At 41.2% G+C, this 91,696-nt stretch carries 78 protein-coding genes, 9 tRNA genes and 2 pseudogenes; 27 read left to right on the top strand and 62 right to left on the bottom strand.

The annotated features are described in order from the left end of the window. The 5 genes from NT141_03615 to NT141_03595 all read left to right on the top strand — a co-directional run. A partial coding sequence (locus NT141_03615; protein ID MCX6784123.1) for a hypothetical protein occupies window positions 1–197 on the top strand: 197 nt, incomplete at its 5' end. After that, window positions 176–251 (top strand) — tRNA-Arg (locus tag NT141_03610). The genes NT141_03615 and NT141_03610, both read left to right, overlap by 22 nt. Window positions 252–435: 184 nt before the next feature. Beyond that, window positions 436–521 (top strand) — tRNA-Leu (locus NT141_03605). Between the two features lie 29 nt (window positions 522–550). Then, window positions 551–626: transfer RNA gene (locus NT141_03600), tRNA-Phe, on the top strand. 5 nt (window positions 627–631) lie between these two features. Then, entirely contained in the window at window positions 632–3,010 is a 2,379-nt protein-coding gene (locus tag NT141_03595) for a cation-translocating P-type ATPase (protein ID MCX6784122.1), read from the top strand. Window positions 3,011–3,035: 25 nt separating this feature from the next. On the opposite strand, the gene NT141_03590 is transcribed toward NT141_03595, so the two are convergent. Beyond that, complete coding sequence (locus NT141_03590; GenBank protein MCX6784121.1) at window positions 3,036–3,626, bottom strand: metal-dependent hydrolase; 591 nt, start codon at window positions 3,624–3,626, stop codon at window positions 3,036–3,038. A gap of 99 nt (window positions 3,627–3,725) precedes the next feature. Between NT141_03590 and NT141_03585 the strand changes: the two genes are divergently transcribed. After that, window positions 3,726–3,800, top strand: a tRNA-Lys gene (locus NT141_03585). Here the strand turns inward: NT141_03585 and NT141_03580 are convergent. After that, on the bottom strand, window positions 3,795–4,580 hold the full coding sequence (locus tag NT141_03580) for a hypothetical protein (GenBank protein ID MCX6784120.1): 786 nt from the start codon (window positions 4,578–4,580) through the stop codon (window positions 3,795–3,797). The two genes, NT141_03585 and NT141_03580, sit on opposite strands and share 6 nt — an antisense overlap. Window positions 4,581–4,600: 20 nt before the next feature. On the opposite strand from NT141_03580, the gene NT141_03575 reads away from it, so the two are divergent. Next, window positions 4,601–5,479 (top strand): peptidoglycan bridge formation glycyltransferase FemA/FemB family protein, encoded by an 879-nt coding sequence (locus NT141_03575; protein MCX6784119.1) that lies wholly within the window; start codon window positions 4,601–4,603, stop codon window positions 5,477–5,479. On the opposite strand, the gene NT141_03570 is transcribed toward NT141_03575, so the two are convergent. Beyond that, a complete protein-coding gene (locus NT141_03570; protein MCX6784118.1) occupies window positions 5,448–6,095 on the bottom strand; it encodes a hypothetical protein in 648 nt (215 codons plus the stop codon). The two genes, NT141_03575 and NT141_03570, sit on opposite strands and share 32 nt — an antisense overlap. 43 nt (window positions 6,096–6,138) lie before the next feature. Between NT141_03570 and NT141_03565 the strand changes: the two genes are divergently transcribed. Then, window positions 6,139–7,398 carry an Nramp family divalent metal transporter gene (locus NT141_03565; protein MCX6784117.1) on the top strand — a complete coding sequence of 420 codons (1,260 nt, stop codon included), beginning with the start codon at window positions 6,139–6,141 and terminating at the stop codon, window positions 7,396–7,398. A gap of 51 nt (window positions 7,399–7,449) precedes the next feature. Further along, window positions 7,450–7,998: an inorganic diphosphatase gene (locus NT141_03560; GenBank protein ID MCX6784116.1), complete on the top strand. Its 549-nt coding sequence runs from the start codon at window positions 7,450–7,452 to the stop codon at window positions 7,996–7,998. A gap of 35 nt (window positions 7,999–8,033) precedes the next feature. Here the strand turns inward: NT141_03560 and NT141_03555 are convergent. Beyond that, window positions 8,034–8,120: transfer RNA gene (locus tag NT141_03555), tRNA-Leu, on the bottom strand. 87 nt (window positions 8,121–8,207) lie between these two features. On the opposite strand from NT141_03555, the gene NT141_03550 reads away from it, so the two are divergent. Next, window positions 8,208–8,283: transfer RNA gene (locus NT141_03550), tRNA-Arg, on the top strand. Window positions 8,284–8,287: 4 nt separating this feature from the next. Here NT141_03550 and dinD read toward each other — a convergent pair. The 11 genes from dinD to polX form a co-directional block, all read right to left on the bottom strand. Then, a complete protein-coding gene (dinD, locus tag NT141_03545) occupies window positions 8,288–9,106 on the bottom strand; it encodes a DNA damage-inducible protein D (protein ID MCX6784115.1) in 819 nt (272 codons plus the stop codon). 18 nt (window positions 9,107–9,124) lie between these two features. Continuing rightward, window positions 9,125–9,499, bottom strand: coding sequence for a YraN family protein (locus NT141_03540; GenBank protein ID MCX6784114.1), 375 nt, complete (start codon window positions 9,497–9,499; stop codon window positions 9,125–9,127). Between the two features lie 9 nt (window positions 9,500–9,508). Then, window positions 9,509–9,868: a 50S ribosomal protein L19 gene (rplS, locus tag NT141_03535; GenBank protein ID MCX6784113.1), complete on the bottom strand. Its 360-nt coding sequence runs from the start codon at window positions 9,866–9,868 to the stop codon at window positions 9,509–9,511. A gap of 43 nt (window positions 9,869–9,911) precedes the next feature. Beyond that, window positions 9,912–12,005, bottom strand: a complete 2,094-nt coding sequence (locus NT141_03530) for an AAA family ATPase (protein MCX6784112.1) — start codon at window positions 12,003–12,005, stop codon at window positions 9,912–9,914. 39 nt (window positions 12,006–12,044) lie between these two features. After that, a complete protein-coding gene (locus NT141_03525) occupies window positions 12,045–13,844 on the bottom strand; it encodes a DNA polymerase (GenBank protein ID MCX6784111.1) in 1,800 nt (599 codons plus the stop codon). A 43-nt stretch (window positions 13,845–13,887) separates the two neighbouring features. Further along, complete coding sequence (gatB, locus tag NT141_03520) at window positions 13,888–15,258, bottom strand: Asp-tRNA(Asn)/Glu-tRNA(Gln) amidotransferase subunit GatB (GenBank protein ID MCX6784110.1); 1,371 nt, start codon at window positions 15,256–15,258, stop codon at window positions 13,888–13,890. A 182-nt stretch (window positions 15,259–15,440) separates the two neighbouring features. Further along, entirely contained in the window at window positions 15,441–15,830 is a 390-nt protein-coding gene (locus NT141_03515; protein MCX6784109.1) for a hypothetical protein, read from the bottom strand. A gap of 3 nt (window positions 15,831–15,833) precedes the next feature. Beyond that, window positions 15,834–17,138 (bottom strand): Asp-tRNA(Asn)/Glu-tRNA(Gln) amidotransferase subunit GatA, encoded by a 1,305-nt coding sequence (gene gatA / locus NT141_03510; GenBank protein MCX6784108.1) that lies wholly within the window; start codon window positions 17,136–17,138, stop codon window positions 15,834–15,836. A gap of 1 nt (window position 17,139) precedes the next feature. Further along, window positions 17,140–17,433, bottom strand: coding sequence for an Asp-tRNA(Asn)/Glu-tRNA(Gln) amidotransferase subunit GatC (gene gatC / locus NT141_03505; protein ID MCX6784107.1), 294 nt, complete (start codon window positions 17,431–17,433; stop codon window positions 17,140–17,142). A gap of 130 nt (window positions 17,434–17,563) precedes the next feature. Continuing rightward, a complete protein-coding gene (locus tag NT141_03500; protein ID MCX6784106.1) occupies window positions 17,564–18,115 on the bottom strand; it encodes a LemA family protein in 552 nt (183 codons plus the stop codon). A 4-nt stretch (window positions 18,116–18,119) separates the two neighbouring features. Further along, window positions 18,120–19,961, bottom strand: coding sequence for a DNA polymerase/3'-5' exonuclease PolX (polX, locus tag NT141_03495; GenBank protein MCX6784105.1), 1,842 nt, complete (start codon window positions 19,959–19,961; stop codon window positions 18,120–18,122). Between the two features lie 165 nt (window positions 19,962–20,126). Between polX and NT141_03490 the strand changes: the two genes are divergently transcribed. From NT141_03490 to NT141_03475, 4 genes are all read left to right on the top strand, one after another. Then, a tRNA-Asp gene (locus tag NT141_03490) sits at window positions 20,127–20,203 on the top strand. Between the two features lie 10 nt (window positions 20,204–20,213). Then, window positions 20,214–20,726 (top strand): LysM peptidoglycan-binding domain-containing protein, encoded by a 513-nt coding sequence (locus tag NT141_03485; protein MCX6784104.1) that lies wholly within the window; start codon window positions 20,214–20,216, stop codon window positions 20,724–20,726. Between the two features lie 68 nt (window positions 20,727–20,794). Then, window positions 20,795–20,868: transfer RNA gene (locus NT141_03480), tRNA-Gly, on the top strand. A gap of 45 nt (window positions 20,869–20,913) precedes the next feature. Next, entirely contained in the window at window positions 20,914–21,663 is a 750-nt protein-coding gene (locus NT141_03475; GenBank protein ID MCX6784103.1) for a hypothetical protein, read from the top strand. Here the strand turns inward: NT141_03475 and NT141_03470 are convergent. From NT141_03470 to NT141_03455, 4 genes are read right to left on the bottom strand one after another with little or no spacing between them, the layout of a single operon-like run. After that, entirely contained in the window at window positions 21,643–22,953 is a 1,311-nt protein-coding gene (locus NT141_03470; protein MCX6784102.1) for an O-antigen ligase family protein, read from the bottom strand. The two genes, NT141_03475 and NT141_03470, sit on opposite strands and share 21 nt — an antisense overlap. Next, entirely contained in the window at window positions 22,928–23,875 is a 948-nt protein-coding gene (locus tag NT141_03465) for a glycosyltransferase family 2 protein (GenBank protein MCX6784101.1), read from the bottom strand. Before NT141_03465 ends, NT141_03470 begins: the two co-directional genes overlap by 26 nt. A gap of 3 nt (window positions 23,876–23,878) precedes the next feature. Next, a complete protein-coding gene (locus NT141_03460; GenBank protein ID MCX6784100.1) occupies window positions 23,879–24,997 on the bottom strand; it encodes a glycosyltransferase family 4 protein in 1,119 nt (372 codons plus the stop codon). Then, window positions 24,994–26,430 carry a flippase gene (locus NT141_03455; protein ID MCX6784099.1) on the bottom strand — a complete coding sequence of 479 codons (1,437 nt, stop codon included), beginning with the start codon at window positions 26,428–26,430 and terminating at the stop codon, window positions 24,994–24,996. The genes NT141_03460 and NT141_03455 overlap by 4 nt, the downstream gene beginning before the upstream one ends. A gap of 21 nt (window positions 26,431–26,451) precedes the next feature. On the opposite strand from NT141_03455, the gene NT141_03450 reads away from it, so the two are divergent. Then, window positions 26,452–27,687: a hypothetical protein gene (locus tag NT141_03450; protein MCX6784098.1), complete on the top strand. Its 1,236-nt coding sequence runs from the start codon at window positions 26,452–26,454 to the stop codon at window positions 27,685–27,687. A gap of 11 nt (window positions 27,688–27,698) precedes the next feature. Next, window positions 27,699–28,325, top strand: a complete 627-nt coding sequence (rsmG, locus tag NT141_03445; protein ID MCX6784097.1) for a 16S rRNA (guanine(527)-N(7))-methyltransferase RsmG — start codon at window positions 27,699–27,701, stop codon at window positions 28,323–28,325. Here rsmG and tgt read toward each other — a convergent pair. Both tgt and NT141_03435 read right to left on the bottom strand, forming a co-directional pair. Further along, on the bottom strand, window positions 28,297–29,403 hold the full coding sequence (gene tgt, locus NT141_03440) for a tRNA guanosine(34) transglycosylase Tgt (GenBank protein ID MCX6784096.1): 1,107 nt from the start codon (window positions 29,401–29,403) through the stop codon (window positions 28,297–28,299). The two genes, rsmG and tgt, sit on opposite strands and share 29 nt — an antisense overlap. A 244-nt stretch (window positions 29,404–29,647) precedes the next feature. After that, the gene (locus tag NT141_03435) at window positions 29,648–30,286 is read right to left on the bottom strand and encodes an NYN domain-containing protein (protein ID MCX6784095.1); all 639 of its coding nucleotides are present in this window, start codon (window positions 30,284–30,286) and stop codon (window positions 29,648–29,650) included. Between the two features lie 61 nt (window positions 30,287–30,347). Here NT141_03435 and NT141_03430 point away from each other — a divergent pair. From NT141_03430 to NT141_03415, 4 genes are all read left to right on the top strand, one after another. Then, window positions 30,348–30,424: transfer RNA gene (locus tag NT141_03430), tRNA-Val, on the top strand. A 9-nt stretch (window positions 30,425–30,433) separates the two neighbouring features. Beyond that, the gene (locus NT141_03425; protein ID MCX6784094.1) at window positions 30,434–30,775 is read left to right on the top strand and encodes an ASCH domain-containing protein; all 342 of its coding nucleotides are present in this window, start codon (window positions 30,434–30,436) and stop codon (window positions 30,773–30,775) included. Window positions 30,776–30,849: 74 nt separating this feature from the next. Continuing rightward, window positions 30,850–31,437 (top strand): signal peptidase I, encoded by a 588-nt coding sequence (gene lepB, locus NT141_03420; protein MCX6784093.1) that lies wholly within the window; start codon window positions 30,850–30,852, stop codon window positions 31,435–31,437. Between the two features lie 55 nt (window positions 31,438–31,492). Continuing rightward, window positions 31,493–32,674, top strand: a complete 1,182-nt coding sequence (locus tag NT141_03415) for an ATP-binding protein (protein MCX6784092.1) — start codon at window positions 31,493–31,495, stop codon at window positions 32,672–32,674. Here NT141_03415 and NT141_03410 read toward each other — a convergent pair. The 11 genes and pseudogenes from NT141_03410 to NT141_03360 form a co-directional block, all read right to left on the bottom strand. Further along, the gene (locus tag NT141_03410; protein ID MCX6784091.1) at window positions 32,637–33,005 is read right to left on the bottom strand and encodes a hypothetical protein; all 369 of its coding nucleotides are present in this window, start codon (window positions 33,003–33,005) and stop codon (window positions 32,637–32,639) included. The genes NT141_03415 and NT141_03410 overlap by 38 nt on opposite strands. 253 nt (window positions 33,006–33,258) lie before the next feature. Then, window positions 33,259–33,510: a 50S ribosomal protein L27 gene (locus tag NT141_03405; protein MCX6784090.1), complete on the bottom strand. Its 252-nt coding sequence runs from the start codon at window positions 33,508–33,510 to the stop codon at window positions 33,259–33,261. Between the two features lie 3 nt (window positions 33,511–33,513). Continuing rightward, window positions 33,514–33,804, bottom strand: a complete 291-nt coding sequence (gene rplU / locus NT141_03400; GenBank protein MCX6784089.1) for a 50S ribosomal protein L21 — start codon at window positions 33,802–33,804, stop codon at window positions 33,514–33,516. 13 nt (window positions 33,805–33,817) lie between these two features. Continuing rightward, window positions 33,818–36,640 carry an isoleucine--tRNA ligase gene (gene ileS, locus NT141_03395; GenBank protein MCX6784088.1) on the bottom strand — a complete coding sequence of 941 codons (2,823 nt, stop codon included), beginning with the start codon at window positions 36,638–36,640 and terminating at the stop codon, window positions 33,818–33,820. Between the two features lie 4 nt (window positions 36,641–36,644). Then, window positions 36,645–37,082, bottom strand: a complete 438-nt coding sequence (locus NT141_03390; GenBank protein ID MCX6784087.1) for a DUF4430 domain-containing protein — start codon at window positions 37,080–37,082, stop codon at window positions 36,645–36,647. 27 nt (window positions 37,083–37,109) lie between these two features. Next, window positions 37,110–37,826, bottom strand: a complete 717-nt coding sequence (locus NT141_03385; protein MCX6784086.1) for an anaerobic ribonucleoside-triphosphate reductase activating protein — start codon at window positions 37,824–37,826, stop codon at window positions 37,110–37,112. Next, a pseudogene (locus NT141_03380) lies at window positions 37,823–40,064 on the bottom strand (ribonucleoside triphosphate reductase). The gene NT141_03385 and the pseudogene NT141_03380 overlap by 4 nt, the downstream one beginning before the upstream one ends. A gap of 135 nt (window positions 40,065–40,199) precedes the next feature. Then, window positions 40,200–40,931: a glycosyltransferase gene (locus NT141_03375; protein MCX6784085.1), complete on the bottom strand. Its 732-nt coding sequence runs from the start codon at window positions 40,929–40,931 to the stop codon at window positions 40,200–40,202. Further along, entirely contained in the window at window positions 40,928–42,133 is a 1,206-nt protein-coding gene (locus NT141_03370) for a glycosyltransferase (protein ID MCX6784084.1), read from the bottom strand. Before NT141_03370 ends, NT141_03375 begins: the two co-directional genes overlap by 4 nt. 3 nt (window positions 42,134–42,136) lie before the next feature. Next, window positions 42,137–43,636 (bottom strand): glycosyltransferase family 39 protein, encoded by a 1,500-nt coding sequence (locus NT141_03365; GenBank protein ID MCX6784083.1) that lies wholly within the window; start codon window positions 43,634–43,636, stop codon window positions 42,137–42,139. Window positions 43,637–43,704: 68 nt separating this feature from the next. Further along, window positions 43,705–45,909 (bottom strand): DUF2079 domain-containing protein, encoded by a 2,205-nt coding sequence (locus NT141_03360; GenBank protein ID MCX6784082.1) that lies wholly within the window; start codon window positions 45,907–45,909, stop codon window positions 43,705–43,707. 95 nt (window positions 45,910–46,004) lie between these two features. Here NT141_03360 and NT141_03355 point away from each other — a divergent pair, with 95 nt between their 5' ends. After that, window positions 46,005–48,038: a hypothetical protein gene (locus tag NT141_03355; protein MCX6784081.1), complete on the top strand. Its 2,034-nt coding sequence runs from the start codon at window positions 46,005–46,007 to the stop codon at window positions 48,036–48,038. On the opposite strand, the gene NT141_03350 is transcribed toward NT141_03355, so the two are convergent. The 10 genes and pseudogenes from NT141_03350 to NT141_03305 form a co-directional block, all read right to left on the bottom strand. Then, window positions 47,995–49,677, bottom strand: a complete 1,683-nt coding sequence (locus NT141_03350) for a glycosyltransferase family 39 protein (protein ID MCX6784080.1) — start codon at window positions 49,675–49,677, stop codon at window positions 47,995–47,997. The genes NT141_03355 and NT141_03350 overlap by 44 nt on opposite strands. Then, window positions 49,674–52,244, bottom strand: coding sequence for a phospholipid carrier-dependent glycosyltransferase (locus tag NT141_03345; protein MCX6784079.1), 2,571 nt, complete (start codon window positions 52,242–52,244; stop codon window positions 49,674–49,676). Before NT141_03345 ends, NT141_03350 begins: the two co-directional genes overlap by 4 nt. Beyond that, complete coding sequence (locus NT141_03340) at window positions 52,207–53,811, bottom strand: phospholipid carrier-dependent glycosyltransferase (GenBank protein ID MCX6784078.1); 1,605 nt, start codon at window positions 53,809–53,811, stop codon at window positions 52,207–52,209. Before NT141_03340 ends, NT141_03345 begins: the two co-directional genes overlap by 38 nt. Beyond that, entirely contained in the window at window positions 53,808–55,496 is a 1,689-nt protein-coding gene (locus NT141_03335) for a glycosyltransferase family 87 protein (protein ID MCX6784077.1), read from the bottom strand. The genes NT141_03340 and NT141_03335 overlap by 4 nt, the downstream gene beginning before the upstream one ends. After that, entirely contained in the window at window positions 55,480–57,501 is a 2,022-nt protein-coding gene (locus NT141_03330; GenBank protein MCX6784076.1) for a flippase-like domain-containing protein, read from the bottom strand. The genes NT141_03335 and NT141_03330 overlap by 17 nt, the downstream gene beginning before the upstream one ends. Further along, a complete protein-coding gene (locus NT141_03325) occupies window positions 57,498–58,949 on the bottom strand; it encodes an oligosaccharide flippase family protein (GenBank protein MCX6784075.1) in 1,452 nt (483 codons plus the stop codon). The genes NT141_03330 and NT141_03325 overlap by 4 nt, the downstream gene beginning before the upstream one ends. After that, entirely contained in the window at window positions 58,946–60,427 is a 1,482-nt protein-coding gene (locus NT141_03320; GenBank protein MCX6784074.1) for a hypothetical protein, read from the bottom strand. Before NT141_03320 ends, NT141_03325 begins: the two co-directional genes overlap by 4 nt. Continuing rightward, complete coding sequence (locus tag NT141_03315) at window positions 60,417–61,862, bottom strand: glycosyltransferase family 39 protein (protein ID MCX6784073.1); 1,446 nt, start codon at window positions 61,860–61,862, stop codon at window positions 60,417–60,419. Before NT141_03315 ends, NT141_03320 begins: the two co-directional genes overlap by 11 nt. Continuing rightward, window positions 61,859–62,434, bottom strand: a pseudogene (locus NT141_03310) (glycosyltransferase). The gene NT141_03315 and the pseudogene NT141_03310 overlap by 4 nt, the downstream one beginning before the upstream one ends. 36 nt (window positions 62,435–62,470) lie before the next feature. Continuing rightward, window positions 62,471–63,157 (bottom strand): glycosyltransferase family 2 protein, encoded by a 687-nt coding sequence (locus NT141_03305; GenBank protein MCX6784072.1) that lies wholly within the window; start codon window positions 63,155–63,157, stop codon window positions 62,471–62,473. 110 nt (window positions 63,158–63,267) lie between these two features. On the opposite strand from NT141_03305, the gene NT141_03300 reads away from it, so the two are divergent. Genes NT141_03300 through NT141_03290 form a run of 3 tightly spaced genes read left to right on the top strand, consistent with a single transcriptional unit; the run spans window position 63,268 to window position 67,281 of the window. Next, window positions 63,268–64,800 carry a glycosyltransferase family 39 protein gene (locus NT141_03300; GenBank protein ID MCX6784071.1) on the top strand — a complete coding sequence of 511 codons (1,533 nt, stop codon included), beginning with the start codon at window positions 63,268–63,270 and terminating at the stop codon, window positions 64,798–64,800. 2 nt (window positions 64,801–64,802) lie between these two features. Beyond that, complete coding sequence (locus NT141_03295) at window positions 64,803–65,489, top strand: glycosyltransferase family 2 protein (GenBank protein ID MCX6784070.1); 687 nt, start codon at window positions 64,803–64,805, stop codon at window positions 65,487–65,489. 16 nt (window positions 65,490–65,505) lie between these two features. Next, window positions 65,506–67,281, top strand: a complete 1,776-nt coding sequence (locus NT141_03290) for a glycosyltransferase family 39 protein (GenBank protein MCX6784069.1) — start codon at window positions 65,506–65,508, stop codon at window positions 67,279–67,281. Here the strand turns inward: NT141_03290 and NT141_03285 are convergent. The 5 genes from NT141_03285 to NT141_03265 are packed head-to-tail and all read right to left on the bottom strand — an operon-like array spanning window position 67,203 to window position 73,296. Further along, window positions 67,203–67,907 carry a glycosyltransferase family 2 protein gene (locus NT141_03285; protein MCX6784068.1) on the bottom strand — a complete coding sequence of 235 codons (705 nt, stop codon included), beginning with the start codon at window positions 67,905–67,907 and terminating at the stop codon, window positions 67,203–67,205. The two genes, NT141_03290 and NT141_03285, sit on opposite strands and share 79 nt — an antisense overlap. A gap of 2 nt (window positions 67,908–67,909) precedes the next feature. Further along, the gene (locus NT141_03280; protein ID MCX6784067.1) at window positions 67,910–69,490 is read right to left on the bottom strand and encodes a glycosyltransferase family 39 protein; all 1,581 of its coding nucleotides are present in this window, start codon (window positions 69,488–69,490) and stop codon (window positions 67,910–67,912) included. Beyond that, window positions 69,471–70,604: a glycosyltransferase family 4 protein gene (locus NT141_03275; GenBank protein MCX6784066.1), complete on the bottom strand. Its 1,134-nt coding sequence runs from the start codon at window positions 70,602–70,604 to the stop codon at window positions 69,471–69,473. The genes NT141_03280 and NT141_03275 overlap by 20 nt, the downstream gene beginning before the upstream one ends. Further along, window positions 70,592–71,719, bottom strand: a complete 1,128-nt coding sequence (locus NT141_03270) for a glycosyltransferase family 4 protein (GenBank protein MCX6784065.1) — start codon at window positions 71,717–71,719, stop codon at window positions 70,592–70,594. Before NT141_03270 ends, NT141_03275 begins: the two co-directional genes overlap by 13 nt. Beyond that, complete coding sequence (locus NT141_03265; GenBank protein MCX6784064.1) at window positions 71,716–73,296, bottom strand: glycosyltransferase family 39 protein; 1,581 nt, start codon at window positions 73,294–73,296, stop codon at window positions 71,716–71,718. The genes NT141_03270 and NT141_03265 overlap by 4 nt, the downstream gene beginning before the upstream one ends. Window positions 73,297–73,387: 91 nt before the next feature. Between NT141_03265 and NT141_03260 the strand changes: the two genes are divergently transcribed. From NT141_03260 to NT141_03250, 3 genes are read left to right on the top strand one after another with little or no spacing between them, the layout of a single operon-like run. After that, window positions 73,388–73,738: a hypothetical protein gene (locus tag NT141_03260; GenBank protein ID MCX6784063.1), complete on the top strand. Its 351-nt coding sequence runs from the start codon at window positions 73,388–73,390 to the stop codon at window positions 73,736–73,738. Between the two features lie 18 nt (window positions 73,739–73,756). Continuing rightward, window positions 73,757–75,742: a hypothetical protein gene (locus tag NT141_03255; GenBank protein MCX6784062.1), complete on the top strand. Its 1,986-nt coding sequence runs from the start codon at window positions 73,757–73,759 to the stop codon at window positions 75,740–75,742. Further along, window positions 75,726–76,115: a hypothetical protein gene (locus NT141_03250; protein ID MCX6784061.1), complete on the top strand. Its 390-nt coding sequence runs from the start codon at window positions 75,726–75,728 to the stop codon at window positions 76,113–76,115. Before NT141_03255 ends, NT141_03250 begins: the two co-directional genes overlap by 17 nt. On the opposite strand, the gene NT141_03245 is transcribed toward NT141_03250, so the two are convergent. The 15 genes from NT141_03245 to mraW form a co-directional block, all read right to left on the bottom strand. After that, window positions 76,112–77,626 carry a glycosyltransferase family 39 protein gene (locus tag NT141_03245; protein MCX6784060.1) on the bottom strand — a complete coding sequence of 505 codons (1,515 nt, stop codon included), beginning with the start codon at window positions 77,624–77,626 and terminating at the stop codon, window positions 76,112–76,114. The genes NT141_03250 and NT141_03245 overlap by 4 nt on opposite strands. Next, the gene (locus tag NT141_03240) at window positions 77,610–79,217 is read right to left on the bottom strand and encodes a hypothetical protein (protein ID MCX6784059.1); all 1,608 of its coding nucleotides are present in this window, start codon (window positions 79,215–79,217) and stop codon (window positions 77,610–77,612) included. The genes NT141_03245 and NT141_03240 overlap by 17 nt, the downstream gene beginning before the upstream one ends. Beyond that, window positions 79,214–80,365: a glycosyltransferase gene (locus tag NT141_03235; protein MCX6784058.1), complete on the bottom strand. Its 1,152-nt coding sequence runs from the start codon at window positions 80,363–80,365 to the stop codon at window positions 79,214–79,216. The genes NT141_03240 and NT141_03235 overlap by 4 nt, the downstream gene beginning before the upstream one ends. Beyond that, window positions 80,355–81,473: a glycosyltransferase family 4 protein gene (locus NT141_03230; GenBank protein MCX6784057.1), complete on the bottom strand. Its 1,119-nt coding sequence runs from the start codon at window positions 81,471–81,473 to the stop codon at window positions 80,355–80,357. The genes NT141_03235 and NT141_03230 overlap by 11 nt, the downstream gene beginning before the upstream one ends. A gap of 8 nt (window positions 81,474–81,481) precedes the next feature. Beyond that, window positions 81,482–81,979, bottom strand: coding sequence for a hypothetical protein (locus tag NT141_03225; protein ID MCX6784056.1), 498 nt, complete (start codon window positions 81,977–81,979; stop codon window positions 81,482–81,484). A gap of 38 nt (window positions 81,980–82,017) precedes the next feature. Then, a complete protein-coding gene (gene ftsZ, locus NT141_03220; GenBank protein ID MCX6784055.1) occupies window positions 82,018–83,121 on the bottom strand; it encodes a cell division protein FtsZ in 1,104 nt (367 codons plus the stop codon). A 22-nt stretch (window positions 83,122–83,143) separates the two neighbouring features. After that, on the bottom strand, window positions 83,144–84,364 hold the full coding sequence (gene ftsA, locus NT141_03215) for a cell division protein FtsA (GenBank protein ID MCX6784054.1): 1,221 nt from the start codon (window positions 84,362–84,364) through the stop codon (window positions 83,144–83,146). Window positions 84,365–84,410: 46 nt separating this feature from the next. Next, window positions 84,411–84,848 (bottom strand): hypothetical protein, encoded by a 438-nt coding sequence (locus NT141_03210; GenBank protein ID MCX6784053.1) that lies wholly within the window; start codon window positions 84,846–84,848, stop codon window positions 84,411–84,413. Then, window positions 84,799–85,917, bottom strand: a complete 1,119-nt coding sequence (locus NT141_03205; protein MCX6784052.1) for a UDP-N-acetylglucosamine--N-acetylmuramyl-(pentapeptide) pyrophosphoryl-undecaprenol N-acetylglucosamine transferase — start codon at window positions 85,915–85,917, stop codon at window positions 84,799–84,801. Before NT141_03205 ends, NT141_03210 begins: the two co-directional genes overlap by 50 nt. Continuing rightward, window positions 85,907–87,037: an FtsW/RodA/SpoVE family cell cycle protein gene (locus tag NT141_03200; GenBank protein MCX6784051.1), complete on the bottom strand. Its 1,131-nt coding sequence runs from the start codon at window positions 87,035–87,037 to the stop codon at window positions 85,907–85,909. Before NT141_03200 ends, NT141_03205 begins: the two co-directional genes overlap by 11 nt. A gap of 3 nt (window positions 87,038–87,040) precedes the next feature. Then, a complete protein-coding gene (gene mraY, locus NT141_03195) occupies window positions 87,041–88,051 on the bottom strand; it encodes a phospho-N-acetylmuramoyl-pentapeptide-transferase (GenBank protein MCX6784050.1) in 1,011 nt (336 codons plus the stop codon). A 2-nt stretch (window positions 88,052–88,053) separates the two neighbouring features. Beyond that, window positions 88,054–89,232, bottom strand: a complete 1,179-nt coding sequence (locus NT141_03190; protein ID MCX6784049.1) for a hypothetical protein — start codon at window positions 89,230–89,232, stop codon at window positions 88,054–88,056. Further along, window positions 89,229–90,920, bottom strand: a complete 1,692-nt coding sequence (locus NT141_03185) for a penicillin-binding protein 2 (GenBank protein ID MCX6784048.1) — start codon at window positions 90,918–90,920, stop codon at window positions 89,229–89,231. The genes NT141_03190 and NT141_03185 overlap by 4 nt, the downstream gene beginning before the upstream one ends. After that, entirely contained in the window at window positions 90,907–91,203 is a 297-nt protein-coding gene (locus NT141_03180) for a hypothetical protein (protein MCX6784047.1), read from the bottom strand. Before NT141_03180 ends, NT141_03185 begins: the two co-directional genes overlap by 14 nt. Continuing rightward, window positions 91,200–91,696, bottom strand: a 497-nt coding sequence (gene mraW / locus NT141_03175; GenBank protein ID MCX6784046.1) for a 16S rRNA (cytosine(1402)-N(4))-methyltransferase, incomplete at its 5' end; no start/stop codon positions are given. The genes NT141_03180 and mraW, both read right to left, overlap by 4 nt.

The following is a 91,696-nucleotide window of genomic DNA, read 5'->3' as shown; positions in this document are numbered from 1 at the left end:
AAACCTACTCCATCTCAATTAAAAACAATATGTTCTACTTTCTACTAACTAAAAAAATAGATTTGCAGACTGTTAACAAAAACCTATCAAACCTATCTAACCTAAATCAAGATCTAGATTTTATGCGCCGCCTAAATATTGAGCCAGTCATGTATAATGATGACAAGAATAATTTGCCTCCGTGGCGCAATGGATAGCGTATCACGCTTCGAACGTGAGGGTTGAGGGTTCGAATCCCCCCGGAGGCACCAAAATTTACTGCTTTGCAAAGCAAAACAGCAAATTTTGTTTTCGGTGGGATGAGAATGCCGGACTGACTCCACCACCGGCGGAGGAGGGAGGCAGGCCCGAAAGTCTTAAAGCTTCTTTCTGAGCGCAACGAAGAATTAGAAGCTTTTAGAACTTGTGGGCGAATCCCTTAACGATCAAAAAAAAGCCGAAGTGGCGAAATGGCAGACGCGCTACCTTCAGGAGGTAGTGCCCGCAAGGGTATGAGGGTTCGACTCCCTCCTTCGGCACCACGTAAAAATTTGTTACAATAGCAGCACGAGCCAAGGTAGCCTAGGTGGTCATGGCGCCGCTCTGAAAAAGCGGTCATGTCAGTTCGACTCTGACCCTTGGCACCATTTTTGTGGATCAAGGCCTTACTACTGCCCAGGCAGCCGACATTTTAAAAAAGACCGGTTACAATGAGCTATCCCAAAGCCGGATTGGTTTTTTGTCCCAAATTAAAGAGTTAATATCCGAACCAATGATAATCCTACTAATTATCGGCAGCATCCTCTATTTTACCCTCGGCGAAATTTCCGACGCCGTCCCTCTGCTCATTTCCGTCGTCGCCATCATTTTGATTGATATCTACGAAGAGCGTAAGGCTAAAAAAGCTTTAGAAGCACTGCAGCAAATCGGTAGCCCGCGGGCGTTTGTTTTAAGAAACGGTGAAACAGTCCATATTGCAAGTAGAGAGGTCGTAGTCGGCGATTACCTAATTTTAAATGAAGGTGACCGCGTAGCCGCTGACGCCACTCTTACTCAGGTCACTAACCTTAGTTGTGAAGAGTCAATGCTCACCGGCGAATCCGTTGCAGTGCCAAAGCTAAACGGGGCTGCCGTTTTTATGGGCACTCTAATAACCACCGGGCACGGAATCGCTCAAGTAACCGCTACCGGACCAAAAACGGAAATTGGCAAAATCGGTAAATCACTAAATGAAATCAAGATTGAAGCTTCGCCCTCTAAAAAGGAAATTGGAAGCCTGGTTAAAAAAATCGCCTTTATCGGAGCCACTCTATGTCTGTCTTTAGTCGTTTATTACGGGTTACGTCAAGGCAACTGGCTGCAGGGAATTTTAGCCGGAATCACTTTAGCAATGTCGGTGATCCCGGAGGAAATCCCGGTGGTTCTAGCAGTTTTTACAATCCTCGGAGCCTTCCGAATTTCCAAAAAACGCGTGCTGGCTCGTAGAAGTTCCGTTATTGAAACGCTAGGAGCCACCACCGTTATTTGCCTAGATAAAACAGGCACTATCACTCAAAATAAAATGCGTCTAAGCGGGCTTTATATACCAGGAAAGTCTTATGAAATCGTCGGCGACAATATTCCAAATGAATTCGCGGAATTAATTAAAGTTAGCGTTTTGGCAAGCGGAACTCGCACAGTTGATCCGATCGAAAAAGCCATTCATGAGTTTGGCAAAATTCCAGAGGGTTGGCATCATCAAACTGAAGTACCTTTAAATATGGCAGTATCCGAAATTTGGAAAGATGATTCTGGCAACGATTTGACCGCTCTTAAAGGAGCCCCGGAAACTATTCTTGATTATTGTCTAGTTAATCTAATTGAAAGAGAAGTTATATTAATCAAAGTGGTGGCAATGGCTGAAGCAGGACTCCGAACGCTCGCTGTCGCTGTAAGTAGTTCTGAGGGACCGCGGTTCTTAGGATTACTGGGATTTACCGATCCAATTAGGCCGGCGATAAAGGACGCGGTTAAGATGTGTTATTCAGCCGGAATAAGAATTGTCATCATAACCGGTGATCATCCCGAAACCGCTAAAAGGATCGCTTTGGAAATAGGCCTTAAGAATAGTCGTAATTGCATTTTAGGGCCGAATCTTAAAAGCTTAAACGAATCGCAATTGGAAAAAGAAGTTAAAACAAACAACATTTTTGCCAGGGTGTCGCCTGGCCAAAAGCTGCTCCTGGTGGAAGCGCTTAAAAAAAGTGGCGAAGTGGTCACGATGATTGGTGACGGAGTTAACGACGCACCGGCCATTAAAGCGGCCAACATTGGCGTCGCCATGGGCGAGCACGGTACCGACGTTGCCAGGGAATCGGCTTCCTTGGTGCTCCTTGATGATAATTTTACTTCGGTGGTTGACGCGGTACGGCTGGGGCGCCGCATTTATGCCAACATTCGCCGAGCAATTGTTTATGTTATTGCCCTACACTTTCCGATCGCCGGAATGGCCTTAATACCGGTCTTTCTGGGCTTTCCGCCGGTTTTCTTCCCGATCCATATCGCAATTATGGAGCTATTTACCGATCCAGTGAGTTCCATGGTTTTTGAGTCTCAAGACGAAGAACCAAATATCATGAAGAAATCTCCCCGTAAATTATCCGAAAAAATGGTTACCAGCCAAATCTTAATTTCCGGTGTAATTCAAGGCCTAATCTGCCTAGGCTTCGCCTTACTGACCTTTGGAATTGCGACGAGTTTAAAACTGGGAGAATCTGAGGTAAGAACCATGGTCATTGTGACTCTACTCGTCATTAATATCGGAGTGGTTCTGGCTAACCGAGTCTGGAGTATAGATAGATCATTGTCTATATTTATTGTAGCCTCAACTATATTTGTAATCATCTCCCCGCACGTGCCACTAGTTCGCGACTTTCTAAAACTCGGCCAGATCAGTCTTTTGCATCAAGCAACAGCCATTGGCATCGGCCTGCTAGCGACTGCGACTTTAGTATTTATCAAAAAAATAAGGACGATCCACTTTGTTAAGTAAATCGTCCTTAAACGAAACTATGAAACTAAAGTCTGGCAAAGACAACAATCAGAAGTAGTAAAGCCACTCCGCCCCAAGTTAAAGTCGTAATGTTCTTTATTGTTAAACCCAAGTAATACTTATCTAATTCATCTTCGTGCTTCGGCATGGCGAACTGAGAAGGTTCGTAGAAACGTATCAGTTGGAATTCACCTCCCTTTCGACTACAGAATACAACCGTCTTATTGCTGAAAGGCCAAAAGACCTGAATCCCCCATTCTTGTGCATCCCCAACGCTATCATCAACAAAATGCGCCAAGATACAAAGAGCGACCAATGTTGCGTAGAAAACCGAGAACGGGGCGATCACCAACCACACTAAGACAATCAGAATTGGTTTGTGAAACCGAAGCCGATGGTCAAACGAAATTGGCCGCTTAAGTACCAACACATGAATCAACAAATCCAAATCTGGTGAAATAGCGGCAAAGACCCCCAACACGACGTTAAGAATTAGCACCAAAAAGATTCTGGGCTGAGCGAATAGCAACATCATCAGTGACGACAATGCCACGCCTGAAGCCAAATCCGGCGCTGCGACCATAAAGGTTCCGAACAACCAACGTAATTTGTTCATTTCTCTCCTTACCATTTAAGAATATGTTATTGACATCTTACCACACTACGGGGTATATATCAAAAGGGAATCTAGATATATAATAGGTACTTGGTTTGCGGGCTGCTAGCTCAATGGTAGAGCACTTCCCTCTTAAGGAAGTGGTTCCGGGTTCGAGTCCCGGGCAGCTCACCACGTAAAGATCTGAAGTGGCACGGCCACACGCAAGTTAGATAGTTTTAGCGAATCAAAGAACTTTAAGGTTCTGTTAGTTTTCTCGGCTTGCTTTAGAATTCCAGCTGCTTCGCTGACTGACTTTGGAGCGACTTCAGAATTAGTGCAAATGTAAAAAATATTGTTATAAACTTTCATCGCAAACACTACTTTAGAAATTCCTCTTAAATCGTTCTCTAAATCCTGATTAGATTTCTCGCCGTTGACCCTGTTGATAATTAGGACCCCACTCTGCGACAGCTTCGCAGCCGTCTGCTTTAAAAGATCATTCTGACCTAACTCCGGATCGTATTTATTCTCTCGGTAAGCATCCAGAATTATTAAATCAGCAGAGACCGCCGCATTCTTTATATAATCTGACGCATCGGCGGTTACTACTTGCAAATTACGATCGTTAAGATCAAAAAACTGCCGGCCTAGGCTAATTACTAACGGATCAATTTCCACCCCGATAATACTTTCAACTTGATAAGCCTGGTTAAAGAGTTTAACTTGAGATCCAGCTCCCAATCCTAAAATTAGAATCGTCCCGATTTGGCCGCTAAAATTTCCAGAAAACCAGGGCGCCGCTAAGTACCAATCAAACACTGTCCCTTTCGGGTTACTATTTAAATCGAAGGATGACTGCAGATATTTACCACCCGTAAATAGATTAACTCGATTGCCTTTTTTAGTTATCTTAACAGTAGAGTATAAACCCTGTTCTTCAAATAAAACTGATTCCGTAAACGGCCAACGCATTTTTTCAGTATACTGCTAGCGTGCCCGATTATCGTCAATCAAAAGAATACAGTTGTTATTTTGAAAACAGCGGTTGGGTAGTGGAAAAGGTTAAAGAGACGGTTATTTTAATTAAGCGAATTCCGCTCATTGGAAGTGTTATTAAAATTCAACGTTGCACCCATGTTCCCTTTGCAGAAATAGAAAAAATTTCACGACGCGAAAAAGCATTATATGTGATCGTTGAAGCCGCAATTTCTATAAAAGAAGATGCGTATGCGAAGCTTGAAACCGACTTTAAAAAAAACCACTATCAGAATTTGCGGCGGGCACTTTGCCCTTCTAAAACTTCATATATAAATCTAACTAAAACTGAAGAAGAAATACTGGCCAGTTTTGATGAAACAGCCAAAAAAAGTATTAAAAGAAATCAGGCCCAAAAAATTACAATTAAGATTACAGAGTCGCTGGCCGAAATTTACCCGTTATTGCAAGATACCGGTAAAATTAGTAATTTCTTCGTGCAACCGCTTAAAGATTGGCAAAAACAGTGGGGCGGGTTTGGGGAAAAGGCTCAAGTAATTCTCGCTTATAAAAATAATGAACTGTTGGGCGGCAATATGTCACTAATTACCCCGCCGCAGGCTTTTGGGTTATTTTTACCGTCTACTGCCACCGGCCGCACTTATAACATTGCCACCACGCTATTATGGGAGGGTTTAAAATTGGCCAAGAAAAACGGTTGTACTACCTTTGATCTTGATGGTATTTATGACGACCGCTCACACTCCCCCAAAAAATGGTTGGGGTTAACTGCTTTTAAAAGAAAATTTAGGGGTCAAGAAATAGAATTTATTCGTGCCAAAATAAAAATATATGCCTGGTTTTTTAAGCCTTTGGGTTGGTTCGGTCTGGTATAGAAAATTTACGTTTTACCAGTTTCCAAATATCATCGTGAGTTTGTTCGACGGAATTGTCGGATTTCACTATTTTCCAGCCAAACTTTTTAGCCAATTTTAAATGAATCGCTCGGTTCTTATTCCAAACAACGTCACCAGCGCTTTCGTATAAATGATGACTTTCGTGTCCAGATTTAAAACGTTCCCCGTCCATAAGGATTGATATATCAGGAATTAAGAGTCCGCTATTGACTTTTAGGAGAGCGCTTAAAGGAACGTCGCTGGTCATGCCCCAGGCAATCCCGGTACCTAAGTAATCTTCAGCAATCACGTTAATTCCAGCGTTTAAGTTAGCGACTATAATGTCTTGAAAATCTCGGCGATTTTGGGCGTAAATCGCTTGAAACTCTAAAGGATTAAATTTAGGACGAGTCGCCACTTTATCTTTTAGAGCCGATCGTATAATCGGGCCGGTAGGGTGCAACCCGTAGACTGGATATTTAACGACCAGCAGTTGCTCGTGATAGTTATTAACGATTTCACTAGCTAAAAGGCCTACTTGGGTAGACTTACCAATGTTGTTAGAGCCATAGATGACGATGAATTTACCTCTTTTGGTGCCATCAAGATATTTCATAACTTCACACATCTTATCATCACTATGTTAAATTAATAGTTGGATGAAATTAAAAAATATTCTTAAAATCTTAGGGCCAGGAATTATTACCGGCGCCGCCGACGATGACCCCTCGGGTATTGCCACCTACTCCCAAGCCGGAGCGATGTTCGGCTATAAAACTTTGTGGTTGGCATTTTTTAGTATGCCACTCATGGCCGCAATTCAAGAAATGTGCGCTCGAATTGGGTTAGTGACGGGGACCGGTCTCGCTGGTGTTATTAAGAAACATTACTCTAAAAAGTTACTTTTGATTGCAGTAATGACTTTGACTACCACCAACGTCATTAATATCGGCGCTGACTTGGGAGCGATGGCGTCTTCTCTCAGATTAATAATACCGATTCCGTTCGCTGTCTTAATCGTCGCCTTTATGCTTGGCTCCGTACTGCTTCAAATTTTCGTGCCTTACAAAACTTATTCTAAATATTTAAAAATTCTAATATTTAGTTTGCTGGCCTATGTCGTAACGGCGTTGATAGTCAAGCAAGATTGGCTCCAAGTTATCAAAAATACTCTGCTGCCAACTATTTTATTAAATAAAAATTACGTGATGGCGATTGTGGCTTTTCTGGGGACGACCATCTCACCCTATTTATTTTTCTGGCAAGCTAGCGAGGAAATTGAAGAGGAAATAAGCAGTAAAAGGATTCGCGGTTTTAATCTCCCGCCCCATAAATTGCAAACAGTTGATCTAAAAGCCATGCGTCGCGACACTATTATAGGCATGATCTTTTCCAACCTGATGACTTTCTTTATCATCTTAACCGCGGCGGCAACACTTGGTCGCGTCGGGCTAACTAACATCGCGACCGCTTCTCAAGCGGCCGAAGCACTGCGCCCCTTGGGAGGTAACCTGACGTTCTTGCTTTTCGTGTTTGGAATTGTAGGAACTGGATTATTAGCAATACCGATTTTAGCTGGCAGCGCTTCCTATGCCATTTCGGAGACTTTTGGTTGGAAAGAAGGTCTTTCTAAAACGCTGCGACAGGCCCCGGGATTTTATTTAGTAATCGCTCTGGCAACAATCTTTGGAATCATCGTCAATTTTACTCCCATCGCCCCATTTACGCTGCTCTATTATTCCGCGGTAGTAAACGGTTTAACGGCTCCGCTCCTCATGGTCATTATCCTCTCAATCGCTAATAACAAAGCAGTGATGGGGGCACGAACCAACTCTAAATTCTCAAATTTCTTAGGTATCAGCGCGACGCTAATTATGACCGCCGCCGCTGTTGCTTTACTACTGTTTAGTTTAAAATGAAAATCGATGGCTAATATTCCTTCACTCGGCAGAACTTATTTTAGTAATCCCATGAACCCCCTGCATGCCTTGGATACTTTTGACCTTGAGGGCAATTTAAACATGCTAGTCGAAATTCCCCAAGGCACGTTTAATAAATACGAATTTGTGACCGAAGCCGGAATTATTAAGCTCGACCGAGTCCTGTACGAAATGCTACCTTACCCCACCGAGTACGGCTTAATTCCTAAAACTTACGACGACGATAACGATTTGCTGGATGTAATGTGCCTTTTGACATATCCAACCTTCCCAGGGTGTTTAATTGCGACGAGACCGATTGGTATAATGTACATGAACGACGGCGGCGAGCGGGACGACAAGATTTTGGCGGTCCCAGCCGACGATTTTCGCTTTAAGCACTATAAGGACTTAGATGACGTGGCCCAAATTCGCTTGGATGAAATTCAATTCTTTTGGGAAAATTATAAAACACTGCAATTTAAACACAAAAATACTCCCGAACGCCGAGTAATTGTAGAGCGCTGGGGGGATGCCATAGAAGCCCGTGAGGTCATCGAAAAGTGCCGCCTAACCTATCACGCTAACTTCACTGATTAAACGCTTTAGTCCTACGTAGCTTTAGCGAAGTAGGGTGGTGCCCGGGGAGGGAGTCGGACCCTCATAACCATTAAGGTCAAGGGATTTTAAGTCCCTCGTGTATACCATTCCACCACCCGGGCTAGTCTATATAAAATTTCCTTACAGATTATATCACTCTATTTAGGCTATAATACCAACTGGGAAATATTCAATAATCAATACCGTATGCCCCCGTAGCTTAGTGGATAGAGCAGGACGGTTCTAACGTCAAGGTCGGGAGTTCGAATCTCTCCGGGGGCACCAAGGTTTACTTCAGAAATGATTTTTTGGAAGGTTTTTTAAGGCGCTTTGTGGTGACTTTAATATTTTCCGGTGTTGCCAATTTCTCCGGCATCGTGCCGCCGAGTTCTTTTATTGTCTGTCGCACTTTTTTTCCAACGTCATAATGCGCTTGATTGGCCTTACTTTGACCAAAGATATTTTCGCGTTTTAATTTAGCTTCAGCCTGCGTCGCTCTAAAAAGGTTCGCCGCTAATTCCTCACTACCCATATGATCTAAAATCGATTGGTTCTTCGTAAGTTTCTTCTGGGCGTGAATGTTTTTCTGACGCATTCCGCCATATAAGCCCATGTAACCAAAATCCTGGAAATTAGCGTGATTAACTACTCCGGCCGCTGTAGCGGCTTTGGCTAGTTCTATATTGTGAACTTTTAGTTCGCCTCTTAGAAACAGTCGTTTATTATCCTCAATTAGATTCTCATTCAACTCTTGCCGTCTAGCTTGAATGGCAAAATAAGTTTGGGCCAAAGCGATTTCTTCCTTACGGGGATCACCATTTTGAGCAATTAAATAACAAGCGTAACGCGATAAATCGTAGTTTTGGATCTCCCTTTTAGCCTCTTTTTTCGTTCCTGACGCGATATTTATCATATCGCTCACCTGAGCGAAATGATCCGAGGCCTTCTGGCCGCTGTTTTTGCAAGCTTCTTTCGCTCTTTCGATAGCTGGTAGAAACTTACCATACTCCGTGTAACCTAGTAATTTGTACAGATCCCGGGCACTCCAGTACTCTTGATCGTGTTCATTGATTTTCTTAATTTTTTCGAAGACATTATTAACCGTCATAACTAATACTTTAGCAAGTTAAGTTGTTGCGTCAATAAATAGGTCGAAGCTTAGAGGCGTAAGGGTTTTATGGTCTAAAATGACCGCCACGACGTCAATGCGGAGGAGAGTGGGATAATAAGGATGCTTCATAACGTAGAAATTGGCAGTTCTTTTAAGTGAGGAAAGTTTATGCTTAGTAACAGCTTCTTCAGGGTTGCCGTATTGATTTGATAACCGACTTTTAACCTCCACGAAAATTAAGGTTTTATCTTTGATGGCGATAATGTCGAGCTCTCCCCATTGAATATCGTTAAAATTACGCTCCACAATTTGATAACCCCTCTTTGACAAATATTCACAGGCGGCCGTTTCACCGGCTCTGCCAACCTCTTGATTATGATTTCCGGACATGAATAAATACTAAGCGCTAACTTCAGTTTCGTCTATAGTAGCGCCAACTTTAGATTTAGGCGCGGAGGATTTGAGGGTTTTAACCCGAGTAGCGGCCTTACCTAAACGATTACGAAGATAATAGAGTTTCGCTCGGCGCGAATCGCCTTGTTTGGTAACTTCGATTTTACTAATATTAGGAGAAAAGTCCGGGAAAATTCGTTCCACCCCAATGCCGCCGGTAGCGATTTTGCGGACCATGAAAGTCTTGGAAACGCCCATCCCATGGCGCGCAATGCAGACACCTTCAAAAGGCTGAATCCGGGCCTTGCCGTTTTCAGTGACTTTATAGAAGACTTTAATTGTGTCGCCGGGACGAAAATCAGTCATAAGACTTGCCAATAGTACCAAATGAGGTCGTAACAATCAAGCGTTAGCTAATTTTAGAGCCCTGGGACTGGGAAACAGCAACGGCGGCTTCCGCCGGCGTGCCTTTAATAACCAGCTTATTTTTGGCAACAGTGACGGTTACGAGACTACCATCACTAACCTCGTCTTTAATAATTAAACTGCTTATTTCATTTTCTACTTCTTTTTGAATCAGGCGACGCAGAGGCCTGGCCCCAAAGGTGGGATCATAACCCTCTTTCGCTAACCAATCCCGAGCGGCTAAGTCTATACTGATCTCGATCTTCTGTTCTTTAAGAATCTCGGCTAGTTTTAAAACCTCCATGTCGACGATTTTGCGAACGTCCTCACGGCTCAGCGATTTAAAGACAACGACTTCGTCAAGTCTGTTTAAAAACTCCGGCTTAAAGTTTTGCCGTAAAATATCAAACAGTTGTGATTTAATTTTTTCGGACGGATCTTCCGACTTTTTAGTATCACTGTTCCCAAAACCAATTGTGTTGGCATAAATTAATTCGCTGCCAACGTTTGACGTCATGATTAAAATAACATTCTTAAAGCTAACCAGGCGACCGTGAGCATCCGTAAGCCTGCCGTCCTCCATAATTTGTAGCAACATGTTAAAAACGTCAGGATGAGCCTTTTCGATTTCGTCCAGCAAAATAATAGAAAACGGCTTGCGACGCACGATTTCGGTGAGCTGGCCCCCCTCTTCAAAGCCAATGTAGCCGGGCGGCGCTCCCACCATTTTGCTAACTGTATGCTTTTCCATGTACTCGCTCATGTCGAGTCTCACCATCATGTCTGGGCTGCCATAGAGGACTAAAGCCAGAGCCTTGGCGAGTTCTGTCTTCCCTACTCCGGTGGGACCAAGGAACAGAAATGACCCGATTGGCCGCTTGGGATTTTTAAGGCCGGCTCGGCCGCGACGAATGGCTTCGCTGACGACTTGGACGGCTTCCTGTTGATCGACAATGTGTTCGTGAATCCGCTCTTCCAAATGAAGTAGACGGGCTTTTTCTTCCAGTGACAGTTCTTCGACCGGAATGCCGGTAGATCGCGAAACGACGCGGGCAATATCTCGCTTCACGACTGAGGGAATATCTTCCAGTTTAGTACGGGTCCATAAATCGACTAATTCTTGACGAACTTTCTCCAATTTAGCAATCTGCAATGAGTCATGAGCCTCTTTGGCCACCACCAATTCTTTTTCGACAGTCTTTAAATTTTCGGGCTCTTTAATTTGAGAAATCCGCACTTGCGCGCAGGCCTCATCAACCAAATCAATCGCTTTATCCGGTAGAAAACGATCGGAAATATAACGGTCGGAAAGCGACGCGGCCGCCAGTAAGGCCTCGTCAGTAATTTTAACTTTGTGATGTCGCTCGTAACGTTCCCGAAGACCTTTTAAAATCTCGAAAGTTTCCTCCATAGAAGGCTCTGGAACAACGATTGGTTGGAAGCGACGCTCTAAAGCGGCGTCTTTCTCTATTCTCTTCCGATACTCATCAAGAGTGGTCGCGCCGACTAACTGCAGCTCTCCTCGCGCTAAAGCCGGTTTAAGGATATTGGCAGCGTCCATGGCTCCTTCGGCCGCCCCAGCTCCAACAACGGTGTGTAGTTCGTCAACGAAGAGGATAACTTGGCCTTGAGCCCGAATCACCTCATTAATAACATCTTTAAGACGTTCTTCGAATTGACCCCGATGACCGGTCCCAGCTAGAAGCGCTGCCAGGTCGAGGGAGACGACTTTTTTACCCTGCAGAGTTTCCGGAATTTGACCGGAAGCGATCCGTTGCGCCAGGCCTTCCACAATCGCCGTTTTACCAACGCCGGGGTCACCAATTAGGACCGGGTTATTTTTAGTGCGACGAGACAGAATGTGGATGACTCGTTCGATTTCGTCTTTACGGCCAATGACCGGATCTAATTTATCTTCGGCGGCCAGTTTAGTTAGGTCCCTGCCATACTTGTTGAGGACGGAGGTGACACTTTGAGTTTGCTGCTGCATTTCATCAAAGCACTGTTGACACAGGCTCACCAGAACCTGTTGATTATTAATTAATTGAGTTGTTTGAACGACGGCAGGCCGCTGCCCACACCTTTGACATATCACCATAAATTTTTCAAATTTCTAATTTCAAATTTTAAATTCCCACTAATGCTCCCAAATATCGGAAACGGCTCCATCGGCTTCAACTGGAACTCTCTTTAATAATAGTTGACCGGCTCGTTCCATTTCGGCAATCTGCACCGGCAACCAAGCCTCCGCCTGATCTTCCCGAATCTCAACCACAATTTCGTCGTGGACCGTATGAATAATATTAGCGGCCAGCCCCAACTCTTTAATCTTTTTATGAATAAAAACCAAAGCGTATTTAGTAATATCGGCGCTACTGCCTTGAATCGGAGTATTCTTACCTTGACGCTCAATGTTCGAGATCAATTTCTCGTACATGGGGTCGGTGCTCTCCGGCATATTATACCATCTTTTCCGACCGCCCAAAGTCACCGAGTAGCCTTTATTAACGGCTTCCTTGGCCACGTGGTCCAACCAAATTTTAACGCCTTTGTAGCTATCAAAATACTGCCGGAGTAACAACTTACCCTCGTCAACGCTGCAACCAATTTGAGCCGCTAAAGAAGCGGCGCCGCGACCATACATTAAACCAAAGTTAATAGACTTGGCGTTAAAGCGCTGCGGTTTGGTGACTTCATCAAATGGAATATTAAACATTTTGGAAGCGGTGTAAGTATGTAAATCTAATTTATCGTCATAGGCTTTAAGCATCACCGGGTCTTTGGAAGCTTCCGCTAGAATTCGCAGTTCCATTTGTGAGTAGTCAGCGGTGACTAACTTATAACCGGGAGCAGCTGTAAAACAACTCCGGAACGAAGATTCTTTGGGAATTTGCTGTAAATTAGGGCTACTACAAGAAAAACGGCCGGTATCCGCCCCCAATTGCATAAAATCGGGATGTAGGCGACCGGTTCGAGGGTGGATTTTAGCGAGAAGATTCTCACCAAAAGCACTAATCAGCTTTTCAACCCCCCTGTATTCCAACATTAGTTTGGCGATCGGATGACTCGATTTAGACAAATGTTCTTCACCGGTTGCGATCATATTTAAACCCAATTTATTATTAAAAAGATCTAGAAGTTGTTGCTGAGAGTTAATATTAATGACGTCACTGACGTTGCCAAACAAATCGACCTGCTCAGTATTATAGAGAGGCCGAATTTCGTTTTGAATCTGCTTGGCGAGTGTATTACGTTTAATTTTAAGTTCTTCTAAATTAGCCCGCCACTTGGCCACATCGATATGGCTGCCCTTTACTTCCATTTCGGCAACGACAGGCATCACCGCAAACTCCAGCTGAGCGGTTTTAACCAGATCCTTTTTTTGAATATCCGCAAATTGAGCTTGGAAAATTGGAAATAACATAAAAACATCGTTGGCGGCGTAGGTTAAGTGACGCTCACTAAACTCCACATGCACCGATCCCAAATTTTCCCAATTATAATTGGCGTAATCTTTATCGATGTCCAAATCTAAATACTTTTTAGCAATGTCTTTTAAAGAGGCGTTGCGGCGGCCTAAACCGGCATTAACCAATTGTTCGGCCAACATGGTGTCAAACACATTCACCATGGCCACGTTTAATTTAACTTTAAGCAGAGAATAATCGAATTTGCCGTTTTGAAGAATTTTTAAAATCTTGCAATCTTCTAGAATCGACTTGATTGGAGCCATATCTAGTTTTCGGGCATCAAAAATGTAGGCCTTCTCGGGAGTGCCAATTTGAACCAGGAGTAGTTTGGCAAGGTATGGATCAAGCCCGGTGGCTTCCGTGTCGACAGCGATCATCTCGTGCTTCGGGAGCTCGTCGTTGACAATTTCCAAGAGACGATCTTGCGAGATCACGTATTCGTAATTAGGGTTTTTTAAATCAAGCATGAAAACTAAAGTTGGGGCAGAACTAGATACAATCTAACCACAATTATGAGGTATTGACTATACTCATTAACCTCTCTGTTACAACGGTAACGTCTGATGCCCCTTTAGAAAGCCTCATCACTTGCCCCACCAAAAACTTTAAACCGGCTTCTTTACCTTTTTTATAATCGTCAACGGCTTTAGGGTTATCTATAATTACCTTTTGACAGAGTTCCGTTACTTCGACATCTGAAAGATTGATTTTAGTCGACGCGGAGTTTAGAAAAGCGACGATTTCGGTGGCCGATTTTGCTTGCCATTCTGGTTTATTAACGAGCAGATTGGCAACGGCTTTAGCATCTTTAAACTGTAGAATGACCGCATCAAATAGATCTGCTAACTTTTGGTCATCGGCGATAATCTCGGAATCAGCCCCCTTAACGCCAAACTTTTCCCAACGATCCATCTTCTGGCGAGGTAATTCAACCAAGCGTTTTTTGACCCCACTTACGAACGCTTCGTCAAAATGAAACGGTGGAATATCCGGTTCTGGAAAGTAGCGATAATCGTGGGCATCCTCTTTAGAACGCTGGACATAAGTTTCTCCGGTCTTTTCGCTATAACCGCGAGTCTCCTGAACTAAAGTTTGACCGGACTCGATAAGCTCAGTCTGACGTTTTATTTCGTACTCGATCGCCTTTTCTACAAACCTAAAAGAATTAATATTCTTCACTTCGACTTTAGGGTTGAGTTTCGACCCGACCAAAGACGTGAGACGGGCATTCTCGGCTTTAAAAGATCCGGCTTCTTGGACTGAGATATTAGCCTCCAGCCGCATCGAGCCTTTCTCCATATCTGCTTCCGAAATCCCTAAATAGCGTATGATCCTAGCCAGTTCTTTAAGAAATGCTTTCGCTTCGGCCGCCGATTTAAAATCGGCTTCGGTAACAAGTTCGGTGAGAGGCACCCCACTCCGGTTAAAATCCACCAGCGTCTTATCACCGTCGTGCATTAACTTCCCAGTATCTTCTTCTTGGTGAATTCTATTTATCCTAATAGTTCTGACGTTAGAATCATCTGTCATTCCGGGCTTGACCCGGAATCCAGTAACCCCAACCAATAGTTGACCGCCAACGCAGAGAGGTTCCTGATATTGGCTAATTTGATAACCTTTTGGAAGATCAGGATAAAAATAATTCTTGCGTTCAAAAAAGCTGTCTTCATTAATCGTCGACCCCAAAGCAAGACCAAGTAACATCGTCGATTCCAAAGCCGCTTTATTGGGTACCGGAAGTGCGCCCGGCAGGCCGAGGCACGTGGGGCAAGTCAAAGTGTTCGGCTCGGACCCAAAGGCCGCATTTTTACAGCCGCAGAACATCTTTGACTTAGTAGCGAGCTCTATATGAACTTCTAATCCTATTACAGGTATTAACATATATTCCATCTTGTCATTCCGGGACAAGACCTGGAATCCAGTAAATGATCGTAATTTTTAATTTTTAAAAAAACCGGCTTTAAATATTTAAATTTTAAAAACTTTTTAAAATATTAAAAATTAAGAATTAAAAATTTAACATGTTACTAGATTCCGGCTCCGGGGCCGGAATGACTTGCTTTCTATAGAGCCCCCAAATCCTTCAAAACTTCCTGATAACTAATAATCGCTTGCTGGCACACGTAATACGGCGGATCGTAGGTTACTTCGTGCGCTAAGCTATTACGAACTTTATGGGCTTCCCAAGCTTTTTGGTAACGATCATAACCACTAAACAAATTCTGAGCCGCTTTTAATCTTTCTCCTAAAGTTTCTCCGGCCACCAAGTCTTTAAGGACCGCATCTAATAACTTATCAGCATTCAGTATTGCCTGCTTGGCAGAACTTGGGTTACGAGAAGACATTAAAGCTTCAATTTGCCGCCAACCCTCTTTGGCTATTTTGCGAGTGCTAGCAGTTACGCCGTGACTTCTGGGGAATATTAAATTTTCTAGCCATTTTACAAAATCCATAGATTATTTTATTTCCGGTTTTCGGTTATGCCAATCGGTAACCTTCTCATATGTTGACGCTACCTGGAGTAACAAATCCTCCCTAAAATGAGGGGCAATTAATTGTAACCCGATTGGTAAATTATTTTTATCAAAACCAGCTGGGATACTTATTGCGGGCACTCCAGCCACGTTACTTGGGCATGTTAGTACGTCAGCTAGATACATTGATAGTGGATCGGCCGCTTTTTCACCAATTTTAAAGGCGGTCGTCGGTGACACCGGACCCAAAAGTAAATCCACTGACGCAAAAGCCTTTTTAAAATCTTCGATAATTAAAGTTCGCACTTTTAAAGCTTGGTTGTAGTAAGCATCGTAGTAGCCGGAAGACAGTGCATAAGTCCCAATCATTATCCGCCGCTTCACTTCAGCTTCAAATAAATCCCGTGAATTGCCAAATCGTGTTTCGGTGTAGCGACCCATGTTTGAGGAAATCTCACTGGGAACTAAAATATAATAGACTGCCAGAGCTAGTTCAGTTTTTGGCAATGAAACTTCCGCTAAATTAGCGCCTTGCTTTTCCAGTTCTTTTGACGCGGCTAAAACAGCAGCTTTGACCTCCGGGCTTACCCCGTCACCAAAATATTCTTTCGGTAAACCGATCTTAACACCCTCAACCCCCTTACCTAAAACCGCGGAATAATCCGGCACCGTCGCCTTAGAAGACGTCGCATCGAGTGGATCATAGCCAGCAATGACCTGAAGCACTTTAGCCATATCTGCAACAGATTTCGTAAAGGCTCCGGGAGTATCAAAAGACGAGCCCATGGCCATCAGCCCATAACGAGAACAGCGGCCGTAAGTATTTTTAAGGCCAACCACATTGCAAAAAGATGCTGGCTGACGAATCGAGCCACCAGTATCAGTCCCTAAGGCAAAATCGACCTCACCCGCGACCACGGCCGCCGCTGAACCACCGCTGGAGCCACCGGGAACTCGTGATAAATCCCAAGGATTTCGCGTTGGCCCAAAGCCACTGTTTTCAGTCGACGCCCCTTCGGCAAACGAATCACAATTAGTTTGCCCGGCAATAATCGCCCCGGCTTCAACTAACTTTTTAACGACAGTTGCTGAATAAACGGGCATATAATTTTCTAAAACTTTTGATGAGGCCCACGATGGTTTCCCAGCCATCGAAAGAACCCCCTTCACACCCATGGTCTTTCCCGCCAGTGGCTTTGTTGAATCAGTTTTGACCGCATCAGGAACATTTTCAGTGGTTAAAAAGGCGTGAATTTTAGCGTCTATTTTATCTATACGTTCATTCATATTAAGCTTCCCCGGCCGCCACTCGATCAACCACAAAATAACCGCGTTCAGTCCGTTTGGCATTTTTAAGGGCATCTTCTTGACTCAGTGAATCAGTGACAACGTCATCCCGCCAGACGTTAACTAGTCCCGTAACGTTAAAAGTCGCTGTGACGTTTTTGGTATCAACGGTCGAAAGTTTAGCTACATAATCTATAACTTTGGAAAGCTGTGGAACAAACAAACCAACCTCACTCTCAGTGAGGTTGAGGTTGGCTAGTTTAGCAATTTTTTTGACGTTAATATCAGACAACATACAAAAAAACACGTCATTCCGGGCTTGACCCGGAATCCAGTAACAGATTTAAACCAAAAAAAATCAAAGCACAAATACCAACTGGATCCATCGTTTACTGGATTCCGGCTCCGGGGCCGGAATGACGAAACTAAAACTTTACCGCAATATCAGCCTTCTCAGAATCGTCAGCCTTAAAAAACGCGTACTCTTTAAATCCCATTGACCCGGCAATAAGCACCGCTGGAAACACTTTGATCTTAGTATTAAAATTCATCACGTTACTGTTATAAAACTGCCGGCTATACGCCACTTTATCCTCAGTATCATTTAAATCATTCTGCAACTGCTGAAAGTTAGCATTGGCTTTTAGTTCGGGGTAAGCTTCAGCGACTGCGAATAACGACTTTAAGGCTCCAGTCAGTTGGTTATTAGCAACTGCGGCATCGTTTGGCGTTGTCGCCGACATTAAAGCTGATCTTGCTTCCGTAACCTTCTCAAACACTCCCGATTCGTGAGCCGCGTAACCCTTAACAGTCTCGACTAGATTTGGAATTAAAGAGGACCTTCGCTTTAGCTGCACGTCAATCCCACTCCAGGACTCATCAACCCCAAGTTTAGAACTGACTAAACCGTTGTAAAGTGATAGTAAATATAATCCAACAATTACTAAAAGTCCGATTAAAATTATTGGTAAAGACATAAAATTAATTCACCTCCTTGTCTTGAGCTTGTCGAAAGACTAGCCCTGAGCCCGTCGAATGGGCTTTCCGTTTACGAATCTCTTTCAAATAATCACCAAGTTTTTCGTAACTCAAAGTATTCACTACGTCGGAAGCCTGCAACCAACCTCGCCTCGCCACATCAATGCCGTAATGCATTATATCTTGACCGGTCACATTATGAGCATCGCTACTGATTATAAACTTAACCCCGTATGATAACGCCATTTTAACCAGATCATCCGGCAAATCCAAACGCCTGGGATGAGCGTTGATCTCCATAATTGTACCAGTCGTGGCCGCTAATTTAAAGACTTCTGTCCAGTTTACTTCATACGAAGATCGTTCGTTAATTAGACGACCGGTCGGGTGCCCAATTATAGAAACATAGGGATTTTTAATTGCTGCCATTAAGCGCTTCGTTTGTTCCTCTTTAGAGGCTGTCAAATTAGTGTGAATCGATGCAATTACGTAATCTAATTTTGACATGAGTTCATTCGGATATGCCATTTCCGCTTTGGCCGTGATATTAATTTCCAGTCCCGAAAACAATTTAAAGTTAGTAGATTTAGCATTAAAACCGTCCACTTTTCCTCTTCTCTCCTCTATAATCTTCGTAATCTCATCAAGTCCTCTATTTTCGATACTCGGTGCGTGATCACAATAGGCGTAATAATTATAACCAAGCGACTTCGCTTTAATAATCATTTCTTCTAAAGTATTTTCGCCCTCGATGAAGTTCGTATGATTATGCAAATCGCCTTTAATGTCGACCAGCTCAACCAATTTTGGCAGTTTACGACTAAGCGCCGCCTCGATTTCGCCCCGATTTTCCCGGAGCTCCGGCACAATAAAATCCATTCCCAGCTCTTTATAAAATTTCTCCTCGGTATCCACTTCCACTGTTACCTGCCCTGAGCTTGTCGAAGGGTTTGTTCCCTGTTTCTTGATGCCATTCTCAGACAAGGACCAGCCTTTGTCCTTCGCGAACGTCCGCAGAGCCACATTATGCGCCTGACTCCCTGTAAAGTGTTGCAACAATGACCCGTAAGCCTGTGGTTTTTGAGTCATTAAATCCACTTGCTCTCTAGTCTTTAGAACGACCGTACACTTAACATCGCCAGAACTCACGACCTCTTTGACCAGGTTATAATTTTTGAAAAAAGAAATAACTTCTTTAGGATTATCAGTGGCCACTGAAATATCAATATCACCAACGGTCGACGAGCGCCGCCGCAACGATCCTAAAGGATCAACTTTGATAACACTCTTACAAGTCTTTAAATAATCTATATAGCTGTATGCGATCGCTTCGGCTTCTGGAAATAAGTACCGATGCGAAATCTCGGCAACCGGCGTCTCCAAAGCCTTTAAAATATCTTTTTCTGATTCCAGGCCAAATCCCGGTAACTCGGCAATTTTATGCGCCTCTGCCGCCTCTTTTAAATCTTCCACAGACTTGATATGGAGTTCTTTGGCTAGCTTGTACGCCGTCGCCGGCCCGATTTCCGGCAGTCCCAAGATTTCAAACATTCCCTCTGGCATCTTACTTAAAACTTTTTCAAAATCATTTACTTTTCCAGTTTTAAAATACTCGTCCAGTGCCCCAGCAATGCCTTTACCAACACCGGGAATCGCCGTTAAATTCCCCTCTTCCCAAAGATCCTTGACCTCCGAACTTGATTTAACGATCGCCTCCGCTGCATTTTCATAAGCCCGAATCCGAAACTTATCCTCCTTTAAAACAATAAGGGCAGCTGCAATGTTACTAAGAAGATTTGCGACTGAGGAGTTATCGAATTTTGGAAGATTGGAATTTGACGTCATATATCTGTAAATGTCACATTCTGATAATACACTAAGATTCTATGTGACATTTATATGAACTCACTACCTTAGTGCACTTTCATAATGTGAGTTCAATATTTTAGACTTTTTTAAAGTATTGTCAGCTGCATTATAAGCTAGTATTATGACCTCAGTTGAAATCGTGGAACCGTAGCTCAGTTGGTTAGAGCGCTTCCCTGTCACGGAAGAGGTCGCGGGTCCGAGTCCCGTCGGTTCCGCCATTTGAAATTTATGGACAATACTAACGAAAAAGACGATCTAGAATTCGAAATAAAGCCAACAAAAGCCGCGGTGGCAACCGTGGCCGCTGGAATTCTAGTCATCATCGCCGGATTTTTACTCTATAACTTTTTTGCCAAACCTAGTACTCCAACTCAAGTAAGTACTACTTCAGGCGAAAATACTCCGGAAGTCCAATCCGCTAGCACACCAGAAGCCAGTCAAGCCGAATTACAACCAGCTCCTTCAGATGTGACTACTCCAACTCCAGCGATTGCGACTGAACCAAGCACCTCACAACCATTGTCTGCTTCTACAAGTGATTGGGTTGCTCTATCTCATGATATCGGCTCCATTTCAGGTGATACTTATACAGTTCAATCTGGAGACACGCTTTGGGAACTTTCCCAGGGACGATATGGTTCTGGTTTTGATTGGCAGAAAATCGCGATTGCCAACAACATTACCTATAACGATCTCGGCAAGCCTTTAATCTATCCAGGACAAGTATTGACGCTTCCATAACTCGATAGCGGGCTTGCCCGCCGACTTGTCCGACGAAGCTTTAGCGAAGTTGGAAGCGCCGCGCGTAGGCGGGTATCGTCCATCGGTAAGATGCGTCCTTCCCAAGGACGAGAGACGGGTCCGACTCCCGTTACCCGCTCCAAGTTTTTGACATCAACTTCAATTTAATCCACAATATAATGGCTTTATGTCGATTTCTTATCGAGTAGTCCCCAGATCCAGATCAAAAATGAGTATGGAAGATAAAAAGCTAACAGGTAGGCTTTTTCTCATGCTTAGTGGCATTGTCTTTTTAATTGGGCTATTTTACTTCTGGTTTTTTATTGCCACCGCCAACATTAATAATTTTTGGGGATTTTTACGAGGTCAAAACGGTAAAGAAGCGACAGCCAGTAGCAGTTTTAACGCTTTGCCTTCCCCTCCTACTTTAGCGGATGTACCAGAATTTATAAACAAAAAATCTTTTAATATTAAAGGTTATAGCGATCCCGGTTTAAAAGCCACATTATATATAAATGAAATGAAGTCCGGAGATACAATAGTAGATAGCAGCGGCAACTTTTTATTTTCAGATATTAAATTCCCCACTGGCAGCATAACTTTATACGCAAAAGTGAAAAACAGCAAAGAACAAGAAAGCAGTCCTTCTAAATCGTACACCGTGACTTTTGACGAAACCGCTCCCAAGTTAACTATCGATAAACCCAAAGATGGCGAAAAATTTACTGATCCCAGTCCTTTTTACACCGCTGAAGGCTCGGTTGACGAGGATGCAACCGTTTACGTCAACGACCATCAAGCCGGTTTAGACGCCGACAAAAAATTCTCAATTGTTTTAAATCTTAAAGAAGGCGACAATTTCTTTAAATTTAAAGCTGTTGATAAAGCCGGTAATGAGGTAATTATTGATCGAAAACTAGTCTACGCAAAGCCCTAAGATAGCAAATTCCAAAACCATAATCGGCGCATAAAACAACGAATTCACAAAATTAGATTCTATTAGCAAAGCCAGCAGTGCTCCGATTACCGATAGATTAACTAAAAAACTTTCCGCACCTATCGTACCTATTTTACCTATTCTACTTATCATACCTATCAAACACGATCCCAAAAAACCCAGGAACAGCAACAGCCCCGGAATTCCAGTCGTAGCTAAAACCACCAGAATACTTGAATCAAACCCTGCCCCGCTATGGACACCGGCCGCTTCCCGGTAATCATAAAACTCCGAGGCGTCTTTGGCGTAACGCAGCGTATTAAAGCCAACTCCGGTGATTAAATTCTTAGAGGACAACTGTAAACCCTGTTGCCACGATTGTAGGCGAAAGCTAGCCGAATCCGCCGGATCGGTAATACCCGCAAGCCTCGTTTGAACCCGAGGGACAGCGAAGTACGCCCCAAATATGATAACTAAGGCCACGAAGAGAAGCCAACGCACCTTAAACGCTCCGTAAATAAAAACTAAAATCGCCAGCATCAACCACGCGCTACGGGAGAAAGTGAGAAAGATGGCGATTAATAAAATAACAAATAACAAATAACAAACAGCAATCGACTTGTTACAATTTCCGCCACGAAAATTGATAGCGAAGCGAAGCTGAGCGTTCTTTGTTATCTGTTGTTTGTTCTTTTCCTCTCGAAATTTGTTTACTACTCGCAGCAATAGGGAAACACACAGTACTAGGTATCCACCAGTGAAGTTCGGATCAAAGAAGGTACTATTCAATCGATAGTAATGCGGGTCCCAACCCAAAGCTGGATGCAATTTACCAAAATCTGGAAAGGCAATTAACTGCACAAATCCAGCAGCTGCGAGTAACACTCCGCTACCAATCAGCCACCACTCTAAATTTTTAATCACTTCCGGGTGTGTTTGCTTAAGAGTGTAAATAATCCAAAAAAATAGGAAAATCGCCACTAGCCGCACCCAGTAAAAAAAACTTACCAAAAGTTGTGGCACCGGCAGTCCCTGCCCGCCAAGTAGCAAGGTAACCAATGCCCAACCAGCAAAAATGAAAGCTAAAATAATCGGTAAATTAATCTTGAGGCGTCGGTCAACGACTAAAAGAAAGAAAGCCGTAACGATGATAAACAGTCCTAAAAATAAATCAGAAAAATATAACCCGATTGTTGGATCTACAAAAGGCAACTTTCCCAATTGCCCCAAAGGAACCGTGAAGACTACTAAGAAAAGTAAAATTCTAAGGATTTTTGAGTAAATTTTCATATCCCTGATTAAAATAGTAACGCAGCACTAGCCAATATATTAAACCAACTTTAAAATGTTTTTCTGATATTTTAGCCACGGGTTCAAGTATTGTAATAGAAACTCGACCTACGAAAATACGGCTGATGAGCAGCTTTAAGGTCTGACCAAAGATCCGCTTAAAATCGGGTTGCTTTCGGTATAAAATATGTAAGAGTTTACCTTTGTAATAACTTAATTTACAAATACTAGCGAAGGTTTTTATGTGGTGATGCGAGACAACGATGTCCGGGGCGTAGAAAAGTTTTAAACCTTGCTTCCACAAGCGATACCCCAGTTCCGTGTCTTCATAACCAATTGCTCCGTCCAGAAAAAACTCACTATCAAACCAACCTTCTTTTTCGACCAAAAATTCTTTTTTTAGCGACAAATTACCAGGGTAAAAATTAAGGTATGGTCGCGATTTTAGTCGTAAGTATTTAACATCACGGGAAACTTTAGGAAATTTAAACTGGTGTCCATTTTCCCACCACTTCATAAATGGCGTTAATTTTAAACTTTTATCAAATTCGATTAACCCCACCACTGCTTCTTCATTTTTGGGATGCAACTGATGAAATTTTAAGTGTTGCTCCAAAAAATCCGGTTGCACTAACATATCATCTTGAGTCATAACGATGATCGGCGCTGCAGCCTCCTTAATGCCTTCGTTACGGGCAACCGATGGCCCACTATTTCTAGGCAAATTAATTATTTTAATATTATTAATTTTGTAATCACTAACAATTTTATCTACAACGCTACTAGTTTCATCCGTAGAATAATCATTCACTAAAATTATTTCAAAATCTTCTTTGGGTAAAGTTTGGTTAAATAAACGAACCAGCGACCTGGCCAAGATCTGAGCGTTATTAAATGTAGGAACTACGACAGATATTTTCACAATCTAAATTTCTAAAAACTTACGAGCCACATCATTCCATGATAAAGATGACCTAAAATGCTCTTGTGACCGCTTTGCGTACTCTTCACGATATTCCCGATCGTTAACCAATTTTACCAGTTCTTGCGTCGCCGAAGCTTTATCATAAGCCTCAGTGATGACCGCTGATTCCACTAAGACTTCCCCTATTGCCCCCACTTTATGCGTCAACACCGGTAAACCGTAACTCTGCGCCTCCAGAAATACTAAACCAAAAGATTCGTATTCTGGAAACAACGCAAAGATATCACTTTCGCCATAAAACTTTTCCAGTTCTTCGTCTGACGCTGTCAAAATAGCTTCGACGTCTGAACGCCCCTTAACTAATTCTTTAATCTCATCGAATGTGCTATCCTCCGCTTGACCAATTAACCACAGTTTGACCGGCTGCTTAAATTCTGGGGAAGCCTCAATAAATCTATTTACAAGCCAATGCTGACCCTTATGATGTGATAAGCGACCAACACATAATATTTGCAAATAATCTTTCGTAACTTTTGGATTTAGTTTAACCGTCTTCTCAACACCCCAAGGTACAACCTTTAAATGTGAGTTGACGATTCCGTAAGCCAACCTAACTTTCTCTTTCTCAAGATTAGTCGCGACTACGACCTGATCAACCATCTTTCCAAAAACATAATTAATAGCTTTTAGCCACAGCTTTTTCCAGCTTAAATCATGCCACACCACCGACCAAATGTGACGAGATTTCGGAGTAAATATTCGAACCCAAAAGTTTCCGCAAAACCACTTATCCCCCATGAAGATGACAATATCCGGCATAAATTCATTAACGATTTTTCTAATTTCTAGAGGTGAGAACCAAACCAAAGGTGCCTGGTAGAACCTCGGAGCCCGCTGCGGCCCCGATTCCAACCGATAAATATTTACATCCCTTACAACCCCTACCTCCCTAACCACCCCAAGCCAATTACCATGGTATTCATATGGGAAGCTATACTTAGTAGTAAGCACCGCAACCTCATATCCAAGCTTTAGATACTCAGCCCCCAGCTTTTCGATCACCCTTTCAATCCCCCCTAAATATGGTTTGTAAAATGGGTTAACAAATAAAATCTTCATTTGGAAATTAGTTGACGCAGACTTTTTAAAACCTGACCACGCGTAAGTAGATAGACGGCTAAAAAGTAAGCAATGCCGCCAAGTATGATCGGACCCACGAAATACCAATCTTTAAAAAGATTCACAAACGGCGCCATAAATAATGATCCCAAAACCGCAATCACTAAATAATTGAAACGTAACTTTAAATTCAACGCTCTTCTAAGAACTATAAAAATTATAACCAGTACTAATAGCTCAGAAATGGCGTTCGCCAGAGCGGCGCCTAAGATGTCAAAACGTCGAATCAAATATAAATTCAAAAGGACGTTGCTAATAAGACCACCAGCGTAAATAAATGGCAGCCACCACTCTTTCTTCTCGACGATGATCAGCCACCTAAAAAGTGGTGAAATAAAATAAATGGGAAGTCCTAAAAACAGTAGGACTAAGACCGGCGCCCCGACCACGAACTTTGCTCCTCCAATTAGATTAAGAATCGGAACCGAGAGAATCACCCCCAAAGTCACAATTGGAAAAACCGCCAAGCATAAAGCATCGAAAAGCTTCTGAACGGTAACGCTGACCCGGTCAGCAGATTCGGCTCGATGAGCGACGACAACCGGGTAACTGGCATTCATAAAAAAGTTCGGAATGACTAGGATATTTTCAAATATTTTATAAGACAGCCCATACAACCCAATCGCCGTCGTGGTCGACAGGAGCGACAACATAACCCGATCCGCGGAAGTATATAAAGTGTTGATGATTAGTCCCAGCCCGGTTGGTAGCGACGCGATAAAGATTCTTTTCCAGAATTTAAGGTCGAGCTTAAAACCAGTGAAGTCGAAATACGTTCTAACATAAAAGAGCGAGATCGCAGTCGGCAGCAACGACCCGACGACGAGCAGCAAGACTAACTTTAAGAACGTGACGTGCAAAACTATGCCGACGATGATCAGAACTAACGCCCCCAGATTCCCCCAGATACTGGCTAAAAAAGATTTAACATAGGAAAAAGTGGTTTGAAAAATCGCAGTGCAGGAGTAATAAAGAGACTGCCCGGTGACGAGAAGTAATCCCACTAAAATCCCTTTAACGACCAGCGGATTGTAAGCTGAAGAAAAGTGACTAAGCACGAGAACAACAACGGATGCTAGAACTGTCAAAAACAAAGCTAGAACGACCCTAAAAACCACTAATTGGGTAAACTCCTTTTTAATCCGAAGCGCTTCGAGGGACCACTCCCGAACAATGATTACATTGATTCCAAAGTCCGAAATGACGCTAAAAATTCCGGTAAAAGTGAGAATAATAGTAAGATCGCCGTAGCCCGAAGTGCCTAAAGCCCGCGCTAAAAAATAAGTCGCCACCAGGGTTTCGGCTGCAGAAAACAGTCGCCCGAATATTTGGTAGAAAGTGTTGGCAACCACTTTGTTCGTTGATGAAGCCACATGATATATAATAGCAGAGCTATGGAGTCTTTACAGTCAAAACTGACAACCGGCTTGCTGCTAGTAATTTTTGTCCTTGGGATTTATTTCAGACTTCAAACTTGGAATATTCCCCCGGTGTTAACAGCCGATGAGGCCTCAATTGGGATGAACGCTGGCGATATACTAAGAACCGGCTCTGATCAATGGGGCGTACGCTTTCCAATCTTCTTTAAAGCTTTCGGCGAATACAAAAGTCCAATTTTCATATATTTACTGGTACCACTAATAAAAATATTCGGGCTGAGCCTCCAGACGATTCGGCTTGAATCCGCCCTCTGGGGAATCGGATTAGCGGTAGTTATGACCTTACTAGCATTTAAAATATTTAAGGAAATAAAAGTCAGCCTACTTGCTGGAATTTTAGTACTTTTTACTCCAGGGTTAGTTAGTCTTAGTCATCTTGGTTTCGAGGTTGTGGTTTTCCCTACTCTAATAGCCTTAGCTTTACTTCTATTAAATTCAAAAAAAGAAGCGCTCATTGTAGCATCTGGGTTTATCTGGGGATTAACTGTCTACTCCTACCCAACAGCACGTTTACTAGCTTGGCTTTATTGTGGGCTAGCAGTAATCATTATTATTAAAAACAATCGTGATCGAATATTTACGTCGGCAGTTTTTATCATCACAGTAATTCCTTTTATCGTGAGTGCTTCACAAAATATGGCGATCGTTCTAAATCGGCTTAGCCAAATCTCAATTTTGTCTAGACCTAATATGCTACAATCACTTTTAGATAATATTTTAAAAATTCTGTCACCCCAATTTTTATTCATCAGTGGCAGTCGCGACCTACTCTTCTCTTCACAATTTAGAGGCTTACTTTTGATTAGTACTATTCCATTTCTAATCTTAGGAATAACAGTTCTCATTAAAAAGTGTCTTGTGAAAGATCGCTGGGCAATCTTCATTATTCTAGCTACTTTAATTTCCCCCGTTGCCTCGATTCTAACTTTTGATAACCAGCCACATTTATTACGAATTGCTAATATTTTACCTTTTATAATTATTATTATGGTCTATGGCATATGTTACCTTAAAACACAAGGCAATAAGGTACTTAGTAGCTTGGTTTTGATTAGTTTTGTGATCGAAGCTACTTTGTATACTCTAGATTTCACCTTTCGTTACCCCCAAAGGGCTAAACTTGATCCAGGAATATTCGTTAACGCCGCTAAAAGTTTCGACCCTATCGAATTAGCAAAGTTTAACCTTTAGAAAATAGGCAAATGCTAAATAAATTAACAACCTCACAACAAGATAAATTTTTTACCTACAAGCAACTATTAATTGCGTGGAATCAGAAGTTTAATTTGACGGCAGTTACGGATCCAGCTGAAATTGACCGCAAACATTTTGAAGATTCGCTTTCATTTGCCACCGCAATTAAAGAGTGCGGTCTAAATATTAACCAACCATTAAAAATTCTAGACATAGGTAGCGGCGCCGGCTTCCCGGGAATTCCTCTAAACATTGTTTACCCTTATTTAAAGGTAACGCTGGTGGAATCGGTTGGTAAAAAATGTTTGTTTCTAAACGAAATAGTTAAAAGGTTAAATTTAGTCAATGTTGATGTGGTTAACGCCAGAAGCGAGGACTTAGTTAAAGATGAAAGATACTGGGGGACGTTCGATATTGCCACTGCCCGCGCTGTAGCCCCTTTGGAGCGCCTTGTAAGCCCAAATCTGTTTTTACTAAACAAAAACGGTTGGCTAATCACCCAAAAAGGCCTGTCCGAAGTAGAGGTCGTCGACGCTTTTACTAAAGCTAATCCGAACCTAAATGTTGTGACGTTACCTCAAGAGACGAAGATATTCGTAATGATTGCTAAACAACCCGCCTCAAGTTCTCGATGAGTTTAGTGTACGTTCGTAAATTGTGAATCGTTGCCAGTCTTCCAGCAGTAAACTCTTCTAACCTAAATAAATGTTGGATATAAGACTTAGAATAGTTCTGGCAAGCCACACAATCACAAAATTCACTAATCGGTTGTCTATCCCTAAAATACTCCTCCCGCCCAATTTGGACGTACTTAGTACAATCAGGATTTTCTAATAAATTTTGACCGGCGGGATCTGTTTTAAAGACATAAAGCCTTTCGTGACGAGCATCGCGAGTAGGCAATACGCAGTCAAAAATTTGATAGCCGAAACCAACAAGGCGTGCGATGTCGGAAGGACTCCCGAGTCCCAGAGCGTATTTGGGCTTATCGTCCGGCATTAACGATGCTGTAAACTCTAAAATTTCGAAGTTGACCTCGTGCAGCTCATCCAGCGGCCAGCCGCCAAAGCCATAGCCATCAAAGCCAATTTCGATTAGACCCTCGGCACACCGCTCTCGTTCTTTCTTGTCGTGCGCTCCTTGGACGACCCCAAAAAGCAGTGGACGTTTATCGGCAGTGAAATGATGCAACTCAAGTTGACGCTCAAATTCATCTTTACAGCGCCTCGCCCAGGCTAAAGTCCGATCAACACTTAATTTTACTTCGTCCGGTTTGGCTTTGGCCGATGGGCAATCATCGAGGCAAATCATGATGTCGGCTCCAATCGCAAACTGAACTTGAATCGACTTTTCGGGAGTAAATTCGTATTTCTTTTTTTGACCGGAAGAGCTTTGGTGAAAAACAACGCCGTTATCGGAAATAGTCCCTAGTGACTTGTTTTTGTAAATCATGGAAAGCAGTTGAAAGCCACCGGAATCGGAAATTATAAATCCCGGCCAGTTCATGAACTTTTTGACCCCACCGGCTTCCTCTAAAACCGACGTCCCCGGCTCCGTCATAAGGTGGTAAGTGTTAACAATCAAGCCTTCAACATGAGATGATAAAAGATCAAGGGAATCACAACTCCGCACCACCGCCCGCGTGGCGTCCGGAAAAAACGTCGGAAAAATCATTTCTTTACCATTCACTTGTGCGTTTTTTAAGTAAGCCATATAGAAATTTAGTCATTCCGGCCCCTGAGCCGGAATCCGGCAAACTTAATAAATCTAACCTAAATTAGATAAATAAATACCCTGACGAGGAAAGCCGTCTTTGATGATGATAAGTCTTAATCGTATATCAATTTTTCTATCACGCTGTATTGCCATAAATAAGCCGTATTTGATTTGTTATCCAAATCTTGATATAATGGAGATACTAAACATGAGGCGGATATCTCGTATGTCCGCTTCTTTTTTATTTTCTCTCAAACTTTATTTCATTTTCTAATCTCACAAAATCCCTAAAGTTACTACCGGCAAATTGGCGGATTTCACGGGCAGTCCGAGGCCCACGAGCCAAAATAATTACCTCCTTCTTCTGCTCTCGCAGGTATTTAAGAACTGGTAGAAAATCACCATCACCCGATAACACTAAAACTCTTTTATAATCATCTTTCTCTTTCATCAAATAAAAGGCCATTTCTACGTCACAATTGGCTTTTCGTTGAGTAGAACCATCATCACTATGGTATGTTTTAACCGGTTTTAGAAACAATTTATAGCCAAATTTTTGGAGCTTTAGATAAAATCTAATCCTTTGAAGATGTTTTGAGATCAGAAGTAGCTTTGCTTCATCTAAATGTTTTCCTTCCTTTTTTATAAAACCGACTAAATCTTTTTCTAAGTCAGTCAAGGGAACTGTATAGTGCCTTAAATAATCGTGTTTATATTCGTATGTCTCAACACCACCAAAATAATAAATCTGTGAAACATTGTATTTATCTTTCAGATATTTTAATAACTTTAGATAGTCTATTTTCCAACCCAAACTCTTCTCACCTCCGTAAAACAAGTTTGATGCATCAATGAAAGCGTAAGTTTTTGGAAGGGACATATGTTTATTGCCTAACCGTCACTCATTGTACTAGATCCGTGTGATAAAATGAAGGCGCCTTGGATCCGTAGCTCAGTTGGTTAGAGCGTTGCATTCACATTGCAAAGGTCAGTGGTTCGAGTCCACTCGGGTCCACCAGGAGATAATATGAACACTTTCGACATGAAACTAAACCCCGAAGCGTTTCAGGAAATCCTGAACAGGCTAAAGACACAAGAGATTAGATTAAATGATGAGAAGAGGAGATTAATAAAACCGGGAGACCGCATTCGATTTACCTGTGGTGACGAGGTTCTAGAGGTAGCCGTTATCAATTTAACAATCGCCAGCAACTTCGTCGAGTTATTTGAGAAAGTTTGTCCAAAGCTTGCTGGTTGGTCAAGTGACACGACACCAGAACAAGCTGCCAGTGATATGCGTAAATATTATTCGGAGGACGACGAAAAGAAGTGGGGTGTATTGGCAATTGAAATTAAGTTGGTTGAATAAACAACAATGACCTGCTTATACAAGTAAACAGGTCATTATTTATTATTAGACTAGAATAAGCTAAGATACTCTTTATGACCGAATTGGTTCACAATATTGGTAGTTTACTGCTTGATGTGCTTGAAATAATCGTCATTTCCCTCACTATTTTTGTAATCTCCTACATTTTCGTCTTCCAGACACATCAAGTAATTGGCGATTCCATGCTCCCCAATTTTACTGACAAAGAATACGTTCTTACAGACAAACTGACCTACTTGCTTTTTAGAAAGCCGGTGCGCGGTGAGGTAGTCATTATTAAATACCCCAAAGCGCCAGAGTATGAGTACATAAAAAGAGTGATTGGGCTACCTGGTGACACTCTTAAAATTAGTGACGGAAAAGTTTTTATAAAAGAGGCATCCGGTTGGGTCCAGATGCCAGAGCCTTATATTCCTAAAGAAGTAATTACTTTTGGCAGGGCCTTCTTACCAAACGAAACTCCCTACACTGTTCCCGCCGACAATTATTTGGTCTTTGGAGATAATCGCGAAGTGAGCAGCGATAGCCGCGAATGGGGACTAGTCGACATGAAGTTCATGGTAGGCAGAGCAATGCTTCGTCTCTGGCCGCCATCAAGCAAAGGCCTCGTCATTAATGATCCTACCTACAGCCTAAATTAGGCCTGCAAGTCCAACTTGACAGAAAGTATAACTATTTGTAAAGTAATAGTTACATATGACTTTTCAAAGAAAAATCTACCCTCAACTTTTAGCTCACTTAAAGTCACCGCTGGTAACTGTACTTACCGGCATGCGTCGGACAGGGAAGACGACGTTGGTTAAAGAGCTACTTACTGATAGTAAAAATAAAAACTCACTTTATCTTGATTTACAGAGGCCGGACATTCGAGAATTATTTCAACAAAAAAATTACGAAGCTATTTACGAGGCTTTTATTGCCCAAGGTCTGTCAAAAGACAAACAAATGATAGTGGCCATAGACGAGATCCAACTCGCCCCCGATAGCCCCAGCGCCATAAAATATCTGGTCGACCACCACAATATTAAATTTATCGTTACCGGATCCAGCTCTTACTATCTCAAGAATCTTTTCTCGGAGTCACTAGCCGGTCGTAAGAAAATTTTTGAATTATCAACTCTAGATTTTGGCGAATTCTTAATATTTAAGGGTGTAAAATTTTCTGGAACTGCTTGGCAAAAGAAGCCGTTTAATAAAATAGAATACGACCGTCTGAATTCTTACTATGAAGAGTATATCCACTTTGGAGGCTTCCCCCAAGTGGTCCTAGCGTCGTCGGAAAGTGAGAAGAAGGATCTGCTCCTCGACATTATGTCATCGTACGTCAACATTGACATCCGCTCTCTGGCAGATTTTGCCGATGAGCGAAATCTTTATTCGCTAGCCAAGCTACTCGCGGGCCGGGTTGGCAGCCGCATCGAGTACAGTACTCTATCGAGACTAGTTGGCCTTTCCAGACCTACTGTTAGTAATTACATCTCGTTTTTTGAAAAGACTTATCTGATTAGCACTATTCCAGTCTTTACAAAGAGCGTTGACAGAGAAATTGTTAAAACTCGAAAACTTTATTTTTGCGATACTGGCCTAGCCAACAGTTTAGCCGAGCTTTCCGGCGGTGCTCAGTTTGAAAATACGGTCTTTAATCAACTGTCAAAAATCGGAACCTTGCAGTACTACGCCTTAAAAACCGGTAATGAAATTGACTTTATCTTAAATAGCAAGTTAGCCCTGGAAACCAAAGAAACGCCAACTAAAAGCGATCTGCCAACACTTTCGCGATTAACTGAAAACTCAGGACTGACAAATTGTAGATTAATTGGCCGCCACCACTCACCACGCTTCACTGACTATATTTGGGGCGGATCAATTTTGGGATAAGACAAGGCGGCCATGGTATCAAATGGGCTGCCAAATTCTTAATCGATCCGCTCTTGATAATAATTGCCTCTGGTTCAAACAATGTCGCGTAGTTATTTAAAAGCGCTAATGCGTCTAAAACTGACCGGTAACCGGAAATTCCCGACATATCGATGTAAATTTTAGTAAAGCTATCTCCAAGTTTTAGGGCGTCCTTAGTATTAAAGGCATCTAAGACCTCAAATCTGATCTCCGGGTACATTATCCTCGCCTTTTCCAAGCACTCAGAGCTAATGTCTGTCGCAATCAAATTCTTACAGACATGTGTATCAGAACCGAAGTCGTGCCCCATTCACAACCTATTTCTAGGACATTATCCCAAGGTTTTATCCAAGTACTAATCGACTGGCGATATTCAAAAACGCCTCTAGTTCCTATATATTTTGTTTTTAACTTAAATTGACTATCATTAGCCATAAAATCACCTCCTTATTAAACCACAAAAGCGCCAGAAGTTACCTACACTAATAGTGTAAACAACTTCGGGCGCTCTTAAGCATTGCTTAGTTGAGCCACACCGCCAAAGGCGGTTAACCTCCTGAAATCTATTGGACCGAAACGACTGGGCGTTTGAGGACGTCTTGGGAAAAGACAACGGTACCGTCTTTGAGGGCGAAGAGGGTGAAGTCGCGACCTTTGGAGACGTTTTCTCCCGGGCGGTACTTCATCCCCACTTGGCGAATGATGATTTGACCGGTCTTAACCACTTCCCCACCGTAAAGCTTCACTCCTAAGCGGTGACCGGATATATTGCTACGTTGACGAGCTTTACTGCCCCCAGCTTTAGTATGAGCCATAAATTAAATGCTAATCTTAACGGCGCTAATCGGCTGCCGAAATCCTTTGTGCTTACGCTCGCGAGACTTGGCTTTAAACCGACTAACATTTACCTTTTTATCTAATTTATCTTCCAAAATCTCAATTTTAACTTCATGACCAGTTAAAGTGGGGGTACCGATTTCTACTTTACCGTCCGCGGACCAAAGCAGAACTTCCGGCTTCACCGAAGCGTTAGTTCGCTGTACCTTGAACACATCGCCATTAGTGACGGTGTGCTGTTTCCCATTGAAACGAATAATTGCAAAATCCATAAGAAGCCTCATTCTACGTTGTCTTGACGACTTTTGTCAAGGCGCCAGGCGTTAAAGCCACTGCCCGCACCTTATTTTTAATCTCTTCACCAAATTTCTCGACTGCTAGCTTATTCTCTAGGGTATCCGCGAAATCAGCGACGACGGTGTCAGCTGGTGTTAACCCCGCCTCTTTCCGCAAATCTTGCAGCTCACGAGTTAAAGCTCGAGCATCACCTTCAACCTTTAATTCAGGCGTGATTACAATGTCGAGTTTAATGTCCTCGTCGATTTGGGACGATGTCACATCTTTCACATTTACCTCTTCCATAATTATTTCTTTATAATAATTGTTGTATTTAGTTTTTACTTCGAGTAAACGTAATGGCTGACGAACATTTATCTTCTTTTCTGTCCGCAGTGACAGGGCTTTCGAAACAATTTCCCGAGTATCTCGCATTTTATTTATAATCTCTGACTCGTCACTTTCAATACATATTGGAAAACTACAAAGATGAACCGATTCCTCAGAATTATTCTCGCGAAGTGCTAAATAAATCTCTTCGGATACAAATGGAATTATCGGCGCTGCGACTTTAGAAAAAGTTAAGAGTACATTGTAAAGTGTCGAAAGAGCCGCATTGTCACCACTAGAAATTCGACTGCGGGAACGGCGAACATACCAACGTGACAGATCATCAACAAAGGTTTCGACGGCTTCAACGGCTGCTGGCACAGTGTAAGACTCAATATTACTAGCCACTACGCTAGTTGTTTGATTAAGACGAGCCGTAATCCACTGATCTAAAACGTCCTCAGACGAAACGTGCGACGTCGGACTCCAATTATTTAGATTGGCGTAGGTCACAAAGTATTTGAGAGAGTTGATAAGCGGGTTGATGACATTATTTGCCTTTGTTTTAAGGCCTTGTTCATCAAAATTAGCGTTCTCGCCAATCATAAGCGGCGAGTTCATTAAATAGAGACGAAGGGCGTCACCACCGTATTTTTCTATAACTCCTTTAGGGTCAGCGTAATTATTGTACGACTTGCTCATCTTGCGACCGTCACTGCCAGCCATCACCCCGGTGCAAATCGCGTTTTTAAAAGAATTACTGCCAAACAGGGCCGTCGAGAGAGTGTGCATGAAGAAGAACCAAGCTCGAGTTTGAGCAATATATTCAACGATATAATCGCCGGGATAATTCTTTTCGAACTTCTTTTTATTCTCAAAGGGATAGTGGAACTGGGCGTACGGCATGGAACCGGCTTCAAACCAAGAATCCAGGACTTCCGAGCGACGTTTATAATCTTTGCCGTCTTTGTGAAGCACAATGTCGTCAATAGCTGGACGGTGCAGATCAACTACCTTTTGACCGGACAACTCTTCGATTTCGTTAATAGATGAGACAACAATCCGATCGCCATCCGCAGACTCCCACACTGGCATCGGGGTGCCCCAAAAGCGATTTCGTGAAATGCACCAATCTGGCGCCTGCTCAATTCCCAATGCAAAACGGCCGGCTTTAATATGCTCCGGAACCCAGTTGATATCCTGATTATTTTTAAGCATTGCCTCTTTTAGTCCGGAAACATTAACAAACCAGGAATGCTGAGCTCGTTGGATAAGCAAAGTGTCACAACGATCGTGATAAGGAAAACGGTGGGTAATTCGCGCACTCTTGAAAAGACGGTTGAGTTCTGGTTTAGCAAGATCCTCCATGATTAGCTTATCCGCCGCTTTATAGAAAAGACCTTCGTAAGGATTCGCCCCATTATCACCAGCCGCAAATTTACCATCGTCATTGATAGTCTGCATCAAAGACAACCCAAAGTGACGGCCCATTTCGGTATCAATTATTCCAAAGCCCGGAGCGCTGTGGACGATTCCAGTGCCATCTTCCATGTTCACCATCCCCGAAAATTCGTAGACTTTATAGGCGTTATCTGAAGTTTTAAAGAAACGGAACGGTGGTTCGTAAGTAAGACCCAAAAGATCCCGGCCTTTAAACTCTCTTATCACTTTATAAGTATCACCAGCATTTACAGATTCGAGTCGTGGTTTGGCGACAATAAACCTGCTACCCTCAGTCTGACCCTCAAATTCGACGTAGATAGCTTCCGGATCAATGACCAAGGCTTCATTAGAAGGCAATGTCCACGGTGTAGTCGTCCAAGCCAAAATGACAGATCCCTTAAAGGGTCCTTCGGAAGTAATTGGGAATTCGATAGTCACCGCCGGATCTTCTACGTCTTTATAGGAGTCATCAAGCCCCACTTCAAAGTTAGAGACAGGCGTTCCACAAGTTGGGCAAAATAATGACGTCCGTAAGCCTTCGTAAATTAGGCCTTTATCATACAACTGCTTAAAGGCCCAGATAGTACTTTCCATGTAAGTCTGATCAGTCGTTTTATAGGCGTGCTCCATGTCAACCCAGCGGCCGATCCTATCAATATACCAACCCCACTCTGAAGAAATGCGGGAAGTGTATTCATAACAAGCGTCAACAAACTTTTTAACCCCAAACTTTTCAATATCGCGGCGATTCTTAATTCCCTGCTCTTTTTGAACCTTATTTTCTACCGTTAAGCCGTGAGCATCCCAACCCCAAACACGTTCAACTCTTTTACCTTTCATAGTCCAATATCGGGGAATAATGTCTTTAGCTATTGAACCGAGTAAGTGACCGTAGTGCGGTAGTCCCGAAATGAAAGGCGGACCATCATAAAAGACGTAGGAATTATCGGCCGAACGCTCCGAAACAGATTTCTCAAATATTTTATTTTCCTGCCAAAATTGGATTAAACGAGCGTCGCGATCTGAGATTTTTTCGTTTGTAGAAAGCTCTTTAAACATAGGTTTAGAGCTTATTATACTTAATTTCTATTAAATCGCCGCTGGCGACCGCAATACTGTCGACCCCAGAAGGCGTAACAATGCCATTAACGTAGGTCAACCAAAAATAGCCGTTGCTGGCCGTTTTACCGGCAATGCTTTTTATTAATGTTCCTAGAGGCTTGACTTCTATTACCAAATTTAAATCTTTGGTGGCAGGGGCTTGAATTAATTTAAGAACTGTTGCTGGGCTGTTGACCTGAATTGCTAAGTATGTCGCGAATTTATTTTCACCAAAATCAATTCTTAAATTAGCAGTTACAGGAAGCGTTGTGGCAACAGCGTCACTATTTTTTAAAGTTTTATCAAACGAGTAAGCCCGATAAACCAGGAATCCAACTACCACCAAGGAGACAATAGCAATGACTCCATAGCCCAACATAAATAACTTTTTAGTATTCATAAGTGTTTAGTATACAATTTATAGCAATTATTCTCGAGTTTTAGTTTTTGGCAGAATCTTTGCAACCGCGTCTCGCAGACTCTGAAGCTGGGTTGACGAAAACCCAGGTCGATCGTTGTAAGAACTGTCCAAACAACTAACCCCTCTAAAGTTCTGTAGGAAGTAATCATGATCACTGCAACCCGTCAGTTTTACTAAATCTGAAGCGAGTTTTATTAACGAATTTTCGGAGTGGAGATCCGGCACAACAGTTGTCCGAAATTCATATTCTAAATTACTTTTGACAGTCAAAAGAATCGTCTGCTTGACCAATTCAACCTGCTCAAATTTACTAATTTTCGAATAATCTTCCCATGGTCCCTTTAAATCCATCGCGATAAAATCAAGTAGTTTCTGATCTAAAAGCTTTTTAACGATTTCTGGGTGACCGCCATTGGTATCAAGCTTAACGAGGAGACCTAGCGACTTAATTTTTCGACAAAAATCTTCTAGATCCGGCTGCAACGTCGGCTCACCACCGGTGATACAAACCCCATCTAAAATTTTGATCCGGCCTTTAAGGAATTCGAAAAAGGTTTCTTGAGAAATAACTTGGATCTTGGATTCCTGGAACTTGGAACTTGTCACTAAATCTCGATTGTGGCAAAAGGGACAGCGAAAATTGCAGCCGACCGTAAATACTGTACAAGCGACGCGTCCTGGGAAGTCAACCAGAGTGGTTTTTTGAAGGCCCCCCAGTGTCATGACTCTTTTAGACCATTTGTGTAGGTCTGGCGCATCGAAAATTCTGCGGCTTTACCATCGTTCCACTGAACGACCGGGCGCAGGTACCCCACGATTCTGGAGTAGACTTCACAACGAGTTCTTTGCTCTTCAAGATTTTTTGGATCGACCGACTTTTTTGGCATAAACAGGAGTCACCTCCTCTACATTTCCATAACCAATTTCTTCATCACACAGTGGACAAAATTCGTGAGACCCTTTTAAGTAGCCGTGCTTCGGGCATATCGAAAAAGTGGGGGTGATTGAGAAATATGGCAGTTTGTAATTGCTACTGATCTTTTTGACAAGTGCTTTAACCGACCTGGTGTCTGGCAAACTCTCCCCCATAAATCCGTGAATCACTGTTCCCCCGTTATATTTCGCCTGTAGATCATCTTGATGATCAAGAGCCTCGAAAATATCTGTGGTGTAGTCAACCGGTAAATGGGTCGAGTTAGTATAAAAAGGCGCCGCCTTTTGCTTTTGGTAAGCCTCTTCGTTAGCCACGATAATATCCCCAAAGCGAGCTTTATCTATTTTAGCAAAGCGGTAAGCGGTACTTTCGGCCGGGGTTGCCTCCAGGTTAAACATTTCCCCAGTCTCTTTTTGATAAATTAAAATCTTCTCCCGAATATAATCCATGACTTCCAGAGCAAACTCTTTGCCTTCAGGATCGGAAATCGTCTTCCCAAAAAGGTTAATGAGCGCCTCATTCATCCCATTAATCCCAATCGTATTAAAATGATTTCGCCAATAAACGCCGTTTCGCAGGTGGATGTCTTCCAGGTAGTAACGACAATATGGGTACAAACCCCGCACGGTTAAATCCTCAACTTCCGCTCGTTTTATGACCAGTGAGTCTTTAGAGATGTCTAAAAGTTGGCCGAGTAAACTGAAGAACTTCTTTTTCGCGGCTTCTCCCTCCCCTTTTTCTTTATGAGCAAGATATCCGATGCGAGGGAGATTAATAGTGACGACGCCAATTGCTCCGGTTAGGGGATTAGCGGAAAACATACCTCCTCGGCGACGCAAAGTTCGATTATCTAATCTTAGTCGACAGCACATGCTACGAGCGTCGTCTGGATCCATATCGGAGTTTACAAAATTAGAAAAGTATGGCAGTCCATATTTGCGAGTCATTTCCCACACCGGTTCCAGATTTTTATTTTCCCAATCAAAATCTTTAGTTATTGAGTAAGTGGGAATTGGAAAAGTGAAGACCCGGCCCTGGCTATCACCTTCCATCATGACTTCGGCGAAGGCCCGATTAAACAAATCCATTTCTAACTGAAAATCCTTGTATTTCGCGTCAACCACTTCGCCGCCGATTATGACGGCTTCTTCACCAACCGTTTTCGTTGGTTTTAAGTCGAGGGAGACGTTGGTAAATGGCGTTTGAAAGCCAACGCGAGTGGGCACGTTCATGTTAAAAACAAATTCCTGTATATTCTGCTTTAACTCCTTGTACGATAATTTATCGTAGCGAATAAACGGCGCCAGATATGTGTCAAAGTTAGAAATTGCCACCGCCCCGGCCACCTCTCCCTGAATCGTATAGAAAAAGTTGACCAGTTGCCCTAGGGCCGTTGACAGATGTTTTGGCGGTTTGCTGCTGACTTTCCCAGGCACCCCACCAAAACCCTTTATCAAAAAATCCTTGAGATCCCAGCCGGTGCAATAAGGCGAGAGTAGCGCCAAATCGTGTATATGAATATCGCCCTGGACGTGAGCTTTGCGAATTTCGCGAGTGTAGATCTGATTAAGCCAAAAGTTAGAAGAAATAATACTGGCCACGTGGTTGTTAAGGCCTTGCAATGAATAGGTCATATTGGCGTTTTCCTTAACCCGCCAGTCCTGTTGATTTAAATATTTGCGGATCAGCTCATCGGAATCAACTAAACTTGTAATATCTCGAGTTTTTCGGTGTAATTCTCGGTATAAAGTGAAAGCTTGGTGGGCTCGCTCTAAACCCTCAGCCAAAAGCACTTTTTCAATAATATCTTGGATTTGCTCCACTTCCGGAGTGATCGTGGAATTAAAACGTTGTTCTAAGTCCTTTAGGACTTTTTTAGACAAGTCAGTCGCTAACTTTTTATCTTGGGCTCCCGAAGATTTAAGAGCGGCACTAATTGCTTTCTCTATTTTAGTGACACTAAAAGACACCAATTCCCCATTACGTTTTTTAACTTTTTTAATCGTTGATTTTAAAGTTTTTTGCATACAATAAATAAGGCACCGACTAAAAAGTCAGAGCGCAACAAAAAATACTTTTTCACGGGCAGTGAAATTTATATTTGAGGCAGTTGAATCTGTGTATTAGTTTTAATCCGATGAGACCTAAGGTCAATAGCGTGTTTATGAAGTTGTTAAAGCCTTCCAAGGTTTAGTTCTAAGAAGACGCGTAAGACCGCTAAATTCCTCGTAAGAGTCCTTGGCAATTTTTACCGTAGTATGACGGTCATCAACCCATTTGATCGGAACATCTTTGACTTTAAAGCTCACTTTTTCAAACAAAATCACCATTTCCGAATCAAAAAACCACAAATTATTTTCAATCACCGGCTCAACTTTTATGAAAGCACTGCGGCGTAAGGCCTTAAAACCACACTGGGTATCGGAAACATGCGTGCCATGCATTAATTTAACGAGGGTAATGTAAGTCCGTGACATGATTTCTCGCAGCAGCGTTCGACCGATGACTTCGGACTCTCGCATGTTTCGGGACCCGACAGCCATATCGTACCCGTCATCCAAAAGACGGAGCAGTTTCGGAAAAGTCGCGAGGTCTGAAGACAAGTCAATGTCCATGTAGGATACATAGTCAGCCTTAGACGTCGTCCACGCTTGTCGCAACGCCCAACCTCGACCCTTGCGATCAAGTTTAAGACCGCTTACTTTCCCGAGATACTTTAGTGACAACTCAGAAACGACATTCCAAGTGTTATCTTTGGAAGCATTGTCAACAATCTTAATTGACCAATCATAATTCTGTAAATTAGCAACGCAAAAATCATATAAAACCGGAATATTCTTCGGCAAATCTACTTCTTCGTTATAAACCGGCATGTCAATTTCAAGTCGCCTCATAGATTCTCACTGATAATATTTAACTGACGGGCCACTTTTCCATCCCAAGAATTCTGCTTGGCAATCGCGCGACGCGACTCACAACGCTCTTCGGAATTTTCGTCAACTGCCTGCTTTATCATTTTAACAAACTCTTCATCAGAGTCTCCAATATAGCAAACATCTTTAAAATCAGCGTAAGCCGGCAAATTGGTGACGACAACCGGAAGACCGGACGACAGCGCATCACAGAATTTTATGGGGAAGCAGCCCTCAATAGTATAGTCATTAAGTCTGTACGGGATAATAAAAGCATCAAAATAAGTGTAGAAAGGCACTTGATCGTCGTATTTTACTTGTGGTAGTAGGTGAATGTTTGGTAGGACTGTCAACTTTTTAAGATCTGGTGATTTATCAGCCTCACCATGCGGACCGATAATAACGAACGAGTAATTAGGTAATGCCTTCGCCGCTTTGATTACTAATTCAACATCGACCTTGTAATCATCAATCGTTCCCGTAAACCCAATAATCGGCCTGGGTATATTTTCAAGGCTTGGCGGCATTGGCGTGCGCTCTCGACTGGCGGACGAGAATAATTCATAATTGCCAGCGTTAGGAATAAAGAACGTTTTTGGATTAATTTGGCTTAATCGCTTTTTAAGACCGGGCGCTGATGTAAAAACCAGGTCTGACTTTTTGGCAAGTTCAATTTCCCAACTAGCGACGGCTTCCGACAATCCTAACCGCTGATAATTCGCCATCGCCGGATAATTATCAACGCAATCATAAATTAAGTAATCATGTGGTATTTTATCAACATACTCGCGCATCGAAACGTTATAAACCCACAGCACCGTCTTTTCTTGAGTCATATCTAGACCCAACCGTAGGGGTTCAACCTGCTGAACCCGCAACCGATTTATCCGATCCACATTAAAACTAACCAAATTTGGATCTTCAGAATATGACAATGTTATCGGAGTGTAATTTAAGACTTCTTTGTTTTCCCCAAACTCTGTTTTCACAATTCTTGACCCGGTCAAAAGACGTTGGCCTGACCACTTTCCTTCACTAATTTGTTTCGCTAATTTCTGCAGCCTAATCGGTGGATCCACGAAGATGACTTCATGCCCCAGGTTCGCAAGCCTAGACATAACTTGCCGCTTATTAGTCCACAGCGGCCAGTCCCAGAGCTGATTTGATAAACAGATAATTCGCATATATTAAATCTTTTTGTAAATTCCCCACATCGGATAACCAGCCACGCTAACAGTATCTATAATCTGAAAACCTTGTCGACCACCATCTTTGTATTTTAATACCCATAAATCAACCTTATTAGCATCCAATTTTTTATCGCCAGCATCATAAACTGCAATATTATCTTTAACAAAAGGGCGCAGTTGGCGATTATCGTAAGCCGCTACCGCTCTAACTTCTAACTTCTCATTAATCCAACTTCCAACCAAGTGATACCCCTCTCCCCACCATTCACCATCAAAGTTATAGCCAGCGGTGGGACCGCCAAGCAGTGGGTTATAATAAGCCAAATAGTCCGGTTGATATATACCCAAAACAATTACCCTTATTGCTAATATTACCCCTAAAACAATTAATAATATTTTCTTTTTTAGCTGCACAAAAGCGTAACTCGCAATTAAGGCGACGAAGGGAACAACCGGCAGCAAATACCGATCCAATTTTTTAGTTGCCAGCGATATTTCTAACATATAGAAAACTATAAATCCTAAAGATAGTAATAAAAACAAACTGGTTTCATCTTTGTCTCCTTCTCTCCTATTAATCCTCTTTATCAAGAGTATCAAGCCAATAGCAAAAGCGGCAATTAATTCTGGAGTAAATCTTAATAGAAAAGCTAATGGGTAAAAAATCGGCCCTGGGTTCATGGTTGGATGCCCAAACATGTTATGTAAATTAAGCCGAGTATCCCCTTCTAAGAAGATCCCGTTCCAGTAAAGCTTTAATGTCGACACAGGACTCGTCCACATCGCCGGCCAGACGACTAAAAACGTTGCCACGCATGCTGCAACAACGGTCGACACGATGGTCATGGCCTTCTTAATTGACAACTTCTTAAAGATTACAAATGCCCCAACACTTAACAGTAAAAACGGAATTAAAAATAACGAGATACTTTTGGTCAACAAAGCGAGACCAGCAAAGACGCCACTAAGTACCGCCCATTTAATGTATTTAGTTTCCAACAAAGCCAACCACAAAGTTAAGACCGACAAAAACATAAAAGACGTCATCAAAGCGTCAGTATTGTAAACTCGGCTATGAGCCACCAACCACGGCTCAGTCGCCAGCAGAAGTGACGTAACCAAAGCTAAACGCTGATTATTAAAGAGCCGCTTGATTAAATAGTAAGAGACGGCGACGGCCCCAGTGCAAACAAGCGCGATCGGTAAATTCTGGGAGAAGTTTGTCCACAAAACGACGGCTTGAGTATTTGGAGCCGGCACATGTTTGACAACAAAGTACAAGCCCCGAAAAATCTTCATCCCGATTCCTCCCAGCCACATGAGTGTTACGCCAGGGTGGTGGGTGATGGCCATGTCGGCAAACCTGTGATCAGCAAATAAACCAATGAAATTATAGGTATTCTCTTTCCAAAAGAAGGCATCAGTGTTGAATAAATCAAAACCTATTTTATAAACTCGAGGAAAAAGTGTGGCTAAGAAAATAAGAAAATAGACCATATTTAAAAGTTCCAAAGGAGTACAACTAAGCTATAGTCTATCATGAAATACTAGTCTGCTTCTAACGGTTAAGGAGTAACTACTACAACTTCTTTAATATAACGGGCTTCAATTATGTTTTTATTATCAAAATCACTAATTCCAACCACTAAGTCGTAATTTCCAGGCGCCACAAAACTCGGAATTTTAAAATTTAGAGTTTCTTTGTAAACATGCTCAGCATCCCAAGTATCGGTCTTATTTAGGGAATAACTGGCTAAATTAACCAGTTGAAAAACCTTTCGAGACTCTTTATTGACTAAACTAGTCGTAATTATAAGCGGCTTATTGCTAAAATACCGGTTAATCGCCCAAACTTGCGTGATTTTATTATCAGAATTTATGAGGAGTTGATCTGGAAATAACGGGTCCTGTAAAGACAATCCAGAGTTGTAACTGATCTCCGATCCTTTTAAATAACTTCCGGTGTCTAAAACTTCTATATTAAAATCAAGGCCTTTTTTAAAATTATTATTAGATGAAGACTTTTCAAACAAAATTAAGCTGTTACCAAAGTATTTAATTTGATAAGAATTATTACTTAGAAGATCACTTACAAACTTTGGTATTAGAGGGGTAATGTTAAAATTATCAACCGAATGTAAAACTTGATCAGAAGCCAAGTCTACCACTACATCATCAGCATCTTTATAATTAGCTGGAAAGAGGGCTAAGGAAGGTCTTAGCGATAATTGAGCTCCCAAGAAATTAGGCGCCGAAACAGAGGCCTTTTCCGGAATTTGTTTTATCGTATATTCCGCCGTGTCACTATCCTTAGGATTACTAAAACCTAAGCCTTCATAGGAATTACCAATACTAGTCTTTATTTTTACTACTACCAAATTAGCATTATCCGAAGTGCCTGCACCTCCAGGTAACCCTGAAGTTTGAGATATATTCAAATTGCTTTCATCTGTAGACTCAATGGCTGATGTGTTGGCTAAACCGTTATTGTGATCAAAATAATTATTCACGAAGCTAACCAGCTTTATTAGTGGCCCGCCATGTTCTAAATAAGGCCATAAAGGACTATTAAACCTACTAGAAGCCCACAGAGAGGCTACCAAAACTACAAGCGAGATGGAATAAACAGAGACCAATGAGAACTTACCAGGTACTCTCTTTTTTAGATAAGCTATGAAAAAAATAGAGGATACAAATAAAAATGGAATAATTGATGAAATATACTGCAGTTTAATTCCTTTCATGGCAGAGTTGTTACTAAGCAGGTTAATGGCAAACTCAGGCAAAGTAATTAAAATAATTGGTAAATTTAATGCTGGAATAAAAATTAGGGGACCAAATACTTTAAATAAATAGTCTCTATTTTCAGAAGATATTAAAACGCTAAGCGTATTTTTTGGATTAGAAATGATATTCCAGGCAATATTCGTATATGAATCGCCGAACTGATCGTAACGATTTAAGAAGAAATTTTGTGAGTTACCGGTGCGAAACATTTCAGATTGATCGCTCAACGCGTAGTTTGTAAAGCTAGTGAAGCTCTTTTCACGAATTCCGCCATACGAAGGAATAATTAAACCAAAAGTAACGATGGCCCACAAGATTCCGCAAGTAATTACCGCCAGTCCTAAATGTTTTCTATGACGAAAAAAGGCAATGTAAAGCCCAAAAAATATAACGATTAATGATATTTCTTCCTTGCCAAACAAAGCAAGACCAATAACAATCAAAAACGGTATCAGCCAATTCTTTTCTAAAAAATAAAAGGCCCAAATGAATAATGGAATCACTAAGGTAACGCTGTGAAAGTCGGACAGAAGTAAAAAGGCGACAGCCGGGTAAACCAAAAAGATAATTCCCCAAATTAATCCAAGCCAATTAGATTTTGTCTTTATTTTAATCAGAAGATATATGGGAATAACGGAAGATGTTAATAATAGTGCTTGAGCTACTAGAAGTACTCGAGGATCGTTCCAAATCCAAAAAAGAGGTGCGAAGATTACCATTAAATAATCGGTGTGAGTGGCGGCTTGAGACATGTTTGTCCCAAAATGATCGGTAAATTCAAAAAACCGACCATGCGCGGTGTTCCAAACTGTTTGGGCCATTATACCTAGATCAAATTTACTTGTTTGGAATGTGGCGTATTTATAAAAAAGAAGCCTTGTGGAAACCTTAAAAATTACCACTCCGAAAGTTAGCAAAATACCAAAAGGTAACAAAGCTAAAAACTTCCTTACTAAATTTTTAATGCTAATAACTCTAGTCATTTATTAATGTTAACAGCATATTATAGCAATAATTAAACTCTGTTATCTATTTAAAAATATGGACTAGAAAAGCAACTTAGTGGTAGTATTATCTTGTGTTATCAAGCATTTTCCAGATTTTAGGTATCTCCGAATTAATTTTAATTCCGATCATAGTCTTCGTGATATTGCTAATCTCAATCAGACAAGTTATCTGGAAAAATAAATTTTACCTAATCGTAATCGCTGGTCTTAGCCTATTATTTTTAGCCGATCCGTTTTTTACCCGTGGCGTAACCATTACCCAAAGGGATGCTCAGTTTGATTTTATTCAAAATTACATTGTTTACCGAGATTCTATAAAGCAAGGTTTAATACCTCTTTGGAATAACCATGTCTTAACCGGTGTCCCCGCACTTGGAAATCCTTTAACCGCATTACATTACCCTTTTGCTTCCCTATTTTTAATCTTGGAACCTTATACCGCCTTTAACATTCTGCTATTAATCCATTTTATTCTAGCAGGAGTTGGCGCTTTTTTACTCGCCAAGAAACTAAAAATTAGTAGCGGCGCTGCTATATGCACGGCTGTGGTTTTTATGTTTAATGAATGGACTATCTCTAAACTAGGAACTAATGCTTATATAGGCTATATTTTTGCCTATAGCTGGTTACCATGGTGCTTTCTATTTATATTAGAAGCATTACAAAATATAAACTGTCTAAGAAAATCTGTTATCTATGCAATGTTATCCGGTTGGGTCGCCTCAAACATTATTAACTTTCAACCAAACGTCTTTGTGTATTCTTCTTTAGCTATAGTAATAATTGTTATTACATATTTAGTGTATATATTTTTGAAGGACCGAAAAAATATTGTTCTAGTAATTTTAACTATAGCAATAGTTGCAGTTTCAATTTTTATGTCCAACGCAATAGAAATCTGGCCATCTTATAAGCTTAAATCATTCACGTCAAATACAAGCTTAACCAGAGATGTCACAAAAGATTGGCGATCCGTAGGTATTACTAGTTTTAATGATTTTAAAAATACAATACTGCCAGCTAACTATCAAACAAATCAAAGGCGGTTTAGTCCTGGATATATTGCAATTTTTCTTGCCGTAATTAGTTTGGGGGCAATTTTTTTAAAACGTTATCGTTTGCAAATGTTATTTATACTTTTCTTATTTGGATTATATATTTTAATAGGTATTAAAACACCGATCTACGGACTCTTAAATAAATTCTACCCATTATTTAGCCAATCAGGAATTGCCCCGTCAAACTACGCTCTTTTAATCTCTTTAATAGCTTTATTATCAGGATTTGGAGTTGAGCTATTAATAGTCGTTGTCAACGAATTTCTTAAGAAGAAAAATATAATATTGGCTAGCTTAGCTGGCGTTATAGTAGCCTTATTAATATTTGGAGAAACTTGGGGTGTTATCAGTCCGCCGATTATAATTCTTGGTAAATATTTACCATACGGAATTTATTATGCCGCACCGGGTGAGAGAGTCGCTTTATCAGAAAGATTTCCAACAGTAAAAATTAACACACTTTATGATTACCCACATCTGGAATTTATTAACAAAAACTTTCCTAAATTAACTGTGGTTGACTGTTTTCCAACATTTAGCGTTTGTCCAATTAACTCCTTTGTTATTAATAATTTAATTGCGGCTAGTGTTCCACTGTGGCCTTCTGTATTTGTTGATAAAAGCTACTGGAGTAATTCATATATTCAAGCTATAACAAATAAATACGAGGCACCAAGTATTAGTAGTAATTATCTAGATTATCTTAAATCGCAAGGTACGACGTTATTGGTAACAACAGAGGAAATTACAAGCAACCTCCCAAAGTTTTTAAAAGATCAATTATTATTAATAAAGATTATAAAATGGCCAACCTCCGGTAACCATATGGAGGAGGATATTGGATTTAAACCTCTTCCCATAGTTTACATCTACAAAATTATAGGGGGTGTTGCCACTGTCTCAGTAAATATTCCTAAGTGGATCTATAGCAGCTATCTAGCTGGTCTTGTTATAACACTAATTTGGACAATAATTCTTTTGGTAATTTTTTTAATACCAAAAATTAAATGGTGCAAAGAAAAGTTTCAGGGCCACAAAAGTCTTTAGGCACTTTGTAGACACCTACCTCAGTTCCGGTCATAGGTGAAGCAAGCGTTGGTGAGAAAAGACCAACCTTAGGCCAAGTCGTGATATTTGAATAAAATTTCTTCCAAATCCCTGCCGTCATGGGATGTTCGTTAGAATAACTAGGCGACGTGATTACGTAATTAGCGGCACTTCCAACTGTAATAAGGTAACGTTCTTTATTCAGGGTACTAAACCCGCAAAACACATCGGATAGTACCGGTGGTAATTGCTCCTGTGATGAAGACCCATACGTGGGGTGATTTATTACAAAATTATTTGCGTACCCATATTTCCAAATCGGCGGAGAATCAAATGATGGTCTTAAAATAATCGCGTCTTTGGATATCTCCCCCCTAATTGATTGTAGCGCTAATTCTCGGGTGTCAGGAAGTGAATGCGATCGTAAAAAGAAAGCGACTTGCCATAAGGAGGTGCATAAAACAACTCCCACGATTACTAACGCAATCAGGACTCGTTGACTTCGTAACAAATTAGAAAAATCAGCAATACTTAGCGTCATTAAAACGACAACAATGGGCAAAAATGGCAACAGCCAGCGAAGATTAGTGCTGCCATGACTGCTGTAAAAAGCCAAAGCGCATATAAAAGATAAACTCAAAAAGATTCTAAAAATATTTTTAGAGAACAAAGCAATGACTAGCGACAACAAAGACAAGACTGCAAACGGTAAACCAAAGGCATTAACCATCGAATACGGACGCAAAAACTGAAGGCTTATGATTTCCGGATTTACCCCCAGAAAATATTCAAGAATAGTCGGGAGTTTACCGCTGCTTGGCGCTCCGATATTTTGCAGGTTAGAGACGTTACTCAAAGCCGCTAAAGTAATCCTAAAATTTACAACCGACAGGGGCGAGATTATTAAAAATCCCAAACCCACGATTAGACCCATCGCTAAGGAATATATAATTGTTTTCTTTAGAGATAAGGCTTGATTTAAACACAAATAAATTAGAGTTAGACCGATTGGAATAGCAAAAACTATCACCCCAAAGTTAAATCCAGCTACTAAGCCTAATGCAATTGAAGTAAATATCCAATTTCGCCGATTTGGTTGAACGATGAATTCATAAAACCGCCATAGGAACAACGACACTAGTAAAGCGCAGATCGGGTACGGCGATACGACGTGAGAATAGTAGATAAAATAGTAGCCAAGTGCCGAAATTAAAAGCCCGATAATCGCAGTTTTAAATCCCGATATCTTCTTAAGTAACCAAAAAATTACCAGTGGTATAAATCCGCTAACCACAGCGATAAACAGCCGAGCCACAAAAATAAAATCCGCGTGAGAGAGAACGCGGGAACCAACTCCACTTAATTTGTAGAACCCGGTAACAGCGGAAAATACAACGACCAATGTGTTTGTTAAGCCATGTGGGTGCGGATAAAAATAATCTGTGTTCAGTAATTCTAAATTACGGGTCTTTAGTAAATTAGGTAGGTTAAAGGTTATTGTCATCGCCGGATTAGCAAACTTACCCTCATCATCAACTTCAAAATCTGGTAAACCATGTCGAAGATAAGATACCCGTAATATTATTCCGATGACAAAAATAATAAAAACTAATGATAATTTAAATTTTCTATGTGTCATTTTATGTACGCTGCGGACTCGATAGATATTTGTTGAAGCACTTTCAAACGCACATTCTTATTTTCTTCACCAAATACTTGGCAACTGGATCCACTATAAATATCGTAGGTGCCACTGTAGTTTAAACCAAAATCTATATCTACTAATCTATTACCGAAGAAATAAAGCTCATAGGTAACTCCAGGACCAACCCGTCCTTGTAAATCAACCGGACTAGTCGCAGAGCTTACAAATTGGCCACCGCCATAAGATATAAAGTGTTCGTTATAAAATTCCACTCCGTTTACGCTTGAAGATTCTCCCGTAACTACAGTCGCTCCCGAATCAATTGCCAGATGAGCTAGTTCTTTAGACGGCGACTGGCTTTTAAGCCAATTAAAATTAACAAAAATAACATCGGCCTTGTTATCTTTTGCGGTCTTAATAGAGGCCGAAATGGTCGCTTGAGTAAAATCTGGTGAAGCGGGATTAATGCTCACGAAAGCTAAATGGTTATTCTTAACATCTGAATAAGAGATGTTCTGACCATCAGAATACTGGATTTTCGCTGCTGTTAAATCCGTCTTTGTTTCGGCGAAAGATGGGTCTACCGGCAGATTAACCACATCGATTCCACTTTCTGTAAGAGATTTTACGGCTTCACTATTTGTGCAAACCGTAAAATCAGAACAGTCCTGTTTAAATGGATACAACAAATCGGCAACAGCCAAATCCAGACCGTGTAAGTGTCCGCCGACCTTACTAACCGGATATGAATAGTCACTTCGCGTTTTCATGATTTCTGATGTCTTACCCGAAAAGTCCCAAGTTCCAGTTACCGCGACCGTGTAGGTTAAATCGGCAGGTAGAATAGACTCCCGCCACTCGTGATTATCAGCTGTCAAATAGTCAACAGAAAGTTTAGGTAATTTACTTTCATTTAGCCACCATTGATTATTAAGTGGATAGTTCAATTTATAAATAAATAAATTGGGGCCCAGCCGATCACCAAAGTTTTGGTAACTATAAATTGGGTACAAATTTTCGAGTATCCCTCCAAACTTTGAATTCTCACGAATCCCACGCAAATCCATATCGCCGCTCACAACGACGTATTCAATCTTTTTCTGGCTAAGAGGGTCGTATCGCCAAGCCTGAACTCCAATTACCGGATGAGTTCCTTCATAAAACGGCTGATACTCACCTTCTACTCCTATAACTTTACCTTTAGGAATTGCGTAATCGATAAAATTCTTGGCAATATTACGAGTATCTAAAAACGTGTATAAGTAATCTACCTTTAATGACGCCGCAACTAGAGGAGTGACCGCTGTAATAACCAGTAATGGATATGCGACTCTCCAAGCTTTGTTGTTTTCAAAAAATTCTTTCTTAATAAAATCTGTAATCGGAAAAAGACCTAGTATAAAAAGGCTGGGTAGAACTAAAAATAATGGCATGAAAATTTGAATCGGAGCGAACACAGAGCTTCCCACGTACAAAGTGAAAAATACGAAAAATAATCCGGTTACTCTCTGTAATTTATTACCGCGTCTAAAAACGAAAAACAAACCCACTAAACTTATAATTAAAGGAATGAACCCGTATCCTGAAAGAATTTTATTAAAAAGGGCATCGGCGAGTCTACCAAAAACCGCCAATTCCAATCTATTTCCGGAGCGAGTTAATTGCCAAAAAGCACCAATTGATGTATCGCTGCGACTAAATTCCTTCCAATCTAAAAGTGCGTAAGGTGTACCGGCAAAAAAGGCGGCAAGTGCCGTAACGCCAGCTAAAACCAACTTCCACCAATCTTTTAGTAAACCTCCGATGTCTATATTTCGCCACTTTCGTTTGATCAAAGATATGAATGTTTCAACGAATGGAAGGCGTGATAAATGAACTAATACCAAAACAAGTATAATTAACAAACCATTGTATTTTGTTGACATAGCGAGGCCTCCAAACAGACCGGCCAGTATATAATTTAGTAATGACGGCCTTCTAGCCGTTTTTAAGGCAAACCACAGTGACCAAGCACACCAAAAAGTCGCGGGGACATCTATAAGCGCATATTTGGAGTTCTCCACGTGAAAGGGAATTAGGGCAAAAACTAAAGCTGCCAGTAAAGCCTTTTTAGGGCTGATTAAAATTTCTTTAGAGGCTAAATAAACCGGAATAACTGTAAGCGCCCCCATAAATAAGCTTAAAAGTCTTAAAAGTAAGTAGAAGACGGCCCCGTCATTCCACAAAATCGGCGCCATCGCCTCCATAGCCGGCTTCCAACCCCAAACTTGCCAAGCAATCCGAGCTTTATAGAAGATCCCAAAGACTAGATACGACAAGTAGAAATGGAAATGCGGCCAATCGAAATGATGAGGATTTAAGTCAAACCGCAGACCTAAAACGCTGTGGACAAGAGCCGGCTCATCAACGCTATAAATATAGGGAAGCCCATGCCACACTCCCCATAAACGGATTACCAACGCAAACACGAGCACTAGAAGAAGATAAGTTTTAATTGGAATAAACTTAAGAAAAATTGTTATTTTATTTGAGAGGGTGTAAACCCTGGTAGATATACGCATATGCAATACCGTTAATTGTAACAGTTTTAAGCGGTTTTAAGTGCTGATACTCTTCCCACAAGCCTAAATCCTGTTTTCTTTGGATCTGGTTGATATAACTATAACATGTAGATATTCTCATTTTTTTGGAATTCGGGACACTATTTATGTAATCTGCAACTTCCAATAACCCCTCACCCCACCCAGTTGTAGTTAGACGCTGCGCTACTTTAGCTCCGCCGATCAGTGGATTATAGTAACTCCCATAATGCCAACTTAATGGGCACAACTCCAGTATAAACTGGCCAAAAAATACTAGAATAATAATCAAATATAATTTGGCTTTATTTATGAATTTAACTTCTACTTTCTTAAGAAGTTGGTACAAAAATAACCCCGCGTAAATGTCAAAAAGCAAGAATATTGGCATTATGTAGCGTTCACTTTTTTTAGCAACAGCAGACATCCCAATTAAATAGATAACAAAAAATATTAAAAATAATATAGTAAGTCCAGTATGTGTAGAAATTTTCTTGGTTTTAATTGTATTTATAAAGGCCGCTGTAATACCAGCTACAAATGCAACCAACGATAAAGGATTGGAACGAATTAACAATATTAGTGGATAGTAAGCAAAACCAGGGTTACTACTCACCCGTCCCAAGAAGAAGGTACCACCTACTGATTCCCCACCCTCAAGTAGACCACGGTTAAAAATTCCGTACGCCAAATCTTTTAGCGTTAGAATCGGCTGGACCCACATTGCTGGGTAAAGTACAAAAAACACTGTCAAAGAAAGCACACCGTATAAGGCCAAATTAATAATCGTAGTAAGGAGTAGTTGTGTTTTTAATCGACGGGTTTTGAGTAAATCGATAATAAATGGCGTCGCTATAACAAATAAAGTAAATCCGCAGACTAGTACACCATTTACTTTTGTTAGAACTGTTAATCCAGAGAACAAAGCCGCAAGTATCAAATAAAGTCTTTTCTTTGATTTAAAAAACAAAATCGCACACAAAGCCGTTAGTATCACAAACGAGGCTAGCAGTGAATCCATCTGAATAACCCGCGAGGAGGCGATGTAATAAAAATCCAAACACACTAGTAGTGCGGACAAAAAAGCCGCTTTCCGATCAACAAGTTTCGAAAGTAATAGAAACACCATTAAACAGGCGGCAGCATTAACCAAAATAAGAACGTTAACTTCAGACGAGTGAACCGTCCAAAATACTAAAGGGTCTTTAAAGCCGCGAGCCGGGCTGTCATCACCCGTAAAACCAGGGGTGTTGTCGGACGTGTCGAAAGGATAGTGATACTGTGGGATATAGTTAAATCCTGAGGAAGCTCGACCAATATAAGAGAGCCAATCTAGAGTGACAGCGGGGTGCAGTGATTGAAAAGTGTATTGCCATTCATGATTCTTAATAGCTAGTGAAAAGTTTTCGATCCGTTGTTGCCAGGTGGGTTCATCCGGATTTATTCCCTCAATTTGCCAGTTGTAAAATCTAACTCCGAAGGCTACCAGAAACACAAACGCTGCCGCGATAAATAAACTTAAATTACGAGAAGGCTGTAAATACTTCATAGGTTTCCAATTTGTGGAATAAGAGATTGACCAGGGCTTTGCGAGTCAGGATTATAGTAATAGTATTTCCCAAAAATACTGATGTATTTTACGCTTTCTAAATGGGTCCAAAGTTTAAATTCATGACCATCTGCAGACGAAAACTGATAATTATAATCGTGGTTATTAATTGGATCTAAAAAAAGTATTGCGATCTCGCTGCGAACTTTAATGTGCTGATCTTTTTCAAATAAAATGTAGCCTTCATCAAGCTTTTCCGATCGGAGGATGCTGTTAGAGTATCCGATTTTAAACTCTACTTGATGGTTGGTGAGCATATTTCCCATGTAATTAATTTCGACCAGACGGTCAACATCTCGGGCTTCTTTCAATTTTTGATCGAGCCTGGGAAGCCCAATACCGACAAGTACACTTATTATTAGAATAAACCCTAAAACAACTAATAGGCTTGTTTTTACTTTAAAAACCGGAACGTTAGCGGTGACGGCTTTAAACCAATGTTGATTTCCTTTAAGGATAAGAAGAAATATCGTTAAAATCACCCCTCCATAAAACATATTTGGCTGTAACAAGCCAAGAAACCGACCCTCTAAATTGGCACAGGTTAAAATGTAGGTTATTACTGAAATAAGCAAGCATAGATAGTTATAAGGTTTACGTAGAGTAAAAAGGCTAAAAAGCAGCAGTCCCCAAATCGGTAGGAGAAGCATTGTATATTGATGGTACCAAGCCAGCCCAGTGCCTAGAACTCCGATGGTAGTTAAGAAAAGGCAGCTAATAACAACGTCCAAGTCACCTTTTTTACGACGTAGATCGAGTCCTAGGAAAATCGCGATCAGTAGTCCAATAATCCCATATGAAATTAAACTCCTAGCACGACTTTCGGTGATAGTGTGACCAGCGATATGAAATTCATCCATGTGCAAATCAAAGCGTTTAATAAACCCGAGAAGCGATTGATCACGCCAACTAGGAGTTGCTGCCTGATCAGACACATATTTTAAAACGTTATGCAAATAGTAATTATTAATTCCGGATTTAACATATATTTCTGCCAATCCGCAAAGCGCCACTACAGTAAAAAGAGAAACTACTAACAGCAGCCAACGCTTTTTCCAAAACGCATAGGCGATGATGAGCAGTGGGCTAACTTTAGTTATCGTACCAATCGCTAAAAGCACCCCTCCGACAGTACTACCCAAAACTCGATTCCATTTGACTAAAACCCAGAGCCCAAAAGTATAAACAAATAAAAGGATGATATTAAACTGGCCCTCCGTAAGCGTAAATTGAAAAGGATAATAGATTACAGCTAAAAAAACCAAAATCGGCCACAGCCACAGCCTTTTAAAAACCTTGGAAACAAGTATTGCTGACGTTATCATCAAACTTGCGTTTGTTAGTGACCAAACAATTTTTGCTAGGTACATCGGAAGCAGGATTAATGGTTTAAAAAGAAGTATGGATGCTGGAGGGAAAAAGTAGGGGAATATTGGAGCGTAGTTAATGTAAGGGTGTTCCCGACGTACTAAGTTTAAAACCGCCTTTGGAATATAGTAGTAGCAATAAAAATCCGAAGGGACTAAACCAGTAAAAGCTCTAAGCAAAAGCCCTCCGAGAATCAATCCGGAAATAACGACACAAACTATAAGTAATATGTAAACATATCTATTTTTCTGTGGCATAGATTAAACCTCCCAGTAGGGCGACGAGGAGTGTGACTAAACGGCCAACTAACGAGACAGTAACAGAGATAGTCTTATTGATGCCAATTAGACCGAATAACAGTGCATACAAAGCCTCTTGCGCTCCCCAACCATTAGGAAGCAACGACAAGAAGGTAACGAAATTAGTGACTGGGAAAACCACCATCGCCTGCCAAAAAGGTAAATGATAACCCAGAGCTGAAAAGGTTAGGTATTGAAACGCCATTGAAAGTCCCTGAATTAGGAACGATAAGCCGATAGCCGCAGCAAGAGCCTTGGGACGGTCTTTATAAAAAATGAATGCTAACCACAGTTTTCTGATTTTAGGATGAATCTTAGAAACTTTGTCACCTATCAAAAGACCGATCCCGCAGGCAATCAGGAAACCAACAAAGATAGCCACTCCGATTAATTTATAAACAAACATCTGTGCGGTGAAACCAATAAATATCAAAACGAAGAGACCGGTCGCTCGCTCCATGACCACCGAAATAGAACTGTCAAAAGCCTGGTCGGTGTACTTTGAGAGTTTATAAGCTTTAACAATGTCACCGCCAACGCTACTTGGCATAAAATTGTTAAAAAAGACGCCAATAAAATAGAGCTTAAGCAAAATTAAGAACGGCACTTTAGGACCGCGTGCCGCCAGAAGCACCTGCCAGCGTAGGCTGCTGAAAACATTTTTTAAGACCACTAATAACAAAATAATTAATAAAATCCAAATATTAGCGGCCTTAACGGCGATGAGGGCAGATTTGAAATCGAATTTATGAAACACCCAAAGAAGAAGTGCCCCAGATATTAAGAGTTTCGGCAGGAAACCCAAAAATTTCTGGATGACGGTTTTTGGAGCTAACTTCTTTTGCGTGAATACTTCAATAGCTTTTTTATAAACTTCTAAAATTTTCTCACCGGTTCTTTCCCAGCTAAACTTCTCTTCCGCCTGGACTCTATTAGCTTCACCTAAAAATAGAATTTGCTCCAGACTTTGGGTTAACAAAAAGATCATCCTGCTTGCCAAGGATTCAGCATCACCAAGCGTTGCTAGCAGTTCCGTGGACCCTAGCATCTTAGCGTTAATCTCAGTATTAAAGGCCACAACCGGTAAACCGCAAGCCATGTAAGTTAGCATCTTCTGATTGGCTTCTGTTGTAGAAACTTTAGGCGCGATAGCAAATTGACCACGGTTTAAAAAGTCCCCGATTTTTGAGTAGTCGACCGCGCCCACAAATTCAACTTGTGACCCAATACCTAACTTCTTTGACATATCTTTGTAGTACTCGATCTTTGGAAAACCACCAATTATTAACTGTGCTTGCGGGAATTTCTCGATGACGATTGCGAATGCTTGTAACATTAAATCAGTGCCCTGATATTCACCAAGTAAGCCCAAATAAACAAATGTTTGAGGCTTATGTCTTGATAAATCTGGCTTGAGGATGTTGGTATCAACCCCGTCACAAACAGTTTCCAAATGAGCAACTTTGAGATTCCTCGGCGCGCTGGTGATCACAAACTCCGCGCCCTCATTTACTTTTTGTTCCATAAACTTCGCCAACTTCAGAATAGGATTGTTTGGCTTTACGAAGTGATGGTCTACAGATTCAGAAGACAAGCTGCCTTGATAATCAAATACAATTGGTCGTTTAAAGAATCGCCGCAGGATCATGGCGATAAAGGCTCCTTCATGCAAATGGGCGTGAATAATATCCGGCTTGAAAGTAATTAGAGTTTTGGCGGTTAGCAGAAGTAGAAAAAAGTCTAAATAAAACTTGTGCCAAGAAGCCCCGGCAGCCGTCTTTTTGTACCAGGGTATTTTTGGCGTCCGCAGTATCTTAAAATCACCAAGATCGCGTCCTAAATGGTAAGTCGTAATAACCACTTCGTGCCCAGCTCGTTTAAGAGCTTCTGCTTCCTCGTATATTCGAACATGACAGCCTCTATCTGAAAAATATGGCGTCGGAGCGATCATGAGTATTTTCATGCCGACCTCCGCAACAGTTTGTTTATTTGCGCTTTAGTGACGACGTTTTGCTTGACAACGACTATGAAAAAAAGCGAATAACAAATAGCAGATAGCAATATTTTGGTGGTTAAGCCAGACGCAGTCAGACTAGGAATAAATAGCGGTAATAAAGGCAAAGTAACTAACATTACTGTTTTATTGACGACCCAAAAACCGATATGGTGACGAATCACTGCGACTTGATAAATAAGCGCTAACCCCGACCCCACAGCCATTGCAATAGACATCAGCAATATTTTATCATTTATAAAGCCTCCAGCCATAAAATAAAAGCCCACGGTACTAGCAATCATGACCACATAGTAAATAATCATCTGAATAACTTTTTTTGCCGGAACGATAATACTCGCCCCTAAATAGTTGATGTATGAGTAGAACCAAACTGCTAGCGTCAACGGTAGAATGTACGGAAGAGATGAATCGTACTTATGTTTAACGAAAATAAAGAAGATTTGTGGCGCCCAAAAAATCGCTGTCAACGCCGCGAGCCACACAAAAGAATAAATCTTATTAAAATTTTCCATAAAGACCTGTTTAAAAGTATCCCGCTCTTCTTTGTAAAGCTTGGTCATAACTGAAAGGTTTACATCTGTTAAAGCATCAGACACTGTCATTAGTTTAAACGCATAGCCCATGGCGTAAGTAAAAAAACCAATCGAAATTAAGGAAACTTGCGTACCTAAAAAGACTGTTCCTAAATTTTCCCAGTTCGTGAAGATTATTTTAACGATGTAGATAGACAAGCCAACTGCAAAAACATCTTTTAAAATAGGAATGACCTCAGCCTTCGTTGGGAATTTCCAAGTAGATCGCAGTGATTTAATGACGAGAACCCACATAACAACAACGGAAACTAAAGTGACGAGTGACAAAGCTAGAAAGTAACCGTTGAATTTAAAGAAGTGACTTAAGGGAACATACAAGCAAAAGCTGAGAATTGCTAGAAATGCTTGAAATAAAAATAAATGTTTAAAACGCTGTAGACCTTGAAGCACTGAGCCACAGACATCTTGACTGGCTTGAAGTAGTAAAATGACTGCGTAGATTTGTAGTGGACCAGCCATTTCGATGTGATGATATCCAGCTGCGATTCGACCAGCGAAAATGAAAAGTCCGATCGCCAGTGGTAATGAAATGGCGTAACGAGCAATCAGTGATGAAATGAAAACTTTAGAAGCATCTTTTTCGCCTCGGTAAGCTAATTCGCGAGTAGTGCCAGAAGCCAAACCTAAATGCTGAAAAACTCCCAGCATCGCTCCCACAGCCCCGATGACGCCAATCAATCCAAACTCTTCAACCGACAAAATCCACCGCGTCAAAATTATGCTTTGAGCAATCCCCACCCCCACAGAAAAAAACCGCGATGCGACGCTAATTGATTGCCACTTTAGTAAATCCTTAGTCATAAAATAGTGGGCGCAACCTTATCAGGTTTCGCGATTTTTAATATTAAAAGCAAGGAGCCTATTATAACGAAAAGCGTTAAGAAAGAATAACCCGCAAGAAGTGTTGAAAAATTTATTTTGCTAATTATCGGTAAATCAGAAGCCGCTTCAAATATAAATGGGGCTAAATTATTTTTAGAAAAACCTTCCTCTAAAATTAATGGAAGTCTGGAAGCCCTTTGAGTAGCAACAATACCTATATTCGCTTCGGCCTTAGGTGTAAGAAGTCTAGGACCTAAAGACAGCGACCAGAAAGCCACAAAAACACCGATAGCCAACATTATAGCTAATAAAGTTTTAGCAAACTTATTTCTATAAAAATGTTCAACAAAAAAACCAATAGCTGTAAAGAAAAACGGCATCAAACTTGTGTAAAAACGTGGCCCTAAACTCCAACCACCACCCCAATCGTGCCAAAAGGCGTAAACAAGACTAACCACTAAAACTACAGCTAAAGCTAAGGTGCCATCTTTACGTTGGCGCTTCAGCAAAAAATAAAAACCAGGGATTGCCAGTATGAAAAGTGGGGCGTTTGTTACCACACCCTTGATCCGAGATAAATAATTGCCACTTAAAGCTGTAATCGGGTTCCCGGTAAAGGCAATCCCAAATGACGTTGCTTCAGAATTAGAAGTAGCAGCGTAGCTTTCCCCGAATTTCCAAGGGGCTCCAAAAAGTTTGTAGTTATAAGCACCTAAAATAGAAAAACCAACTAGAAAACCGAATAATACTAATAAAGATTTTTTATAGTCTCTATATTTATAAATAAAGACCAAAAAAATGGGAATAAAACAAAGCGCAGGAACATACTCAGTTATCGCTACTAATCCTAATGACAGGCCTATTACAAACGATCTTAAAATAGTTATCTTTTCGGAAGTAACGAGTACATAAAAACCTAAAAATAGAAAAAAAGCTGCTGGTAAATGAAAAAACGCCGTTGGCAGATAACCAAGCAAAAATGTGGTAAATGGTAAAGCCCAGGCCGCCAAAGCCGAAACCCAAAGCTTATTTTTATAAAAGTATAGCAACTTAAAAAGGAGAACAGATGTTAAAGCAAGTGACAAAATAGAGGGGAGTGCCAATGCCAAACTCTCAAGTAACCTCGATTCTGCACCATTCAAAGGCTTAAACAGGTGAACCCAACCATAATTAAAGATCTGTAAAACACCGTAAAAAGGAACTGCAAAAAAGCTATAACCAGGCGGATACGCTGAGTAATAGTGACCTTTAAACTTAACTACATCGACTCCAGATGCATCTTTATATTTATCAATATTTAATACCCGTTGTAAGACGATACTTTTAGTTAAGTTAGCATTAGCTACAGGTATGGAACTTAAAAACTGAAAGTTGTCGTTGGCAACTACGCTAGTTACACCGACAATAAAAACTGCTAAAAATAAAATCCAGCTAATAATAACGGGTTTATTTTTCATAAGTACTAACCACGTTTCGCCTAGACAAAACTATTAAAATAATTAATGACCCCAGTATTAACGTGGTTAGCAACACTAGATACGCCGAAAGAGATACTCCAAAAGTTTTGGGGATATATGGAGCTAAACTACTTACCGACACCGGATTTGGAAACAGGTGCTCCAGTCTTTGAATAACGCGTAATCTAGAAACATCGTAACTAGCGGAAAATTTATCGCGAGGACCAAAAAGTAGTGTGGTGGCTCCAGCTAAAACACCGAATAAAATTAATCCAAAAAAGCCTGGGGCTACTAATGTTTTGCGTTTAATTTCTGAAAAAAAGTACCCTGCCGCAATAATTAAAAAGGCCACAATTGCTGTGTAAAATCGAGGGCCAGTAGTCCAGCCACCACCCCAGTCATGCCAAAAAGCATAAACTAAAGCTACTATAGCAATATAGGAAATTACCAGAACGGCCGACGATCTTCGACGCTTAAAAAGGTAAATTAATCCAGGTACAGCCAGTAGAGAAAGGGGTGCTTGAAAAATTAGGCCTTTAGCTGGTGATAAAAGATTTCCGTAAAGACTTTGCCATAAATTACCTGAAAAAGTAATGCTGGTTAAATCTGCACCAGTTCTAAAAGCAGTCCCTGTAAATTGCTCACCGAAAGTCCAAGGCTTGCCAAACAAGGCGTTATTATAAAGTCCTAAGGCCAACATCCCCGCCATAAAACCAGCCACAACAATGCCGGTTTTATATTTATCACGGGTCTTAATATAGAAATAAACAAGCGAAGGTATAAAACATAGGGCAACTACGTATTCAGTGTTAGCGATCATTCCGAAAAGTAAACCTACGAGGAGTGGAATTCGCAAGTTATATTTTTCCGGAACCACCAGCCAGTAGAAAGCCAGCAGAAGTAAGCTCGCCGCGAGCAGACCGTTATATGTAGTTGAGGTGTACCCTAGTAAAAAAGTGGCAAAAGGGAAGGACCAGGCGGTAATGACTGCGATTGTTTTTGAGACTTTAAAGTGAAGTAACAATTTATATATTAATACTGAAATTAATGCTGTAGATAAAATTGATGGTAAAGCTAAGGCTGTACTTTCTAGAAAGAGCGATATTGATTCGGATAACGGATTAAAAAATCTTACCCAAAAATGATTAAAAATCTGAAGCAATCCGTACGGAAGAGCCGCCGCGAAACTGTAACCTGGTGCGTAAACCGGTAAATAGTCACCACCGTTGATTCTAGCTAAATCAACCCCGGAGGCGCCGTAATAAGTATTAAGATTTAAGGCTCGTTTAAGAATGATGCTAAGAGTGAAGTGCGCATTCGAAGCGGGCACAGAACCTAAATAATTAAAGTCGTTATAGCGAACTACTCCCAGAATTCCAACGATTACTACCGAAAAAAATAGAGTTAAAACGATAAGCCGATTATAATTAATCATTGTGCAAATCGTAGTTTCCAAACTAGTAAAAAAGCTTCCACAAATATCTTCTTATTAAATTTGGAGACCCCTTTACGGCGATCCGGAAAAATAATCGGGAATTCTGTAATTTTAAAGCCAGCTTTCCAAACCCGATAATTCATCTCTATTTGAAAGCCATAACCAAAAGCCCTAACTTTTTCGAAAGGCACTGTTTCTAAAACTTGGCGATGGAAGCATTTGTAACCTCCAGTCACATCGTGAACAAGCAATCCTGAGATGACACGCGTATATACACTCGCACCATAAGAAATTAATTTTCGTAGCAGTCCCCAGCCTTCAGTTCCGCCGCCTTTGACGTAGCGTGAGGCGATTACGAGATCCGCCGATTTTGACAACTTTAACATTTGCGACAGGTACTTCGGGTCGTGTGACATGTCGGCGTCACTTTCGATAATTAAATCGTAGCCACGATCGAGCCCCCACCGAAAACCCTTACCGTAAGCTCGTCCCAAACCTTCTTTTTTAGTTTCTACTAGTAAATTTAAACGGGAATTAGTCTGCTTTAAAGTTTCGACTATTCTAGAGGTACCATCGGGAGAGTTTCCGTACTAAAACTTTTTGCATAATTAATCTACAAATCGATACTTAATTAAAGACCACAAAGCCGGGAGGCCATCTTTCCAGCTAATTTTCTTGCCTTCGTTGCTTTCCCGACCGGCGTAAGATATCGGCACCTCGTATATCCGCACCCCGGTTTTGAGTATTTTAGCAGTTATCTCCGGTTCAAAGTCAAATCGATTAGCGCGAAGTTTTATATTTTGCAGTAATTCACGTGGAATGACCTTATAGCAAGTTTCCATATCCGAAAGCGTGGTGTCGTAGAGAACATTAGTTAAAAACGTCAGAAATTTATTCCCCAGCCAATGCTTATAATTCATATTCCGGTGTTCCCCGGTAAACCGACTTCCGTAAACCACTGTGGCTTTACCGTCATTAATCGGTTTTAGAAGTTTATGATAATCTTCTGGATCGTACTCAAGGTCAGCGTCCTGAACAATCACGTAATCCCCGGTTGCTGCCACAAATCCAGTCTTCAGCGCCGCTCCCTTGCCTTGATTCTTCTCATGCAAAATAACTTTCAATGACAAATCGGCCTCACTTAATTTTCCCAATAGTTCCCGACTGCCGTCTTTACTACCGTCATCAATCAAAATAATTTCTTTATCGATGCCTTCAACAGCTTTAACTCTCTTTAGCAACTCTTCCAAAGTCGCCACCTCGTTATAAACCGGGATTATGATCGATAAAAGCATTGATTAATTCTAGCATAGCGCATCATCTTTAGTGTAAACTAATAGCCATAACTCGCTTAAGTCATTGGGTAAAACAACATAAACTGAGGAAGTTTCTAATTATTTTGGGGGTGGTACTACTTGCCTATTTAGTCGTACCGCCGACTTTTAAGTTTCCGGTCGACGACGACTGGGTTTACATTCAAAGTGTTCAGAAGTTTTTAAGTGGTAATTTTAGAGTTTCCGAATATGCCAGGGCCAGTACTTTCTTCCAAACAATACTTGGTTTTATTTACTCTAGTATAGTCGGGTTCTCTATTCCTAAGATCCATTTTCTAGTCGCGATATTTTCCATCATCGGTGTTGTAGTCGCTTATTGGCACTTACGTGTTAATTACAAAATAAACTCTGCCTACTTGCCACTTATACTATTTTTAAACCCCTTATTTTTCTTTCTGTCGTACTCTTTTGGAACAGACGTACTCTTCACAGTTCTTCTAATTCTTAGCATTGCTTTCTACGAGTATGGTCTTAAAAGTGATAAATTACGTTTCTTAATTCTGGGGTCAATTGTGGCCGCCTGTTCAATTTGTGTCCGTCAAATCGGGGCAGCCCTCCCAGCCGCCGCCCTAATTTACTATCTTTACCTACTAAGAACAAAAGAGCAGACTCTAAAAATCTCAAAAATGCTTGCAATAACAATCCCAGCAGGACTAGGACTCATCGCATATTTTGCTTGGTTTCATTTCGTGCAACCACCTACAATTGTCCAACAAATGCAGTCTAGTCATCTTTCTTTCAACATTTTGACGGCACTCGATCGCTGGACTCAAACGTTAATGTACTTAGGTTTGTTACTACCACCCGTTACTATTCTCATTTTTAAGCCAACCAAAAGATCTATTCTTAAATTCGTAATTGGAGCAGTTGTCGCCGTTTTTATTGCCGGTGTTTATTGGCTGAAATTTGGGAAGTTAATGTTTTATACCCCAGCATTATTAACAATTAATGGCTTCGCACCTAATTCTATTGACGGCACCAAAATGTTTCTTTTTCCACACCCACTACAGCTAGGAGTTATTGCCACAACGTTGTCGGTGATCGGAGTCGCTTTATTTGTGGCGAATTTTAAAAAGCGGCTTGATCTTGAGCAAATAGTAGCCTTAATTCTGGTCGCCTTTTTCCCATTCATGATGGTCCATTGTGATAGGTACTATTTGCCAGTGGTCTCACTTTTAACCCTGAGTTTCGGAAAATATTTCGTTCTTAATAGTAATTTTTCTAAAATCTGCGCAGCCTTTGTAATTGCGTTTTTCGTTGGATTGAATTTAATCTGGATTTATGAGTTTAAACAGTGGAATGAAGCGCGCTGGCAACTCGGTCAAAACTTGCTCCGACAGAAAGTAAACATAAACGAAATTGACGGTGGTTATGAATGGGATGCCTGGAATTTGGCTGAAAAACATATCGGACAAGATTTAGACACAAGACTTGGCTATGACTATTTTCCAAAAAACCCGCGGTACGTTATCTCTTTTCGCTCATGGCTTACCGATTCACACCTGCATCTGAGTGAAGAAAAATATTGCCTGCTATTTAATATAAAATGCGATCAGTTGTATTTGATTGATACTAGTGTAAATACTTACCCAACGAATACGTAACTATGAAATTATTATCGGTGATAATACCTGTGTATAACGAAGAAGGCACCGTTGGCGAAGTTATCGAGCGAGTGCGAATGGTCCCAATACCCAAAGAGATTATTGCCGTTGAAAACGGGTCTACAGACAGTACTTTGGAAATCCTTAAGCACCAAGCAACCCTAACAGGGAACGTTTTAAAAGTTGTCGTCTCCCCAATTAAAGGAAAGGGCGCGGCCATCCGCTACGGCCTTGCACAAGTAACTGGAGATGTAGTTATTATTCAAGACGCCGACTTAGAACTCGATCCAGAGGAATATTACAAACTCCTAGCCCCTATAGAATCTGGCCAAACACATGTGGTGTACGGATCGCGTTTCATGAATAAAGTTGAGAATTTACCATTTCGAAGTATCCTTGCCAATCGAATATTAACCACCGCCGTTAATATTCTTTACGGATCACGTATTACGGATGAAGCCACCGCGTATAAAGTTTTTAAATCTGACCTTATAAAGAGTCTAAACCTAAAATGTAATCGCTTCGAATTTTGTCCGGAAGTGACCGCGAAAGTTCTAAAGAGGGGCTACAAAATAATTGAAGTTCCTATTAGTTACCACCCAAGAGACAGTTCAGAAGGCAAAAAAGTTAAGGCGTGGGACGGTGTTGAAGCCCTCTGGACACTGATTAAATATAGATTTGTAGGTTAAATTTAGCCCTATCAATATGTCTAAAGAACAAAGATTTAAAATATTATCGGCGGTTATTTTTATTGGTCTTGTGTCTTTAGGAATTTATCTGAGAATAGCTTTTATTTCTCATGGGCTTCCTAAACTCGACAATTTTGAAAACCCGGACGAGATTGATTTCTTTGGACCATCACTAAATCTGGTTTTTAATTTATCAAAATTAACTGGCGCTGGCGGTTTTCTTAGTTTTATTAATACCGATTATTTTTACGGCCATCCCCAAGGATATACGAATTTACTTTTTGTCTTAGTTACTATCTTTAAAGAAGTATGGCAAATTGGCCATAAATTGTTACCAAGTTTATTGAACGATATCCACACCTGGACAAGACCGGATTTTTTTAATCTGGCAAGGGTATTCACCGCTCTAATCACAGCATTAGTACCTATTGTTTTATTTAAATTCGGCCGAAAATATTTTGATAATACCGTAGCTTGGATTTCTTTGATACTGAGTGTCTTCTGCTACTACTTAATTTTTTATGCCCATACCATCTCCCCTTACAACGTTAGCGCGCTTTTCAATTTATTTTTTATGTACTGTTTTTTTAGACTTTATGAAAAAAACTCAATCAAAAATATTGTTCTAGTCGGAATATCTTTTGGAATCGCGCTTGCCATGAATTCCGGAGCTCTCATTCTCGCGTTACCGTTACTAATTATTTTTGGGGCATTAATTTTTCGTAAAGAAGCAACTGTCACTACTACCATACGAAACATAGCTTTGATTGGAATACTAACAGGATTTACTTTTGTAATTTTATCACCAGCCACCATTATCTATTTTCAAAAAACAATTATGGCCCTTAAAGGTATTTCCGACACGATGAGATCAGGTTGTGTTTCCGATGTTAGAGGCTTTGGACCGTGGCAATACTTTTTTGGAAATGGCATTAGTATTGAAACCTTGCCGCTTTTAAACCCATCTTCATTTAAGGAGGCTTTGGGGTGGCCGGGATCTATCCTGCTAGCTGCAGCAACTATCTGGGGACTGCTGTATAAAAACCGAAAGATTAGATTACTATGTTTATCGTTCGTGTTAGGAGTAATTTTTTACAGCGGTACTAATTCGATGGCACTACGTCGCCTGCTGCCATTTATGCCACTAATGATCCCGGTTATCGCTGCTCTAGTAGTAGAAATTTATAAATTAGCTGCTAAAAAATCACGGGTGCTAAGGATCTTTTGCTGCAGTAGTTTATTAATTATACTTATCGCTCCCAGCGGGATTAATACATACATTTTCCTAAACGCCAGTCAGCAGATCGACACGCGGGAGGAAGCAGCGAATTGGATTGTTGGTAACTTATCTGGGAATGATCTAATTTTTAATGCTACCAGCTACGCCTCACCACCTCTTTATAAATATGGACTAAACAATGTCGTAGAGATAGGGTATCCGCATTGTGGAAGCACTTATGCCCCGCTTAATAAATCTCTAGCTCCAATTCTGCAAACAGTGTTTTGCCAAGCTGATACTTTAGAGTACCCTCGGAGATACTTAGTCGTTAACAGTTCTATAGCGTCCGCGATAATCAGCCAAGAGTCTGAAAAGTATTATCCAGATTTCTATAAATCTTGGGTTAATTACTTTGCGTCAGTATCTAAATGGAAACTAGTAAAAGTATTTGACCCTAAAGTCTCATCACCAAAAATCGGTCCGTTGATAAAAATTTATGAGATACCTCTGGATTTGAATTGTGAAGAATACTTAAAAAGCGTCGCCACCGCTTCCCAACCATCTTTTAAGTAGCTAATCTTTTTTCCGTCTTTGGCATCCCGTGGATTAAAAGAGACTGGGACTTCGATAATTTTGATGCCCCTTTTTAAAACCTTCGCTGTCACTTCTGGACAAAATTCGAAGCGCTTACATTCCAAAGGAATCTGTTTTAAAACTTCTGTTTTAAAAAGTTTGTAGCACGTCGACTCATCAGTGATCATCTGACCGTATAAAAGCCACACAAAAAACGATAATAATTTGCTGGCTAAATAATTCTTTAGAACTGACATTGTCAAAGGCTTTCCAAGGAAACGACTGCCGTAAACTACTGTGACATTTTTAGACTCCGCAGTTGCAAGCATTTTTACGAAATCAAAGGGATCATATTCGAGATCAGCGTCTTGGACTACAACATAGTCCCCACTTACATGTTTAAAAGCCTCGATTAAAGCCGTTCCCTTCCCGCCATTTGATTTATTAAATACCGAAATATGATGATTATCTGCATACTCAGCCAGAATCTGTGGGGTCCTGTCGGTGCTACCATCGTTGACCACAATAATTTCTTTATCAAGTGGCACCGCGGTGACTTTGTCTAAAAGTTCTCTAATAGTCGCCTGCTCGTTATAAACAGGAATACAAATCGATAATTTACTCATAATTACACTTTGCAGATGTCACTATACAAAACAGGATACTGTTTATTTTTTAGCAAGCCAAGCCGCTGGGTAATTATGTCCAAAGTATCGGCGATAGTGACATTAACTCGCTGACTACATGCTAGTTTTGACAAGTTTAGTGCGTCACCCCGATTAAACTCGTTGGTGTTTATAACATAGGCAATATTGTTTTGGTGAAGCCACTCAGTCTGTTTGGTAACGTCCATTGGCGTCGACGGATTGTAATAAACACCCTTGTTGCCTAAATACCAAGCTGAAACACCAGTCTCATCTGAGAAAGCGATATTTCCCGGAAGCCCTGCAGCCTTTAAAGACACGTCATATATTGTAGAGTAAACAAGTCTCTGGTTTGCAACGACCACAAAAGACCCGATCAGACATGATAAAATTAGTCCTGTCAAAAATAGTTTTTTAGAGTTTCGCCACATTGCAATTATTCCTAAAATCGACAGCCCAATGATCAAGACCTCACCCAACCTCGACAAAACTAAAAAATACATTCGGAATTTTAATTGCAAGACTACAAACATTATTAAAAGAAGTGAGGATGACAAAATCAATATTTTTCGATTAGTCCTAAAATCAATATCACTCAAAGCTTTAGTAGCAAAGATGTAGGCAACAGGAATTACTGATAGCATGATTCGCGGTAATGATGGCGTCCACACGAAAAAGAGAGCGACCTCGATCGCTACAAAAATCCACAAAGGGCTCGTCGCCGCAGCATGAATGACAGACACCAGACGCTTACGCCAACTAATGATACTTGGAACGATTAGACTTAAGAGAATTGGATAACCTAAAAAGAACAGGGTATAAGTGATAAAGTAACCCAAGCGATTTAGATCAAAATTAAACGTTCCTAGTTCAGAAACATACGCGTTACTCGTTCCGCCGTGCAATATCAATTTTGTCAAGACGAACCAAGGGGCGACTAAAACAAACCACACACTAAATGTTTTAAATATATTTGACCATTGCCGCTTTAGTAGAAAGACCAAGCCAAAAGATCCAGACAGTAAAAACCCTTCGTAACGGGTCAGCGCTCCTAAAGCGAGAACTAAGCCAAGGAAATACGGCCACCAACTACGATTCGACCGAATACCTTTGAAATAAACTATAAATGCCAGCAGAACTAATGAAACGAAAGTCGTCTCCGCCATAATTCGAAGGCTCCAATAAAAAAAGATCGGATTAATAGCCAGGAGAACTACGGCGAGTGTAATGACGGAATTTTTAACTTTTGGAAATAAAGTTCTAAAAAGAATAGCTGTTAGAAATAGATTAACTATGGTCATGCCAATTGCAAAGATTCGACCCCACAAAACAGGCTCAAGAACTAGAATACCGGGTGACAGTAGCAGTGAAAAAAATGGTAAGCGTTTTTCATCAAGCGGATAAGTGAGATTAAGTAAATATTTTGCGGCGCGTAGAATTCTAAAAGAGTCACCCCATTCAGTGACATTAATATTTATTATTGCGATTCGAAAGATCGTCAAAACTACTAGAAAGACAATCAAAACTTTGTAGTTTTTCCAAAGATTAGTGAGCCATGCTTTCATATATTACCTGCAGACGAGCTGCTAGAACTGACCAATCAAATCTGGTTTTTATGGCTGTAACGTCGACCGCTGGTAAGTTCATTAGTGTTTCGCCAATACTCGCGGCCAAGGCGACTTCGTCACTAAATTCTTTAATGCTCATGCCTCCAACTGGTGGCTCAACTTTAAATCCGGAAGCGAGAACCGGAAGGCCACAGGCTAGGCTCTCGAGGACTACTTTCGGAAAACCCTCATAGCTGGAAGGAATTACAAACAAAGTTGAAGACCGAAAATACTGAGGAGTTTCGGAATTCTGCAAGTACCCTAAAAATTTAACGCGCTTTTCAAGTTTTAAATCAACAACAATTTGATGGAGGTTTGGTTCAGTATCCGGGCCAATAAGCGCCAAATTAATATTACTTGGAAGAAGCGCCAAAGATTTTATTAAAACGTCAACTCTCTTTCGAGACTTTAAGGATCCTTGATAAAGTAAAGTCTTCCCTGAGGGAAAGACAGCAGTTTTTTGTCCACTTGGATTAAATAACTCGCAATCGACACCATTTTCTAACACGATAACCTTCGCCGGATCCGCGCCATATAGATTCTTGGCCTCCTCGGCTGTTTCGCTGGAGACAAAAACTAATTTATCGGCCACCCTTGTTCCCAGCCAATCAGAAAGTTTATGAAGTGGCCACTCCACGTATCTCGTAAAAAACGGGACACTTTTGTGAGTGTTTAGTTCCCGACCGGCAGCGGTATTGTGAAAATGAAGTACATACGGAGTCTTGTCTAACCAACCAAAGAAATATTTATAGACATTCAGCCAAAGATTTACGTGACCGTGACCATGAATTACCTCCGGTTTCCAGGTTAGCTTCTGATAAAAATAGGCAAAAGGGACCAGCACCGCCGTTGTAAAAAACGGACCGACTAGTGGTAAAGTCCTGGGGAGACGGGTAACTTTAACACCTGGGAGCGACGCAGCTTCCCGCTTTTTAAACAGTAACGAACCACCACCACAAATCACATGGATTTCATTTCCCAAAGCTGACTGAGCTTTAGTAAAAGCAAAAGGGGCCGGAGCGAGTCCATCCCACGGCGGCGGCCAATCATAAATTATTCTTAGGATCCGCATATAAATTTTATAACCTTTATATAGTTTATAATCATTATTTCCAATGAAAACTCGGCTTCGGCAATTTGGCGTGACGCCTGCCCCAGCGTATGACGTAATTCTGGATCCTTTGCGAGTTTAACCAATGTTTCCGAAAGCACGGAAGCGTCACCAGATTTTAACAGAAAGCCATTAACTCCGTCTCTGACTATCTCTTTGATACCTCCCATATCCGAAGCGACCAGCGGAAGACCAGAGGCCGCTGCTTCCACTAAAGTCATAGGTAGCCCCTCGTGACGCAAAGTCGGTAGTACAAAAACTGAAGCCGAAGCGAGAATCCGAGGCACGTCTTTGTAGTCAACTGCACCCAGGATAGTGATTGAATCTGAAGCCTGCAGTTTAAAAGGGCCGCTACCAACAATAGTTAAAGTTGCCGTCGGCTCTTTTTCAAGGACGTTCTTAAAAGCCATGAGTAGTAATTCTAACCCTTTTTCTTTCTCCAGACGCCCTAAATACAAAAAATTAACTGGCACTTTAGTTTCATCAGCGATAATATATTTATAAATATCAATCCCATTAGAAATTACGGTTATGTGATCGTTTCTTAACGGGAACTCCTGAGTCAAAGCTTTTTTAACTGCTTGAGAAACGGCGATGATATGGTCAGCACTTAATAAATACTTCCTATCGAGTCCAGAGTAAGTTTTCAATCCAAACGCCACTGCCTTAAAAGCAAAATAAATATCTTTAAAAGATTTGGTTTTTCTAAGTACGGTTTTGACCTCGCCCCAAATAGTACCATGCGCGACGACTATTGTTTTAACATGAAGTCGCTCTTTATTTTTAATAATTTCTGCCCCAGCTGCACTTTGGGAAATAACAATATCAAATGGTTTGACGGCATGAAGTGATTCAAAAGCGGCTAAACTCTTTTGCCACCACGCTTCGTCGTACTTCCCAGGTGTTGTCCTAGGTACGAATATGTATCCAGAAACTGACAATTCTGAAGCCGGTGCGAAGACAATGACGTCATGACCAGCCTCACGCAAACCCTGAACCAAGTTCTCATTTTGCGTTTCTAGTCCCCCGTATTTTCCGTGATAAATTGTGTTCTTAATAAAAATCGCGATTCTCATATAACTCTTTTATAAACTCGAACTAGTGGTGCCGAAAATAGCGACCAATTGGGAGTAGCCATCCCATACACTACTTTATAGTTCTTTAAGTCTACTAGATTCTTAGGATTTCCATACCAATCGTAATAAGTATTAGTCAATATATAATCGTCATGTCCTAAAGGATCGTAACCGTTATGAATTGCTAAATCATCCCTAAACTTAATTAAAGTGTGAGCCGGTGTAAAAAGCGTTCGAACCACGGCACCACGAGGCGCATTCTGATTAATATATCTTACCGCGGCTAGTCCTCCTTCTCCCCACCAACTGATAACAAAGGATCGATTTTCATAAGCCGCTTTCGGGCCGCCGGAAGCCAAGTTGTAGTAGTCGAGATAGTAAGGATAAAACAAAACAACCGGATATAACAAGCCAACCATCGCAATCACAGCGACCATAATTTTATAAATCGATTTTTTGACGGCGTCTAACAGTTTTATTAAAGCTACTCCAGACATCAAGGCTAGCGCTGGCATAAAATAAACGGCGTAACGAATGCCGTTTTGCTTAAAAGCCACGAACGAAGCCAGGAATGGCGTCAGAAACCAAGCGAGTAGTAGGAAATATTTCCAACTTCTAATTCCAACCTCTAACTTCCAACTCGCCAACTTCCTAATCAGTGTGTATATAAAAATACCAAATAAAACTAACATTACTTCGGGTGTCGTTACTAGGAAATAGACAATGTAGTAATACCAACCAGGCTGGCCTAAACTTCCCAAAAAATACTCACCGGTATGCCCACCAGAGGAATGTTGAAAAGTTTTAATAATGTTAAATGGTGTGATCCACAACCACGGCCACAATGCAAAAAATAGACCTAAGAAAATAATCGGAGACAATAAAACCGGCCATGGGATTTCTTTAAACTTAAGTTTTAGCAGTTGCTGACGATAGAAGAAAACAATAATGACAGCGTAAAGGGCCACAAAAAAAGTGCCATTGAAACGAGTTGCGAAGGATAACGTCAAGGCGATGACGGTGGCCAGATGCCAACGCCAATTATTTGATTTCAAAGCTTTAATAAGGCAATAAATAAAGAAAGTCGTGAAAAAGATGAAGATAGACTCCAGTGATGCAATTGAAGTGTACGCAATGAAATGAGGAAGAACGCTTAGGATTAACGACGACGCTAGTCCAATCTTGCGATTAAACAAAGTTGACCCTATCAAAAAGACTAAAACAACCGTAAGCCCACCAAAGATCGCTGACACAACCCTAGGTAATGTGTATTCTTTATCGCTATGATACTCACTATCCAAAGCTTTGATAAACGGAATCTTTTTTGTAACTTGTCGACTTAATCCATAAATATACTTCGCCACCGGCGGATGTTCGTAATTTTGTTCCCAGGAGCTCACGCTAAAATCAAGATTTTTAAAGGCTGAGTAATAAGTTTCGCCGTAGTAAACCACCGCGTATTCGTCCCACGTCTCCCCAACCGATCGTAAAACTGGAATCCTGATAGCTACCGTTAACACAAACAAACCAACAAGTAGTAAGGATAACGGCCATTTCGACGTTTTAAGCTTCGGCACGTGACCATTCTAACAACTTCTTGGTCAGAGTGACAACGATAGTTGCGAGCTGATATCAAGAAGGTTAAACTTGGCAAGTATTATTACGGCTATGAATTTTTACGATTTTGGGAACTGGCTCCTCATTATTTTTATAATTACAGCACCATTAGTTTATTTTCTGCTAATTTTAAAAGAATTCAAAAAAGACATTTTCGAAAATTGGTATATTTTTATAGGGTTTTTAGGTTTAGTAGGCTTTTTAATGCGTAAGCTGCTTCTTAACGGAATGGCCATTGCTCAAGCCGATGCCAATCACTTAAATCTGCCGTTCTTCCAATATTTCGGCAAGACTATTTTGCAGTTTCGAGAGCCTCCGATTTGGAACACCCTCTTTGAAGGTGGTTTTGATATTTTCGCCCACCCTCTGTCCCCATACTTCTCTCCAACAATTCTACTTTGATTTCTAAATAACGCCTATTTGGGATTTAACATTAAACTCGTCATCGAAATATTTCTTTGTGGACTTTTTTCCTTCTTTTTATTTTACAGAATTTTTAAATCAAAGGAGCTGGCAACAATTGGCGGAATTTGTTACATGTTCAATGGCTATGTTACTAATCGACTATCAGAAGGTGCCGGCACTGAGTACCTATTCTCGTTGAAGTGGTTACCACTAATTTTCTTGTTCACCTGGTCCTATTTTCAAACAAAAGAGAAGAAATACTTGTGCCTTCTGGCTATTCCAACAGCCTTTCTATTCGAAGGCTCCCCGAATACTGCGTTTTTCATCTTAATCGGCCTGGCAGTTTTTGCTATTGTTTACACAATCTCCACTCAAAGCAAAATCAAGTACTTAGGGTGGTTAGCGCTTTCCGGAATCTTGGCTGGGCTAATCTACGCCGTTAAATTACTGCCAGTGGTAGGCCTAATGGCTGTGAACGGCTCAAGTCGCCTCACCTCCACCGTTATTGGAAGCCGGATAAATCATCTAACTTTAAAACAATTTCTCGTTTACTACTTACCAATCATTCCCGACCAAAGGCTAACGGGAATATTTACTCCAGGGCTAATCGGTTTTATCTTGCTACTTTTTGGATTAAGCTGGCTAGCTTTCAAAATAGTCAAAAAGAGGCCAATTGAGCCAATCGAGAAAGCTTTTCTGGGAGTACTAATCCTTGGGATCATACTGACGGTTGACAGCCCCATTTCAAACCTCCTTGTTACAGCACCGATCTTTAACCGCTTCACCGTTATCCCATCAACCCTAGCGCTCCTGGTAATTGCTAATGTTTTTCTAATTGTTAAAGGAGCCCAATTAATTCTAACTAAAAAACCGATATTAACGCTTATCCCAGTTGTGGCTTGGCTCATAGCCTTCTTTTTCCAAGAAAATATTATTGGTCGACTTATTGACGTCAACCGAGTTATCAACCTAGCTTTCCGCGTTATTCCAGTAATTATTGGGATCGTTGGATTTGTGGCCGTTTTTAGAACTCTAAAAAGATTTCTAAACGGTAAGTTATTAATTTATTTTTGCGCTTTAACAATTTCGCTGCTGGTTTTCGTGGAAATACTGTGGGGACCGGCCACCTTTGGAACAAAAAGTTACAGTTTTGGATTTTTACTATTTAACTACAAACAAGAACTAGCCGATTTTTCGTACTTAGGAAAAATTAAAGGTTTACTAGATCAAACAGGCGGTCGGATCTATTTTCCACATTATAATCGCAATTGGATCGCCGTAGCCCCGCCGTACGCGACTTTTTTAAATAACACCCCCATATTTGGTGATGACCCCTATTATTTTGGGGCTAGTTGGACGACAGACACCCAAAATGCCTTAGACAATAGCCTGAATTGTAACCCACTTTTAGAAAATTGCTTAAATAAGTTTAATTCCGAACCGAGTTGGTCATTAATTGGTGCCCCGCTGATTGCTTTTACGAATGAGTGCCGAGATGAAGATAATAATTTGTGCCAGGAACTTGCCAAAGGCAATGTTGGGAATTTTCAAACCTTAGTGGAAAATCAGCATCGGGAGCTCACGGTCTATTTTAATCAATCAAACCTAATACCTTGGGATCATTTGGTTAAAATTTATAAAAATCCCAAGTTTGTTTCAGAATTCGCGTTTGTACCAAATGAGGAGCCTTTAACTAATTACCAAACAGCGCAAGTTACAAAAAGCTCACCACTTGTTACTACCCTAAAAGTTCCCACTGGGAAAGGCCAAATTCTAATAAGTAAGACTTACAGCCCTTACTTCCAAGCCACACTTAATAATATGCCTATAAAAATTGCCCAAAACGGTGCTTTCATGTCAGTTACGATAAACCAACCCGGTACTTTGGTAATAAGATATTGGAATCCATTTATTTACGATGGTTTAGTGATCTCATTTTTAGCGCTTTTGTTCACCACGGTCACATTAATGATAAAATCAGGGCATGTACCAAGACCTTAAACACAATGTCATTATTGGATTCTTCCAGCTTTTTGCGCACAATGGCCTGGTTTTTGTTTATGTGGCTGGGGCAATTATTTCTCTAGGGGTTTTGGTTTTCAAGCTTAAGCGCATCGCCGCGGTCTATCTGATTGGCTTTGCGACTTTAGCTATAAAATTTGAATACAACAAGCACATCATGGAACCGCTGCTAAAACAAACAGTCGAGACAGTTGTAATTAACCCCGATACTCACCTGTTTATACAACGACTAATAAACACTTTCCTAATTAAAGGGGTACCAGCGATTATGTGGCTGATTGGTTGGGGATCTTTATTTGGAGCAACTTATTTTATTTTTAAACAGAGGCACCGCCCCAAAGGGGCCCCTTAGGGGTTCCGAATCCAAACTTCAATCGGATTAGTAGGATTAGGAAAAGTCTTTAAGTGCTTAAAGTTACTTTCTAGAAACTGCTTTAATTCTGAATGCCCGTTGTAAAAACTATCTCTGGTTGCTTTTTCCACAATGTAATACTTAGTTTGATTCACCGTTAAATAATCCATAATCGCCTGTGGAGTGGGGAACAAGGCATATTTAATATCCGATTTAATGTGCGGGTAACCATAGATTACCGGCCGGGAAATATTTAGTGCCAAGTGGCGACCGCTAAACATAGGAATCCCGACGGCCGCGGTAAAAATCTCATCCGTCGGCTGGGTATTAACTTGAAACCAAGCGACAACATTTGCCATCGGCTGCAAATAAAACGTTCCAGTGCGGTTATTTTTAAGTTGATAGGTAAAAGTAAGTAGATTCGTAATCCCGAAAATAATGACGCCGGCGATGCCAACCGATGTTACTACAGATGCTGACCGGGTCTTTAGCCATTCATAAATAGCCACAACCACATACGCCATCATCAAAGTAAAACCAGGCATAAAGCTCGCGAAATATTCCGGCTGGATGCGTTGGTAATAAACGCCGTAGAATAGAATTGGACCACCAGCAATAGCTAGTAGAAACCAAATCTGCTTATTACGCCACCACTTCTTAGTGACCGCCAAAATCGCAAAAGCAATAGTAGAAAGGTAAAAAATCAAATAATCAATTTTTAGATACCAGATTTCGCCCAGCTTCTCGCGAATTACAAAGCCAGTTGAAACTTTAACCCCAGTACTATGCATCTTTAAAATCGCTTGAAAATTTTTTACGACATGGCCTAGTCCCACTTGTGAGGCAATCCCACCCCACATTACCGCCCAAACTCCGAAGGTGGCTAACCCACAAAGCGCTAAACGCAGTAGCGTTTGTTTACTAAATCTTAAAACGAGGATTGCTATACATAGAAATAATGGGTACACCGCCGCCGTTTCTCTAGTCGCTATTGCTAAACCAAAACAAACACCAGAGGCAATCGATAGGAACCACGGCCGCGTTCGAAGAGAGTAAATTAAAAATAGTGATCCCAGTAGTCCTAAAAATATTTCTAAATTTTCCGTAAGCACGTAACTTCCATGAATGGCAACCGGCGAGATCGTGGCAAAAATTACAAAAGCCACAACTCCTAAAGCTTTACCTTTTAACTCTTTGCCTAAGAAATATAAAACTACGCTAGACCCCAAACTTACTAACACAGCAAAAAGACGACCGCTTAGAATACTGACGCCGAAAATCTTTAGCCATAAAGCCAGTGGGATCATAAAGACTGGCGCTCGCGAGAAGGATGTCAGGAAGGGGAGATGACCTTGACCTAAAAGGTAAGCATCGAAGAGGTAAGAACCTTCGTCATTGATCATTGGCAGTGTACTTGCCGCCACGTAGCGAAGATAAAAGCCAATGGCGACGGCGATCACGAAGACAATGAGCGTTAAAAATAGTTCCTGTTTTTTACTTAGTGACTTCATAAATTTGAGCCCAATTATCGCCCGTCTGTTCTTGTACTAGCGGCCTTAACGTTTCTTTAGGTAAAAGACTCGATGCCGTAGAATCATTATAGTCTAAAACGAAGCGGGTCGAAACTTTCCAGTCGTATGTAATCCGAGATCCTAAATAATATTCAACCATCGCCAAATCATTATTAAACTTATCGTTAAACTCGGTCGAAATTAGAACCTCTCCATCAGGATATTTTTGAAAGTCAACTAAAGTTTGCGACAGCGGTTGATTCTTAAGACCAGAAGTATTGTAGTCTTTTACAACCTGAACATCTGTCCGAAAAAAATAATGTATTATTGGAAAAACAAATATGAAACAGCAAACAGCTGTCGCCTTAGTTAGGTAAGTTGATACTAGTTTATAAAATCCAAAAGACAGAAGCAATATCGGGATAAAAAACAGATGTTGGCTGTGACGTGACCAAGGCTGCACTAAAGTCAAAAAAGCAAACTGGGTTAAGAAAATAATTATAATCGGTGCGATTTGCCATTTAATCTTTGTCGTCAAGCTAAAAAGACCGATGGCCGTCAATCCAATACTTAGTACCGCGACCACAAAACCTAAATTTAGCGGCCATCGAAAAACAAAGGCGAGTACCCCTAAAATAATTAACCCACTTGCAAGGACGATCGATTTCTTAACGAGTCGCATTCCGAAGGTCAACCAAACTAAGATGAAAATAATTGGAATTATTTCTGTGGTTAAATGTAAAATGCTCGAGCTACTCCAGATCCCTATAAAAATCTGACGCATTTTGTTGAGGTTCTCTAATACCGACGTCAAATTATACGCAACATTAAGGCCGTTATCGGTCTGATACTGAGTGTATAAAAAATTTCCGAAGCGCTGGTAATTAGAAATAAACCACGGTAAGACCGTCAAAATAAAAATTGATGCGGGTAGTGTCAAAACTTTGAAAAGGGTCGACGCAATGGTTCGGAGACCACGAAGGCGATACTGATAAAAGAAAAAAATAAAAAGACAAACTAGAAAAACAGCGGTGACCAGGAAACCTTCGTGACGAGTCATTGACATAATACCCAAAACTAGGCCAAAGAGACCAAGCAATAAATAATTGATTTTTTTGGTAGTAACAAAGCCTGTAGTTAGATGGACGAAAAGGTAGAGGCTCATAATTACTTCCAAATCAAATAGGGTGTGACTAAGCGGCCGAATGGAAAAAAGGAAAAAGGTGGGTTGAAAGCTCAGTAGGATTAACGACGTTACTACAACTATGCTGGGAAGTCGTAAATCCTTCAGCAAGCGGTAGAAAAAGTACAAGGTTAAAATAGCCAGAACGATCCCTAAAACTCGCGCGTAGCCCAGTGGGTGCCCTACTAGATGCCCTGGAATGAGAAGTAAAGCATAAATCGGTAAACGCTTTTCGATGAAGATGCTGCCGCCCGCCAGGAGGCTCTTCCCCATTAAGAGGTAGTTGTAAAAGTCTCCCCCACTCTCCCCCGATACGACAAAGGCAGACACGGTCCGAACCACCGCAGAGGCTACCAAAATGGCTGCCACGGCCCACGATTCTCCGGAAATTTTCTTAAAAAAGTTCATAAAAGACGAGAGTAAATTTTATCGAGTCTCTCTGGCAAACTGGTCGTCGAGAAATTATCGACCATAAACTGATGGCCCGCTTTACCCATGGCTAGTCTGACCTCAGGTTGATCGTAAAGCTCGTTCATTTTTTCGGTTAATGCGGTGACGTCTTTTTGAGGAATCACGAAACCGGTGATGCCATCCCGAACGACTTCAGGAACACCGGCAACGTTGGTGCTAATAATGGGAAGACCGGTCGCTGAAGCTTCCAGAATTGTAAGCGGTGTCCCCTCTTGGTCGTTGTCGGCGGCAACGATTGACGGTAGAACGAAGACATCGGCTTCGTGATATTTTGGCAAAATAAAACTGTGGAAATCGGTAATTCCCGTGACGTCAATTAACTCCACAAAGTCCCCTAAATTTTCGGCCGCTATTTTATCTTTAATTTTTCCATAAAGATCACCGTGCCCTATGATCATCAGTTTGACTAGGCGTCCGCTGGTAACGACGTTCTTAAAAGCTTCCAGTAAAATAAAATGACCTTTCTTTTCCACGAAACGAGCCGTAATTAAAAACTTGATCTCATCTGAAGGCACTCGTTCTTTGTAAGTGAAGTGCGAGAGGTCAACCGATGGCGGAAGAATCAAGCATTTATCAGCCGGCGCCCCAAAGGCTATTAATTGCTGCCGGGGAATTTCCGAAAGCATCAAAAAACAGTCAACATTGGCAAACATCTCTTTGTACAGCGGCTGCCATTCTGGTTTTAGTGGGTAAGATGTGGTATCGGAACCGTAAAAACTGACGACGAAGGGAATCTTGAGTTGATCGCGCAGATGCGCCAGTTTGGCCCCCAAAGTGCCAAAATGAATATGGAGAAGTTCGATGTGGCGAATTACCACCCAGTACTTTAAAAAATGATCAAAAGCCAAATCTAGTAGTTTCGGAAAATAACGGCCGCAGAAATCATAAATATGACCAATACTGGTTAAAAAATGTAATTCATCGACCGGAAAAATCTCGCGTGATCCCTTGAAATAAAACCGACTTAAAGCCACGACTTTGTATTTAGTGTGATTAATAAATTGACGATACGTAAAAGACTGCTTGCTTTGCATGAATTCGGAGATTAGATGGGAGATGACCGGTGTATGATTTTTATTTTCCATAGATTTCCAAATATTTAGTTGCCACTTTATTCCAAGCAAAATCTTGAGTAAAAGTTAAACCGTTTTGAATATACCGATTCATTTCCAATTCATCATAAATAAGCTCAACTAGCTTTGACGACAGTTCGGTAACATCTCCGGTCTTAAAAAGCACTCCCGTCTTATCATTTTTGACCAGATCGGGAACACCTCCGGTATTAGACGCGATAATAGGACATCCCAAGGCCATCGCTTCCAAAAGCACAATCCCAAAAGGTTCTAAAATCGACGGCAATATATAAAGTTTAGCGCCTTTAAAAAGTTGCAACGCGACCTTATGCGTTACCGCTCCCAGGAAGGTTACCTTTGACGTTAGCGAAAGTTCGTTTGTCAGTTTTTCTAAATTACTTCGTTCTTCTCCATCGCCGGCAATAATTAATTTGTACGGAAAATCAACCGGTAATTTAGCCCAAGCTTTGAGTAACACATCAAAACCCTTTTTGGCGACTAAGCGACCAAGTCCCAAGATATACGGATCTGAAGCTATGTAACTAGCAACGTTGACAAATTCCGACAAATTAAGACCGTTGCCAATCACCACCGCTTTATTGGAAACTCCGGGAACGAGCGCTTCAACTTTAGTCAGCAAATAATTTGAGTTTACGGTCACTTTAACGGCCCGATTAATAACCAACTTTAAAATAAACCTCGACCAAGCTGACTCAATAGGAAACTTTTCAACGTCGTTACCGTGAAGACTTACCACCAATTTGACTCCAGTCAAAACCGAGATAATCCAAGCGTAAAGAGCCGCGTCGTCTACGAAGTGGAGGTTTATAACATCGGGTTTTATAACTTTTATAATATTTATAAATTTTATAAGTGTTATAAAAAACAATGGGACAAACCCCAAAGTGGAACGGAGGCCCCGAAACGGCAAACCTAAAAACAACCTTTTTACGGGAACACTTTCAACATCTTCGTTTGGAAGCAGAGACCAAGGAGCCCGCGCCGAAACAACCAAAACCTGGTGCCCGAGGCACTGAAAGCTTTTAGCTAAATTTAAGACTACCTGCTCTACCCCACCTTGATGAGGATAGAACCGACTTGATATCATTAATACGCGCATTCTAAATTTTATTTCCCACCGGTAATAGCGGTAACCACTTTAGAATCTGCCCGCAATTGCTCGACATACAAAACGTTATCCTTGTTAATCATCATTTTATCTGCCGGACCGTGCACTTCGTTCCCCAGGTGCACTAAAGTGTAGCCGGGAGTCGCCGCTGCGGCAGCTGGTGCAGTCGCCCCCTTCGCGGCCGGAGCAGCCGCTGTATTATCAGTTGATTTAACTAAATAATAAACCTCCGAAAGATTAATGTAATTGCCGTTCAAATCGTTGGGATTAAGCTTCCCAAAGTACGTCTCACCGTTATTTAACGACACCGACCAGTACTGCGAAGGGCTGCTATTAGCAACGGTATTATTAGCACCAAGCACATTAGAGGCTGTAGCGGTAGCTTTAACCTGGCGATAAACGAAAAGACCGCCGATTGCTAAAACCAAAACACCAGCGATAATAGCGACCGGAATTAATATATTTTTGGAACCACTTACATTATTTGAATAATTCATTAAATCACCTTCTTCCCAATACGAGCCTACACCAAAAACTAGCGCTTCCGCAAGAAGGTGGGAATGTCGTACTTATCATCACCAAAAAGCTCTTTGTCGCTATCGGTTTTCTTTTCCTCCGTCGTCGGTTTTTCCGGCATAGGACGTGGTAACGGCATCGTTCGAGTAAATAGAGGCGATCCCATGTTACCCTCAAATCCGGTGGCGATTACCGTGATTCGAATTTGATCGGTTAAACGATCGTCAATAGCTGCCCCAAAGATTATATTGGCTTCAGGACTAGCTGATTCGCTGATAATCTTAGCGGCGGCGTCAATTTCAAACATGCCAAGGTCCGGCCCGCCAATAACATTGAATAAAATCCCGGTCGCCCCGTCAATCGAGACATCTAAAAGCGGTGAAGAAATAGCGTTTCGGGCTGCCATAATAGCCCGATCTTCGCCTTTTCCAAAACCAATTCCCATCATTGCCGATCCGGCGTTAGTCATAATTGTGCGGACATCAGCAAAATCAACGTTGATGAGACCGGGAAGAACGATAAGATCAGATATTCCTTGAACAGCCTGGCCAAGGACATTATCAGCTACTTTAAAGGCGTCAGACAGTGACACTTTGCGGTCGACTGTTTCTAAAAGCTTTTGATTGGGAATGCAGATTAGCGCGTCAACCTTGCCTTTAATATTGGCGATTCCGATTTCGGCATTTTTAGCCCGAATGGCTCCCTCAAAAGCAAACGGCTTGGTAACAACTCCAACGGTAAGCGCCCCCAAAGACTTAGCGATACTGGCGACAACCGGCCCGGCCCCTGTTCCCGTTCCGCCACCCATTCCGGCGGTAATAAAGACCATGTCTGAGCCCTCCAGTTGCGCTTTAATCAAGGCTTCCGACTCCTCAGCGGCTTGTTTACCGGTTTGCGGATTCGCGCCACTGCCTAAACCATGAGTTAATTCCTTGCCAATTTGAATTTTGATGCCAGCCAAGTTACGGGCGAGGTCTTGAGCATCAGTGTTAACGGCAATAAATTCAACACCGCGAATCGAATCTGAGGCAATCATGGAGTTAAGAGCGTTCCCACCAGCCCCACCTACTCCAATAACTTTAATTTTGGCAAATTTTTCCACTTCCGGTTTTATTTGGGCCATTTTGGATAATTTGGGGGCAGTTCTACGGTAAAAACGATTTAATCCATTCTCTCACTTTAACAAAAATATTAACGACTTTATTTTTAGCGCCGTTTCCGGATTCACGACTTAAGTCTAAGCTCTGACCATAGAGCAAGGCGCCTATTCCAGAAGAATACGCCGGCCCGGTTATTTCGTCAATCAGACCAACTACTCCCCGAGGGCTGCCTACGCGAACCGGCAACTTTAGCACCATTTTGGCCGCTTGCTCAATTTCGTGGGTTCTGGCGGCCCCTCCGGAAAGAACCACCCCGGCCGGCAGTTTCCCGGAAAACCCCGACTTTTTAATCTCTAAACTAACTATGCTAAACAGCTCATCTAATCGAAAACGAATAATAGAAGTTAAATATTTTTTAGGAATAATTTCAGTACCCTCGATTCCCAATTCTTTAACGTTAATATCAACATCCTCCTTTAAAGCACTGCTTAATTTAAGTTTTACTTTTTCGGCATTTTCCAAAGACGTTCCTAATCCAATTGCCAAATCATTAGTAATATTTTGGCCACCCATGGGAAGCACTGATGAAAAAACCGGAGAACCTTCTATATAGATGATCATTGATGTAGTTCCGCCGCCAATATCAACTAGAACCGTTCCCAATTCTTTTTCCGTTTCGGTAAGAATTGATTCGGCCGAAGCGAGACCGGAATACACAAAATCAGAAATAGACACGCCCACCTGCTCCACACATTTGGCTAAATTATGTAAAGCGGTCGCTGAACCGGAGATAATATTGGTTTCCACTTCCAAACGAACCCCGCTCATCCCAACCGGCTCATGAATCCCGTCCTGGGAGTCGACGATAAAGTCACGAGGAATGACATGAATAATTTCACGGTTGGAGGGTAAACTAACCGCCTGAGCCGCTTCGGTAACTCGAGTAACGTCCTCGGCCACAATTTCGCTACCGGGCCGGGAAACGGCTACTACACCGTGTGAATTAAGAGATTCGATGTGACTACCACCAACGCAAGCTAAAACCTGGGAAACGCTACAACCGGCCATCCGCTCGGCGGCCTCTAAAGACTTGGAAATGGCACTAACGGCATTGTCAATATCGACAACCACACCCTTGCGAATCCCCCTGGAAGGAACCGTGGAAACACCGATTACCGAAAGTCGTTCCTCAGTAACAGAGGCGATAATGGTGGCAATCTTCGAAGATCCGATATCAATTGCGGCAATCAGTCTTTCTTTGGACATTAGTAGCCTAATACTAGGCTAGTGGGTTTGGCGTGTCAACACTAAATCAGTAAGAAACTACCGGATCGTGGAATCTTAAATCCAACTTTGTTAATTTTTTATTAGTGAGTCTTATTTTATCCCATATTTGCCAAAAAACGCCCAATTGGTTATCTAAATCAGACATTGGTAAATAAATTAGAGTGCCATTTATTTCGAAATTTACGTAAGTATCTTTAAAAGTAATATTTTCCGGCTTTAAATTTTTTTGAATTAAATAGAGTGATATTTCCGAAATGGCCGCGGTGTTTGGCGGCACAATCTGAATAATTTGCGGAGAAACAGGATTAACTCGCCTATCTAGCCGCCACTTAATTATTAAGCACGCGGCAACTAGAGCAACAATGACAACGATAACCACTAAAAATAATTTAAGATTTACCCTAAACTTACTTTTACTTGATAAAAGTGGTAATTTTTTGGGCGAACTTTTCGGCAGCATCATAACAAGCTAAATTTCGGAGCCCTTCCGCTCTCGCTTTATAATCCGGCAACTCCAAAAACATCTTATTAATTGTATCTAAAAGAATTGCTGGAGTTAAATCAGATTGATTAATAATTATTGCCGCTCCGGTATCTGCTAGGATTTTGGCTTGGAGAAACTGCTCATTATGAGACACATTTGGAAGCGGAATTAAAATCGCCGGCTTTCCAAAAGCCAATAGTTCATAGGTCGTGTTAGCCCCACTGCGAGAGATAATTAATGACGCTTCTCGCATAATTTTCGCGACCTTCTTTGCGTCAAAGTAATCGCTAACCTCGTAATTTCTGGTCTGCTCAGAAGGCAGAGTCATCTTGAACTTAAGAAGACGATCCAGATCATTGTTTATTGAATTACTGCCGCACTGATGGACCACTCTAAAATGATCAAGCAACTCAGTCAAAATAGGTAGAGCGGCTTCGTTAATCACGTGTGACCCCTGCTTCCCTCCGGTAATATAAATTAGAGGTTTTGGCGATGTTGCGTCAAAAACTTCTTTAGACTGGGCTGACGCCACTATTTCCGACCTTAAAGGCAACCCGATCACTTCCGATTTATCTTTAGGGAACTCTTTTAAGGACTGCGGCCACGTTAACAAAATAAGCTTAGCGAAATGAGCCACGAATTTATTGGCGAGACCCGCAGTAACGGTTTGTTCGTGAGTTATGACTGGAATCCCAAGCAACCAAGCGTTAAAGGCGACCGGGACGGAGAGGTAGCCACCAAAAGTGACGACTAAATCCGGCTGAAGACGAAGCAAATACCAAAAACTTCGAATAAATCCCCAAGGAATTCTAATTAGTTTAAAAGGGTTATAAGTGTGATAAAACTTACCCGCTTTCAGGTCAAAAAAAGGAATCTTTAAAGCCGTTACCTCCTTATATTCGGCGCTATCGCGAGTGTCTCCCCACATCGAAAACCGGTGTCCCACCCAGTAAAAATCAAACTCTAGAGAATTATTCTGTAAAGCCTCAATGATCGCTAAGACCGGCGTGTGGTGGCCACCTACAAATACTACTTTGTTATTTTGCATATTTACTAATACCAAATACTACGCCAAGTCCCGATAACATAAAAATCATCGCTGAGCCACCGTAGGAAATTAAGGGTAGGGGAACACCGGTAAGCGGAATTAAATGAGTCATGGCGGCTAAATTCATTAAAACCTGCACGCCAACCCATGAGGAAAACCCAACTGTAATAAATTTACTGAAATTATCGGGAGCGGTTCCGACTATTTTTAATAGCCGCCAAATTAATAAGCCAAAAAAACTTACCAAAAGTAACGTCCCCAGAAGACCCAACTCCTCACCAACTATCGCTAAAATAGAATCTGTTTGGACCTCCGGCACAAAACCATATTTTTGACGAGAACTCCCCAAACCAATTCCAAATAATCCACCGGACCCCAAAGCAATTAAAATTTGCTGAATATGGTAACCGGCCCCGCTGTTATCTACACTACTGCGATTTATAAACGTGAGTAATCTGGCTTTTCTATAAGCGGAAGACAAAACGTAAACCAGCCCGACCGCGAATATTGAAGGCAACCCCGCCGCGAAATAAGCTAAAGAAGCCCCGGATATAAAGAAAATCGAGAGACCGATACCCAGAGTAATTACGGAAGTACCAAAATCCGGCTCCAGTCCAATTAATATCGCATAAACGGCAGTGGTAACAAGGAAAATAATAACGGTGCGACGATTTTTATCGGTAAATAATTTCGATAAATAAACAATTAAACAAAATTTAGCCAGTTCCGCCGGTTGAAAACCCAAACGACCAAAGAAAGGTAATAAAGGTAAGGGGCTGGGATTTATGTAAAACCAGCGCCTGGCCCCATTAATTACAGGAGCAAATGGGGAAGGAATTAGTACTAATACTAAAAATATTAAACCGATAATATAAAACCACTTGGCAAATTTACTGAATACTTGATAATTTAAGTTAGAAAACACAAAAAATACCGCAATACCAACTAGCGACCAAAAAAGCTGCAACAACATAAAGTAATACTTACCGCCAAAAACATTGGCGGCCGTAACCACTGAAGCATCGTAAACCGCGATAATTCCGAATACTAATAGTCCCAGTAAAATGAAAAATAAAACCCAGTCAGGCTGATGAATTTTAGGCACACTTTGGTGACGCATAAATTAGAGCAGTGAAACAAAAATACCCAGAAGAGCTAAGTAAATTCCGGCTAACCAAAAACGCATCGTTACTTTAGTTTCCGGCCAGCCAAGGGCTTCAAAATGGTGATGTATAGGGGCAATTAAAAAAATCTTCTTATTGCGGGTTATCATCGATCCCCACTGCAACAAACTGCTAACAGCTTCAACCACAAAGATGCCACCGATGACGATCAGAACAACCGGATGTCCCGAAAGAAGGGCTATCGTCGCCAGCATTGCCCCCAGGGCCAAAGCTCCGGTGTCTCCCATAAAAACACGGGCCGGAAAAATATTAAAGTATAAAAACGCGGCTAAACTGCCAATAATAACTGCAATAAACAGGCCAATATCGCCACTTAAAGCACTGCTGGAAGACAGGTACCAAAATGGGATTAACGCAATCATTAGTAACCCCGAAGCTAGGCCGTCTAGACCATCAGTAATGTTAAAGGCGTTTGTAGTGGCAATTACAACGATTGCCGCGAAAGGAATATATAAATAACCCAAATCGAAAATTCCTAACAGTGGTAGCCACAAAGTATGTAAACCGATCCGAGTAAAAAGTAAAAAACCGATTACTAAACCTAAAATAATCTGAAGGGCTAATTTATGAGGTAATCGCAGCATCTTTAAAGCCCCGGGAGCGCTCTTACCGAAAAATTTACGTAAATCGTCATAAAAACCCAGTAGTCCGAAAGAAACCATGGAAAAGTATAAAATAAAAGAGGTGTCGTTAAAATGAAATTTGGTAAAAACGTAAATTAAGGCAGTGAAGATAGCGGAAGAAACAATAATTAGTATTCCCCCACCGGTTGGAGTGCCAACTTTTCCACCATGTAGTTGATTGAATAACGTTGGGTGGCCTTTAAAATCGATACTTAGTTTCGCGCTGTCTTTAAATTTTAACTTAAATAATAAATTAATAAACGGAATGGCTAAAATAAATGAAAACGCGAAAGATAATAATGAGGCACCAATAAGCTTAAGCATCATAATTAAGAACTATATAAAGATTTTAGTTTAGCTTCCAAACCATCAAAATAATCTAAAATACTTTCCGATTCCAGTATTTCGCTGCGGCTTCCCGACCCCAGAGCCACAAGAAGAACAGAAACGCCATTATAAAAATTAGTGATCGCCACTTTACTACCTTTTAAAGAGGCCGGTCCGATAATTTCGTTATCGGAAATTTTAGCGTTAAATAAATTCAGATCAGAGGTAGCCAGTTCCTCCACTAAATCTACCCCAATAATTTTAGATGTTCCCGACGCAGTTAACAATATGGGGACCAGTACCGGCAAAAAATCGTATAAAAATTGGGTTTTATTAATCTCGATATCCAGTGGCAGCAGTTTATGACTGGGTTCGCGCCAAATACGAAGACTATTACCTGAAAAATCAAAGGTTGCTTGCATAGTGGTGAGTTTAGATAACAAAGAAATTAAGCGTTCCTTGGGAGCATTAATGATTTTAATATCCCCGCAGCTTAATATTGAAGCGGCCAACCAAAAACCGGCCTCAAAGCTGGAAGCGGATAAAGTAAAGCTTGATTTTTCCAGGGTAGTTGCTCCGGTAACTTTTAGGTTTCCTGCAATTTTAGGGTCCTCGATTACGGTAATCCCGGAGCTTCGCAAGAAGGCTATTAAATCCAGCGTTTCTTCAGTAATTAAAAAATTGGTGAAGGTACTCTCTTCGGAAATTTTAACCGCTAATAGTAAAGACGCCAGACTAATCTCCAAAGAGTTTTCTAAATTTAAATTTAATGGCCTGGGTGTGGATAATTTTCCTCCAATGACATCTGAAGTTATTAATAGTTCAACGTTCAAAGCCTTAAGCCAACTGATTAGTACATTTGAAACTAAGGTTTTGGGAATTTTAAACTCACCAAATCTAGCCAACATTACCGGAACCATAATTGAATCGAGAATTTCCGAAGAAATAATTGTTGGAGTTGATAATGATAAAGCGTTCTTCCCGATCCATGAAAAACTTGTTCCTTGAATCTTTAAATTAGATAAAAATTTAATAAAGGCCGAAACCTGAGGAACGTTTTCCAAAATAACCTCATCCGAAAACAACACGGAGGCACAGGCTAGTGTAATCGCCGAAAAAACAGAACCGGTGGGAGTTACTTCACCAACAAGACGAGTATTTCCTGGTATTTTTAATGTCATAGACCGGTATCCGGGGCTATATGCATGTTTAAAGCTAATTCCTGAGCAATCGACATCCACAAAGGCACCGCCGTTTCCGCGGCATAAATGCTGGTAGTAGGGCGCTCAAGCCTTACCAGCATAACAAATTTAGGATCATTTGGAAAATAGCCGACGAAGGTGGCGTTGCTTTGTTTGGGATCGTAAGAGCCGTTGACGGCAATTTGAGCGGTCCCGGTTTTACCGGCGATCACGTAATTTTTTAAATTAAAGTATTTTGATTCGCCATTTTTTACTGCTGAAGTTAGCATCTTGGTCATCGTCGCTGCCGTCGTCTCCGCAATAACTCGCCTAACTGGTGTGCTGCTACCACTAACTATGTGGGGACGGATCAAGTTACCGCCATTGGCAAAAACTGAAAAGGCGGCAGCGACTTGAAGAGGAGTGGCCGAAATTCCCTGACCAAAGGAGGCTGTCGCGGTGTCAATGTCTCGCCAATCAGCTAAATTTCTAATAATACCCGAAGTTTCGCCTTGCAAATCAATGCCCGAAAGCTCCCCCAGTCCGAATTTAAGCAGATAATCATGCAGTGAACTGGCCCCCAGCTTCAACCCTACCCAAGCGGCTCCTAAGTTATTAGATAGTTCTAAAACCTGAGTCATGGTAATTTTTCCGTGGTGCTTTAAGTCCCAGTTATCAACCCAGTGAGTGGAATAATTGACCGGGCCGATATCGTCGTAAATAGTATCCGGTGTAATTAAATTCTGATCTAAAGCGGAAGCCAGAGTTAAAGGTTTAATAACCGAACCGGGCTCGTAATTACTGGCAATCGCCGCGTTACGAGGAACTCCAGAAATACTGGCCTCAGAATTCGCCCCTTTATATTTAGAACTAATGGCTAAAATCTCCCCACTTCCCGGATTAATTATTACTCCAGTTACCGAATCGGCTCCATATTTACGAAGACCCGCGATTAATCCTTGCTCAAGCATATATTGAATGGAGCGATTAATAGTTAAATTTATAGTCTCCCCGGGAATCGGGGCGATTTCTTGATAATTTCCAAGTACTATTGGTTGTCCAAAGGCGTTTTGCTCTTGGCTAACCTCTCCGGGACGACCTCTTAAATCGCCATCGTAGTAGCCCTCAACTCCAAAATAGCCTCTAGGGTCACCATTTTTAGCTTGCCCAACCATTCCCAAAATATCCGTCGCCAACCCCGGCTCCGGGTAAAATCTGGAACCTTCAGGCCGAAAGCCAATTCCGGGTATTCCCAAATTTTCAATCTGCTTTTTAGTTTCTAAATCTATTTGGTGGACCAAAGCTACCCAGTACAAATCTTGCCTGGATAAAGCGTATTTAATGTCAAGCTCATTATTTTTTATTAAACTAATATTTCGCTGCATCAGAGCCGGTTTATAAAGATCCGCGAATAAATAAGGCATTAGTATTTCAGTGGTCTTTGCGGCATCGGTAATTTTTTTAGGCTCGCCATAAACTAAATATTTGGTTAAATTACCGGCGAGTAGGAAGCCGTCACTACTTTTAATATCACCACGGGGAGCTGCAATTTCCTGAGTCATGAAATGTTGATTAAAGGCGAGTTGACTGTATTTAATGTGATCGATTATTTGAATTTTAAAAAGTCGTACTAAAACGACGGACAAACCTATTATAAAAAAAATGAAGAGGATTTTATGGCGTGGCATTTGGAATAACCGCGACAGTTTTCGACGAAAGATATTCAAAATTGCTACCAACTCTTGCTAAACCAATCCTCGTCGCCCGGTCCTGAATATTTTCTAAAGAGTTAACTTTGGCTAATTGATTATTTAAGTCCGCAATATCAGAGTTAAGAACTGTTTGCTCCTGAGTAAGCCTTGATATTTGAGATCCGTAACCGGCTGAATTATTAACTAAGATCAACTGAGCCAACCCGCCACCAAAGACCAAAATGATAAAGATTTTAATTACTAAGTTAGGTAATTTCATATTTTTTCATAGACTCTCATTTTGGCACTGCGGCTCCGCGGATTACTGTTAATTTCTAAAAGCGACGCGCTAACAACCGCGTTTACCTCCTTAAGACTTAATTCCGACTTACCAAAGTTCTTAACAATTCGATCTTCTAGCGAGTGAAAGCTGATGACGACCAGTCGACCGCCTTTTGCAAGCTTTGACGCAACGATCGGTAAGACTATTTTTAAGTTTTCAAGTTCACCATTTACCGCGATCCGCAAAGCCTGAAACACTTTGGTCGCCGGATGGATTCTCCCGCGATTATTAAGACCGTTTAATTCCAACGCTAACAGTAAATCAGCCGTGGATTTAATCGGCTTTAATAAACGGGCGCGGCAAGCAAATTTAGCAAAGCGGTAAGCCCCAGGCTCCTCGCCATATTCTTTAAAAATGTCATATAATCCCTTTTCCGGTAGCCCATTTATAAGGTCGGCTGCCGTGACCATAAGACGCGGGTCCAGACGCA

The sequence above is a fragment of the candidate division WWE3 bacterium genome (assembly GCA_026396615.1).
GTDB lineage: Bacteria > Patescibacteriota > WWE3 > JAPLWK01 > JAPLWK01 > JAPLWK01.
The sequence above is the reverse complement of the archived record's forward strand: the minus strand, read 5'-3'. Positions and strand labels throughout refer to the sequence as shown.

Excerpts from the sequence above, each read along its gene's own strand:
- NT141_03270 (MCX6784065.1), bottom strand. The coding sequence starts at position 71,719 with ATGAGAATCGCGATTTTTATTAAGAACACAATTTATCACGGAAAATAC.
- mraY (MCX6784050.1), bottom strand. The coding sequence starts at position 88,051 with ATGATGCTTAAGCTTATTGGTGCCTCATTATTATCTTTCGCGTTTTCA.
- NT141_03280 (MCX6784067.1), bottom strand. The coding sequence starts at position 69,490 with ATGAAAGCATGGCTCACTAATCTTTGGAAAAACTACAAAGTTTTGATT.
- NT141_03570 (MCX6784118.1), bottom strand. The coding sequence starts at position 6,095 with ATGAAATATCTTGATGGCACCAAAAGAGGTAAATTCATCGTCATCTAT.
- NT141_03345 (MCX6784079.1), bottom strand. The coding sequence starts at position 52,244 with ATGCGTATATCTACCAGGGTTTACACCCTCTCAAATAAAATAACAATT.
- ftsA (MCX6784054.1), bottom strand. The coding sequence starts at position 84,364 with ATGTCCAAAGAAAGACTGATTGCCGCAATTGATATCGGATCTTCGAAG.
- NT141_03425 (MCX6784094.1), top strand. The coding sequence starts at position 30,434 with ATGAACACTTTCGACATGAAACTAAACCCCGAAGCGTTTCAGGAAATC.
- NT141_03295 (MCX6784070.1), top strand. The coding sequence starts at position 64,803 with ATGAAATTATTATCGGTGATAATACCTGTGTATAACGAAGAAGGCACC.
- NT141_03350 (MCX6784080.1), bottom strand. The coding sequence starts at position 49,677 with ATGACACATAGAAAATTTAAATTATCATTAGTTTTTATTATTTTTGTC.
- NT141_03385 (MCX6784086.1), bottom strand. The coding sequence starts at position 37,826 with ATGACACTGGGGGGCCTTCAAAAAACCACTCTGGTTGACTTCCCAGGA.
- gatB (MCX6784110.1), bottom strand. The coding sequence starts at position 15,258 with ATGTTAATACCTGTAATAGGATTAGAAGTTCATATAGAGCTCGCTACT.
- NT141_03415 (MCX6784092.1), top strand. The coding sequence starts at position 31,493 with ATGACTTTTCAAAGAAAAATCTACCCTCAACTTTTAGCTCACTTAAAG.
- NT141_03360 (MCX6784082.1), bottom strand. The coding sequence starts at position 45,909 with ATGACTAGAGTTATTAGCATTAAAAATTTAGTAAGGAAGTTTTTAGCT.
- NT141_03275 (MCX6784066.1), bottom strand. The coding sequence starts at position 70,604 with ATGCGGATCCTAAGAATAATTTATGATTGGCCGCCGCCGTGGGATGGA.
- NT141_03565 (MCX6784117.1), top strand. The coding sequence starts at position 6,139 with ATGAAATTAAAAAATATTCTTAAAATCTTAGGGCCAGGAATTATTACC.
- NT141_03470 (MCX6784102.1), bottom strand. The coding sequence starts at position 22,953 with ATGAAAATTTACTCAAAAATCCTTAGAATTTTACTTTTCTTAGTAGTC.
- NT141_03190 (MCX6784049.1), bottom strand. The coding sequence starts at position 89,232 with ATGACATTAAAAATACCAGGAAATACTCGTCTTGTTGGTGAAGTAACT.
- NT141_03225 (MCX6784056.1), bottom strand. The coding sequence starts at position 81,979 with ATGAATTATTCAAATAATGTAAGTGGTTCCAAAAATATATTAATTCCG.
- NT141_03435 (MCX6784095.1), bottom strand. The coding sequence starts at position 30,286 with ATGTCCCTTCCAAAAACTTACGCTTTCATTGATGCATCAAACTTGTTT.
- NT141_03200 (MCX6784051.1), bottom strand. The coding sequence starts at position 87,037 with ATGCGTCACCAAAGTGTGCCTAAAATTCATCAGCCTGACTGGGTTTTA.
- NT141_03240 (MCX6784059.1), bottom strand. The coding sequence starts at position 79,217 with ATGAACTTTTTTAAGAAAATTTCCGGAGAATCGTGGGCCGTGGCAGCC.
- dinD (MCX6784115.1), bottom strand. The coding sequence starts at position 9,106 with ATGACGGTTAATAATGTCTTCGAAAAAATTAAGAAAATCAATGAACAC.
- NT141_03260 (MCX6784063.1), top strand. The coding sequence starts at position 73,388 with ATGAATTTTTACGATTTTGGGAACTGGCTCCTCATTATTTTTATAATT.
- ileS (MCX6784088.1), bottom strand. The coding sequence starts at position 36,640 with ATGTTTAAAGAGCTTTCTACAAACGAAAAAATCTCAGATCGCGACGCT.
- NT141_03235 (MCX6784058.1), bottom strand. The coding sequence starts at position 80,365 with ATGGAAAATAAAAATCATACACCGGTCATCTCCCATCTAATCTCCGAA.
- NT141_03210 (MCX6784053.1), bottom strand. The coding sequence starts at position 84,848 with ATGATGCTGCCGAAAAGTTCGCCCAAAAAATTACCACTTTTATCAAGT.
- gatA (MCX6784108.1), bottom strand. The coding sequence starts at position 17,138 with ATGAATGAACGTATAGATAAAATAGACGCTAAAATTCACGCCTTTTTA.
- NT141_03325 (MCX6784075.1), bottom strand. The coding sequence starts at position 58,949 with ATGACTAAGGATTTACTAAAGTGGCAATCAATTAGCGTCGCATCGCGG.
- NT141_03305 (MCX6784072.1), bottom strand. The coding sequence starts at position 63,157 with ATGCTTTTATCGATCATAATCCCGGTTTATAACGAGGTGGCGACTTTG.
- NT141_03525 (MCX6784111.1), bottom strand. The coding sequence starts at position 13,844 with ATGCTTGATTTAAAAAACCCTAATTACGAATACGTGATCTCGCAAGAT.
- NT141_03180 (MCX6784047.1), bottom strand. The coding sequence starts at position 91,203 with ATGAAATTACCTAACTTAGTAATTAAAATCTTTATCATTTTGGTCTTT.
- NT141_03285 (MCX6784068.1), bottom strand. The coding sequence starts at position 67,907 with ATGAGTAAATTATCGATTTGTATTCCTGTTTATAACGAGCAGGCGACT.
- tgt (MCX6784096.1), bottom strand. The coding sequence starts at position 29,403 with ATGGCTTACTTAAAAAACGCACAAGTGAATGGTAAAGAAATGATTTTT.
- gatC (MCX6784107.1), bottom strand. The coding sequence starts at position 17,433 with ATGTTGTCTGATATTAACGTCAAAAAAATTGCTAAACTAGCCAACCTC.
- NT141_03320 (MCX6784074.1), bottom strand. The coding sequence starts at position 60,427 with ATGAAAAATAAACCCGTTATTATTAGCTGGATTTTATTTTTAGCAGTT.
- NT141_03500 (MCX6784106.1), bottom strand. The coding sequence starts at position 18,115 with ATGTCTTTACCAATAATTTTAATCGGACTTTTAGTAATTGTTGGATTA.
- NT141_03370 (MCX6784084.1), bottom strand. The coding sequence starts at position 42,133 with ATGCGAATTATCTGTTTATCAAATCAGCTCTGGGACTGGCCGCTGTGG.
- lepB (MCX6784093.1), top strand. The coding sequence starts at position 30,850 with ATGACCGAATTGGTTCACAATATTGGTAGTTTACTGCTTGATGTGCTT.
- NT141_03590 (MCX6784121.1), bottom strand. The coding sequence starts at position 3,626 with ATGAACAAATTACGTTGGTTGTTCGGAACCTTTATGGTCGCAGCGCCG.
- NT141_03330 (MCX6784076.1), bottom strand. The coding sequence starts at position 57,501 with ATGAAAATACTCATGATCGCTCCGACGCCATATTTTTCAGATAGAGGC.
- NT141_03390 (MCX6784087.1), bottom strand. The coding sequence starts at position 37,082 with ATGAATACTAAAAAGTTATTTATGTTGGGCTATGGAGTCATTGCTATT.
- NT141_03485 (MCX6784104.1), top strand. The coding sequence starts at position 20,214 with ATGGACAATACTAACGAAAAAGACGATCTAGAATTCGAAATAAAGCCA.
- NT141_03405 (MCX6784090.1), bottom strand. The coding sequence starts at position 33,510 with ATGGCTCATACTAAAGCTGGGGGCAGTAAAGCTCGTCAACGTAGCAAT.
- NT141_03540 (MCX6784114.1), bottom strand. The coding sequence starts at position 9,499 with ATGTCCGGAAATCATAATCAAGAGGTTGGCAGAGCCGGTGAAACGGCC.
- rplS (MCX6784113.1), bottom strand. The coding sequence starts at position 9,868 with ATGACTGATTTTCGTCCCGGCGACACAATTAAAGTCTTCTATAAAGTC.
- rsmG (MCX6784097.1), top strand. The coding sequence starts at position 27,699 with ATGCTAAATAAATTAACAACCTCACAACAAGATAAATTTTTTACCTAC.
- NT141_03185 (MCX6784048.1), bottom strand. The coding sequence starts at position 90,920 with ATGCCACGCCATAAAATCCTCTTCATTTTTTTTATAATAGGTTTGTCC.
- NT141_03340 (MCX6784078.1), bottom strand. The coding sequence starts at position 53,811 with ATGAAGTATTTACAGCCTTCTCGTAATTTAAGTTTATTTATCGCGGCA.
- NT141_03460 (MCX6784100.1), bottom strand. The coding sequence starts at position 24,997 with ATGAAGATTTTATTTGTTAACCCATTTTACAAACCATATTTAGGGGGG.
- NT141_03515 (MCX6784109.1), bottom strand. The coding sequence starts at position 15,830 with ATGGATTTTGTAAAATGGCTAGAAAATTTAATATTCCCCAGAAGTCAC.
- polX (MCX6784105.1), bottom strand. The coding sequence starts at position 19,961 with ATGACGTCAAATTCCAATCTTCCAAAATTCGATAACTCCTCAGTCGCA.
- NT141_03230 (MCX6784057.1), bottom strand. The coding sequence starts at position 81,473 with ATGCGCGTATTAATGATATCAAGTCGGTTCTATCCTCATCAAGGTGGG.
- NT141_03410 (MCX6784091.1), bottom strand. The coding sequence starts at position 33,005 with ATGGGGCACGACTTCGGTTCTGATACACATGTCTGTAAGAATTTGATT.
- NT141_03450 (MCX6784098.1), top strand. The coding sequence starts at position 26,452 with ATGGAGTCTTTACAGTCAAAACTGACAACCGGCTTGCTGCTAGTAATT.
- NT141_03530 (MCX6784112.1), bottom strand. The coding sequence starts at position 12,005 with ATGGTGATATGTCAAAGGTGTGGGCAGCGGCCTGCCGTCGTTCAAACA.
- NT141_03475 (MCX6784103.1), top strand. The coding sequence starts at position 20,914 with ATGTCGATTTCTTATCGAGTAGTCCCCAGATCCAGATCAAAAATGAGT.
- NT141_03560 (MCX6784116.1), top strand. The coding sequence starts at position 7,450 with ATGAACCCCCTGCATGCCTTGGATACTTTTGACCTTGAGGGCAATTTA.
- NT141_03245 (MCX6784060.1), bottom strand. The coding sequence starts at position 77,626 with ATGAAGTCACTAAGTAAAAAACAGGAACTATTTTTAACGCTCATTGTC.
- NT141_03375 (MCX6784085.1), bottom strand. The coding sequence starts at position 40,931 with ATGAGGCGACTTGAAATTGACATGCCGGTTTATAACGAAGAAGTAGAT.
- NT141_03290 (MCX6784069.1), top strand. The coding sequence starts at position 65,506 with ATGTCTAAAGAACAAAGATTTAAAATATTATCGGCGGTTATTTTTATT.
- NT141_03335 (MCX6784077.1), bottom strand. The coding sequence starts at position 55,496 with ATGCCACAGAAAAATAGATATGTTTACATATTACTTATAGTTTGTGTC.
- rplU (MCX6784089.1), bottom strand. The coding sequence starts at position 33,804 with ATGGATTTTGCAATTATTCGTTTCAATGGGAAACAGCACACCGTCACT.
- NT141_03315 (MCX6784073.1), bottom strand. The coding sequence starts at position 61,862 with ATGATTAATTATAATCGGCTTATCGTTTTAACTCTATTTTTTTCGGTA.
- NT141_03580 (MCX6784120.1), bottom strand. The coding sequence starts at position 4,580 with ATGCGTTGGCCGTTTACGGAATCAGTTTTATTTGAAGAACAGGGTTTA.
- NT141_03205 (MCX6784052.1), bottom strand. The coding sequence starts at position 85,917 with ATGCAAAATAACAAAGTAGTATTTGTAGGTGGCCACCACACGCCGGTC.
- NT141_03250 (MCX6784061.1), top strand. The coding sequence starts at position 75,726 with ATGTACCAAGACCTTAAACACAATGTCATTATTGGATTCTTCCAGCTT.
- ftsZ (MCX6784055.1), bottom strand. The coding sequence starts at position 83,121 with ATGGCCCAAATAAAACCGGAAGTGGAAAAATTTGCCAAAATTAAAGTT.
- NT141_03365 (MCX6784083.1), bottom strand. The coding sequence starts at position 43,636 with ATGGTCTATTTTCTTATTTTCTTAGCCACACTTTTTCCTCGAGTTTAT.